Origin of the sequence: Temperatibacter marinus, assembly GCF_031598375.1 — a bacterium.
GTDB classification, from domain to species: Bacteria; Pseudomonadota; Alphaproteobacteria; order Sphingomonadales; family Kordiimonadaceae; genus Temperatibacter; species Temperatibacter marinus.
Window position 1 is genome coordinate 572,929 of the sequence record NZ_CP123872.1, and the last position, 115,343, is coordinate 688,271.

Annotated in this window: 100 protein-coding genes and 1 tRNA gene (2 of these 101 only partly in view); 46 read left to right on the forward strand and 55 right to left on the reverse strand. The window is 41.7% G+C overall.

The genetic code is table 11. The features are described from left to right. From QGN29_RS02590 to QGN29_RS02600, 3 genes are all read right to left on the reverse strand, one after another. Positions 1–758: the 5' end (the start) of an EAL domain-containing protein gene (locus QGN29_RS02590; protein ID WP_310799109.1), read on the reverse strand. The gene continues 1,633 nt to the left of window position 1, outside the view; only the first 758 of its 2,391 coding nucleotides appear in the window; it begins with the start codon at positions 756–758; its stop codon lies off the left edge, out of view. A 2-nt stretch (positions 759–760) separates the two neighbouring features. Beyond that, on the reverse strand, positions 761–1,396 hold the full coding sequence (locus tag QGN29_RS02595; RefSeq protein ID WP_310799110.1) for a cupredoxin domain-containing protein: 636 nt from the start codon (positions 1,394–1,396) through the stop codon (positions 761–763). 121 nt (positions 1,397–1,517) lie between these two features. Further along, positions 1,518–1,973 (reverse strand): YaiI/YqxD family protein, encoded by a 456-nt coding sequence (locus QGN29_RS02600; protein WP_310799111.1) that lies wholly within the window; start codon positions 1,971–1,973, stop codon positions 1,518–1,520. A gap of 155 nt (positions 1,974–2,128) precedes the next feature. Between QGN29_RS02600 and QGN29_RS02605 the strand changes: the two genes are divergently transcribed. Continuing rightward, complete coding sequence (locus QGN29_RS02605; RefSeq protein ID WP_310799112.1) at positions 2,129–4,531, forward strand: ABC transporter permease; 2,403 nt, start codon at positions 2,129–2,131, stop codon at positions 4,529–4,531. A 12-nt stretch (positions 4,532–4,543) separates the two neighbouring features. Here the strand turns inward: QGN29_RS02605 and nadC are convergent, their stop codons facing one another. The 4 genes from nadC to QGN29_RS02625 form a co-directional block, all read right to left on the reverse strand. Then, a complete protein-coding gene (gene nadC, locus QGN29_RS02610) occupies positions 4,544–5,389 on the reverse strand; it encodes a carboxylating nicotinate-nucleotide diphosphorylase (protein ID WP_310799113.1) in 846 nt (281 codons plus the stop codon). Between the two features lie 6 nt (positions 5,390–5,395). After that, a complete protein-coding gene (gene nadA / locus QGN29_RS02615; protein ID WP_310799114.1) occupies positions 5,396–6,394 on the reverse strand; it encodes a quinolinate synthase NadA in 999 nt (332 codons plus the stop codon). Positions 6,395–6,488: 94 nt separating this feature from the next. Then, complete coding sequence (locus QGN29_RS02620; protein WP_310799115.1) at positions 6,489–7,391, reverse strand: MBL fold metallo-hydrolase; 903 nt, start codon at positions 7,389–7,391, stop codon at positions 6,489–6,491. Further along, positions 7,392–8,414, reverse strand: coding sequence for a polyprenyl synthetase family protein (locus QGN29_RS02625; RefSeq protein ID WP_310799116.1), 1,023 nt, complete (start codon positions 8,412–8,414; stop codon positions 7,392–7,394). Between the two features lie 160 nt (positions 8,415–8,574). On the opposite strand from QGN29_RS02625, the gene QGN29_RS02630 reads away from it, so the two are divergent. The 4 genes from QGN29_RS02630 (at position 8,575) to QGN29_RS02645 (ending at position 10,763) form a co-directional block, all read left to right on the forward strand. Then, a complete protein-coding gene (locus tag QGN29_RS02630; protein ID WP_310799117.1) occupies positions 8,575–9,360 on the forward strand; it encodes a tRNA1(Val) (adenine(37)-N6)-methyltransferase in 786 nt (261 codons plus the stop codon). Between the two features lie 65 nt (positions 9,361–9,425). Then, entirely contained in the window at positions 9,426–10,274 is an 849-nt protein-coding gene (locus QGN29_RS02635; RefSeq protein ID WP_310799118.1) for a S49 family peptidase, read from the forward strand. Positions 10,275–10,282: 8 nt separating this feature from the next. Beyond that, on the forward strand, positions 10,283–10,594 hold the full coding sequence (locus QGN29_RS02640) for a chorismate mutase (RefSeq protein ID WP_310799119.1): 312 nt from the start codon (positions 10,283–10,285) through the stop codon (positions 10,592–10,594). Between the two features lie 79 nt (positions 10,595–10,673). Next, positions 10,674–10,763 (forward strand) — tRNA-Ser (locus QGN29_RS02645). Positions 10,764–10,876: 113 nt separating this feature from the next. Here the strand turns inward: QGN29_RS02645 and QGN29_RS02650 are convergent. The 12 genes from QGN29_RS02650 to QGN29_RS02705 all read right to left on the reverse strand — a co-directional run bounded on the left by QGN29_RS02650 (position 10,877) and on the right by QGN29_RS02705 (position 23,253). Beyond that, positions 10,877–11,512 (reverse strand): response regulator, encoded by a 636-nt coding sequence (locus QGN29_RS02650; RefSeq protein WP_310799120.1) that lies wholly within the window; start codon positions 11,510–11,512, stop codon positions 10,877–10,879. A gap of 4 nt (positions 11,513–11,516) precedes the next feature. Continuing rightward, the gene (locus QGN29_RS02655; protein ID WP_310799121.1) at positions 11,517–11,996 is read right to left on the reverse strand and encodes a response regulator; all 480 of its coding nucleotides are present in this window, start codon (positions 11,994–11,996) and stop codon (positions 11,517–11,519) included. Continuing rightward, positions 11,968–14,070, reverse strand: coding sequence for a GumC family protein (locus QGN29_RS02660; protein WP_310799122.1), 2,103 nt, complete (start codon positions 14,068–14,070; stop codon positions 11,968–11,970). The genes QGN29_RS02655 and QGN29_RS02660 overlap by 29 nt, the downstream gene beginning before the upstream one ends. Positions 14,071–14,079: 9 nt before the next feature. Continuing rightward, positions 14,080–14,943 carry a glycosyltransferase family 2 protein gene (locus tag QGN29_RS02665; protein WP_310799123.1) on the reverse strand — a complete coding sequence of 288 codons (864 nt, stop codon included), beginning with the start codon at positions 14,941–14,943 and terminating at the stop codon, positions 14,080–14,082. Between the two features lie 13 nt (positions 14,944–14,956). Next, positions 14,957–15,436, reverse strand: a complete 480-nt coding sequence (locus QGN29_RS02670) for a glycosyltransferase (protein ID WP_310799124.1) — start codon at positions 15,434–15,436, stop codon at positions 14,957–14,959. A gap of 118 nt (positions 15,437–15,554) precedes the next feature. Beyond that, positions 15,555–16,028 carry a hypothetical protein gene (locus QGN29_RS02675; protein WP_310799125.1) on the reverse strand — a complete coding sequence of 158 codons (474 nt, stop codon included), beginning with the start codon at positions 16,026–16,028 and terminating at the stop codon, positions 15,555–15,557. After that, the gene (locus QGN29_RS02680) at positions 16,009–17,253 is read right to left on the reverse strand and encodes a glycosyltransferase family 4 protein (protein ID WP_310799126.1); all 1,245 of its coding nucleotides are present in this window, start codon (positions 17,251–17,253) and stop codon (positions 16,009–16,011) included. Before QGN29_RS02680 ends, QGN29_RS02675 begins: the two co-directional genes overlap by 20 nt. Next, positions 17,246–18,196, reverse strand: coding sequence for a glycosyltransferase family 2 protein (locus QGN29_RS02685; protein WP_310799127.1), 951 nt, complete (start codon positions 18,194–18,196; stop codon positions 17,246–17,248). Before QGN29_RS02685 ends, QGN29_RS02680 begins: the two co-directional genes overlap by 8 nt. Then, entirely contained in the window at positions 18,197–19,498 is a 1,302-nt protein-coding gene (locus QGN29_RS02690) for an O-antigen ligase family protein (RefSeq protein WP_310799128.1), read from the reverse strand. Beyond that, a complete protein-coding gene (locus QGN29_RS02695) occupies positions 19,498–20,757 on the reverse strand; it encodes a Coenzyme F420 hydrogenase/dehydrogenase, beta subunit C-terminal domain (protein ID WP_310799129.1) in 1,260 nt (419 codons plus the stop codon). Before QGN29_RS02695 ends, QGN29_RS02690 begins: the two co-directional genes overlap by 1 nt. After that, a complete protein-coding gene (locus QGN29_RS02700) occupies positions 20,754–21,989 on the reverse strand; it encodes an oligosaccharide flippase family protein (RefSeq protein ID WP_310799130.1) in 1,236 nt (411 codons plus the stop codon). Before QGN29_RS02700 ends, QGN29_RS02695 begins: the two co-directional genes overlap by 4 nt. Further along, positions 21,982–23,253 (reverse strand): polysaccharide pyruvyl transferase family protein, encoded by a 1,272-nt coding sequence (locus QGN29_RS02705; RefSeq protein ID WP_310799131.1) that lies wholly within the window; start codon positions 23,251–23,253, stop codon positions 21,982–21,984. The genes QGN29_RS02700 and QGN29_RS02705 overlap by 8 nt, the downstream gene beginning before the upstream one ends. A 265-nt stretch (positions 23,254–23,518) precedes the next feature. On the opposite strand from QGN29_RS02705, the gene QGN29_RS02710 reads away from it, so the two are divergent. Genes QGN29_RS02710 through QGN29_RS02725 form a run of 4 tightly spaced genes read left to right on the forward strand, consistent with a single transcriptional unit; the run spans position 23,519 to position 29,398 of the window. Then, positions 23,519–25,273 (forward strand): sugar transferase, encoded by a 1,755-nt coding sequence (locus QGN29_RS02710; RefSeq protein ID WP_310799132.1) that lies wholly within the window; start codon positions 23,519–23,521, stop codon positions 25,271–25,273. Positions 25,274–25,276: 3 nt separating this feature from the next. Beyond that, positions 25,277–26,110 carry a DUF4114 domain-containing protein gene (locus QGN29_RS02715; protein WP_310799133.1) on the forward strand — a complete coding sequence of 278 codons (834 nt, stop codon included), beginning with the start codon at positions 25,277–25,279 and terminating at the stop codon, positions 26,108–26,110. Between the two features lie 3 nt (positions 26,111–26,113). After that, entirely contained in the window at positions 26,114–27,448 is a 1,335-nt protein-coding gene (locus QGN29_RS02720) for an exosortase-associated EpsI family protein (RefSeq protein WP_310799134.1), read from the forward strand. A gap of 15 nt (positions 27,449–27,463) precedes the next feature. Beyond that, positions 27,464–29,398 carry a hypothetical protein gene (locus QGN29_RS02725; RefSeq protein WP_310799135.1) on the forward strand — a complete coding sequence of 645 codons (1,935 nt, stop codon included), beginning with the start codon at positions 27,464–27,466 and terminating at the stop codon, positions 29,396–29,398. On the opposite strand, the gene QGN29_RS02730 is transcribed toward QGN29_RS02725, so the two are convergent. After that, positions 29,395–30,789 carry a sigma-54-dependent transcriptional regulator gene (locus QGN29_RS02730; RefSeq protein WP_310799136.1) on the reverse strand — a complete coding sequence of 465 codons (1,395 nt, stop codon included), beginning with the start codon at positions 30,787–30,789 and terminating at the stop codon, positions 29,395–29,397. The two genes, QGN29_RS02725 and QGN29_RS02730, sit on opposite strands and share 4 nt — an antisense overlap. Beyond that, the gene (locus tag QGN29_RS02735; protein WP_310799137.1) at positions 30,770–31,177 is read right to left on the reverse strand and encodes a hypothetical protein; all 408 of its coding nucleotides are present in this window, start codon (positions 31,175–31,177) and stop codon (positions 30,770–30,772) included. The genes QGN29_RS02730 and QGN29_RS02735 overlap by 20 nt, the downstream gene beginning before the upstream one ends. Positions 31,178–31,354: 177 nt before the next feature. Here QGN29_RS02735 and QGN29_RS02740 point away from each other — a divergent pair, with 177 nt between their 5' ends. Further along, on the forward strand, positions 31,355–31,906 hold the full coding sequence (locus QGN29_RS02740) for a heme NO-binding domain-containing protein (protein WP_310799138.1): 552 nt from the start codon (positions 31,355–31,357) through the stop codon (positions 31,904–31,906). A gap of 7 nt (positions 31,907–31,913) precedes the next feature. Further along, a complete protein-coding gene (locus QGN29_RS02745) occupies positions 31,914–33,293 on the forward strand; it encodes an ATP-binding protein (protein WP_310799139.1) in 1,380 nt (459 codons plus the stop codon). 190 nt (positions 33,294–33,483) lie between these two features. Here the strand turns inward: QGN29_RS02745 and QGN29_RS02750 are convergent, their stop codons facing one another. The 7 genes from QGN29_RS02750 to QGN29_RS02780 form a co-directional block, all read right to left on the reverse strand. Next, positions 33,484–33,903, reverse strand: a complete 420-nt coding sequence (locus tag QGN29_RS02750; RefSeq protein WP_310799140.1) for a hypothetical protein — start codon at positions 33,901–33,903, stop codon at positions 33,484–33,486. A 75-nt stretch (positions 33,904–33,978) separates the two neighbouring features. Beyond that, positions 33,979–35,277 carry a hypothetical protein gene (locus QGN29_RS02755; protein WP_310799141.1) on the reverse strand — a complete coding sequence of 433 codons (1,299 nt, stop codon included), beginning with the start codon at positions 35,275–35,277 and terminating at the stop codon, positions 33,979–33,981. Between the two features lie 151 nt (positions 35,278–35,428). Beyond that, entirely contained in the window at positions 35,429–38,371 is a 2,943-nt protein-coding gene (locus tag QGN29_RS02760) for a tetratricopeptide repeat protein (protein ID WP_310799142.1), read from the reverse strand. A gap of 74 nt (positions 38,372–38,445) precedes the next feature. Further along, a complete protein-coding gene (locus tag QGN29_RS02765) occupies positions 38,446–40,986 on the reverse strand; it encodes a hypothetical protein (RefSeq protein ID WP_310799143.1) in 2,541 nt (846 codons plus the stop codon). Continuing rightward, positions 40,986–43,199, reverse strand: coding sequence for an anthrax toxin-like adenylyl cyclase domain-containing protein (locus tag QGN29_RS02770; protein ID WP_310799144.1), 2,214 nt, complete (start codon positions 43,197–43,199; stop codon positions 40,986–40,988). The genes QGN29_RS02765 and QGN29_RS02770 overlap by 1 nt, the downstream gene beginning before the upstream one ends. 286 nt (positions 43,200–43,485) lie before the next feature. Beyond that, complete coding sequence (locus tag QGN29_RS02775; RefSeq protein ID WP_310799145.1) at positions 43,486–44,910, reverse strand: MFS transporter; 1,425 nt, start codon at positions 44,908–44,910, stop codon at positions 43,486–43,488. A gap of 132 nt (positions 44,911–45,042) precedes the next feature. Beyond that, a complete protein-coding gene (locus tag QGN29_RS02780; RefSeq protein WP_310799146.1) occupies positions 45,043–47,610 on the reverse strand; it encodes a TonB-dependent receptor in 2,568 nt (855 codons plus the stop codon). A gap of 475 nt (positions 47,611–48,085) precedes the next feature. Here QGN29_RS02780 and QGN29_RS02785 point away from each other — a divergent pair, with 475 nt between their 5' ends. From QGN29_RS02785 to htpG, 7 genes are all read left to right on the forward strand, one after another. Next, complete coding sequence (locus QGN29_RS02785; RefSeq protein ID WP_310799147.1) at positions 48,086–48,766, forward strand: head GIN domain-containing protein; 681 nt, start codon at positions 48,086–48,088, stop codon at positions 48,764–48,766. A 61-nt stretch (positions 48,767–48,827) separates the two neighbouring features. Beyond that, positions 48,828–49,571 carry a head GIN domain-containing protein gene (locus QGN29_RS02790; protein ID WP_310799148.1) on the forward strand — a complete coding sequence of 248 codons (744 nt, stop codon included), beginning with the start codon at positions 48,828–48,830 and terminating at the stop codon, positions 49,569–49,571. A 464-nt stretch (positions 49,572–50,035) separates the two neighbouring features. Continuing rightward, positions 50,036–51,058, forward strand: coding sequence for an ABC transporter ATP-binding protein (locus QGN29_RS02795; protein WP_310799149.1), 1,023 nt, complete (start codon positions 50,036–50,038; stop codon positions 51,056–51,058). After that, complete coding sequence (locus QGN29_RS02800; protein WP_310799150.1) at positions 51,045–51,800, forward strand: ABC transporter permease subunit; 756 nt, start codon at positions 51,045–51,047, stop codon at positions 51,798–51,800. Before QGN29_RS02795 ends, QGN29_RS02800 begins: the two co-directional genes overlap by 14 nt. Next, positions 51,800–53,611, forward strand: coding sequence for a Gldg family protein (locus QGN29_RS02805; protein ID WP_310799151.1), 1,812 nt, complete (start codon positions 51,800–51,802; stop codon positions 53,609–53,611). The genes QGN29_RS02800 and QGN29_RS02805 overlap by 1 nt, the downstream gene beginning before the upstream one ends. 28 nt (positions 53,612–53,639) lie before the next feature. Next, a complete protein-coding gene (locus tag QGN29_RS02810) occupies positions 53,640–54,590 on the forward strand; it encodes a DUF4340 domain-containing protein (RefSeq protein WP_310799152.1) in 951 nt (316 codons plus the stop codon). 138 nt (positions 54,591–54,728) lie between these two features. Continuing rightward, complete coding sequence (htpG, locus tag QGN29_RS02815; RefSeq protein ID WP_310799153.1) at positions 54,729–56,651, forward strand: molecular chaperone HtpG; 1,923 nt, start codon at positions 54,729–54,731, stop codon at positions 56,649–56,651. Positions 56,652–56,686: 35 nt separating this feature from the next. Here the strand turns inward: htpG and QGN29_RS02820 are convergent, their stop codons facing one another. Beyond that, a complete protein-coding gene (locus QGN29_RS02820) occupies positions 56,687–57,832 on the reverse strand; it encodes a c-type cytochrome (RefSeq protein WP_310799154.1) in 1,146 nt (381 codons plus the stop codon). Between the two features lie 146 nt (positions 57,833–57,978). Beyond that, positions 57,979–58,224, reverse strand: coding sequence for a hypothetical protein (locus QGN29_RS02825; RefSeq protein ID WP_310799155.1), 246 nt, complete (start codon positions 58,222–58,224; stop codon positions 57,979–57,981). 812 nt (positions 58,225–59,036) lie between these two features. Between QGN29_RS02825 and QGN29_RS02830 the strand changes: the two genes are divergently transcribed. The 6 genes from QGN29_RS02830 to QGN29_RS02855 all read left to right on the forward strand — a co-directional run bounded on the left by QGN29_RS02830 (position 59,037) and on the right by QGN29_RS02855 (position 64,425). Further along, entirely contained in the window at positions 59,037–60,887 is a 1,851-nt protein-coding gene (locus tag QGN29_RS02830; RefSeq protein WP_310799156.1) for a ribonucleoside-diphosphate reductase subunit alpha, read from the forward strand. A gap of 88 nt (positions 60,888–60,975) precedes the next feature. Next, complete coding sequence (locus tag QGN29_RS02835) at positions 60,976–61,932, forward strand: ribonucleotide-diphosphate reductase subunit beta (RefSeq protein WP_310799157.1); 957 nt, start codon at positions 60,976–60,978, stop codon at positions 61,930–61,932. A gap of 119 nt (positions 61,933–62,051) precedes the next feature. Next, positions 62,052–62,543 (forward strand): RNA polymerase sigma factor, encoded by a 492-nt coding sequence (locus QGN29_RS02840; RefSeq protein ID WP_310799158.1) that lies wholly within the window; start codon positions 62,052–62,054, stop codon positions 62,541–62,543. A gap of 4 nt (positions 62,544–62,547) precedes the next feature. Next, positions 62,548–63,195 carry a hypothetical protein gene (locus tag QGN29_RS02845; RefSeq protein ID WP_310799159.1) on the forward strand — a complete coding sequence of 216 codons (648 nt, stop codon included), beginning with the start codon at positions 62,548–62,550 and terminating at the stop codon, positions 63,193–63,195. Positions 63,196–63,370: 175 nt separating this feature from the next. Next, positions 63,371–64,132, forward strand: coding sequence for a nucleotide-binding protein (locus tag QGN29_RS02850; protein ID WP_310799160.1), 762 nt, complete (start codon positions 63,371–63,373; stop codon positions 64,130–64,132). Continuing rightward, complete coding sequence (locus QGN29_RS02855; RefSeq protein ID WP_310799161.1) at positions 64,132–64,425, forward strand: hypothetical protein; 294 nt, start codon at positions 64,132–64,134, stop codon at positions 64,423–64,425. Before QGN29_RS02850 ends, QGN29_RS02855 begins: the two co-directional genes overlap by 1 nt. Positions 64,426–64,459: 34 nt before the next feature. Here QGN29_RS02855 and secA read toward each other — a convergent pair whose 3' ends face one another. Continuing rightward, the gene (secA, locus tag QGN29_RS02860) at positions 64,460–67,270 is read right to left on the reverse strand and encodes a preprotein translocase subunit SecA (RefSeq protein WP_310799162.1); all 2,811 of its coding nucleotides are present in this window, start codon (positions 67,268–67,270) and stop codon (positions 64,460–64,462) included. 277 nt (positions 67,271–67,547) lie between these two features. Here secA and argJ point away from each other — a divergent pair, with 277 nt between their 5' ends. Beyond that, positions 67,548–68,807 carry a bifunctional glutamate N-acetyltransferase/amino-acid acetyltransferase ArgJ gene (gene argJ, locus QGN29_RS02865; RefSeq protein WP_310799163.1) on the forward strand — a complete coding sequence of 420 codons (1,260 nt, stop codon included), beginning with the start codon at positions 67,548–67,550 and terminating at the stop codon, positions 68,805–68,807. 139 nt (positions 68,808–68,946) lie between these two features. Continuing rightward, positions 68,947–69,192 (forward strand): hypothetical protein, encoded by a 246-nt coding sequence (locus QGN29_RS02870; protein WP_310799164.1) that lies wholly within the window; start codon positions 68,947–68,949, stop codon positions 69,190–69,192. Between the two features lie 68 nt (positions 69,193–69,260). On the opposite strand, the gene QGN29_RS02875 is transcribed toward QGN29_RS02870, so the two are convergent. Further along, positions 69,261–69,473: a Flp family type IVb pilin gene (locus tag QGN29_RS02875; protein WP_310799165.1), complete on the reverse strand. Its 213-nt coding sequence runs from the start codon at positions 69,471–69,473 to the stop codon at positions 69,261–69,263. 153 nt (positions 69,474–69,626) lie between these two features. Between QGN29_RS02875 and mutT the strand changes: the two genes are divergently transcribed. Further along, complete coding sequence (gene mutT, locus QGN29_RS02880; protein WP_375164665.1) at positions 69,627–70,025, forward strand: 8-oxo-dGTP diphosphatase MutT; 399 nt, start codon at positions 69,627–69,629, stop codon at positions 70,023–70,025. Between the two features lie 238 nt (positions 70,026–70,263). Here the strand turns inward: mutT and QGN29_RS02885 are convergent, their stop codons facing one another. Beyond that, complete coding sequence (locus QGN29_RS02885; protein ID WP_310799167.1) at positions 70,264–71,115, reverse strand: prephenate dehydratase; 852 nt, start codon at positions 71,113–71,115, stop codon at positions 70,264–70,266. Positions 71,116–71,413: 298 nt separating this feature from the next. Between QGN29_RS02885 and QGN29_RS02890 the strand changes: the two genes are divergently transcribed. After that, on the forward strand, positions 71,414–71,995 hold the full coding sequence (locus QGN29_RS02890) for a c-type cytochrome (RefSeq protein WP_310799168.1): 582 nt from the start codon (positions 71,414–71,416) through the stop codon (positions 71,993–71,995). A gap of 86 nt (positions 71,996–72,081) precedes the next feature. Here QGN29_RS02890 and QGN29_RS02895 read toward each other — a convergent pair whose 3' ends face one another. From QGN29_RS02895 to QGN29_RS02910, 4 genes are all read right to left on the reverse strand, one after another. Continuing rightward, positions 72,082–72,906 (reverse strand): C40 family peptidase, encoded by an 825-nt coding sequence (locus QGN29_RS02895; protein WP_310799169.1) that lies wholly within the window; start codon positions 72,904–72,906, stop codon positions 72,082–72,084. Further along, positions 72,887–73,240, reverse strand: coding sequence for a MarR family winged helix-turn-helix transcriptional regulator (locus QGN29_RS02900; RefSeq protein ID WP_310799170.1), 354 nt, complete (start codon positions 73,238–73,240; stop codon positions 72,887–72,889). The genes QGN29_RS02895 and QGN29_RS02900 overlap by 20 nt, the downstream gene beginning before the upstream one ends. A gap of 122 nt (positions 73,241–73,362) precedes the next feature. Next, on the reverse strand, positions 73,363–74,784 hold the full coding sequence (locus tag QGN29_RS02905) for a leucyl aminopeptidase family protein (RefSeq protein WP_310799171.1): 1,422 nt from the start codon (positions 74,782–74,784) through the stop codon (positions 73,363–73,365). Positions 74,785–74,791: 7 nt separating this feature from the next. Beyond that, complete coding sequence (locus tag QGN29_RS02910) at positions 74,792–75,112, reverse strand: 2Fe-2S iron-sulfur cluster-binding protein (protein ID WP_310799172.1); 321 nt, start codon at positions 75,110–75,112, stop codon at positions 74,792–74,794. A gap of 164 nt (positions 75,113–75,276) precedes the next feature. On the opposite strand from QGN29_RS02910, the gene QGN29_RS02915 reads away from it, so the two are divergent. Genes QGN29_RS02915 through purT form a run of 4 tightly spaced genes read left to right on the forward strand, consistent with a single transcriptional unit; the run spans position 75,277 to position 79,164 of the window. Continuing rightward, positions 75,277–76,671 (forward strand): L-serine ammonia-lyase, encoded by a 1,395-nt coding sequence (locus QGN29_RS02915; protein WP_310799173.1) that lies wholly within the window; start codon positions 75,277–75,279, stop codon positions 76,669–76,671. Beyond that, positions 76,671–77,045: an MGMT family protein gene (locus QGN29_RS02920; protein WP_310799174.1), complete on the forward strand. Its 375-nt coding sequence runs from the start codon at positions 76,671–76,673 to the stop codon at positions 77,043–77,045. The genes QGN29_RS02915 and QGN29_RS02920 overlap by 1 nt, the downstream gene beginning before the upstream one ends. A gap of 27 nt (positions 77,046–77,072) precedes the next feature. Then, on the forward strand, positions 77,073–77,963 hold the full coding sequence (locus QGN29_RS02925) for an ion transporter (RefSeq protein ID WP_310799175.1): 891 nt from the start codon (positions 77,073–77,075) through the stop codon (positions 77,961–77,963). Between the two features lie 4 nt (positions 77,964–77,967). After that, entirely contained in the window at positions 77,968–79,164 is a 1,197-nt protein-coding gene (purT, locus tag QGN29_RS02930; protein ID WP_310799176.1) for a formate-dependent phosphoribosylglycinamide formyltransferase, read from the forward strand. 72 nt (positions 79,165–79,236) lie between these two features. Here the strand turns inward: purT and QGN29_RS02935 are convergent, their stop codons facing one another. Continuing rightward, positions 79,237–79,629, reverse strand: coding sequence for an MAPEG family protein (locus tag QGN29_RS02935; RefSeq protein ID WP_310799177.1), 393 nt, complete (start codon positions 79,627–79,629; stop codon positions 79,237–79,239). 79 nt (positions 79,630–79,708) lie between these two features. Next, entirely contained in the window at positions 79,709–81,040 is a 1,332-nt protein-coding gene (locus QGN29_RS02940; protein ID WP_310799178.1) for a spinster family MFS transporter, read from the reverse strand. A gap of 117 nt (positions 81,041–81,157) precedes the next feature. Between QGN29_RS02940 and QGN29_RS02945 the strand changes: the two genes are divergently transcribed. Beyond that, positions 81,158–81,586, forward strand: a complete 429-nt coding sequence (locus tag QGN29_RS02945) for a SufE family protein (protein WP_310799179.1) — start codon at positions 81,158–81,160, stop codon at positions 81,584–81,586. A 71-nt stretch (positions 81,587–81,657) separates the two neighbouring features. Here QGN29_RS02945 and QGN29_RS02950 read toward each other — a convergent pair whose 3' ends face one another. From QGN29_RS02950 to cmk, 6 genes are all read right to left on the reverse strand, one after another. After that, on the reverse strand, positions 81,658–83,073 hold the full coding sequence (locus tag QGN29_RS02950) for a sigma-54-dependent transcriptional regulator (RefSeq protein ID WP_310799180.1): 1,416 nt from the start codon (positions 83,071–83,073) through the stop codon (positions 81,658–81,660). A 318-nt stretch (positions 83,074–83,391) separates the two neighbouring features. Further along, positions 83,392–84,126, reverse strand: coding sequence for an orotidine-5'-phosphate decarboxylase (pyrF, locus tag QGN29_RS02955; RefSeq protein ID WP_310799181.1), 735 nt, complete (start codon positions 84,124–84,126; stop codon positions 83,392–83,394). Between the two features lie 66 nt (positions 84,127–84,192). After that, the gene (locus QGN29_RS02960) at positions 84,193–84,531 is read right to left on the reverse strand and encodes a hypothetical protein (RefSeq protein WP_310799182.1); all 339 of its coding nucleotides are present in this window, start codon (positions 84,529–84,531) and stop codon (positions 84,193–84,195) included. A gap of 100 nt (positions 84,532–84,631) precedes the next feature. Then, positions 84,632–84,910, reverse strand: a complete 279-nt coding sequence (ihfB, locus tag QGN29_RS02965) for an integration host factor subunit beta (protein WP_310799183.1) — start codon at positions 84,908–84,910, stop codon at positions 84,632–84,634. A 304-nt stretch (positions 84,911–85,214) separates the two neighbouring features. Then, positions 85,215–86,915, reverse strand: a complete 1,701-nt coding sequence (gene rpsA / locus QGN29_RS02970; protein WP_310799184.1) for a 30S ribosomal protein S1 — start codon at positions 86,913–86,915, stop codon at positions 85,215–85,217. Positions 86,916–87,110: 195 nt separating this feature from the next. Further along, positions 87,111–87,743, reverse strand: a complete 633-nt coding sequence (gene cmk, locus QGN29_RS02975) for a (d)CMP kinase (protein ID WP_310799185.1) — start codon at positions 87,741–87,743, stop codon at positions 87,111–87,113. A 77-nt stretch (positions 87,744–87,820) separates the two neighbouring features. Between cmk and QGN29_RS02980 the strand changes: the two genes are divergently transcribed. Beyond that, positions 87,821–88,720: a TylF/MycF/NovP-related O-methyltransferase gene (locus tag QGN29_RS02980; protein WP_310799186.1), complete on the forward strand. Its 900-nt coding sequence runs from the start codon at positions 87,821–87,823 to the stop codon at positions 88,718–88,720. An 86-nt stretch (positions 88,721–88,806) separates the two neighbouring features. After that, positions 88,807–89,445: a hypothetical protein gene (locus QGN29_RS02985; RefSeq protein ID WP_310799187.1), complete on the forward strand. Its 639-nt coding sequence runs from the start codon at positions 88,807–88,809 to the stop codon at positions 89,443–89,445. 19 nt (positions 89,446–89,464) lie between these two features. On the opposite strand, the gene QGN29_RS02990 is transcribed toward QGN29_RS02985, so the two are convergent. Genes QGN29_RS02990 through QGN29_RS03000 form a run of 3 tightly spaced genes read right to left on the reverse strand, consistent with a single transcriptional unit; the run spans position 89,465 to position 93,179 of the window. Then, entirely contained in the window at positions 89,465–91,102 is a 1,638-nt protein-coding gene (locus QGN29_RS02990; RefSeq protein WP_310799188.1) for a hypothetical protein, read from the reverse strand. Further along, the gene (locus QGN29_RS02995) at positions 91,099–92,223 is read right to left on the reverse strand and encodes a DegT/DnrJ/EryC1/StrS family aminotransferase (protein ID WP_310799189.1); all 1,125 of its coding nucleotides are present in this window, start codon (positions 92,221–92,223) and stop codon (positions 91,099–91,101) included. The genes QGN29_RS02990 and QGN29_RS02995 overlap by 4 nt, the downstream gene beginning before the upstream one ends. Continuing rightward, on the reverse strand, positions 92,220–93,179 hold the full coding sequence (locus tag QGN29_RS03000) for an NAD-dependent epimerase/dehydratase family protein (RefSeq protein WP_310799190.1): 960 nt from the start codon (positions 93,177–93,179) through the stop codon (positions 92,220–92,222). Before QGN29_RS03000 ends, QGN29_RS02995 begins: the two co-directional genes overlap by 4 nt. Positions 93,180–93,424: 245 nt before the next feature. Between QGN29_RS03000 and QGN29_RS03005 the strand changes: the two genes are divergently transcribed. The 6 genes from QGN29_RS03005 to QGN29_RS03030 all read left to right on the forward strand — a co-directional run bounded on the left by QGN29_RS03005 (position 93,425) and on the right by QGN29_RS03030 (position 100,643). Beyond that, the gene (locus QGN29_RS03005; RefSeq protein WP_310799191.1) at positions 93,425–94,225 is read left to right on the forward strand and encodes an N-acetylneuraminate synthase family protein; all 801 of its coding nucleotides are present in this window, start codon (positions 93,425–93,427) and stop codon (positions 94,223–94,225) included. A gap of 12 nt (positions 94,226–94,237) precedes the next feature. Beyond that, positions 94,238–95,257, forward strand: a complete 1,020-nt coding sequence (locus QGN29_RS03010; RefSeq protein WP_310799192.1) for a glycosyltransferase — start codon at positions 94,238–94,240, stop codon at positions 95,255–95,257. A gap of 64 nt (positions 95,258–95,321) precedes the next feature. Further along, entirely contained in the window at positions 95,322–96,710 is a 1,389-nt protein-coding gene (locus tag QGN29_RS03015; protein WP_375164666.1) for a formyltransferase family protein, read from the forward strand. Between the two features lie 10 nt (positions 96,711–96,720). Beyond that, positions 96,721–97,437, forward strand: coding sequence for a class I SAM-dependent methyltransferase (locus QGN29_RS03020; RefSeq protein ID WP_310799194.1), 717 nt, complete (start codon positions 96,721–96,723; stop codon positions 97,435–97,437). Between the two features lie 142 nt (positions 97,438–97,579). Continuing rightward, positions 97,580–99,859 carry a sulfotransferase domain-containing protein gene (locus tag QGN29_RS03025; protein ID WP_310799195.1) on the forward strand — a complete coding sequence of 760 codons (2,280 nt, stop codon included), beginning with the start codon at positions 97,580–97,582 and terminating at the stop codon, positions 99,857–99,859. Positions 99,860–99,911: 52 nt separating this feature from the next. Continuing rightward, the gene (locus QGN29_RS03030; RefSeq protein WP_310799196.1) at positions 99,912–100,643 is read left to right on the forward strand and encodes a sulfotransferase family protein; all 732 of its coding nucleotides are present in this window, start codon (positions 99,912–99,914) and stop codon (positions 100,641–100,643) included. A 16-nt stretch (positions 100,644–100,659) separates the two neighbouring features. On the opposite strand, the gene QGN29_RS03035 is transcribed toward QGN29_RS03030, so the two are convergent. Then, on the reverse strand, positions 100,660–101,346 hold the full coding sequence (locus tag QGN29_RS03035; RefSeq protein WP_310799197.1) for a putative capsular polysaccharide synthesis family protein: 687 nt from the start codon (positions 101,344–101,346) through the stop codon (positions 100,660–100,662). Between the two features lie 194 nt (positions 101,347–101,540). On the opposite strand from QGN29_RS03035, the gene QGN29_RS03040 reads away from it, so the two are divergent. Then, positions 101,541–102,509 (forward strand): NAD-dependent epimerase/dehydratase family protein, encoded by a 969-nt coding sequence (locus QGN29_RS03040; RefSeq protein ID WP_310799198.1) that lies wholly within the window; start codon positions 101,541–101,543, stop codon positions 102,507–102,509. A gap of 10 nt (positions 102,510–102,519) precedes the next feature. On the opposite strand, the gene QGN29_RS03045 is transcribed toward QGN29_RS03040, so the two are convergent. Genes QGN29_RS03045 through QGN29_RS03055 form a run of 3 tightly spaced genes read right to left on the reverse strand, consistent with a single transcriptional unit; the run spans position 102,520 to position 106,554 of the window. After that, positions 102,520–104,166: a tetratricopeptide repeat protein gene (locus tag QGN29_RS03045; protein WP_310799199.1), complete on the reverse strand. Its 1,647-nt coding sequence runs from the start codon at positions 104,164–104,166 to the stop codon at positions 102,520–102,522. A 36-nt stretch (positions 104,167–104,202) separates the two neighbouring features. Further along, positions 104,203–105,507, reverse strand: a complete 1,305-nt coding sequence (locus QGN29_RS03050; protein WP_310799200.1) for a glycosyltransferase family 2 protein — start codon at positions 105,505–105,507, stop codon at positions 104,203–104,205. Between the two features lie 9 nt (positions 105,508–105,516). Next, the gene (locus QGN29_RS03055) at positions 105,517–106,554 is read right to left on the reverse strand and encodes a hypothetical protein (protein ID WP_310799201.1); all 1,038 of its coding nucleotides are present in this window, start codon (positions 106,552–106,554) and stop codon (positions 105,517–105,519) included. A 169-nt stretch (positions 106,555–106,723) separates the two neighbouring features. Between QGN29_RS03055 and QGN29_RS03060 the strand changes: the two genes are divergently transcribed. Then, on the forward strand, positions 106,724–107,506 hold the full coding sequence (locus QGN29_RS03060; RefSeq protein WP_310799202.1) for a HesA/MoeB/ThiF family protein: 783 nt from the start codon (positions 106,724–106,726) through the stop codon (positions 107,504–107,506). Next, positions 107,506–107,913 (forward strand): DsrE family protein, encoded by a 408-nt coding sequence (locus tag QGN29_RS03065; protein ID WP_310799203.1) that lies wholly within the window; start codon positions 107,506–107,508, stop codon positions 107,911–107,913. Before QGN29_RS03060 ends, QGN29_RS03065 begins: the two co-directional genes overlap by 1 nt. Before the next feature lie 3 nt (positions 107,914–107,916). Here the strand turns inward: QGN29_RS03065 and QGN29_RS03070 are convergent, their stop codons facing one another. Further along, positions 107,917–109,521 (reverse strand): EAL domain-containing protein, encoded by a 1,605-nt coding sequence (locus tag QGN29_RS03070; protein WP_310799204.1) that lies wholly within the window; start codon positions 109,519–109,521, stop codon positions 107,917–107,919. Positions 109,522–109,654: 133 nt separating this feature from the next. On the opposite strand from QGN29_RS03070, the gene QGN29_RS03075 reads away from it, so the two are divergent. Continuing rightward, the gene (locus tag QGN29_RS03075) at positions 109,655–111,706 is read left to right on the forward strand and encodes a S9 family peptidase (RefSeq protein ID WP_310799205.1); all 2,052 of its coding nucleotides are present in this window, start codon (positions 109,655–109,657) and stop codon (positions 111,704–111,706) included. 64 nt (positions 111,707–111,770) lie between these two features. On the opposite strand, the gene QGN29_RS03080 is transcribed toward QGN29_RS03075, so the two are convergent. After that, on the reverse strand, positions 111,771–113,510 hold the full coding sequence (locus QGN29_RS03080; RefSeq protein WP_310799206.1) for an amidohydrolase: 1,740 nt from the start codon (positions 113,508–113,510) through the stop codon (positions 111,771–111,773). A 159-nt stretch (positions 113,511–113,669) separates the two neighbouring features. On the opposite strand from QGN29_RS03080, the gene QGN29_RS03085 reads away from it, so the two are divergent. Then, positions 113,670–115,073, forward strand: coding sequence for a putative O-glycosylation ligase, exosortase A system-associated (locus QGN29_RS03085; protein WP_310799207.1), 1,404 nt, complete (start codon positions 113,670–113,672; stop codon positions 115,071–115,073). 5 nt (positions 115,074–115,078) lie between these two features. Here QGN29_RS03085 and QGN29_RS03090 read toward each other — a convergent pair whose 3' ends face one another. After that, a protein-coding gene (locus QGN29_RS03090; protein ID WP_310799208.1) for a hypothetical protein crosses the window boundary here: on the reverse strand, positions 115,079–115,343 show its 3' portion. It continues 44 nt past the right edge of the window; 265 of the gene's 309 nt are visible here — the last part of the coding sequence; its start codon lies off the right edge, out of view — the gene reads right to left on this strand; it ends in the stop codon at positions 115,079–115,081.

Below are 115,343 nucleotides of genomic sequence, written 5' to 3' on the forward strand. Positions count from 1 at the left end.
CCAAGATTTTCTTTGCTGACGGCATCGGACACAAAAAAATTGATGAACTCTGGGCCATTTGTATTCCCACTGACCTGCCATTTATCGTCTATAGAATGAACAAAAGCAACATCAAGGTCCTTAGAAGAGAAAGACTTAATTAACTCGGCTTGGTCATCATTCAAGGTAATGGCAAAGATCATAACCCCTGTTAAGATTGGGGCTTTGATAGGCGCCACCGCAAGCTCATATAATCTATCCCCGCTGACCATGAAATAGGGTAAGGCTTTCTCTGCTTCAGCCATCTCAATCAATTCATCCATGGTCAATTGCGCCATGATGTCCAGATCTTCCCCTTCACTGACCTGGGCAATGACCTTGCCATCAAGGTCTATGGCAAGCGCAATGTCTGTATCCCCGCGGGCCTTAATGTTTTTTAAGGCAGACTTGGTCGTTCTTGTATCGTTGGTTGCGAAAGCCTCAATGAAACCAAAATCTTTCGAGAGTAAATCTGCCTGCAAATAGAGGTGGTCTTTTTGATCACTAATAATGCGATCAAAGGAGGATACAGAATGATCAAGGTCATTACTAATACGGCTTATAACGGTTGTTCTGGATGTGAAATAATTTACTGTAATCAGAGCAATTTGAACAATTGCAAAAAGCACCAAAAACATCAGCGTAATTTGTCTACGCAAGCTAATCACATAGCCTGGCTGAGAAGACTCTCTAACCTTATCTATAAAACGAGTGATCATTGATTTTTGATCATCTACCATGTCTAATAAATTCCACCGCTGGCATTACGCTTCTTCTGAATCTGTCTTCTTTTTTTGATGGTAATCTCCACAGACAAAGCCTGCAACTGCTTATTCACTGTAATCATTTTTTTATAGGGCTTGCGGCTTTTTTGATCCACATGCCAAACCGTCATTTCATAGTCCCCTTCGGGTAAACCTTTGAAAGAGGTTGATCCTTCAGCATTTGTCTTTTGATAGACGGGGTCTTCTGTCACGTAAACAAAGGCAAGCATATTATCATGAATGTTACACCCTAGTGCCACAACACCTGCTTTTTCAAAGACGACATGCTTTTCTTCATCCTCACCATACAACCGTAACTCAAACGATTTTGCCTTTGAGAAAGAGTATACATGATGACGAAAAGGATCTTTATTTGGGAATTGGACTTTTTGACCTTTTTGAACCGCGAGAATGAAAGGGGTAAAAAGTGATTGTTGCTGGGTCATATCTTTCTTGAGATCTACACGAGAAAATTCTTGTCCCGACAAAGGCTTAAGAGAAACAACAGAGTGAGGCAACGCCTTTTGATCTGCCCCTGTGACACGGACAGTTAAGTCTTCTGCAGAACTGACTATGGAAAAAAGCAGTAAAAAGCTGATGAACACTTGTCTCATTTAATCCCCCGATCCTGTATAATGGTTTCATATACTATATAAGGGTTATTAACAGTCTATGAATCAACTCTCTGTGATATCCTGTAAAAAGGCGCGTGGTCTTCTTTTTGCAAAGATGGCTTTAGGATCGCATTAACTGTAGAACCATTTTATCCAATTCTTGCAAAAACCTTGATCGATCCGCTTTCGAGAAAGCCGCATTATAATTACCGCCCTCACCTGTTTCCCTTAAGTGCTGCTTTAGGTCACGCATTGCGAGGGCCATCCCAATGTTATCGGTGGTAAATGGTTTTCCTGTATTACCAATGGCCAACGCACCAGCTTTTATTGCTTTATCTGCGAGAGGGATATCTTGCGTAATCACAATATCGCCTTCACCAGCGCGCTCCGCAATCCAATCATCTGCCACATCTGGCCCCTCTGGCACCACAATTTTCTCAACAAGCGGCCCCACTTCTAACCGCAGCCATTGATTTGAGACAAGATAGACCTGCAGCTGATGGCGATAAGAAACTTTTAGCAGCTCTTCTTTAACTGGGCAGGCATCCGCATCAACATATAGGGTAGGTTTTTTCATCGATATTCCTCATTCTCTAAGATGTTTGAGCATAGACACAAAAAGATTGCCAGACATTTTTAGGTTGATTTAATTCAATCCTCTATCCATAGTATCTGAATATTTAGTGTTTATTTTTGTGCTTTTTTTTTGAGAAACGATTTTTAGAGAGACCGATGGATTTTCATTCTAGCCGCCAAGCAGTGCGTTCCTTACTTAAAAATAAAGCAACAAGCTTATTGAATATTATTGGCCTGAGCGTTGCCTTTGCACTCTGTTTATTGTCTGGTATTGTTTTATGGGACGCCTATTCTTCAGATTCTAATTGGTCTGGCTCTGATCGTATACACAAGCTTCAGCGCTTTGGATATTTTGGCAATAATTATCGCTTTACATATAGTTTTCCAATTAACTCAGAAGAAAAACTCAGCAGCTTTTCCCCGTCCACAGAAAGCGTCACATTACCAGGCTGGAGCAATAGAAAATTAATTATTGATCAAACTCTTGTAGAAAGAAACGGGGCGTTTATAGATAAAAATTTCTTTACTGTTTTTCCAATGGAAGCCATCGAAGGGTCTTTAGAACAAGCGCAATTAGAAGCACAGACAATTATCCTTACCAAATCTATGGCAGAAAGCCTTTATGGGTCTGAGAGCGCCATTGGTAATGTCATAGAATTCATCACAAAAGAAGAAAGAACCAATTTCAAAGTTGTGGCCGTTGTACCCACATTGCCTTCAAATTCAGATCTACATGCGTATAAATTTTTCATCCCAATTCAGCAATCTACAAACGCCCATAGCGGACAAGTATTTATTAAACTAAAGGCTGATTTTCAGGATGATTCATTTTGGAATAGTCTAGAAACATATATCGATACAGCCTTTCCACTTGAAGCGCGATACAAAAAGGGATCCTATGAGATCAAAACTCTTGAGGGTGATAAATTCAATCAACTCATCAATAAAAGGAATGATTCAACACTAATTGGGCTTTTCGGTTCAGCTCTTCTCATGCTCTTAATCGCGGTAAGCAGCTATATTTCTATGAGCACTTCCATGCTCTCAAGCCGGGCGAAAGATATTGCACTAAGAAAGATTTTTGGGGCCAGTAAAACCAGCCTGCTAGTATCTTATTTTATTGAGGCCATCCTCTTAACAACCCTTGCCTTTTGTAGTGGCCTTGGCCTTGCTGCGCTGCTAATGGATTATATTGGGTCCATGCTCGGCAATGATTTTCAACTCTTTGCGAAGCATCGAATCCCTCACCTATCTATTGCATGGGGTATATCTATCGCCATTGGCCTCTTATCGGCCCTATATCCCGCTTTCCTCATTTCAAAAAATAAAGCAGGCACTTTGCTACTATCCCAGCAAAGAACCGTCGCTGGCGGAGGCGGTACATTAAGATCTATCCTTATCTTCTTTCAGTTTGCTATCGGTTTGGGCCTCAGCTTTTCTGCCGCCCTTATTTATTATCAACTGACCTCCCTCCAGCAAAATGACATGGGCTTTAAAGCCGATGGTCTCCTTTACATTCAAGGGGAAACATGGGGCAAAAATGTTAATGCGAAGCATGATTATTTGGAGAAACAGTTAAACCAGTTGCCTGATATTCTTCAAACAGCACAATCAAGCCTTACCCCACTCATGAGAACAGGCCTAAATATAGCCAGGATTATTCATCCAAAATCAGGCGACCCTGTTACACAAATGAACAGTCTATACAAGAAAGGGTATTTTGAACTGCTGGGTATCCCCTTGTTAGCAGGTCGTATTCCAAGCGCTAATTCAAAAGCTGATACATCTGAGAAAAAGCATACCGTTTACGTTGTTGTGAACGAAAAAATGATGCGTAAAATGGGCTATGACACCCCTGAGTCAATGATTAGCACATGCCTTTATACTCTCCCTCAGCCCAATGCGAAACCAACGGACAATCAATGGTGTTATGAAGTCGCTGGTGTGGTGGCGGATTTTCAAACCTCTACATATACTAAACGGCCCATAGATGCATTAATGTTTGTCCCGAGTAAGTCTTATACTAATCATATCTTTGTTAGATTTAAGACAGAAAATCTTTCTGATTTAATCCAGTCTATCCAATCCCTATGGCAAGAAAACTACCCTCACTTACCTTTTAAATATCATTTTCCAGATGAACTGCTTGCTGAAGGATATAGGACCTATTCAACCATGGCCAGTTTATTGCTCTATACTGCCATCACCAGTCTGATCTTAACACTTGCAGGTCTGTATAGTATGGCCCGCTATGTTGTGGTGAAAAAATACCGTGAAATTGCCATCCGCAAAGTCCACGGCGCTTCTACTTTGGAAATCTTGAAATTACTCATTCTACAGCTTTTGAAACCTGCACTGCCGGGCACTATTGTTGGTCTTATTGCAGGCTGGTATTTCATCCAAGACTGGCTCACGAATTTCGCTATTCGGATCGAGCCTCAAATTTGGATGACTTTTGCTGCAGCCCTATTTGGCTTAGCCTTTTTCCTCATCGCGATTAGCAGTAATGCCATTAAAGCCATTAAGATCAGGCCTGCTGAAGCACTTCATTATGAATAGAGAGAAGCTGTCTTAAACTTCAGAATAATCAAGACCAATATCAACCGCCGGGGCGCTCTGCGTGAGGCGCCCAACGCTGATGAAATCGACACCTGTTGCTGCAATAGCGCCAATTGTGTCAAGGGTGACCCCGCCAGACGCTTCACAAGAAATACGGCCATCAACAATCTTTAAGGCTTCGGACAAAACCTTTGGCGGCATATTATCCAACAGCAAACTGTTGGCGCCCGCTTCTACCGCTTCGCGGACTTGATCCAATGTATCGCATTCCACTTGGATATCGGACCGGCCTGACTTTTTCGCCGCGGCAATGGCTTGCTCAACACTGCCCGCAACAGCCAGATGATTATCTTTAATCATAATCGCGTCATACAGACCCATGCGATGATTGGTACCGCCGCCCATTTTGACTGCATATTTTTCCAGCTTACGGAGACCGGGAGTTGTCTTCCGCGTATCCAATAACTTCGCCTTTGTCTCGCCCATTGCAGCGACATATTCTGATGTTAACGTTGCAATACCAGAGAGATGCTGGACACTATTCAATGCTGTCCTTTCAGCTGAAAGCAAAGCCCGAGCATTCCCGGAAATCGTCATAATTGGATCGCCGTCGTTAACAGTTAGGCCATCCTCAACATGACTGATACACTCTGCACGGGGATCAAGAGATAGAAAAATTGCTTCAGCGAGCGGTAGGCCTGCCACAGTCATGGAATGACGCGCATTCATCACAGCCTTCAATTTAGCTTCTTCGGGAATGACATAAAATGCTGTCAGATCACCGCTGGCAATATCTTCGTCAAAAGCACGTTCGATAAAACTGTTTATCTCTTTGATAGATAGCGGGAAATCTGACACAGCTACTTACTCTTTAACAGTCGCTTGTTGACTGGCGACCATCGCCTCAGACATCTCCAACATTTTCCGAAGCGGCTTTTCAGCCTCAAGACGTGTTGCTTCATCCAAACCAATTTCCGGGCCTTCATTCTTCAGACAAAGATAGAGCTTTTCCATTGTGTTGAGAGCCATGTAAGGGCATGTATTACAGCTACAATTGCCATCAGCACCTGGCGCACCGATAAAAGTTTTATGAGGAGCTGCCTTTTCCATTTGGTGGATAATACCCGGCTCTGTTGCAATGATAAGTGTTTCGCTTTCACTGTTCAGGGCAGCATTTAAAATCTTGCGGGTTGATCCAACAACATCAGCGTGCTGAACAATAGCATCTGGACATTCAGGATGGACAAGCACAGGCGCATTCGGGTGCTGCGCTTTCAACTTTATCAGTTCTTTCTCGCTGAAAAGCTCATGCACCATACACGTGCCCTGCCATAGAACCATGTCCCGATTTAATGTCTTAGACAAGTAGCCACCAAGATGACGATCTGGAGCGAAAATCAGCTTCTGCTCTGCAGGGATTTGGCTGACAATATATTCAGCATTAGAACTGGTGACGATAATATCAGACATGGTCTTAATTTCTGCAGAACAGTTAATATAGGACAATACCATGTGATCTGGGTGTTGTTTTTTAAATTCAGCAAATTCTGCAGGCGGGCAGCTATCTTCGAGAGAACACCCTGCTTCAAGATCCGGAAGGACAACTTTTTTCTCGGGCGATAAAATTTTAGCCACTTCAGCCATGAAGCGTACCCCGCAAAAAACAATCATATCCGCGTCAGTCTCTGCAGCTTTCTTTGAAAGGTCGAGGCTATCTCCGACAAAATCAGCAATGTCCTGAATGGCACCGTCTTGATAATAATGAGCAAGAATAACTGCATTTTTTTCATCGCGGAGACGTTTTATTTCAGCGACAACATCGATGCTGCTATCCAAAAGACCTGATCCTAACATTTCATTCATCTTCATACTCCTGGAGCCACTTGTCTCTGGCTCTTATTCCCTGATGCAAGTTGTCTTACCTGTGGCACTGCTTTAATGCAAGTTGCTTCTGCTTCTATGTGAGGGTAAAGGTCGCAGAAATCAAGTCTTCATGTTCAGATTGTGTGACTTTGCCTTCTTCGATCAGAGCGATTAAATGTGCCGATACAGAAAGTGCAGCAGCACCGTGCAATTTCTTGTCTACACTCTTATACATATGTGTCACCATTTCCATGATGGTCTGACGCCCTTCCTTGAGACAGGTGACGATCTGACCTTCTCGCATATGGCGGTGAACGATGGTTGCCCGCATAAACTTTGTGGGGTTATCAATGGGTTTCCCGTGGGTAGGATAGAGACGTGCCAGATCCATCTCCATCAACTCTTGTAAACTTTTCAGATAGGATCTGAGATGCCCTTCTGGCGGAATTATGACACTGGTTGACCAGCCCATGATGTGATCTCCGCAAAAAAGACTATTCTCCTCCTCTAAGAAGAAACTAATGTGATGGGAAATATGCCCCGGAGTATGAATTGTTTTTAGTGTCCATCCTTTGCCGCACACGAGATGTCCGTCCTCTATTTCTAGATCTGGACGATAGCGGCGATCAAGGCCGGCATCTAAAGGATTGCCTTCATCTGGTATCTTCAAACTTTCAGGAAGGGCAGACCCAAGGATCGGTGCTTTTACTGCCTCTGCAAGGCGGATAGCCAGCGGACTGTGGTCTGAATGATTATGAGTGATAAGGATTGCATTTACGGGGCGGCCATCCACTGCTTTCAGCAGAGCTGTCAGATGGTCATCGTTCAGGGGGCCTGGATCAATGATTGCTAAATCTTCTGTCCCTATGAGATAAGTGCCTGTCCCTGTATAGGTAAAGGGACTTGGGTTTTCGCAGAGCACCCGTGTCACCAGAGGGGTCACCGACTGCGCTACGCCATAGTCAGGATTTTCTTCGAACTTAAAGTCCAGCCCCATCTAATAGGCTCTTTCAATGCAGAAATCGACGATATCTTCTAATGCTTTCCGTGCCTCATTAGCAGGGAAGATTGCAAGCGCATCTTTGGCCTTATCACCGTAGTGGCGTGCTCGATTTACCGTCGCTTCAATGGTTTGGTGCTTTGTTATGAGCGCCAGTGCCTGTGTTAAATCTTCTTCTTTCTGGTCATGCTCTTCCATACATCGCTTCCAAAAAGTCATCTCTTCATCACTGCCACGACGCGAGGCCAAGAGAACCGGGAGGGTGATTTTCCCTTCCCTGAAATCGTCCCCCACAGCTTTACCCATCGTTGCCTGCTTGGCTGAATAATCAAGCGCATCATCTATCAACTGAAAGGCAATCCCTAGATTAGCACCATAAGCACGAAGAGCCGCCTCTTTCTCATGACCTGCTTCAGCGATCACGCCTGCAACCTCACAAGCCGCAGAAAAAAGCGCTGCTGTTTTGGCTTCAATCACTTGCAAATAGGTGTCTTCGTCCACAGATAAATCGCCAATGACTGCTAGCTGAAGAACCTCTCCTTCCGCAATAATCGAGGAGGCCGACGATAAGATTTTCAAAACTTTGAGTGATCCATCTTCAACCATTAACTCGAATGAGCGTGAAAAAAGGAAATCACCCACAAGGACACTTGGTTTATTGCCCCATACATTATTTGCCGTTTCCTTACCCCGGCGCATATCGCTTTCATCAACCACATCGTCATGAAGCAGGGTCGCCGTATGAATAAATTCAACGATGGCAGCAATATCTACATGGCGCTTGCCTTCATAGCCAAGCATTCGTGCTGATGCTAAGGTCAGCAATGGCCTTAGGCGTTTTCCGCCCGATGCAATCAAATGACCTGCCAGCTGGGGAATTAACGCGACCTGACTTTGCATGCGGTCTAAAATAGTTTGATTGACCGCGGCCATATCATCTGCCACGAGAGCCTGCAAAGTCTCAATAGCATTTTGAGCCTTTTTACTATTTTCCGTAATCGATACTACGTTCGAAGTCATCGCCTTGCCCCACACAGTCTATACTCATATAATTCTGGCAAAGATATAGTGCGTGTGCGGCGAGGGTGCAAGAAGATTCCCAGATTGACCCAATTGGCTGGTCAGTCCAAAAAAAATATAGTATAATTTTAGTTCAACTTTCATGGGTCTAGGAGCGTATATGTCCCAAACCAGTGTCGCTAAAGTTGACACCCATCACACTCCTCTTGAGGAGAAGCTCACCATAGATGATTTTCTAGGGGGTAAAATTCGGTTGAAGCAGCCCAAAAAAGGCTACCGTGTCTCGATGGATACGGTTCTTTTAGCTGCTTCTGTTCCCGCAAAAGCTGGAGAGCATGTTCTTGAGCCAGGACCAGGCTCAGGGGGGGCTTCACTTTGTCTGGCTCGCCGTGTCCCTGGGGTGAAAGTCACAGGGGTTGAACTGCAAGACACAATGATAGATTTGGCGAACCAGAATATTCAGCTCAATGAAATGGACACAAATGTCGTCATCATGAAAGCCGATATAACTGACCGCAATACGTGGATGGCCGAAGGACGTTTTGATCATGTCATGGTAAATCCGCCCTATCTGGCATCGGGAAAAGCCTTGCGTCCTCCGCAAGAAAATAAAGGCTTGGCCCATATGGACAGCACAGCAAGCCTCAAAGACTGGATTGACTATTGTCTTTACAATCTTAAACCCAAGGGCACTTTATCTATTGTCTACAGGGCTGACCGGGCTGATGAAATTATTGCACGCCTCTATCGCCGGTTTGGCGAGGTAAAGCTTATGCCTTTTTGGCCGCGAGAGGGTGTCCCAGCAAAACGTGTCATCATCCAAGCCCGTAAAGGGGTTCGAGGCGCTATGACTATTCTGCCTGGCATGGCCCTTCACGGCCAGGAAGAAAGATATACCCCTGCTGTAGAAGCCATCTTACGGCATGGAGATCCCTTGATATTATAATTATTCAACAGGACTAAACACATGAAAAATATGGCACAGGACCTACCTAGTACAGTGGGTGACCCATGAGAAAAATCCTTTTCGCCCTAAGATCCTCTATCTTTGGAAAGCCTGCACCTCGTGTCGCTGCCCTTCGGTTAACCGGCGTGATTGGCCCTGACGGTAAATTCAAGCAAGGCATTAACATGACAAGCGTTGAACCGCTTCTTAAAGAAGCTTTTAACATCTCTGGTCTTGCAGCGGTCGCTCTTGTCATTAACTCACCGGGGGGGTCGCCCGTACAAAGTGGGTTGATCGTCGACCGCATCAGAGCGATGGCCACTGAAAAAAACGTCCCTATCCTGGCCTTCGCTGAAGATGTCGCCGCATCTGGAGGCTATATGCTTGCCTTGGCGGCGGATGAGATATACTGCCATCCTGTCTCAATCATTGGCAGCATAGGTGTCATCTCAGCAGGATTTGGCTTTCCTCACCTTCTGGAAAAAATGGGCATAGAGCGCCGCGTTTATACAGCTGGAGATCGAAAAGCAATGCTCGACAGCTTCGCTGAAGAAAAGGAAAGCGATGTCTCTCGCTTAAAAGAAATCCACAAAGAAGTGCATAGTTTCTTTAAAGACATGGTATTAGAGCGGCGCGGAAAACGCCTGCAAAGCGAAAGTGAACATCTCTTTTCTGGCGATGTCTTCACAGGAGCAGAGGCGGTAAAGTTGGGTCTTGTGGACGACATAGGTGATCTGAGAGCTGTCATCAAGGAAAAGTTTGGCCCAAAAGCCACCATCAAATGGATCGGCGACAAAAAACCGCGACTTTCTAAATTGGTTGGCTTGTCAGCAGGAATAAAGGGCGCTACTCTGCCCTCAGAAATGATCAGTGCAGTTGAGGAAAAATCTTACTGGTCACGCTTTGGACTATAGGGGACCCCATGACTGAGTTGAGTAACGACATAAAAAATCAGCTTAATAGCTTTCGTCAAAGTATCGATAATATTGATGCATCACTGGTTTTTATGCTGGCCGAGCGGTTCAAAATAACCAAACAAGTTGGCTTTTATAAAAAAGAACACGCCCTGCCACCTGCGGATCCCGCACGAGAGCAAGAGCAAATTGATCGCCTTAAGGCATTGGCTAAAAGTGCCGATTTAGACCCTGACTTTAGTGAGAAGTTTTTACATTTCATCATTAAAGAAGTCATCCGTCATCACGAGCAGATCCGTGATGGTGAAATGGTCGACTAAAAAGACTTGCAAGCCCCATAGATAAAGCTATAGTGCAGCACGATTCAAACAGGCAGTTCTGCCTCGAGATGATGAAAGCGGAGCGTTGGCCGAGCGGTTTAAGGCGCGCGCCTGGAAAGCGTGTTGGGTGGCAACGCCCTCAAGGGTTCGAATCCCTTACGCTCCGCCATGATCTTATATAAATCAATGACTTATGACTAATATTTTCCTCGACCCACAACCTGACCCACAAATGAAATTATTCATATTATGCTCACTGGCGTTCGTATATTCAGACTTTTATTATGGATTGAAATGACCCAGTTCTTTAGAAATTAAAAATTTAACTGCTTTTATCACGTCTGATTTACTGTGACTCTCTCTATTCAACTTCACGGATTGTTCTTTTAAGGATTGGGATAGTCTTTCAAATCCATAAAGACTGCAGCTCCCGATCAGTTGATGGAGGTGCGTTCTTAGTTCAATAAATTGAATGGTGTTCGTCAGCGATGTAGAAAAGTTATCGAGGCTTTCAATAAAAGACTGATATAGATGATGTTCTGCATGAATGGTCTTACTCTCTCTCTTAATTAATGACAGAAAGAAATTTTCATCGCAGTTTTTTAAATGAAAGGCGATTGCTTTGTCTTGCAGATAGTTGTTTTGACTTTCAGTCAGTTCTTCAGCACTCATTACGCTAATGATTTGTTGGTTTATACCAAGCGCCAGAGCCCGCTCAATGAGCTCGAGGCCTGTCATATCAGGCAAAGAATAGTCTATGATGATATGGTCTATCCTCTGACTATTTTTTTTTAAAATCGATAGAGCACTTTTTCCATCCTCAGCAAGAAAAACAGTCCGATTGGTTTGCCTAAAATCTAAGTGAGCTTTCAAGGCAATAGCCTTGCAATCCTCAACCAATAGTATACAGTTTTTCATCCGCTCAACCCTCGTCCTTGAGACCTTCTAAATGCAATTTTTTATTCCATTCCTTCAGGACAGATTTAATATCTTTTAAAGTCGTCGCCAAACTCACCTCTAAAGGCTGATCATCAGTTTCGGTATAGTTTAGGTACTCTTTGATTAAGGCAAATAACGTCTCTATGTCTTTGGGATTACTCTTGTCGAATACCCCTGCAGCATGACAGTTAACCAACCTTTTTAGAAGCTTGAATTCAAGTGTGGCTGAAAGTATAATCACCAAACTATTCGGCGACTTTTTCCGGATTTCTTCTGCTAAATCTGCACCACATTTTTTTCCTCTAAAGTCGTTATCAAGGACATATATATCATAGCCATCAATCACTTTTTCTTTATCAAAACAACTGACAGTCAGGTGTTCAAATTTTCTCTTAAGCTTGAGTGCGAGTAACCCTGAGAAATGAGGGTCATCATCAATTATGAGCAATTTCTTTTTTGCCATGGAGGCCTCCTATTAATAGTTCTAATGGTGATTTTTTGTTGACTGCTAAGGCGGGATCTGAGGGCAGTGCATGAAACATGACGGGGAAAATAGGTTGAGTATGCGCTAACGTGACAGATTGCTTGCTTTGACCTTGTAGGATACAGGCAATATTCATGGAAGATAGATTGGAAACGATATCCCTTGATGTATCATCAGCTCTTGCGCTTGATGTCAGGAGGATCATATCATAATCCTCCGTATAAAGATCTATCCACTCCATTGCTTTATTAATGGAATATCCTTTGAATTTTTCTAAACGTCCGTATGGAATAAAATCTACGTCTTTGATTTTTATCGGGTTAACTTTCTGGTTCCTATCCAGCCCAAACATAAAGCCTTTTACATCTTCATACGCCTGGTTATCATTGAGTTGGATAATCAATGTCTTTATGCCACATTCATTCGCGTTAAGGGCAATATCCATTGAAATATCACCAATGTTGGGATCATATCTAGAAATTGAAACAATATTTGATCTATTAATATTCCAGCGATCTGAGAGCTCTAATCGAGAGAGTAAAGATTTTAGCTTTTGTTTTTTCTCATGCTCTTGCAGTCCAAAAGCTAACACTGGAATGTTTTGGTTTAATTCCTTCTCGATATCATCAGAAAACTCGTATCTTTTGGACAAGAAGTGTAAGGCGATAACGATGAGTGCGCCCAGACCTGACCCAAATAAAAACCCAACAATTGCAAAGGGAAATCTTTTATCTTTCGTTGGTTTTTCTGGGAAACTGCCTCTAGATAAAACTTCAACAGTCCCAGGCATATTATTACGGCTCTCTAACCGAACTTGGTCTAGCACACGTCTTGTTTCTGCAAGCATCCCTGTGATCACTGATTTTTCTTCGTTGATACGTTTGAGTTCAATCATTTTCCCATTGAGCTTTTTGGCATCTTTAGAAATTTCATCTTTTCGTAATTGAAGCTTTTTCTTCAATGCAAATAATTCCGCCATCGACTGTTCTTTATTCGCGCCGTCTCCCCCAGTGATCGCCCCCGTTTTACCTAGAGTCGCGATTAATTGTCGTCTTGTTTCAATCGCCTTATCAATCACTGTGATAGATGCTGTTAAATTGAGTATCTTTGGATGTGTCTCTTGATAGCGTAGGCGTCGCTTATTGAGTTCGGCAGCGAGCTTAGCACGCTCAAAAACCATATCTGCCATAGCTCGATCCAACAGGGTTGCGCGCTTGATCTCCATATCGCCAGTATCAGCATCCAAAGTACCTCCCTTAGCCTCCATTTCTGCAAGACTATTCGACAACTCATCTAACCTTGAGCTGATCTCTTCAAGTTGTGTCACTTTAGCGAGATGCGCTTTTGAGAGAGAAAGAAAGTCAAATTCTTCACCAACAGAGAGCAGTTCAATATTTAATTGCTTTAATTTATTCATCAAATCTGTTTGACGAATATCTAGCTCTCTAACGCGAAGATTTTGACGCGTATCACTCTGCTCCATATGAAGTTGAGCATAGGCATCTAATAATGCATTAGAAGAAAGATGAGATAGCTCTGCAGACGTTGAAGAAGCACTTAAGACGATTAACCCCTTCTTTTTAGAGATGGTAAATCGATCTGCAAAAGAACCTACCGAGCGAATATTCACGATATTCTCTCTTTCTTTCATTCGCTCTTGATACAGCTCATAAGCACGACGCATAACAACTTGACTTTGTATGTAAGTAAGCTCGCTTGTCACGAAGGCATCATATAGCCTTAGGCGACTGTCATCTCTATCCATGGTTAGGATTTTTGGCTCTCGCGCAACCACTCGCACAAGACCTCTGCTATCATACAAAGGATCAATTGCTAAAAACACAAGGATAAAAAACAGCAGGCCTAACGCAAGCATCATCATAATGCTTTTTTTCATTTTATCTCTAAAAATTCTTTCAATCAGAGCTAAAGGATTCAGAGTTGTATTATCTTCATGAACATGTTCATCTATAAAGCTCTGAACTTGCCATAATGCTGGATTATCCTGAGAAAGGATTTCTGGGTTTTGCTGATTAGTAGTGCTTGTACTCATCTTAATCACTTATTCGATAGAAATAGATTTACGGGTTGTATGATCTTTTTCCCATATCATGGATTGCCTCTGAATCTTTGTTCTAAGCCGAACAAGGATGACTGAGAGCGCAAAGATTAGAGCGCCAATCCATGTTTGAGGGTTTTTAATGATGCGTTTCATAAAGAGTAACGCGTTGTGCCGTTTTTTAGCGGACCCTAGTTTAGGCTGAAATCCTTGCGCATTCGCTGTTTCTAGCTCTTGATTACCCTTATAAACCCTCGACCTGACATTGAGTAAACTAGGGAATGTTCTCGGCGTATCAATATAATAAGCCGCCTGAGGCTCATAGGATCTCGACGTTAGTTTGCGTTTAACAAATTCATCATCATTGGTGATTTCAGGGAAAGTCCCAAGTCGGTCAATACCTGCTTTGGAGAGCGCAAAATATCCACCAATTTTACCCTCGTCGAAATAAGGATTCAGGTGCCACGCTTTGTAGAAGGAACGGACTAGATAAGAAGCTTGATCAACTATGAATACTGCACGGCCAAAAGCAAGATGCGTTTGAGATTGTTCTAAGTTTTTGATCAATGTCCGAACTGATTTTGCGGTAACTTTTATATCAGCATCAAGAAAAACAATATTCTCAGTTTTTGTATGAGATATTCCAATATTTAAAGCATTGGTTTTTGATGGTTTATTAATCTCTACTACGGAGATATCCTTATGTACTTCTCTGGCCAGGTCAGCCGTTCTATCAAAGCAACCATTGCATAGGACGATAATGTCAAACTCATTTGGTTTAGCGTCTAATAGAAGCGAATGAAGTGTTGATTGAATGACAGCTTCTTCGTTGCAAGCAGGGATTAGGATTGAACATATAGGCTGCATAATAAATCTCCTCCTATGCTGATTTGATAAAATCAGAGACTTGACTGATTAAAGAAGGCGCGGCACCATTATAAATTTCTACACCTGCGGTTAAGTCTTGATAATTATCTAGATATTCATGAAGTTCGGCTGAGGAATTTGCTATGTGTATCCCCTCTCTATTTGACAATCCTTCAGTAGTAGCCAGTTGATGATCATTGCGATGCTCACCATATGCAGCAAGACGGGGCATAATGATGATTGGCTTTTGGATTTGTAAAGCAGACAAGACAGTTCCCATTCCTGCGTGAGAAACGATGACTTTGCAATTTGCAAGTAAATTTGCAAATTCAGAAGGTGATAAGAATGGCGCAAATTTCATATGTTTAGGTTTATACTGGCTATCAGAAATTTGCGCGAAGCAGTCCTTAACCTCTTGATTTTGTAGCCATTTATCTAATGACTGGATCATTCTATCGAAGGGTAATTGTGTACCAACTGTTGCAAAAATCATGGGATAATCTCCTGATATATTATGGTTAATACAGTATTAAGAGCAATCCACATGCCATGTGATTAACCTTCGGCACAAAAGGGAGTATTCGAGAGACAATAGGAAAGAGAAAAGGCCCTCAAAGGACCTTTCCATGATACTCAATACCAAACTTCTTAGCGACTTCGGGCCATTGAGAAAAAACTTTATGTGCATGTGATCGTGCGAGTTTGGCTGATAATGAAATTTCACTGGCATTGGCCACACTATCTAAGAATAGACTTTTAGCGCCCACCAATTTTGCAAAACGACATGCGAAATAACCTTGTGCTGCGCCTGTAGAAATTACCACATCAGGACGGGACCGAACCAGAAGAAACAATATTTGTATTGCCATGAATATTAACGTGAATTTCGTGTCTCTATTACCATCACAGACTTTATAAAATTTAGCGTTTTTATCAGCAATATCCTGCTTTGATTCTTCATGCACAGTAACATAAGTAACATGACAGTTCTTAAAAGCACTCTGTAATCTTAAGAGTTGAACCCAATGTCCACCACTGGATGCGATTGCGAATACTTTTGGCTTTTTAATCACTGATTTTGACATAATGGTCTCCTTTAGGCAGTTGGATATTTTCATAGATGTTGAGAAGCGTATCGATTTTATTTTTCCATAAACCGATTTTATTGATCTTTGCATAGGCACCTTTAGACAATTGTTTATTCAGCATTGGCATCGATACTAATGTGCGAATAGCTGAGGCGATATCTGCCGCATATTGATCTGGATCTGTCACATGAATTTTAAAGCCACAGGTGTCATCAATTACATGACCTGGCCCCCCATAATTAGCTGCGATGATAGGCAGGCCATAACTGAGCGCTTCAAAAATGACGCTTCCACTAGGCTCTCTGAAACTTGGAAAACAGAAAGCATCTGCCTGACAGTATAATTGATCAACCTCTCTTCTTGATATTTGACCGTGAAATGTAATCCGGTCTTGAACCCCAAGGGTTATAGAAAGTTGGCGGCAAATTTCCGTTTCCTCACCATGGCCTGCTACATCCAGATGCAGACACTTCAGATCCTGTAATAGAGATAAAGCTCTAATAACATCCCGCAGTCCCTTGGTGCGAACACCACGCCCCACATGCAAAAGTCGAAAGCTTTTCTTTTGTGAATGAGAGGACGTAAATCGAGTGGAAGTTTTTGAGACCCCCAATTCACTCATCAGATGAAATTTTTTGAGCGCTGTGTCACCAAGCATTGTTTTGACATAAGGTGCAACCCCTAATATCGCGCTCGCACCTTTTAAGCTTGCCCTCATAAAGGGATCAAAATTGAGTCTGAATTGATCAAGGGCTCTGAAATGTGTAAACCACTTTGACGACATACACTCTTTTCGAAAATTTTTCGGTGTGTCTAAGCTGCCGCAAAAAGGGCCAAGAACATAAGGGATTGAAAAAGCCTTTAAAGGGGATGGATAACGAATAGCAAAAGGAGAAAATTGATGCCCAACATCAAAGGTCTCTGTTTTTAACAATTCTTTGATTTGCTTTTTTGCCCAAAAGTAAAAACCTGGATAAGCAAGTTTAGCCATAGCATTAAGGCGCTCATACCGCTGGACCCATTTAGGCTCTTTCTTAGAGAGAACGCGTACATTAGGTAGCTGAACTGATAATGCCTTCCGCCCCTCTCTTTCCATTGCGAGCAAAGTAACATTCCCCCGTGTAGAAAGTTCTTTTATCCACCTATAAGCACACCAAGCCTCACCGACATCAGTCCCATCAATATAAGGTGCTATGGCAAGAATATTCATCGATTTAGCCATGAGTTAATCCTCCTTTTTTCGAAGGCCAAGCTTTTAGATAGTTTAGACAGACATTCTGAAAATGCCTTTGCCTTGCTTGGTTGGCGGGCTTGGTGGTCAGCATTGCTGATAAAGTCCAAAACATCCATCGACTTAGGTTAAAAGAAAGCAGAAGAAAGTATACGAACAAGCTCGCCAAAAGACCTTTGTGCTTTCGATGAAGTCTAACTGTTGCTTGTGTAAGAAGAATGTCTCTTCTATACTGAAGCGGACGAGAGCTCCCGCCCCCAAAATGTATAATTTTGCCTACAGGCGCGTAATGGACTTCAAAACCTGTTTTTCGAACACGCTCACACCAATCTGTTTCTTCACCAAAGAAAAAGAAACTTTCGTCCAATAAGCCAATTGTATTAAAGGCATCCTTTTTAGCCATTAGATAGCACCCTGAAATGGTCTCAACTGCTGTGGCAGCTTGATGCTTACTGATTAGTTTACGGTAGCGTTGAAAAAAAGGAATATTGAGTTTATCGAATCCAAGTGTTTGTATAGCTAGATTCAAAAAACTTGGGAACCGACTAGCACTAGGCTGTATGGTACAATCATCATTCAATACCTGGCATCCCATAGCCCAACAATGTGGTGTTTGATCAAGATATTGAACACTTTTTTGTATAACAGAATCTAAGACTAACGTATCAGAATTTAGAAGTAAAATATGACGCCCTTTTGCAACAGATAGCGCAATATTATTGGCACAAGCAAAACCTAAATTCATTTCATTTTCTATTAGAAAAACTGACGGAAATAAGTCTTTCACCATTTGCTGACTGCCATCTGTTGATGCATTATCTACTACAATGACTTGATAGCGAATATCTTCAACTTTATTATAAACTGTTGAGAGACAATTCATTAATAGATCTTTCGTATTCCAATTAACGATAATGATTGATAAATCCATCATTTATCTCCTTATTGCTGACGTATTAAGAGGGGAATTATTGGGTGATTTCAGGGACATCGCACAGCCAAGAAAAAAGAAAAATTGAACCATTAATGCATTCCAAAAATGGACCGTTATACCAGCGATTGACATTCCAATGAGCGTAACAACAAAAGCTTTTCTCGCACTTTTTATGGGGCCAGCTGGCGCCTTCTTAGGATGAATCATCTTCAAAATGATAAGGATAGCAATGATCATCGCTATAAAAGCGGGAAGGCCATAACGAACAGTGGTCAATAACCAGTAATTATCCATACTGGAGCTCATCCAGGGGGCGCGCACCCATTCGTTCAATCCTATACCGAATAGTGGGTGGCGACCTACCTCTGCTGATCCATAATTCCAGATATGAATTCGGTTGTAAGCACTGTTGGCACTAAAGGTCAAATAGCTAATGAAGACATTCACAGGGGACCTATTTGATAGCAAGGTGATTAAGAACCAAAAGCTTAAAAAGAGAGACGCAAGGATAGTCCATCTCCCATGAATACCCTTTGTCAGCTTATCCCAGCCGATCAACCCTATTTGTAAGGCAAGGGCTGTGTATGGGCCGCCTGAGAGCGAGAAAAAAGTTGCGCCGACCACAATGCCAATTTTTTTCAAATTCTTGAATGAAAGTGTCTCATTTAAAAGAACATAATAGACCCCGGCAAATATTGAGGCAGAGAAGACACCAAAAAGAATGGGATGCTCAAATGAGGTGAAAGCGCGAGTCAGTCCCAGTCGGGGTTCTATATAATGAGGACCCGCCCCTCCCATAATCATTTGAAATGCATTTCTTATAAAATGAACACCCGAAAATGATTCTATAATGGCAAAGACCAATAGAATGGAAACTATGCGGAACATAAGTGCAATTATTTTTTGATAATCAGCCAATGATCTGATGTAAGCACGGGCTAAAATGTATGCGCCAAATGTTTCTACAAAATATATGCCGCCCGATTCTATGCCGGCTCCGATGCCCATGTTAACTGTCAATGCAATCATGGCCCAGAGACTATGAAAGAACATCATAAAGTCTACAATATTAAACCCATTATCGCGTCTACTTAGGACCTTAGTAATCGCTGGTATAATCATCAGAATTAAGCAAATTCTGTATGGGGACAATCTTAAAGATCCAAGCGATAAAGACATTTCTGGCGGAAGTGTTAAGGATACCAGTAAAATCAAAATAGGTATTGTAAGCAGAGAAAAATCAAATAAATTCTGCGGCATTAGCGCTTTATACCTATTTTCTATGGGAACAGTGAGACGCATCAATTAGCACCTTTCATTTCCCTTAGAACTTTGGGTAAATACAATTTCCTTGTGTAAATTCTTTTTACAGTCCCAAAGATTGACTGCCCTTTTTGTTTAAAAGGGAGATTGAGCCAACAAATGAAAGAAGCCGCAGATAGTTTAGGTGCTGCAAGGCCCATAAATTTCATGGCTAAAATTCGGCCAAAGACCGCCCCTTTAGTTGCAAATAAATTAGGCTGGGCTTTAAATAATATATCTGACTTTTTTTGCTCTGCTCTGATATAGCCTTTACGGATGGCCTCATGAAAAAGAACACGTGCTTTTTCAGTTCGGATCACAATCAGAGATTTGCCTTTTTCTGTCTCAGATGTTGGATTTTGCCAAGGATCCCCTACTGAAATATCTGCCCACTCTCCTGTATGATCTTCGCAAATATGACAGCGCCATTGACGATGTTTCTGAAGAATATCACCCCAGCCACTTTCGTAACTAACGGCGCGCTCATGTGACTTTCCTGTTATGGTATTCCATGCAGCAACCATATTACCTGGCCAACCTTCCCCACGGTATTTTAAGGAATTTAGATTGGTTGAGTTTATTCGAGGCTTTAAACTTTTTAGTAACGCTTCAGTTCCTTTATGGCTTGGAACACCGGCACAAAAAATCGAGATCGTCAGACCCAGTTTATCCTTCAATAAGGCAGAGTGAGATGAGGCTTGATTTAGCGCTTTAATTTCACAAGGCTTCCCAACGACGACCGAAGGATTCTTACGGTTTTCAACCAAATCTAAACGATCGCAAACACTTGCAGGCGCATAGCGAGATCCACAGCCCTCCCGTAATTCTTTAAGAGTTGAACTGTATGAAGATTCATTAAGATATGGAATATCCTTTCTCGCTTTAATATGAAGAGTGCCATCGCATTTTCCTGTATCCATCATAAAAAATGAAAGTGCGGTAATCGCCCCCCCACTTGATGCTTGAAAGCGGATGACCGGATCTGTTGCATATCCTTCCCAAACTTCAAGAACAGGTCCCCAAGCTTTTTCAAGAAAAGTGGTTGCTGGAAGTGATTTTGCTTCATAATTTAAAGCTGGACAGTAATGTTGAACTTTTTCCAATTCTTCTTGGTTAAGAGGTAAAACAGTTTTAGGGCGTCTGTTTTCGTCTTTACTCTCAACCATTTTAATTTTTCCAAGAGATGCAAAAGCACAGTTTCCGCATCCAGTACAAAGCCGTTTAGCGGCTACATCTTCAATTTTTTGAAAACTATTCATGCTAAAATCTCCTTATAAGTGTGATTATGTGAGTGTGTTGAATGGTGGTAGAAATATTTTTGAGCTGCGAAGGCTGCTAATTCAGCTAGGACAGCGCATACCAACAAAGTAAGAACGGATGAGTTATATAAGAAAAGACATGCACCTAAACATGTACCACTCAGACGCACACAATTTGCTTTAAAGGGTATCGTAGAAAGGCCGATTGATTGACTTAAAACAGAATAGGGTATTCTGAGGAGTTTAATCGCTTGCATCAATCCAATAAGAATGACAATCCAACTATTATTTTGAAAGCTTTCACCAAACAATAGAGCCAGTAAAGGATTAGCTAAGCCAGTGAACCCTGTGAAGAATAATACTGAAATCACTGAAGCACCGATCATCCATCTTCGGGATAGTTTATCAAATACCAATGGGTCCATTTTAACGTGATTTGCGTAGGGAAGACCGATAGATAATGCGACCTTGCCAATTAAAAGGCCGGGAACTAATGCCAACTGAAACAGCATAGAAAAATGCGCAAATTCTATTGCTGTCATTGAGAGGGAAATCAGCAACCTTTCCCCTTGCATTGTCCAAAACATGACAAGGCTAGCAAGCATTAGAGGTAAGCCAAAAGGCAATAAACGGCGAATTTCCGGAATACTTATTACTAGCTTGTACTTAAAATCAGAGAATATATGACTAAGAGCAACCTGCAATATAGTTTGGCATAAAACTGCCCACAAGATACCGTCTATAGTCGTCTGCATCAGCGAGAGAATGACAATAGTAATGAGACCCAAAAACGCAGGTAAAGCACTGTAAATGAAAGTCTTTTGGAATGATAAATTCCGCTGTTCTTCAAGGTAGCCTTTATTAACGGTTCCTTGCAGTAATAAAATAGTCGCTGCTAGAGCCGTTGTTTGAAACGCCAAACCGTAGATTTGGAATAGTCCCAGTACTAAAATAATGACGGCCATGAGGCACCCTCGTACAAGTAGGAGGAAATGGCTTGTATCAAGAACAGTTTTAAACTTTACCTTTGTTTGAGAAATGAGATAGCGATCAATTGCTAAATCACTAGACATTGATAGCAATCGCATGATCATTAAGATAAGCGCAAATTGTCCAAGGGTCTCAGCCCCTAAATATCGAGCGATGACTATATTTCTCGCAAAAATACACCCCTCCTCAATGACCAGCGCTAAAGAGGATGCACAAAAGTTATTGAATGAAAGTCTAGGCATAATGTTTTCCTCTAGACTTTAAGTGCGGGATTGTTTGTGCAATCATTTCTAATTGGAAAGCCCAACAATCCATTACGGCTGAATGTTTGGCTGACAACGTCGCTTTGATCTTTTGGCGATTTTCAAAAGATTTGAAAAGCTGATCTACTAAAGCATCCGTTGATAATTCGCGCATGTCATAGACTTCATTTTGATTATTATAATGCGCAAATACGCCTTTTGATTTCACGCTGTAAGCCATATTTGAAACGGCAGTTTCACTTGTAAGGGCGGCAATCGTGGCATGCATTCTTGATCCAGTGAACCAACAACATTCATTGATGACCCCTTTTAATGTTTGCGGTGCAATATATTCAGATATGATGAATACTCTTTTCGAAATTTCTTCCGGCAAAGAGGTTTTCAACGATTGACAGGCAACAAGATCATTCTCTGTCTTGTCTTCAGGCATAACATGAGGGATAAGGAGGATAGGACGATCTGTTTTTTCTGCAAAATTATGGATCAGCTTTATTAATGTCTTTTTATAATTTGCTTTAAGCGAAAATTGTTCCCTCGCATTTTGAGGGTCATTCCAAAGCAAACCACTGACATTAATACCAATAGGCTTCTGATCATATAAAGGTTTTAAAGATGTCTGATTGATAGAAGCTTTTGGCAATCCAAAGGCCATATCTAAACCCAAAATAAATTGGTTGGGATTAAATGCTGATCCCACAAGATCTTTTATCCTTTCTAAGCTATCTTGATCCCGAGCAATCACGAGAGATGATTTTTTCAGAATATCGCGTGCGATATCTCGAGACTTTTTATGTTTAAAAGGACCAATGGTTTGCGGCAAAAGAATGAGAGGAATGCCAGCCTTTAATACCATGCGTTTAGGAAGTGTGATTTGATTAAAGCGCTTTGTTCCGTATAAATCTGTGAAGCTGTCACCGCCACTGATGTCCAAATACGCTGCTGCTTTCGACAGCAAATCTGTAAAAGGCGACGTCAAACCTAATTGCTGCTTTAGAAGAGCATTGATTAAATTAGTAGATTTATACCACCTGCGACCAATGTTTAGAGTGTGATAGTTCACAGTAATTTGCTTACTATAAGACCTATTGAGACGATGGTTGCCATTACCATTATCAAGGATAGTAAAGTTCTGGATGCCTCTTGAGGATAGTCCAAAGATCGTGCTCTCTAAAAGAGCTGTGACGCCAGCGTTACCTGTATCAGGTGCTGCTCCTGCGATAATGATATCTGCGTTGTTTTTCATACCAACATATTGGCAATAGATATGCCAGTGTTGGCTCTAAGACCTAACTCATTGATATAGTTAATAATTGACTAATTTTTATCAAAATTAAACTTATTCGGTGTTTTTTGTTTTGCAAAAACCTTTGCATGATTTTGGCAATTTAGAAATTTCTTCACAGGAGAGGAATATAAAAAACAAGCAATTACAGTTAGTTAATAGTTTACACTAAAATGGCATACGCATTGCGATTAACAAGGCATGATAAACATCGAAAGATTTTATAATGCTTAACAAAAATACAATATCTATATCAGAGAAGTGCCGCAGACCGTCTAAAAATGACCCTTTACCCGGATGGCTCAAACACAATCACTTTGTTAAAAAAGAGCCCGATTATACATGGTTAAATATTCAGAAAATTATGGCTGCCTTGGGGCTAATCCTTCTATGCCCGCTATGGTTCATCTTATTCATTGGTGTGAAAGCCACTTCTAAAGGGCCTTTTATATATTCACAACTGCGACCAGGCTTAGAGGGGCGATCTTTTACAGCCTATAAAATAAGAACGATGAAAACTGGGGCTGATAAGGATAAATCGCGGGCACGAACAGTCGAAAAGGACGATCCAATGATCACTTCTATTGGAAAAGTTCTTCGTGACTTAAAATTAGACGAACTTCCTCAACTCTTCAACGTAATGCGCGGGGATATGGAATTCATCGGGCCGCGTCCTATTGCGCAAAGCTTGCATGATGAACTTTCGACAAAAATTCCGGATTTTGATAAGCGTCTCACAGTACGCCCAGGTTTAAGCAGTTTAGCTCAAATATCAATTTTACATAATGCTGACAGCCAGAATGTTGTCAATGATTGGAAAGACCGCTTTGACGCAGAAAGACATTATATAAAACTGAAGAGCTGGCAATATGACTGTGTCATCATGCTAATGACAGCTCTGTTTATCGTTAAAAAGATTATGAACAAGATATCCCGTAAAGTCTTGGTCGCTTTGCCTATACTGTTACTCTTGTTGCTCTCAGCTTGTGGTGGATATATCCATACAAAAGATTTTAAGAAGGCTGATACGACTTTTACCAAGGAGATTAGAGCCTATGGATCAAGGATTGATCCTACGGTCGCAGAGATTGAATCTGTGAAAGTATCAGTTTTAACAGATGATGATCGGAAACCCACCTATACCCTTGGAAAAGGGGATGTCTTATCTATAAATATCTTTGGGGAAGAAGGCCTCAGTGATATGCGTGCTCCGGTTGATGGATCTGGCTTTATCCAAGTTCCTTATCTTGAGTCTGTTCAAGTTGCTGATAAGACAATCGCCCAAGTGCAACAAATGCTAAAGGCTGGGTATAGTAAGCATTTCCGAAATCCTTGGGTTGTAGTGACGATAGAAGATTACAGAAGCCAGCCTGTTTACTTACTCGGACAATTTAAGAAGCCTGGGGTGATCTATATGACAGGCCCGACGAATTTGATGCAAATTCTCAGCCTCGGTCAAGGCCTAACGGATATGGCCCATCTTCAAGGCGCCCGCCTATGGAGAAAAGGGGATATAGCCTCTGTAGATTTATATGCCTTGCTCATCAATGGCAATATTGAGAATAATATTCAACTGAATCCAGATGATACGATTTTCATACCAAGTCAAAAAGACAATAAAACCTACGTTTTGGGAGCGGTCGTCCGTCCAGGCGCTGTTCCCTTCACCAATGAGCCTATGACATTGCTTAAAGCTCTCTCACAAGTAGGGGGGCAAATTGAAGAAAAAGCACTCATGTCGCAAGTTCGTATCATTCGTACCCATTCAGCTCTTGAGGGACAGCTTATCCTGATAAATGCTAATCAGGTTTTACGTGGTAAAATCCCAGACCTTCAGCTTATGCCTGATGATGTGATTTATGTCCCAGATCACCCCCTCGAGAGCTGGAACCAATTTATCAGGGCTATTACACCAACGCTCACTCTAGCTGGCGGTGTCCTCCAACCATTCGTGCAAATTAAATTTCTAAAAGGAGATTAAATCGTGAGATCTAAAACTATGATATTATTATCAATCCTCTTGGGCATAGCGATAAGTTCCAAGCCCAGTGAAGCTGGAGAAGTATCACCAAAACAATCAAATGCTAGCCCCTATGGTCTATCAGCCATTGCACCTGTTATGGAGAGAGCAAGCGATAAGGCGTCAAATAATTTCCAAGCGAATGACCTGGAAGGATTACAAAAAATTGTCAATGCAACCCTGACTGAAAATCAGAAAGTAGACAATGTAAACCTCATTGCTCTCAATCCTGATGATTTGATCTTATCAGAAACATCCGATGTCAGAATTTATTTTATCGGTGAAGGTGCAGGTTATGCGAATAGTCTTGGGATGTTTACTGGGGATAGCGCGGACAAACTCTCAGGGGATGCTGCCTTAATTTTTCCCAACGCAAGTGCACAGTCGTCTTACCTTTCGCAAGGGGGGGAAGGAAACAGAACAAATAGAGCGCCTCTTCTCTCAGGTGATTTTGTCGATGCAGGGACCTTTGATAGTGGTACACAGCTGAATCTGTTTTTAATTGCAAATGGGGCAAACGGAGGAGGCACAACTTTTTATTCAGACACAGAACAAAACTCAGATGGGATCGCTCATTTTGTTGTGTTAGCCGTGCCTGATAGCCCCTATATTTTGGTCGGTGTTGAAGACCTAACAGGCGGCGGCGATAAAGATTATAATGACGTCGTATTCGTTATGGACATTGGTAGAGCAAATACCCAGCAACTCATCTCTAATGCTGTCCCTCTTCCTGGATATATGGCCTATTTAATTGGTCCAGGTCTCCTTTTGATGCTGCGCAGAAGAAAGGGTGTTTAACATATGACTTATTTCCGTGAAAAGTTGATGCCCGTTGTTGTTTTAATGGTTGCCATTCTAATGATCTGGCCTTTAATCAAAGAAGCTAATCAAGACTGGGTTTCGCTTTTTTGGTTAAGCCTAGCAACAATTATCATCGTTATTAGTGATCAGAAATCAGCTGCATTGAAATCTATAAAATTAGATAAAAGGTTTTTTTTACTTCTCGCTATCGTCTTAATAATTGGATATCTTATCTTAGAACTTGATAAGCTCAGATTATTAGGAGGAGCGTTTTTACTCTCATACGGACTTGCCCATAAAAATTTAACGCCTGTTCAAATTCTTTCCTTATCAATTCTATTGGTATTACTGGTTCCAATGCCATACGGGATAGAAAAATCCATTGGTTTGTGGCTCGCGCAAAAAGAAGCTGTTTTTTTTACAGAACTCGCACAGCTTATGTCGCTCAATGTTTATCATATAGGCTCTCAAATTATCGCAGGAAACGAAGCGATAACAATCAACGAAAATTGCAGTGGCACTCTCCTACTTATTCCAGCCTTGATGAGTTTTATTTATGTTGCCAGTCAAAAAGCAACAAGTGCTAAAGGGTATTTTTTTCTTATCAGTTTAGCTTTACCCTATGCCGTATTGTTTAATGTGATGAGAATAGGATTGCTCCTGCTTTTGCACTGGCAAGCGGAAGCAGACCTGGTAAAAAGCTTCCACGATTTTCTGGGACTATTCGTTTCAGTCTTGGTTTGGATTCTGCCTATTTTATGGGTTGTGAAAGATCGACCTCTACCCTTTTCATTCGAAAGAAGTAAGTCGATGATCGCTACTGGCTGCGTGATAACACTATTAGCAGGATTTTTCATGATCCGCTCTGATACCTCTAGCAATCAATTAAATCCTAATATTCCTATTTATACATCTGGGTGGATTGGCGAAGAAGAGGATATTCAAGCTGAAGAATTAAGAATTTTAAATGCTGATTTTGTGACGAGACGTACATACACCAATCTTTCAACCGACCGTACAATTCAGGTAACATATATTTTTCATCGTAATGAAAAAGACGCCCTAAAACACTCCAGCTTAAACTGTTTTCAAGCGCTGGGCTGGGCTATGACCCGTAAAAAAACAGTGGGAATCTCTGATACTGCAATCAGTGCAATTTATCTTGGCGAAAGCTTTCAATCCAAACAGACAATTTCTGAAGTGATCTTTCGGCCTGATCTACAAACTTATTTTGGAGAGAAGGGAACCATGAGAATTCAAATTGTTGAAAGCGGTGAGGTTTCTTCACAAAAAGCTGCTCAAACAGCTACTGACTTTGTCAAAACTATATTCTAGATAGAAAGTTCTGCTATGAAGAAAAAATTACTTATTGGATTTTCAATATTAACTCTCTGTCTAATTAGTATATTCACCTATCGTGAGTATAAATCTTATCAATGTACAAATTTAATGACTTCAGCGAAATTACAGTCTGAACAAGGCTATTATTCTGATGTCGTTAAACTCTCAACACTATATTTTTCAAATTCTGCTTGTCGAGGCAAAGACGATCCAAAGATGATAGAGCTTTTGGCTGAGGCCAGAATGTCTGTTGTCTTACCAGCCAATACGCATCTACCAGCACAGTTGATGATGATGCGGATGGGGGTTAGTCTGAAAAATAATGACTATCAGACATTAGAGATCGCAAAAGCCAATTTTTTAGCTGAAAAATGGGCAACTGCACGTCGTATGAGTTTGCCTATTCACTCTCCTGAAGCTGCAAAAATAGTGATCGCATCTTCTTTGAAATTGAAGGATTATGAAACTGTTGACACATATATAAATCAATATCTCCAAGTTGAAAAAAGTCCTTATGCAAGAGCGCTCCTAGTGACATTGATTAATAGAGTTGAAGAACAATTCGACATAAATAAGCAATTTATCCCTAAGGAAGAATACCTTTCTTTAGCTGCTTTACTTTTTCAAGGCCAATTATCTCAGAAGAACTATCAGCAACTGAAGAGCCACGCCCAAAAGATGTCGGAAGATGATCTTTTGTCTTATTCTTCAATAGCTTTATTCAATCGCCTTCCAAAAGCTGCGATAACATTATTGCGTCAACCGGACAGATACTTAACTCAAGACTTAATTTTAAGGCTAGGTAAATTGCTTTGGCAAGAAGGGTATTACGAAGAATTGTCCACACAATTTCTTACGTATAAATATACAGGATTTCCTCGCTCGGACTATAGTCTGCTTATCTGTTTATCTCAGCTTCATTTTCATGGAAATTGTAAGATAAAATATGATGAGCAGGACTATGCCAGAAGAGAAGGTGTTTTTCTATCTAGTCGTTATGCAACCCTTTTTTCAGCTCTGCGGGTTAAAAATATGAAAGAGATATTAGATGGTTTCTCTAAGATGAATTCTCTTAGAGTAGGACTTTCTATCATTGATTACATCGAAGGGTGTCTATATCTCGATATCAATGAGAAAAAACAAGCTTCTTATTTTTTCAAAGCGAGTTTAAAATTGAAGAAAAAATTACCAGCTTGTCGTTCCTTTGGATATGATAATAAGCTGGGGAAAATCATCAGTCATATTTATGAAAGCAAGCATGTGAGTTATGATGATATTCAATATCTCAAAAAAAATTCACCTGACAATGCTTATGGTCGAAGACTACACGCAGCAAATCAAATAGTTGGCTACCAAGAAGAAAATAGCCAAGCTAAAGTAATGAAATTGCTGAGGCCGATTATCCAAAAAACACCACAGCACCCTGCAGCTCAACAAATGATGGCTTCTGCATATACCTACTTTCAAGACGAAAAAAATGCATTACTTAGCCTAATTCAAGCTGTAGAAGCAAAACCAGAATTAATCGCTCAAGTCTCTCGATTAGCCTTAGGTTTTTACGAACAAAATAAAATTAAGTCGAAGACACTTGTCAATTGGTGGCATGCTTTAGCTCATCAAGAATTCAAACAACGAAAAGGTCTATCTTTTGATCAAAAACAAGCGCTCATCAGAGATCGTTTATATATACTTGCTATGCATTCAAGAAAAAAGATAGATACTGCTCTCTATATTGCAACATATGAGAAACTTGTTGAGATAGAACCTAAAAATGACATTGCCCTGAATAATTTAGCCTATGCCCTCTTTAAAGCTGATCAGAACTTAGGCCATGCACTCTCTCTTGCAGATCGGGCAATTGAATCGAACCCACGTGTTAAGGAATATGTGAATACAAAGTTAGATATTTTAGATACAATATTGAAGCGCAATATAAACCCTTAACTTTTGCTAGCATTGGCCTTCCAGTCTTCTTTCTTTCTATAGAGAGTAGAAGGGCTGACACCTAATGTTTCGGCAGCGAGGGGAATGGAACCATCACAGAGTTTTATGCGTTCTTCAATTGCCTCTCTCTCAATATCGCTTAATCTTTTTAAGCGACCACTCTCGTCTTCCTGATTGGAATGAGGTACAGCCGCATTTGAAGTAGAGATAACACCAGTTGACATTTCTGGAAACATTTCTGGCGTGACGAGTTCATCATTATGTAAAACGGCAATATTCCTTATCGTATTTTGTAACTCTCGGACATTACCTGGCCATGAATAAGAGTTGAGGAATACACTTGCTTCCTTTGTAAACCCAAGGAATTTCTTCCCTTCTTCAAGACTATATTTTTTAAGGAAATATTCAGCAATTTCTATGATGTCTCGCCCCCTAAGTTGTAAATCTGGTAATTTAATAGGGACGACATTTAATCTGAAAAACAAATCTTCTCTAAAACGACCTTCCCGGACTTCTTTAATAGGGTCTTTATTCGTTGCGCAAATGACACGCACATCGACCTTCTCACTTTTACTGGTACCCACAGCAGTCACTTCGCTTGTCTGCAAAAACCTTAAAAGTTTAGACTGTAAATTAAGATCGAGTTCACATAATTCATCAAGAAAAAGCGTCCCCCCATTTGCTTCTTTTGCCGCCCCTAGTCTATTCGAGATTGCCCCTGTAAATGACCCTTTAAGATGACCGAATAATTCTGATTCTAACAGATCTTTTGGGATAGCCGCACAGTTTACAGCAATGAATGGTTTTCCAGACCTTGGACCTGTTTTATGGATCGCTTCAGCACAGACTTCTTTACCAGTGCCTGAATTACCAAGGACAAAGACTGTCGCTTTTGATTTCGCGACATTTTCTATTGTCCTATATACTTTCTGCATTTCCTTACTAGAGCCGATAAAATCCTGAAAGTGACGATTATCATGAGTGACTGCCCGAATTTCTTCAAGATCATCTCTTAATTGAATGCGCTCTAATGTATTGGCTACAGTGGTGATAAGGCGGCTTTCTGCAAATGGTTTAACCAAATAGTCCAAGGCCCCTAATTTCATTGCCTGTATCGCTTTATTGAGGCTTGCATCTGCAGTGATAACAATGGCTGATGTCTCTAAATCAGTACCAAAAATTCTTTCCAAATATTCTAAACCATCGCCGTCAGGCAAATTTAAGTCCAACAACAGTAAATCAAATTGTGTAGTAGATTGTTTCTCATTTGCTTCGGATAATGATGACGCCGTTTCCACTATATACCCTGCAGAGGCCAGCTGTTTTTCATAGAGAATAGCCATCGCTAAGGTATCTTCAACAATGAGTATTTTATACGAGGTTGTTGGCATTTTTATAGATATCCTCTTGCTTTAATTCATGAATGGCAGGCATTATATTTTCGGCTAGCCAATGGCTGATGACAGTGACAGTGTGGATCTGCCCCTCTCTTTCAGCGTCACAGACCGCCTCTGATGCCAGTGCTAATTTGTCGAATCCAAAGGTCCCGCATAAGGTTTTAAACCGATGACTTACAGAGTGCATCTGATAGGTATCATTGGTTTTTAAAGCAAGTGATATATCCTCAAAGCCAAGATTTAAATCCGAAATAATTTGAGTAAGAAGCAAGATCTGACTGTCACTATCTAGGTCTGAGAGAACAGAAAGTAGAATATCCGAATTCAATGTCTTCAATTCTTTTACTTTAGTATAAAAATCGGGCTTATCATCAAGAGACACTTATTGAAACCTCACTGTTTTAATCATCATACACCAATATGTTGTTATAATGAAATTTTCAATGTTCTCTGTGACTTAACCCGCTTATATTGCATTATGATAAGGAAACTACGTCCAAATTCCATGGTTCTTTTTTCTTCATCCATTTTAAAGTAGCTTAAGACTAAGGAGAATAGAATGTTAGGAATTGTATTTACTGAATTTCAAGAATTTATTGAAGAGTCTTTCTCGCCAGATATGTATGACGAACTTATTGAAGGCGCTAAGGCTTTAGAAAGTGAAGGGGCTTATACAGCTGTTGGAAATTATGATTATACAGAAATCCTGCAACTTGTATCTGTTTTAAGCACTAAAACTTCTGTTTCAATTCCTGATCTCGTCAAAACATTTGGTCAGCATTTATTTGGTAGATTTTACGAGCTATATCCTGCTTTTTTTATCGATATCCGTGGATCGTATGATTTTTTGCAGACAATAGAAGACCATATCCATGTTGAAGTAAAAAAACTTTACCCTGAAGCTGAATTGCCATCTTTTGATTGTAGAGAAGATGAAAATAGTAAAATGGAAATGATTTATACATCAGCTCGCCCTTTTGCTGACCTTGCCGAGGGTTTAATTGTAGGCTGCATTCTTCACTATAAAGAAGATATTCAAGTTGACCGTCTGGACCTACAACCAGAAAATGGGAAAAATAAGACCCAATTTAAACTGACTCTAAACACTTAGGATCAAAATGACCAATATCGAGCGCATAAATAAGCGTATTGAAAGAGAAAGAAAAGCGCGAAAGCAAGCGGAAGAATTGCTTACACATAAAAGTCGTGAGCTTTATGATAAAAATCAAGAGTTAGAGAGTATAAAAAACAATCTAGAAGAAACTGTTCATGAGAGAACTATAGACCTTGAAAATAAACTAGATACGCTGAAAAAACTCAAAAAAGAATTGGAACAAGCAAAAAATAAAGCTGAAGAAGCTAGTCACCTGAAATCTAGGTTTGTTGCAACCATTAGCCATGAAATAAGAACCCCTCTCAACGGAATCATCGGTAGTTTGGATATATTAGCAGACGAAAAAATGACCCCGAAAGCATCCGCCCTAGTCGAAATGGCCGTAACAAGTGGTGACTCCTTGAATTTAATTCTGAATGATATTCTCGATTTTTCAAAATTTGAGGACGCTAATTTTAAATTGGACGAAGAGTATTTTTCCATCACCGAGTTACTCTCTAACGTTCAATACTTCTGGCTTCCTCAGTGCGAGGAAAAGCAAATTAATTTAGATATAGAGCTTGGAAATAATCTAGATGGTTACTTCAGAGGCGACCCAGGAAGAGTGCGTCAAATTTTGAATAATTTTATCTCGAACGCTCTCAAATATTCTCGGTCAGATCGCATACTTCTCCATGCCCAAAAAATGCAAAAAAGTAAGCCAACTCTCTATTTTTCTGTTAAGGATTATGGTGTGGGCATTTCACAAAATGACCATGAATTTATCTTTGAGGCCTTTGCACAATCGGACCAAAAAGAGCCCTCCTCCATTAAAGGCTCAGGCCTTGGATTAGCAATATGTAAGCAATTATCAAAGTTAATGCTTGGGGATGTTGGTGTTCACAGTGAAGTAGATATAGGATCTGAATTTTGGTTAAAAATTCCTGCAAAATCTATCCAAAACGCTAAAATGAATGATCAAGATAAAATATCGGATGTCAGTGATCTCTCTAAAATTCTAGGCTTTAAACCCACCATCTTAGTAGTCGAAGATGTACTTTCTAATCAGATACTTATTAAGATGATGATGGAGAAAATGGGTATTCAGACCATTGTTGTCAGCTCGGGATCCGAGGCTTTAGACATAACAAATAGGCAGAGCTTTGATTTGATTTTCATGGATATAGGTTTACCGGATATTGATGGCACTCAGGTAACTAAAACTATCAAGTCCAGTAAGTCAAACATAAACAACTTAACGCCTGTTATCGCATTTACAGCCCATGGCATGCAAACTGAACTTGATAAATTTGAGGCAATCGGGATGAATGGCATCATTACAAAGCCTGTCAAAAAAGAAGATGTCTATCAGTGTGTTATATCGATGCTGAAACAATGTGACTGAGTTATTTTCATAAGATAAAGCATGACACTCTAAACCATAAAAACACATCCTTACGCTCCGCCATCATGTCATAGACAATCATGAATAAGAAATTACTCGTCTGCCCGTCTCATCCTTCTCATTTTGAATTAGATCACCTGAGTGTCTCTTTATTTTTTAGAATGGCTCTCTCCATTCTAAAAGAGCCCCCCTATTCTGATGCGATATGGCGCCATAAAACATCACTATGATGGGTAGCTGCAGAATTGCAATACCCAACAAGGTCTACCCATATGCTTTTAAACCATTCTTCGGCATCCATTAATGGAACAGTACCGTCTCGTTTCTGATGAGCTTGAAGTTTTTGCATCGGGAGGTACACAAGGTAATACCCAATACTTGATGCCACTTGCCAAGCAGCATAGCTGTCTTCCATCCCATCTTCATACCACAGCCGAAAATACCAATCATCCTCCGGCCAGCCGAAATTGGCGACATGCTGCCAATGGTGATCATCATCTTTAACATAAAACCTCAGATGCTCGCCTGCGCCCGCAGGGGGGCTGTAAACCCGCCATTCCGGAATATAAGCTGGATCAATCCCCGGGTAATCTTCGTAATTAAGGGTCATTTTTCCTCCATCCTAGACAGGTTAATGAGTGTGTAAGCAGCGGGAGCCAAACACCCTTGGCTTCAGAGTATAATATTATATATATTGTCGATAAAAGCGCTTAATTTTTCGAGTTTCCTCACAGTCAGCATTATTGTTCAAAAATGCATTTAAGATGGCTGTCCATTGTCCGTCTTTATATTTTTCAAATAGGCCTTCAAAGAAAGTCAAAGTCTCCTCATTGAGGCCATAGCTCTGAAGATATATCCGGATGAGATCTGGCAACCTTCCATAACGATCACCTAACTGCTTTTCTATCAAATGACGCTTACAAGGCAAATCCTGATCAGAATATGCCCCAAATATTTCTATAACTGTTATATCGGAGAGGGCATGCCCCTCTTGCTGTATTAAGCTATTTACAGCAGTTATTGTGTTTGCATTGGATGGAAAGTTTTTAAACAAGCCAGTTACAATGAGCGCTTTTGCATCACTGGATAAAGTATCATCTTTTATCAGTGTCATTAGAAAAGAATAAAGCCCTCCAGTCTCTTCCCACTTACAGGCTAAAGCTTTCAACAGAGGCAAATTTTTATGAACTTGACCTTGATTTAACTCACCTTCCCCCTGTCTTTGATAAGGAGCATTCTCCGAAGCTAATGGTTCAGCCCTCTCACAGTTGTTATACTGTGCAATAAGCCAATTTGCTGTTTTATATGAATAGGCTGTATAGTCCTTCAAATTTTCATACATGCCCATACGCTTAAAAAGCCTGATGATTTTTTCATCCCAGATAAATCGATCCTTCAAAATACGGACGATTGTGTTTATAAACCCTTCTTGCAAATAGAATTTTTCTTTTTTCTGATCAAGACTATCGCAAATGGCAATTAGCCGATCTAGCGCATCCCCTAGAACAGAAAAATTTTCCAGACTTTCAAGTGTTTCAGCCGCATGGTATCGAACGATCATGGGCAAATCGCTTTCCATAACTTCTACTAAATGATCTCGTGGCCCTTCCCAGTCATCGTCGTGAAAGAAAAAAGGATCAACCAAATAAGCGATAACTTCTTTGAAGAGGTATTCCTGAGCTTCATCGACATACTGGATGTCTTCCCAGTCCTCGATATCTATGCCGTGCTCTTCCATCTGTTCCTCTGAAATTTCTATCTCAAATTCAAGGAATTCCTCTAACTTACCCTTTAGAAGTGCCGATAGATGTTTCCAATCATACTCAGAATTTTGCTCTCGATATTCTTTGGCTTGTATAAATCCCGCTTCGAAAGATTCCATATCTGGCATAAGGCCATAAGAAGATAAGCCTAACTCTGAACCATCGAGAAGGTAGGCTTGACGGCTAGTTAAATCTAAAATTTTTTCAAGTGAAGCAACCATCGTATCATCCCTCTAATGTATTTTAAACGCATAGCCTACTTATAATATTTAAAACCCTGTGTCAGTTAAGAAAACCTGATTATGCAGCTCTGAAGGCTTTAGACGGCAAGACTGTATTCTCCCTTTGCGAGATGACCCTCACCTGTGGGGGTCAGTCAATGACGGCCCCTCCATCTTGTTTTTCTACTGCGTCTTCACCGAGTGATATTAACCGTCCATCGAGCGTCCAGAAGGCAGATGGCTTAACACGCTTTTTAGGTAATTTGGGTAAATCTTCAGCATTTTTGCCAAGGATGTAAGCGAGTTTTTTTGGTTCAGCGAAAATATCGGCAAACAAATCTGTTTCCCATTCAATGTGACGGATAGCCCACTGCTCTTCCGATTTAAACGCAGCCTCACTAAACAACAAGTTATAAGCCTCATTTGTTTTACCCTGTTTACTTAGGGCCAGAGACCGTAATAAGGCAATTTGCTGTAAGGCTCTATCCACGCCGCCTTTTGTGCTGGTCAATTTTTCTTTGCGTTCCTCAATCCAGTCGGCAGCAATATCAGCCAGTTGTGGATGTCCTGCACTATTAGCGAGCAACCCGTACCAATATAATTGATCCGCGGCTGTCCCTACGCCTTTATCATTTTCCATGCCAAGGGCAACCGTAATGGAATATTGCATGGCTTGACTTATGGCGGATGCATCAATTTCCATGCGTTTTTTTAACAGGTCTAATGCTGGCTTATAATCGCCCGGTGAGGCATCAATGATCGATTTGATACGCACAAGCGCCTGATCCACAAATCCAACTTCATACATTTCCGCAACATCTTGAAATTCTTTGTCCTTCTTCAGGCTTATTCTATAATCCGCAATGCTTTTCGTTACCTCTTCTTCAGTCGGCAAGTGAATAGATTGGATATATATTTCTGAAGTATCACCTCCCTCTCTTACGCCAAGAAAAGCTACCTGGCCAAAATCAGTAGAGATTTTTTCCGACTGTTTTGTATCTTTCCATTTTATATCAAGAGGAACATCTTTAACTTTAATCAAGGCATCATCAGTATTTGCATAAAATGAAAAGTAATTTTTAAACCGCACCATCACCAAATTTGTATTTGGAATATGATTTGGTTGTATAAATGTGTTAATTGCTGTGGCATGCCCCTTATGCATGACACCAGTTTTTAACTCATACGCATCGTTAAAGATAACAAAATACCGACTATCAGGGGTGAAAAAACCGTATCTCAACATATTATCTTTTGAAATAATTTCCCCGTCCGACCATTCCGGAAATTTTGAATGAACCACTTCGCCTTCTGAATTTTCATCTTTTACCCGAATGATGCGGATTATATGTTGGCCGTCTGGACTTATTTTCCGGCGAATAGCCCCTCTATCTGTGCTTAGGACCTCCCCTGTTTCCACACTAAATAACCGATTTTCACGCCTGAAAGCTTCAAGAAACTCATCATAAACTTGATAATCGATCTCTAGAAATTTATCGCTCCCTAAAAATCGTGCATTATCATAACTCGTATGTTTTTTTTGTGAAACAGACAGTTTATGGATAACTTTATGCGTGCGTGTATCCTTTAATAATACGTGTTTAACATCAATAAATTGATGCTCCCAAAAGTTATCATGTCTTTCTTCGGTCATATAATATTGCCCGTTTTTAGAAATAGTCATAACATCTATGGAAAGGTTCAACGCTTCGACATGTATCAACTCGCCTGTCTTAACATCCCATTTTGAAATATATTCTTGACGGATATGCGTATGTGAAAAATTATGAACCAGTGATAAAGTTTGACTGTCAGTATCAAGTGCTAAATATTGAAACCCTACATTTTTATGCGTACCCATTTTCGACAGGTTATCTTTTAGGGTTCTAAACTGATTATTTTCAAGTGACTTTATATATCCCGCTACAACGAAATCTTTAACGTATTCAGCCGCCCCTTTATGGCCGGAATTCGCCTTTTTTGCCAAATCAAGTATATAATCGCGGGTATAAATACCAGGCTCTAGACCAATAGATCGATCCCGACCATCATCAGTTTTTCCGCGACTGTTTTGCACCTCGTTGATATAACTTTTGTTCTCAAGGTTTCTACCCAGTGCATAATTATAATATAGTGATTTTTTCTTTTTATAGGCGTTTTTTGCCATGGAAGAATAAACCCATGCTTTCACATCACTCTTATCGGTAAACTGCAATGCTTTTTTATAAAAATCTGCTGCAATGATATAGTTTTGCTCGTCATCCGCCCGAGCATGTCGTTCTGCAAGAAGAACCATTGATTGAATACTCTGGCCTTGAGCTCCGAACTGATACCATTTATTGGCAAGGATACGGTTTTGTTTACGACCCCGACCATTAAGTAGACAATAAGCAATTGCATTTATGCTGGGGCCAAAATCAACAGCGGCACTACGCGCAAATTGGTCACAGGCCTTAGGGTGTTTTTTCCTGCCTTCTTTTAATAAGAATTCACCGTACTGATACTGTGCTTTAGGGTAATGTTCTTCCCTGCCATCATCAAAATATTTTCGCGCCTTTTTCAAATCTTTTTTCAGGCCGTATCTGCCTGACTTATGAGCCATACCCATCAGATAGAGGGCTTCGCCATCCTCTTTTTTGGCCAGTTTGGCGATCCCCTTCATTGCGTTCTTTTTAAGGGCTTTGCCTTTTTCTGGGTCTTTTTTAAAATCTAAAATACCATCATTATCGAAATCCAACCCGTAAAGGTAAAACTCCCCCATATAGTATTGTGCAACCGGGTCGCCGGCTTTGTAGGCTTTATTGTATAAGTCAAAAGCCTTTTGTTTATTGCGCTGAACACCGATACCTAGCCTATAATATTCAGCTAATTCAGACTTCGCCCGCGCTTTCGTTCTGGCCTTTGATTTGATTTTGTCTAATCTTTTGAATAATTTGGACCGAATTTTATTGATATCCGTTTTGTCACCACCCGACCCCATTGAAGAAGGGCGAACAATTTTTTCTGCTGTATCCCTTGCCCATACAGGACTGATGATTAACAAACATGCTGTAATTCCCAACACTATTTTCTGAATACCTATATAATTCGACATAAGCTTCTTTCTTTTTAAGTCACCATTTAACGCATAAACACGCCGCACATTAAATTTTGAAACACACTAATTCATTATTCATCATCTTGGTTGTTTTTATATAGTGAAACAGTATAGGTATATTTTGTATAAAATAACAAAGCCTGTTTACCATCTGCATCTTCTATGGTTAGCAGCAAAGGCACGGTCTTCCTGTAATAGCTTTTCTCTGCATCTTCACCAATCTTTGGCACATTTTCTTGTACGATCCATTCGTCCAGTTTTTCAGGGTCATAATGCCAATTCAATCCATCCATATAATATGCACTGATCCCCGTTATCTTGCTTTTATAAGGGGCGCGCATACCTGTTGGTGGTTGAATGCTTGCTACTAATGTTGTGCCTTCTGATTTTGATGCCTTTTTCACATTTGTTTTATTATTTAACACATAAATTTGACGGGACAAACTACGTGTCAGGGTTCTCTTTTTGCCGACCCCATCATCAATCGTAACCTTGAATTCTACAGTTTTTTCTACGTCATCGCCTTGAATGTTTGGATAGAGGCTTTCAAAATCAAATTTAAATATATTGGGGTTTAAATCCCACACCCATTCTTTTTTCTCGTTAGCTTTTAGACTCAATTTTTTGTTTGCCGTATAAACAGATTGACCACTGCCTTGTATTTTTCCGTCCACCGAAACGGTAACATTTGTTGGGAAAGAATTGTTGCTGATTTTTATACCAACATTACCCAAGCCCCATGGATAAAACGCTTCTGAAACTTTATCGTCTTTACAACCCGGTTTATATCCACACCTTGAAATCGCAGACGTAAACACCGATGCTGAAAATGCTTGTTCCCGTGCAAAAATAGCAGAATACAGCTTTATACTCTCACTGCCTGTGCGCTTATAAATCAGTTCAACCGGTCCCCCACACCGCGACGAACCTGGCGAAATATCCACACCCCAATCAGATACGCTACCATCAAGGGGAATAGATTTAGATTGCATGCAATTTCTCCAAGACCAATTCAAACTGCCGTTTAATCCTTTTGTAAGCACAGCCGGTACATTGAAAGAAATAGTTGACGTATCACGATAAAAATATTTCGCTGATGATAAATTTGAAATGGGAACATCAGGCAGTCCCGGCGTTGATATAACGCCCTTTATAGAAATAAGTGATCTTAAATCCACGGGGGCTGATGCCGCATACGTAAATGAATATGTTTTTGTTTGCGGCGCAACGTCATCAGCCGTAATAGTCGCTTGAAGAGTATATTTCTCGTTTTCTGTAAGCAGATCAGATTTCACAGGTACAGAAATCCGGATCCTGTCAGTTTTTGAATTGATTTCATGTGACAGCTTGCTGGCGAAGACCGTGTCACCATTAGATTTGGCCGTTAACCGGAAATCAACAGCGATCTTTTCTAACGCACTTGCTGCTTTAACTGCTGTTAACAAATATAGGGGTGTTTTTAAGAGGGGAATTTTTCCGTCCCCTTGCTCAGCATTCGCACGCGTAGCAACAAACAATTTTTCAATTTTAGCATAACGTGGTTCATTTCCGTAAAAGAAACGAATACTTTTGCTTGCTGATTTATATTTTTTACCCGCTCTAGCAGGACGCAAGTTATCTTCAAGGTTTATATCAAATCGATATTCGTGCCCGTCCACAAATTCTATGGTTTTTGGGTCAAGTAATACCCCTACCCGCTGGATATCCATATCCGGTTTAGTGTTTCTGCGGCCAACCCTATTATAAATATTTTTATTGCTTGTCAGGTCATGAACGCTGTAATGCGCCGTTAAGGCATCCACCCCTGAAGGGACCTCATAATAAGTAAATAAATAGGGCGACGCACCAGAGGGCAGTACGGGCATGTGCTTGTCGCCAGTGCGCTCGTCATCCACAACCATTTTGGCGACAATCAATTTATCAACAATATTAATTTCAAATTGGGTGTTTGCTTCAAATTTATGTCTAGTATTTCCTGGGATACTATGGGCTAACTTTACTTGATACTTTCCCAGTTCCATACCTTTCGTATCAATACCAAAACTATAAAGGGCACCCCTGCCTTCCCGGTAATTTTGATCGGTTTTTAGCAATGTATCCGAAACACGACCGTCCGGCAAAATCAACGACCACTGTAACAATGTTTCTTGTTCGTTTTTATCTGTTGGATGCGGTACTTCAGACGTAAAATATACGATATCACCAGCGCGTACGTCTGTCATGATTGCAGGGGCGGTTTTGCTGCTCTTACGTACTATAATTTCAAATGGCTTCACCGGATTGAAGGCAGCGAGTTTTACCAAGGCTGCCAGTTGCGTTTCTAAATCCTTGAGCTTTAAATCCAAAGTTTGAACGCGCTCAACAATATTCAGCATATCTTTTCGTAAGGACACCCCTGAATAGCCAACATTCAGTATTCGATCCAGCTCTGTTAGCTGTGCCTGAAGCTTCATTTCCAGGTCTTTATACTCTTGCTCAAGGTGCAATAATTCTGTTTCTAATTCATTGTTCGCAGTATTTTGTGCAATTGCCATTTGCCCCAAAATCAGCCAAAGAGCCAGCCCAAAAAAAACGGTTCGTTTTATCCAGTGGAATGATAAGACATCTATCATTATTGACCGCCGCCCATTACCGCTTTTTCTGCCTGTGTTTTATATCCAAAACGCGGATCATATTCAGGCCAGCCCCAACTTGGATGCGGGATAAACCCCTTGTTACCTAACTGTGTTTGACGGTGAAACTCTTCTTGAATCCACATCGCCCGATTACTGGCTGGCCCTTCTGGGATAGAAATAACTTTGTTACCCGGCATAATTACGGTGATAGGATAGTCAGGCGGTTCAATCCAAGCATTGGCCGCACCGTGGTGCACCAAGTCACCTTTCACCCCTGTTGTTCGAATAATTTCATTGTTGATATCAGTCATTGCATCAAGGTTTCTACGGTCGATGTTCCCCAGGCCTGTGACGCTTACTGTTGTTTCGTCGATTAATTCACCTGATGCCGTACGGACTCCGTCACCGGATATACTTTTTGATCCAACTGCAAAGGTATCATAATCGGGTAGTATTTTTGTGCCGTGTGGATCGGTTAATATTTCAACTGCGCGAGCTGTCGTGACATCAACATCATATTTCAGTCCTGTGGCAGGGTCTATCAAGTCACCAGCGTCATCAAGAATGCCCATAACTTTCTTACCGCTAGGCTCTGTCGCCCATAAAATTTGATGGTTTATTACCACATTCCCTCTTGTCTCTTTATGAGTAGCGACCATTCGACCAACTAGGGGATTACCTTTTGCATCTCGCATCGCAAAAAGTTCTGCCATGGTTGTTTCCATTTTGGTGATTTTTGCCTGAACACTCGCAATAGCTTCCGCACTGCCGCTCTCAATAGCTTTGCTCATTTCCACATCAAATTTTGACAAGCTTGGGTCAACCGGAATACCCGCCCCTAATATAGGATTGGCCGCAGACTTTGGTTTTACATCCATCCATTTTGTTGCGATCCAGTCGCCGCTGACTTTGGCTAAATCAACGGCTTCTTGCATGGCCTGTTTACCCATTTTATTAAAAGGCCGCAGCATGATCACGATCTGTTGTGACTCTGCTACATTCATCATGGCAGTCATATGTTCAGGGATAATATTCGACTCTTCAATCGCCCTTGCCCGGGTCCAACTATATGTCGACATATTTTGCATACGTCGATTGATCGCTTCAACACTTTCGCCCGCGACAGTGCGAACACGTGTACCAACACGGCTTCCTAGCCCGGTCCCAATAGGCTCAATATATGCCCAAATCTCTCTTGCTTTATCTTTAATAACAGCCAGCTCTTGACCGCTACGAATGATAAGGCTGTCAAAAAATCCACCCTGAGGATACATTGTTTCTCTTAAAAAATCATTCATCCCATGAAAGACTTGCGGATATCGTTTAAACAGTTGCTCGGCGATGGCTGGTGTAAACAAAAGCACGCCTGTAAGCGCCCTATCAAATTCGTTCATTTTCTCGCCAAGTATATCGTTGCCTGTCCCTAATCGGTATAAATCAATCAACTCGCCAATCACAGGGGTCATTTCAAATAGGATCATAACAGTGTCTTGATCTTCTGCCATCTGTTCTGCATTTTGAACTAACCTGTCAGCATCGCGGCCTGACTGATCTTGAATGTATCCAGCAAAACGGCGAAATCCTATGGCTGCATCTTTTGCGCTATCGGCTGTTAAAGCGTAAATATAAGCCCGATTCACTTCGCGGTATAAGTTTAATTTTTCTGTCTGCACACAAGCCAGTCGTTCTTCTTCATTTGCGGCTAAGCCAAAGGCTTCCATTGCGCCTTTAGCCGTCTTAGACACAGTGTCAACCGATTTACCAATGGCATCTAGTTGCGGCGAACCAACCCCGCATTTATTAACCATTTCAAGGCCAAGGATCATCTCTTTAGAAAGAGTATACAATTGCCGCAGTTTATTAACGTCAAAACCATATCCTTCTGCAACGGCCTCGGCATTAAACAGGGCTGCTTTTAATCCCTTGCCGTTTAAATAATTGGGATCGTTTTCCCACTCAGCCATCGCTTCACGAGTTTGCCGCTGCATGTCTGCCAATACTTTTGTGCGCTCGACAATAAGCCGCTTTAACACAGAATCCACATCTGATTTTAAGTTTTTATGTTTGGTTTTTAGACTTTCAACACGGCGATCAATGTCGGTATCCGCTGTGTTCGGCGGGGCGTCTTGTGCTGTTACAGTTACCGCAGCGAAAATAAACATCAGTGAAGCACAAATGTATAAAAAAGCCACTCTTCCTAACAGATGCATTCCCTAAGCCCCTCAGCAAATACTATTGCACTTAAATACTTATACTAAAATGACAATCAAGACCATAACTTATAATTATGTGTTAATCCTGATTTTTTTACATTTAAAAATATGGTCATTACAAAACTATATTTAGGCAATAATAATCTGCATTTCAAATAAAATATAAATACATGAAACGATTAGCAGGTAATCTAAATTCGACTTTGATTATTATAGGCGAGTTATAATGCCTATTCCAACTGACAGGGACAAGCTGGGCATAGGATATGGATCTCTCTTTTGATCAGAGGCGCGACTTAGCCGCAGCCATCTCCGTCATAATTTCTTTATGACGCTTTGCATCCAAATCATAGAGACGAATAAGAAAGTAAACTGAGAGAAATAGGCACGCCATGATGGGGCCTGTGAAAAACGCCAACTCCCATGCTGTCTCTGGAGCCACATCTTCGGGTTTCGCCCCTTGGGGTAAAGCCACAATATCAAGAGCGACCCCAGCGAAGAAACTACCGAGACCAAAACTCGCTTTAGTGGCAAAACTACGGGCAGCAAAAAAGACGCCTTCTTCGCGCATGCCTGTTTGATATTCATTCACATCAATACAATCAGACAGCATGCTCTCAAGAAGAATGATAAGCGCAATGAAAAAAGCCTGAGAAATACCATTTGCAAGGAAGACCAATAAAAATTTTACCGCCCAGGGAATGCCCTCAAAAAAACCAGCGAGATACAAAAAGGATGGAGAAAAGCCAACAACCGATCCCACAATCAAACATACAGCCAAGGCTTTCTTTTTGTCATATCGCTTTGATAGAGTTTGGGCGATCAGCGACGCCAGCAAAAGGCCTAAAATGATTGACGCGTTGATCAAGCCAATTTCTTCTGCTGAAAAGTCAAACACGTAGATCCCCAAATAGGTCATGAGCGTAGAGTTTACCCCAGCTAACGTAGTAATCATCACAAGGATGAAGAACAATACTCTGAAGGAGGGCAATTTTAACGTTTTCGCCAAGGTCATAAAAGCAAGCAAAGAACTTAGAATATTTATTGTTTCTGTGGGCTGACTTAGAGAAGGGATGAGAGATTTTGTAGAGAAGACACACCATAGCATGGCTGAGGCCGCCAATAGACCACAAAAAAGACCAAAGTTTGCATAGCCAGCAGGATTTAACAGTCCATTCGTATAGACTGCCGTCGCAGGAAAGAAGACCATAAATCCAATCACTGAAACGAAAAGAACCCCAAAATAAGCAAAGAAAATACGGTACCCGATGAGGGATGTTTTATGATGATAATCTTGTTCTATTTCTGCCCCAAGTGAGAGATGGGGTACATAAAATAATGTAAGAGCCAACCTTAAAAGTATAGCAAAAGTCAGAAGCCATGCAAAAAGCGCCCAGGTTGATAATCCTCCAGGCGGACTAAATAAAGCAATCATTGCCAGTAAAAAGGGGAGAACTCCCAGCAGCATCAGAGGGTGACGCCGTCCAAATTTACTTTTTAATCGATCCGAAAGGTGCCCGACCATAGGGTCCGTAACAGCATCAATGACGAGGGCCAGCAACGCCGCAAGGCCAGCCATTTTACCAGGTAATCCCAGAACTTGATGATAGTAGAAGACTAAAAAGCCGGTCCAAGCAGCATGCATCACCCCGTCAGATATTTGACCGATGCCGTAATTTATTTTCATCAAAGTTTTCAAATTTCTCATCCTTCATACCCTGGCGGAACAACTGGGGTGATTAAAGAGCCTATAGTCTATACGCCCTCGGATGCAATTTGGTTGCGCACAAAAAAAGCAGGCTCAAAAGCCTGCCTTTCATTCTCTGATCAATGGGTGATCTTAAAAGTTTTTCCGAACTGTCAAACCATAAGTGCGCGGTGCATTCATATAGGCACTAAAACTGCCTGTTTGAATGGTCGTTGGGAAAGCACTTACGAAGAAATCATCGCCTGTTAGATTGCGGACCCATGCGGAAATTTGGAACCCATTTTCTGTCTCAATACCAGCGCTCATATTCACAAGGCTCACTTCACGTGTTGCCAGTGTTGATGCGATATTGTCTACAACCTGAACATCACTCTCATAGTTATATTCTGCGCGAACAAAACCAGAGAGACCATTTCTCAATTCAAAGTTATAGGTAGCAGAACTAGTGATATTCCACTCAGCGATCCCTGCAGGACGCGTTCCTGACAAATCACAAACCCCTGTATCACATGGTGCACCAACAAATTCGTCATACACAGCATCGATATAGGTAAGGCCATAACCGAGTAAAAGGTTATCAGTGACGGAATAATTCCCCTCAATTTCAAAGCCTTTAGACGATTGAGCCCCCGCATTTGTAAGAGCAAAAGCGTTTCCGATAAAGAGATTTGACTGGAAATTTTCAATCTTCTGATCAAACAGAGCCATATAGATGTTACCACGGTCCAGAGAGGCTTTAACACCAATTTCAAAGACACTAACATCCTCTGGATCCGCATAACGCGTTCCAAGTTTTGCGCGCTCTAGGCTTGTTCCAGAAAGGCCGAGACGTGTTGTCGCTTCTTCTCGAGTAGGAGAACTGTCCGACGATAGATTAAAGCCGCCAGCTTTCCAACCAGTGGAATAGCTCACATAGGCATTCACATTGTCAGAAACATCATAGGCCATCTTCAGAGAGTAAACCCATTTGTCGCCCTTTAGGGTCCCATAATCGCTTGGCGAAATATTGTAGAATGGATTTGGCAAGAATTGCAATGCCTGCAATCCAAGAAGAGGGTTCACAGCAGGGTCAGCTTCATTTGCATCTGCAAAGGCCTGAGAACCAGCTGTTACTGCTGCAAGTGTTCCTGGCGCTACAGCTTCTAGACCTGCAATCTGTGCAGGATCAGTCGCATCAACGCCGAAACCGGCATAGGTTGTTGCGAAGGCTGTTTGGAAAAGAACCTGATTACCAATATCATATAGGTTCAAGTTGCCGAAAACTTCATTGGTGGTGACATTTGAAGTCGCTTCCTTCTTGTCATTCATGTATGCCACGCCCGCTGATAAAGTTAGGCGATCAGTTACATTAAAATCAAGCTGAGCATTCAGTGAATAAGTCGTGTTATCCATTACCCATGCATCGTTCAATCCTGATCCAGGCTGATGGAATGTACCTTGTGGAAGACCTAAAATTGTATATTGGAGTAAATCAAGACCACCGCCAGAAACACCATTCAGGTAATTGTATGTATCAGCGCCGAAGAGAACACCGCGCTCTGTATCAACACTCTCATCAGAGAAGTACGCATTCACCATCCAGTCAACCGTATTCCCAGCGCCTGTAGACGCAAGACGGAATTCCTGAGAAAATGTCTTATAGGTATTTTCGGTTGGAACAATCGCAATGTCAGCCGCTGAAAAGTCAACTTCACTATTATTGTCATCTGTTTGAGTGCGGTATGATGTGATCGATGTGAAAGACGCCCAGTCCATATTCACATCAGCCTGCAATGAAATGCCTTTACCAATTAATTCATTAGTCGGCTGCTGGCTCATCACAGTTTCCCGTGCGGCTGGATCGTCGTCACGCGCGATAGCAGAACCAAGACCAAACGGTGCCGGGGCCCCAATAAATTGTGTCGCAGGACCATTAAAGAGCTGAATAGTTCCGCAGCATTCTTCATCAATCTTGTTATAGTCAGCAATTAAACGGAATGTTGTGCTATCTGTCGGCTCAAATTTCAATTGGCCTCGAAGTGAAAAACGATCGCGCTCATTCACATCTGTATCAAGAAAAGTATTGGTATAGAAACCATCTCTTTTACCCATGCTGGCTGACACACGATACGCCATAGTATCTGAAAGCGGGCCGGTCACTGTCCCTTTAATATTCAGCGCATTGAAATTGCCGTAACTCGCTTCAACAGAACCACCAAACTCATCCTCTGGGCCTTTTGTAACGATACTAATCGCCCCAGCAGATACGTTCTTTCCAAAGAGTGTCGACTGCGGGCCGCGCAAAATCTCAACACGCTCTAGAACTGGTAAGTCCAAGATGGCCGCAGCAGACCGAGATCGGTATACTCCGTCGATGAAAACACCAACAGCGCTCTCAATTCCTGGGTTGTTTGCACCATTACCAAATCCGCGGACAATAAAGTTAACCTGCGATGATTTTTGTAATTGGCTCATGCGGAATGAAGGCACCATAGACTGTAAGTCTATAAGATCATTCACGCTCATTTTTTCGATTTCTTCAGCGCCAACCACAGAAACCGCAACAGGTACTTCTTGTAAGGTTTGTGGACGCTTAGTTGCTGTCACTGTAATCACATCAACAACTTCTTGTTCCTGATCCTGTGCAAAGACTGCTGGGTTTGAACCCGCAACAAGCATAATGGCAGCACTACTTAGTAGTGCCTTTTTCATTGATCTCATACCGCTCCCTCCTTGGTATTTAGTCGGTCAATCGTCTATCAGGGCTTTTGAATACCCCTTATTGTATTTTCAAGGTAACATGATTTCTTATGAAGAAAAGATCAAAAATATTGTATATCAGGTACTTATGTGAATATTGCGCTGCAATGTTCATCCATAAGACTATCCAATGAGAAGCTGTTAACACTATGAAATTTATGTTTTTTTTATATTTTGCGCCCGGTTTTCGCACTGCGAAATGGAAGCCAAAAAAGCTTTCTCAAAATGGATTTTTTTTGTAAAAATATAGTATTATGATCACACTTGTTGGAAAAATATCCTAACAAGCCGATCCCGAGGAGCTCAATTGATCGCAAAAAATAAACCCTTTATCGATTCAATATAGGAATATTATTTAGACATGCTACTAACTTGGATGCCTGAAAAAACAAAAATAATAAGTGCAATTCGGGATATACTTACAGAGGAACGCAACATGAAAACGATACCAACAATAATCAATAAAAAAACACTGTTAACAGCCGTAACCGGCCTTGCCCTCATGGGTGCTTCTTTCAGTGGCTCGGCCCTTGTCGATGATAGCGAAAATCGAGATTTAGATACATTTCACTCCCTTATGATAAAGGGTGGTATTGAGCTTGATGTCAAAATTGGCTCTTCCCAAAAAGTTAAAATTGCTGTTGATGATGATCTGGATCTATCAGAAGTCATTACTAAAGTTGAAAATGGCTTTCTCATCATCGATGTGAAAAGGAAGAAAAACTTTTGGGGCGGAAAAAAACAATCCGGCGAAGTCTCTGTGACTTTGACTATGACTGATTTTCAGAAAGTTCATGTTAAGGGCGCCGTTGATGGTGATATTGAGGGGATTGATAGCGAGAACGTTAGCCTTGAAGTCTACGGCGCAGCAGATTTAGACATCACAGGAAAATGCGGTAAGCTTAGCGTGAATGTACGTGGAGCAGGAGATTTGGACGCAGATAACCTTCGCTGTAAAGAAGCTGATATCAACATTTCTGGAGCCGGAAATGCAAAAGTTTATAGTTCAGAAAAAGTCAAAGCGATCGTGAGTGGTGTTGGCAGTGTTACCATTGAAGGCAACCCAAAAGACATCACAAAAAAAATCCGAGGTCTTGGAAACATAAGAATTAAGTAAAGAGTAAACAATAATAAATCCGTATGCACGGAAAAATGACAGCAACTCTATGGAGGATCCAATGAAAACAACATTTAAAAAAGCTCTTCTCTCATCTAGCGCGGCCTCAATGATGGCTTTTGCTCTATCCTGCGGGGCAACTAATGCACTTACAGTCGGTCCTGACATGGTCGAAGAGAAACGAAAGGCCTCTGATTTTTCAGAAGTGCAACTGAAAGGCCCTGTAGATGGGTATATAAAAATCGGTAAGAAATTTTCTGTTACTGTAAAAGCCCCTGAGGATATGCAGGATAAAATTATTACCGAAGTCAAGGGCGATAAACTCATCATCAAAATGAAAAAAGGCCGCTATAATTGGAAAGAATATAAAGACGTTGCAGTCTATGTCACAATGCCGAGCATTGATGAATATACAGCCAGTGGCAGTGGTGACAGTCACCTTTCAGGCAAAATCAAAGGCAAAGAGTTCGAAGTGAATTTGAATGGTTCTGGTGATATTACTGTAGAGACTTCAAGTGCCACAGAATTAGATGTTGATTTAACTGGATCAGGCGATCTTGAAATTAAAGGCGGTAAGTGCACAACTATCTCTGCATCTCTAAAAGGATCTGGTGACATTTCGACCAAAGGGGTGAAATGCACAAAAGGCAGTTTCAGCATTATGGGGTCAGGTGATATCGATGCTTATGCATCTAATTCCGCCAAATCTAATATTATGGGATCCGGCGATGTAACTATTTATGGCAGTCCAAAAGAGATTAGCAGCAGAACCTTTGGTTCGGGTGAAGTTAAAACACGCAAGTAAGCTCACAACTACTCTAGAATTCAAGCCGATCTTTTTAAGGTCGGCTTATTTTATTGCGTCCCCTCTATATCTTCCGTTTATCATTTTTACCCCCTTGCCCCCAAATTGTCTTAATTAAGCCCTGATCATGCCTCAGTGAAACGCCACATTATCTGTGTTGGCCTCTGCTGACCTTGCTTGATTATAAGAGTTAACCTAGCCCCCCTCAGGTTTTTAGTCGAGCAAGGTCAGTTTTTTCTTTTCCTTCCCGCTAATCCAGTCATCTTTAGCCATGAAAAATATAATACCATCAATGATTTTATCTATACAGCCTTGAATTTTATCCCTGCCAAAGATAAATGGTCTTAAAATTGCATATTTTTTCTATAATTCTTATCCTGAATGGAATAGAATATTGTATCATTAATGTAATACTGTAATATTATTGATGCATTGATTGAATAGAAAGGTTCGGAGTCTCATTAATGGAAAAAGCGCCAATCATGCTGCAGGCAGAAAATTTGGTTAAAAATTTTGGCCCCTTTAAAGCAGTAAAAGACATTTCTCTTCACGTTAGAAAAGGTGAAATCCTTGGCCTTCTGGGTCCAAACGGTGCAGGCAAGACGACCACGATGCAAATGCTCACAGGCTTTTTGCGCTCAGATGGTGGTCAAGTCTATCTCTGCGGTGAACGCATGACGGAAGGGCGCGCTGGACTGAGGACCCGCATCGGCTACTTACCTGAAGGCGCGCCTCTTTATCCCGATATGACTGTCAAAGAATATCTAGACTTTATAGCCGAAATTCACGGGCTTGAGGGAGAAAAGGCCCAACAAATGATCATGAGTGCAGCAACAGCTGTTCACTTGATCGGCGTGTTTGATCAAATCATTGATACACTTTCAAAGGGATATAAGAGAAGAGTTGGATTGGCTGGTGCTATTCTTCATGCTCCCGATGTTCTTATTTTAGATGAGCCAACAGATGGTTTAGACCCTAATCAAAAATATGAAGTAAGACGCCTCATTGATACTATGGCTGTAGACAGGGCCATTATAATCTCGACACATATCCTCGAAGAAGTTGAGGCTCTCTGTACACGGACTGTCATGATTAATAAAGGACAAGTCATCGCCGACAGCACCCCTTCAGAATTAAAATCCATGTCACAGTATAACAATGCCGTGACGATGCTTGTTGAGAAAGAGCAGGCCGAACATATTGCAGCCCGACTTAATCAAATGCGGGTTGTTTCCCACATCGAAGCCATTCGAGAAGGAAATGACATGCGGTTGACTGTCGTGCCAGTAGATCAGCAAGAAATAGGCAGTCGCATCGAAGATATGGCTAGCATAACCGGGTGGCCCGTCTCTGAACTTACCGTAGAAAATGGTCGCCTGGATGATGTCTTTCGTACCCTCACAACTCGGGATCCCGAAATAATTAAAAAATTAATGGCCGAATTCCAGAAAAAAAATAGACAGGACCGACCGTATGAATATCAGTAGAACATTCCGGGGCTGGCATCCAATATATAAGCGAGAATTGCGGTCTTATTTCACCACGCCTCTCGCTTATATCTTTCTTATCATTTTCCTACTACTTCAAGGGATTTTCACCTTTTATCTTGGCGGTTTCTTTGAGCGAGGTCAGGCAGACTTATCCTCTTTCTTTAGTTTTCAACCTTGGCTTTTCATCTTCCTTATTCCAGCCCTTTCCATGCGTCTTTGGGCAGAAGAAAGGCGGTTGGGCACGATTGAATTACTCTTGACCTTGCCGATTACAGCCCACGGGGTTATTGCTGGCAAATATCTGGCGACCCTTACTTTTATTATTTTTGGCTTAGTCCTCACCCTGCCTATGTGGCTGACCGTTAATTATCTAGGCTCACCAGATAATGGGCTTATTTTCATGGGCTATATTGGTTCGATCTTGCTCGCGGCCAGCTATCTCTCAATAGGCATGACCATCTCTTGCATGACGCGCAATCAGGTTGTCGCATTTGTCCTCTCCATTGGCGTGTGCTTCTTTTTTGCCGTTTTAGGTTTGCCCGTTGCCCTTGATTTGGTAGATTTTTTCTTGGGTGAAAAAGGCAGTCTCGTCGTCGCAAATCTATCTCTCCTTACGCACTTCAATGAAGTCCAACGCGGCGTTCTTACCGGCCCAAGTATCATATATTTTCTAACATTGAATATCTTTTGGTATTGGCTTTGCCGATTAATGCTTCAGCGCAGTAGGGAGGCCGGATAATGTTTTCTAAACTTAAAAGCTATCGCCTACTTTTTGTCATGGGTATTATCATGCTTGTGTCATGGAATATTATCGCTGATCGACTGCTTGGTCCTTATCAAATTGACCTTACTGAAGACAGGCTTTACACCCTCGCTAAGGGCTCAGATAGGCTCTTGCGTGACTTAGAAGGGGAAGTCACTATTGAATTCTTCTTTTCTAAAAAACTGGCGGCTCCCTATGCTGACCTTCTTTCTTATGGTAAGCGCATAGAAAATATGCTGCGGACGTTTAAGGCTTGCAATCCAGACAAAGTCACCGTCATTTTCCGAGACCCAGACCCTTTTTCAGAAGCCGAGGATAAGGCTGTTGCTCATGGCATTCAGGGCATCCCAATGCAGAGCAGTGAAAATCTATACATGGGCATTCGAATAACCAACGATGTAGACGGGGAAAAAATCCTGCCTTTCCTTTCTTCTGACCGAGAGAAATTCCTTGAATATGACTTGATCAAAGCAGTGACAAGCCTCGATGCTGTCGATGACAAGCCTCAGGTTGCCCTCCTCACGACATTGCCAATGCAATTTGGGGCTGGCGGGCCGCAGATGGCCATGCAAGGTCGGTCACAACCCTATGTCATTTATACCCAGATGCGAGAGGCGTTTAGACTTGTTGACCTCAATAAAGATTTTAAAACTCTTCCCGAAGACTTAGATATCTTGATGTTGGTTCAACCGCCTCAACTTACGTCCGAGCAAGAGGCTCTTATTCATGACTATATTCAAAAAGGGGGCAAAACCTTAATATTTGCCGACCCGCATGCTGAAGCTGTCAATCCAAGAGCCACAACACCGACTGCGGCCTCTCTCAAAACACTACTACTGCCCTACGGCCTTCAAATCCAAGACAAAAAAATCATTGGAGACCTTGGCCTTGCTCAAAAGGTGTCAATGGGTGGTTATGGCCCTGATAACATCAAAGATTACCTTTTTTGGCTCAATGTGACCGATGCTCATTTGGATAAGCAAGATATTGTTACCAGCAGTATTGACAACATAGCGCTTGCTTCATCTGGGGCCCTAGAACTTCTCCCTGAAAGAACTACGGACATTACTCCCCTTATCTGGTCAAGTGAAAATGCCATGCTTTATGACAGTTCTAAAGCAGTCGGCATGCCAGATCCAGACAGCCTATTAAGGGAATTATCACCAAGCGATGAATCTTATGTCATAGCCGCTCGGATCAGCAATAAATCTGAAGACTCTGAATCAGCGCTGCAACTCTTCGTCATGGCCGATAGTGATCTCTTTGATGACCGTTTTTGGGTGCAAGTACAAAACCTTATGGGACAACAAATCATTGTTCCTTCTGCCGGTAATGGTAGTTTCATTATAGGCCTGCTTGACCATATGACAGGCAATGACGCCCTCTTAAGCTTAAGAGCACGAGGCATCTCTCAAAGGCCTTTCTCTAAAGTTGATGAAATTCGCCGAAAAGCAGAGGCGCGCTATCAACAACAAGAACAACTTCTTGAAGCGAAAATGCAAGAAACCGAAGCTCGTATACAACAGCTGGAAGCCATAAAACCTAAAGCTGGATCCTTGGTGATGAACGATGCGCAGCAACAAGAGCTTGCTCAATTTAAAACAGAGCTTTTGGAAATTCGTAAAGAGCTTAGAACTGTGAAGCGCAATCTAAGGCGGGAAATAGAAACCTTGAAATTTTGGCTTATGGGTATAAATATTTTCCTCATCCCTTTCCTTTTAGCTGGGATTGGACTAATAGTCCTCATGCGCCGCAGAGGACAATCTAATCGACGCGGCCGCGCATAGAACGAGTAATGGAAATAAGGAAACTGACATGTCAATGCGTATGACAGACTTTTTAGGCTACCTGACTCTTTTTGTCTTATTGTGGGCCATTTGGATTTTGTTTGGCGAAGACCCTAACAAACACCAAGGTGGGCGCGGTGAGATTTTCTTGGAAGGTCTTTCTGAAAAAGCCAATGACATTTCGTCCTTCTCCCTGACAAAAGACGGTGAGAGCCTTCACATTACCAAACAGATCACAGGATGGTCCGTCTCTAAGCCTGGAGCGTTTACAAATTTCCCCGTTAAAGAGGGAGCGGTGTCATCTTTCGTATCTTCTCTTATGGTTTCTGAACGTGCAGAACCTAAGACCACTGATGAAAACCGATTTCCCAAATTAGACTTAGGGCACAAAGCCACAGAAATTAAAATTTTGGGTACAGCTGGTCAGGAGATCAAAACATTCCAACTTGGTCGACACCGTGAAATACAAGGCAAGAGCATCTCATATGTATATCAACCGTCTGACACAAGAGCCTGGATGGTCCGCGGCATGCCCACTGCATCGGTGAAGGTTTCAGCATGGGTCTCTAATCCTGTGATCTCCATTCAACGCAATCAAATTCAGTCGATGACATTAAAAGATGGAACCGAAATCACGCATCATGAGGGGACATTGTCGCTTCGCTCTTTAACAGAGAAAGAAACTTTAGTAGAAGCTTTTGAAATTGGCCTTATACTAAACTCTCTAGCGCAGATGACTGTCACTGATATTTTGGATGCATCAGATAAAGAATATCAGCGCTTAGAAACTGTTCACCTTACCCTTACTGACGGGCAAGTGATTACTGCTGAGACGGTGGCCATTAAAAATGAAATATGGATCAAGATTTCTGGAGAGGCTGACCTTGCTCCTTGGTTATTCAAATTGTCTAATGATAATCTTGCGCGATTGATGTCTCAGAGATCAGACCTAGTGATAATAGCCGCCCCTGCTTCGTAATAACTCAGAAAACCACATAAATATCCAAAAAATCGATAGAAGACTGTCTTGCCCTCTTGAACTGAGGGCGGCAGACCTTATCTGTGGTGTAAATATCATTCATAGTAATAAATTTTAGTAACGTTAAGGACCCCTTTCATGGCTGATCAAGATCTGAATAATGGTGAGAAATTAGGATTTGAGGCAGAGGTTTCTCGCCTCTTGCATATGATGGTGCATAGTGTCTACTCAGATAGAGAGATTTTTCTGCGAGAATTAATTTCCAATGCCTCAGACGCCTGTGATAAATTGCGGTATGAAGCCCAGTCTGATGCGGCTCTGATGAGCGGTGGGGATTTTTCCATTGATCTCACAGCTGACAAAAATGAAAAGCGTTTAATCATTGCTGATAATGGCATTGGCATGAACCGTGATGACTTGATCGCTAATTTAGGCACCATTGCTCGATCTGGTACAGCCGGTTTTATGGATAAATTGACCGGAGACAGCAAGCAAGACGTACAGCTCATCGGTCAATTCGGCGTTGGTTTTTATTCCGTCTTCATGGTGGCCGATCATGTGACGGTTACCTCAAGAAAAGCCGGAGATACGGCAGCATGGACATGGGAGAGCACTGGCGAAGGCAGCTACACTGTTAAGGAAGCAGAAAAGACAGAAGCGGGCACTGAAATCACCCTCACCCTTAAAGAGGATGCTGTTGAATTTCTTGACAAATATCGCCTCAATCAAGTGATCAAAACATACAGCGATCACATTGCTATCCCCATTAATTTGACCACCGAAGAAACGACCCCAGGGGCAGAGGGAGAAGACGATAAGGTTGAGCTGGTCACAGAAACCGTCAATGAAGGCCAAGCCATCTGGACACGCAGTAAAGGCGATGTCACGGACGAGCAACATGAAGAATTTTATCGTCATGTGAGCCATGCTTTTGATAGTCCAGCCCATACGATGCATTACAGAGTTGAAGGCATGCAGGCATACAGCGTTTTAATGTACATCCCGACAAATCAGCCCCAAGACCTGTTCGATCCTGCGCGAAAAAATCGTGTTAAACTTTATGTTAAACGCGTTTATATTACGGATGATAGCCAAGATATACTGCCAAGTTATCTCCGTTTCATGCGCGGTGTTGTAGATAGTGAAGACTTACCTCTCAATGTTTCTCGTGAAATGCTACAAAATAATCCGACGCTGAAGCGTATGTCTGGTGCGATCACCAAAAAGGTTCTTGGTGAACTTGATAAAATGTCAGAAAAGGATGCTGAGAAATTTGAAACCATCTGGTCAGCATTTGGCGCTGTTATTAAAGAAGGGATCTATGAAGACTTTGAACGTCGAGATCAAATCATCAAGATGGCTCGGTTTAAGTCCACTCATTCAGAAAGCCTAACATCCCTCGATGCTTACATAGACCGCATGAAAGAAGGGCAGGAATCTCTTTATTATATTTCCGGTGCAGACGTGAATGCTTTAAAGAAAAGTCCTCAACTCGAAGGCTTTAAAAAGAAAGGTGTCGAAGTTCTTCTTCTTGAAGATGCAGTAGATGATTTCTGGCTTCAAATGATGCCTCAATATGAAGGCAAAACCTTTAAATCCATTACCAAAGGTGGGTCCGATCTTGCTGATATTAAGTCAGATTCAACTGATGACGAGACATCAGAGGACAAAGTGCCGGAAGGCGATCTTACAACCTTGATCACCTGTATAAAAGAAGTGCTTGGCGATAAGGTCGGGGATGTCAAAACTACCGACCGCCTTGTTGGAACAGCAGCCTGTTTAGTTGCAGATGAAAATGCGATGGATATGCATATGGAACGACTCTTGAAGGCCCATAATCAGCTCGAAGACTCTCAAAAGAAAAACCTAGAGATTAACCCCTCCCATGATCTCATCAAAAAACTTGCTGATAAAGCCAAAGAGTCTGGTGCTCTGGAAACGCTGGCCGATCCCATTTTACTTCTCCTGGATCAAGCAACAATTCTTGAAGGGGATCCCCTTGATGACCCTTCTGCCTTTGCAAAACGATTATCAACGTCAATGGCTAACGGATTGGTTTAAGTCAGGTAGAAAAAAGGAGCCTCTGGCTCCTTTTTTTATCGAACAACCGCACCGCGCATTACAGGCAGTCCTTTTTGCATCCAACCGAATATTCCTTCGTATAAGACCGCAGTTCTTGAGTATCCCATGTCATTCAATTGCTTGACCAGATAATCTGCCGCTGCTCTCGGACACGAGCAATAGGCGACAATTTGAACGCCCTTAGGAATATCTTCCATCAATTTATCAACATCCGTATAATAAGGGACCGGCACAGAGCCTTCAATATGTGACCGCTGCCAAACACTTGGCACCCGTGTATCCAACAGGACCATTCGGCGTCCTTCTTTTAGAGCGGCATATAATGTTTCTGACGAAATATATTTGCCGTCCCTCAGCTCGAAATCTGGGTCCGATTGATTAGGATTAATGATATAATCTTTTGGTTCAGGCTCGGCTCTTAAGATTGGCTTTCCGAGCGGCTGAACGCCGGTCTCAAAACTCCGGACATATGCCGTTAGATTATCAAGATCTTCTTCTGATACCAAAGGCCTGAAAGATTGCATTGCCGTCCCTTCGCGGCCCCATTCAATCGCATAGCGAATAAATTCATCTTTGTTATAAGCTAGAAAAGAAGGATTAGAAAGAACTGGTGCTATCATATGGCCGTCTTGTTCAACGCCTTTCCCATCTTCTCCGTGACATGTGGCGCAATGTTGCTGAAAGAGGCCTTTGCCCTTCTCCCTATCCCCTTGAACTGGATTCTCGGTTAACCTTATACGATCATGGCCAGACTGCCAAAAAAGCCAGTAGGTTAAATCCCAGGTTTCATCTAAGCTTAGTGGTCCGCCCACTTCGTCAAGATAGCCGCCCATAGCAGTCCCATCGCGTCCATAGGATAAAGTGCGCAAAATTCCATGAGGTACCCCACTTTCAATCAAGCTCCTCGATGTTAGACTTGGTGCATTATCATTGGCATAGCCTTCACGGTTCTCGCCGTGGCATAAAGAACAATATTTTTGATAATTTTGCGCTGCTCTTTTTTCCTGAGCCTGCGTCAGTGTTCTTGGCGGTGACTGCTTTGAATAGCCATCTCTGTCATCAGCACTAACACTCTTCAACATGCCTGCAGACACGATGAGTAAAAAACTGACGATGGCGACCCCCGCCCCACTCTTTTGAAAATTTCTTTTATATGGCATTTTGCCCTCCTAGAGCACCCCTCGCTTGCAAGACTATCATGTCAAAAAAATAATGCGAACTGAAAATATACTCATAAACTATTATACTAAAAAGCCCGACAGAGATATCTATCGGGCTTTCATAGATCTAATTGAGAGGCTCAGGACTACTTAGTGTCGCCCTCAGCCCTATCTGCTTTACATCCATATTCTAACAACTCACCGTTCTCGTCACGCTTTACATAACTTGATGTGCCTTTGGGACATGAAAGATGGGCCCGCTTGCCATCTTTCAATTCAATAGATACATGATCATAACCCCGCTTATATTCACCGCGTGCGTCAACATCAATTGAACAAGCGCTGATTCCAATGGCAAGGGTAGATACGGCGAAAATTTTAATCGCTTTCATAGAAAGTCTCCTCATATGTCGTTTTGTTTTTTGTTATAAGGCCGTCTTTAGTGCGGCTAATGAAGATGCTTTTACTGAGAATTCTTACCCTTGTCGAGAAAATTGTCAGGGATTTGCTCTTTTTTTCCTCTACCTTCCTAAGGAAATGGATTTGATGATGAGCTGGGAATTTTTACCCATAAACCAGATCTAGTGTTGGATGATTGTCCAAAGCTGGACATAGGAGAGTCACAAAAACGAAACCATGTCACGAATCACTTATTTTCTGCCCTATTCAGGCCTGTTCATGACCCACGACCTCTGATACTCACCTATTAATTTACACAACATCTTGTATGATTTTCAACATCTTCACACTTCATGTTGACGCGCAGGTCATTTTAGACTTATATTCTTTTTGGGCATTGGGTTGGTCGACTCGCAGACGGGGATACTTGCGAAGAAGCACCTCAAATCCATATAATGAAACAGAAAATCACTTCTGTTCGACTTTTGTTCTTTAGTAGCATATACTGTTTTGGTTTTGACGCCGAACTCTAGAAGTAGCCATTAAGGCCTAGATTTTCGACTCGAGACACAAAAAATGAGTCTTTGATTCGGTTGTTATAAAAAAAATAACGACACCCGGACCAATGCAAACCAAAACACATAAAATGCTGCACTGTCTTATGATCTTATTAAAGATTATAGGGCCATAGTTAGATCGGGCTGGTCTTGACGAGAGCAATTGAGAATAGAAACTGGGCAACACAAGTGATTTCACCGCGCTGATAGAGGCAAAGGCGCATAGGGTGAAAAGGGAGAAGAGATAAATGTTTGAGGTGACGCATTTTGAGCACGGCGGCGCTGTTGAAGTAGATCGCACACGTGATGAACTTCTAACAGAATTTGGTAAAGCAACATTAAAAGATCGATATTTGATGCCTGGGGAGAGCTATCAAGATCTATTCGCACGTGTTGCAAGTTTTTATGGAGACAACCAAGCACACTCACAGCGTCTATACGACTATATCTCAAAACTATGGTTTATGCCTGCAACCCCTGTTCTATCGAACGGTGGGACTAATCGCGGGCTTCCTATTTCATGCTTTTTGAATGAGGCTCAAGATAGTCTTGAATCGATCGTTGGTCTCTGGACTGAGAATGTCTGGTTAGCTGCGCGCGGTGGAGGCATTGGCTCTTACTGGGGGAACCTAAGATCAATCGGTGAAAAAATTGGCCGCGTTGGTGAAACCAGCGGTATCATTCCTTTTGTACGCGTGATGGACAGTTTAACCCTCGCGATCTCTCAAGGATCTCTTCGCCGTGGTTCTGCCGCTGTTTACCTACCGATCAACCATCCTGAGATCGAGGAATTTGCAGAAATTCGTCGCCCGACTGGTGGTGACCCAAACCGTAAAGCGCCAAATTTGCACCACGGTGTTCTTGTGACAGATGCCTTTATGCGTGCTGTTGAAAATGACGAAGAGTGGGCACTTCATTCGCCGAAAGACAATCACGTTGTTCGCACAGTGAATGCGCGAAATCTTTGGATAAGACTTCTTACCGCGCGTGTAGAAACAGGTGAACCCTATATTATTTATTCTGACACAGTGAATAACAGCATGCCAGAGCATCATAAACTTGCTGGCCTGACTGTAAAAACATCAAACCTCTGTGCAGAAATTACCCTACCGACTGGCCTAGACCACCTCGGCAATGAAAGAACTGCCGTTTGCTGTCTGTCTTCTCTCAATCTCGAGCATTTTAATGCATGGAAAGATAACAAGGATTTCATCCCTGACGTGATGCGTTTCCTAGACAATGTTCTACAGGACTTTATTGACCGTGCGCCTGATGAAATGGCGAAAGCCCGATATGCGGCTATGCGAGAACGCTCTGTTGGTCTTGGGGTCATGGGCTTCCATAGCTTCCTTCAGCAAAATATGATTCCTTTTGAAAGCAGCATGGCAAAAGCTTGGAACAATAATATTTTCAAGCATATTCACACAGAAACCGATCGCGCTTCCTATGAACTTGCCCTTGAGCGTGGCCCTTGTCCAGATGCCGCAGATTATGGCATGATGGAACGTTTCTCTAACAAGACAGCTATTGCGCCAACGGCCTCTATCTCTACAATTTGTGGCGGAGCTTCACCTGGAATTGAGCCAATTAATGGGAACTCATATAACCAAAAAACACTCTCTGGTAACTTCATCGTTCACAACCAAGCCCTTACAAAGCTTTTAGAGGACAAAGGCCGGAATACAGAAGATGTATGGACATCTATCACAGTGAATGAGGGTTCTGTTCAGCATTTGGATTTCCTTGATCAAGATGAAAAAGATGTTTTCAAAACTGCGTTTGAATTGGATCAGCGTTGGGTTGTTGAATTGGCTGCAGACCGTGCGAAATATATTTCACAGGCACAATCGGTTAATATTTTCTTACCGGCGGATGTTCACAAACGGGATCTTCATCAAATTCACTTCCAAGCTTGGAAGAAGGGCCTGAAAAGTCTTTACTATTGTCGCTCTAAATCTATTCAACGGGCTGAAGTTGTTTCCAATACGGCAACAAGCGGTAAAGTGAAAAAAGAGAAAGAGCTTTCAATCGAAGAACAGCAAATGCAAGCGCAATTTGCCGATCAGACTGATTACGAAGAATGTCTCGCTTGTCAGTAATCTGAATTAGGTACCCTGGGCCTTGGTCCAGGGTCTGTTAACCTCTGCCTATATTGGCATAACTATTTATAAGTATTGAGAGAAAACCATGTCACTCCTAGAAGATCGTGCCGTATATAAACCTTTCCGTTACCCATGGGCTTATGAAGCTTGGCTTTTGCAACAACAGGTGCATTGGCTGCCAGAAGAGGTGCCGCTCGCTGAAGATGTAAAAGATTGGCAGTATAAACTATCTCCAGGTGAAACCCACTTGCTTACTCAGATTTTCCGCTTCTTTACACAATCTGATATTGAAGTGAATAACTGCTATATGAAGCATTACACCAAAATCTTTAAGCCTACTGAAGTTCAAATGATGTTGGGTGCATTTTCTAATATGGAAACCATTCATATTGCGGCTTACTCCCACCTTCTTGATACCATCGGCATGCCAGAGACTGAGTATAGCGCCTTCCTCGAATATAAAGAGATGAAGGATAAATACGACTATATGCAGCAATTTGGCTCTGACGATATTCGCGATGTAGCTATCACGCTTGCAACATTTGGGGCCTTTACAGAAGGTCTTCAACTTTTCGCGTCATTTGCCATGCTGATGAACTTCCCTCGTTTCAATAAAATGAAGGGGATGGGACAGATTGTAACATGGTCAGTCCGCGACGAAACGCTGCACTGTGAAAATATTATCAAATTATTCCATACGCTTTGCGAAGAAGAAAACTTATGGGATGACGAAATGGAAAAATCACTGGCTAAAATCTGTCAGGATATCGTTCACCACGAGGATGCTTTCATTGATCTTGCTTTCTCACAAGGGGAAGTTGAGGGGTTGACTGCCGAAGATATTAAACAATATATCAGGTATATCGCTGACCGTCGCCTTATCCAACTGGGTATGGACGCCATCTACCAAATTGAAAAGAACCCACTGCCTTGGTTAGACTCGATGTTAAATGCTGTCGAGCATACAAACTTCTTTGAAAATCGCGCGACAGAATATTCAAAAGCAGCGACACAAGGAAGCTGGGAAGAAGCCTTCGCTTAATAATATATAATAATTTCAATTATTTATGCCACTCATTACCTTGGGTGGCATTTTTTTTGTAATAAATCTTGATCCTGTACACTAACCTATATGAACACGGATTAGTGAGGATACATTCGGTGACTGGTAAAGAATTTTATAACAGCTCTATTCTACCCTATGCAGGCATTATCATTAAGATCTGTCGTGCCTATACAAATAATAAGGAAGAATTTGAGGATTATTATCAAGAGGTTTGCCTGCAAATCTGGAGAAGCCGCGAAAAATTTCTAGGTTTATCAGAATGGTCAACCTGGGTTTATCGGATCAGCTTGAATGTCTGTCTAACCAATATAAAAAAGAAACCTACGAAGGAAACTATTGAAGATGAAAATCTAATATGCGACCGGATCAATGCTGATGAAACTATGGAAAACGAGCAAGACCTATCTAGGCTCTATGCCGCTATCAGACAGCTTAAGGAAATGGATCGCGCTATCATTCTTCTGTATCTCGAGGAAAAAAGCTACCAACAAATAGCGGAAATTCTTGGCCTGAGTGCGACAAATATCGGTGTTCGTATCAATAGAATAAAAGAAAAGCTAACAAAAATAATAAGCGATCAAGGATAGAAAGATGACAAAATCAATCGAAGAAATATGGCAAAAAGGGTTTGATGGCAATGTGGGCAATCTTGCGCCAAAAGTGAATACACTTTACCGGAAGAAAACTCATAACATCATCGAACGTCTCACAAGAATGTATGACTATAATGTCAAAGGCCTAGTCATTGCGGCTATCTTAATAGCCATTGTCTTTCCTTTTGTGAAAATGCCAATTCTCGGTTTTGGGATAGCGATATTAATGTTGTGGCTTGTTTACGAGGCCCGGGAACCACTGGCTGAAATCAAAGCTCTTGAGGTCGATGATAACTGCTATCGCTATATCCTGAGCTTTCGCAACTGGCATGATAAAGTTGAGGCACGGTTTGCAAAAATATATACGCTTTTCTACCCCATTCTCTATCTCCTAATCCTCACCCAATTCAATTATTCTGAAGTCGGTGAGAAGGTATTGAATGGCCTCTCAAGAGACGCAACCATGATAGGATCTTACCCTCTCTCAGCTTATGTTGTTCTTGTCGTTGGAACAGGCCTTGCTTGGATTTTTGGGGCGCCCTTATATAAGCTTGATATTAAAATCATGTATGGACGCACTCTCTCAAAGATTGATGACCTCATCGAAGATATGGAAAGTCTTCAAGAAGAAGCTAAGACAGAATAATTAGCTAAGGCAGAGCAATAAGCTGCGCTTTGATGCGGGGCTTATTGTCTCATTTAAAGGATATTTTTAACTCATTTTTACACAGATTCACTCTAAGATTTAATCGATTTATCTCTATCTCTTTTCTCATCGGATCCGACTCATTATCCTGCTTCTTCCAAATGAGGAGAAGATCATGCAAATTGTAACCATAGCCTCTCAGAAAGGGGGGTCCGGAAAAACAACCCTTGTTGGACATCTCGCTGTTGCAGCCGTCAAAGCAGGGGAAGAGTCTGTCGCTATTATTGATACAGACCCCCAAGGCAGTCTCACAGACTGGTGGAACGAGCGAGAAGACAGCACCCCCCTTCTCGTCAATAGCAGTGTATCTTATCTGGCCGATGACATTGAAAAACTAAGAGTAAAAGGCGTTAAACTCCTCATCATTGATACGCCTCCTGCCATAACGACCAGTATTCAATCAGTGATACAGCAATCAGACCTAGTCCTAATCCCAACACGTCCGAGCCCTCATGATCTGAGAGCTGTTGGTGCGACGGTAGACATGACAGAAAGAGCTGAAAAGCCCCTCATTTTCATCATTAATGCTGCTGTCGCCCGCGCAAAATTAACTGTTGAAGCTGCAATCGCACTGTCTCATCACGGTGCTGTTGCGCCGACTATTGTTCATAATAGACAAGATTTTGCTGCGAGTATGATCAATGGGAAAACGGCTCTCGAAATCAATAAATCCTCTCGATCAAAAACCGAGATTGAAGCCCTATGGCATTTCATTGATGAACGGCTGAAAACAATGACTGTTAAGCCTCTTTTCAGAATTCAAACAAATCGCGCCCTCTTTGGCAAACGGCCTTCTAAATTTAGAGCCGGTCTTTCTCGGCAATCACCAACGCAAGCAAATGGCGTAAAACCATTGCTGGTCGAAGGGATGAGCTGATGGGTTTTGCGTCCTTGAATAGCACTCTTATTTCTAGATGCTCACGCACCGCTCACCATCCCTCTGATCCAAGAGAGACGGTCAAAGCTCCCCAGTCTGTAGCTGAGGCTGTAACAGATCTTTTTGCACTGCCCTACACACAGAAAGACATGAAAAAGGTCACAGTCCGCATAGATGAACGGTTATTAGCGGCCTTCAAGATACAAGCGATCCTGAGAGGGCAGTCCCAACAAAGCCTTTTCAGAGAGGCAATAGAGCGACAACTTCTTTCTACGGATTGGCTTAAAAAATAAGACCCTATCGTTGATATAGGGTCTCATTCTCTCTTTATGATACTTGTCCGTGGCAATGTTTAAACTTCTTGCCTGATCCACAGGGGCAGGGAGAATTCCGAGGGACCCGTCCCCATGTTTCTGGATCAAGAGGATCCAGCGCTGTTGCAGAGCGAGAGGCAACGGGGCCTGTCTGAGCAATACTACCGTGACAATGTTTAAACTTCTCACCAGAACCACAGGGGCACGGAGCATTGCGCGGCACATTTTGGAAAGCTGAACTATCTAAAGCTTCAGGAGCATCGCTGCCGCCTGAAAATAAACTTTCTGCCTCTTCATGAATTTCGTGCGTTTCTCTCTCTTGAGGTTGGAACATATTCTCTTGAGGCATCCCTTCAAACTGGATGTTTGATAAGACAGAGGTCAATGTTTCCCGTGTATGATTGAGCATGCCCTCAAAAAGTTGAAAAGCTTCAGATTTATACTCATTCAAAGGATCTTTTTGGGCATAGCCACGCAAGCTTACATTTTGACGGGAGTGATCAAGATTTAGCAAATGCTCCTGCCACTCTTGATCCACGATTTGCAGAAGAATGCTCTTTTCAATATTCTGCCACATCTCTTCACCCAAAGCATCTTTCTTCGCTGCCACATGGATATCTGAGGCCTCAAGCAAGCGTTCTATGAGAACTTCTTCGTCAGCCCCTTCTTCCCTCGCCCAATCGATCACAGGAACAGAAAGTCCTAGTTTCGTTTCAACGTCTACCGCGAGGCCATCAATATCCCATTGTTCGAAATAGGCTTTTGGTGGAATATGGCGAATAACGACATCTTCGATCACTTCGTGACGCATGTCAGTGACCTCTTCTGAAACTTGTTCTGATTCCATGATCTCAGCACGCTGTTCATAAATGGCCTTTCGCTGGTCATTCATCACATTGTCGTATTTCACAATATTCTTACGAATATCATAATTTCGGGCTTCAACTTTTTGCTGGCTATTTTCAATAGCCTTGTCGATCCAGCGGTGACGGATGGCTTCACCTTCTTCAATACCCAGCGAAACAAGCATTTTATCAAGTCGCTCTGGGCCAAAGATCCGCATCAGATCATCTTCAAGAGAAAGATAGAATTTAGAGAAGCCAGGATCACCTTGACGCCCACCCCGACCGCGTAACTGATTATCGATACGGCGGCTTTCATGACGTTCAGTCCCCATAATGCAGAGGCCACCAGCATCTAATACTTTTTGCTTGTTGGCAGCAATTTCCTCACGCACTTCTTGGGTAATTTTTGCGATTTTCGCTTCATCTGTCACATCTTTTGTGCGTTCAGCAATTTCCATATCCGCATTACCACCAAGCTGAATATCTGTACCTCGGCCAGCCATATTTGTAGCAATCGTAATGGCGCCAGGTCGGCCTGCTTGTGCAACAATATAGGCCTCTTGCTCGTGATAGCGTGCGTTTAACACTTGGTGCTTAATTTTGCGCGCCTTCAATAAACCTGAAAGCATTTCGGACTTTTCAATAGAGGCCGTCCCCACAAGAATTGGCTGGCCTTTTTCTTGTACTTCAATGATGTCATTAATGATGGCGTTATGCTTTTCATTCGCTGTTCTATAGAACTCATCATTTTCATCAAGACGCTTCACAGGTAAATTAGTCGGGATTTCAATGACACCAAGACCATAAATATCGCCGAACTCTTCTGCCTCCGTTGCCGCTGTACCGGTCATACCGGATAATTTTGGATACATCCGAAAATAATTCTGGAATGTTATACTCGCAAGCGTTTGGTTTTCAGGTTGAATTTCAACGCCTTCTTTTGCTTCTAATGCCTGGTGTAAACCACCCGAATAGCGACGGCCAGGCATCATACGTCCTGTATGATCGTCAATGATAACAACCTGACCATTTTGAACAATGTAATCCACATTGTTTTCAAACATCATACGGGATTTTAGAGCTTGATCCACATGATGGACGATCGCTGTATTTTCGTAATCGTAGAGATTGTCACCTTGAAGCATGCCTGCATCGCGGAGCAATTCCTCTACACGCTCTGTGCCTTCTTCAGTCAGGCTGATAGACTTGGACTTCTCGTCTTTTTCGTAATGTGCTTCTTCCAGTTTAAGAACGATTGCATCTACGGACTGGTATAGATCGGTTTTATCTTCCGTTGGTCCAGAAATAATCAGAGGGGTCCGCGCTTCATCCACAAGAATACTATCTACCTCATCAACGATGGAGAAGTTAAAGGCTCTTTGAACCTGCTCTTCACGGCTAGAGGCCATATTATCCCGCAAATAATCAAAACCAAATTCGTTATTGGTACCATAAGTGATATCTGCAGCGTAAGCATCACGGCGTTCCTGATGGGTAATTTCGTTTGTAACAACACCTGTCGTTAAGCCAAGCTGACCGTATACTTTGCCCATCCACTCTGCATCACGCTTTGCGAGATAGTCATTCACTGTCACAACGTGAACACCGTCACCAGATAATGCATTCAAGTAGGCAGCGAGTGTCGCCACAAGGGTTTTCCCCTCGCCTGTACGCATTTCAGCGATATTGCCTTCATGGAGTGTTATACCGCCAATTAACTGAACATCGTAGTGGCGTTGACCAAGGGCACGCTTTCCAGCCTCTCGAACCGCTGCAAAAGCCTCTACCAAAAGGTCATCTAATGATTCGCCTTGCTCAATACGGCCACGGAATTCCTGCGACTTGCCTTTCAGCGCTTCATCATCCAGTGCCTCATAATCAGGCTCTAACGAATTGATGGCATCAATTTTAGGCTGTAATGTACGCAGGTATCGGTCATTGGCTGATCCAAAAAGTCTTTTGACAAGTTTACCCAACATAATGGCATTCCTAGTATTTTTTGTCAGTCTACATTCATGATTTGAATGGGCGCACCGAGAGCGGCTACTCACAACAGACATGTCTTTATTAATAATATTTGTTACAGGGACAGATAAGTGTCTAACCCGCCCATGTCAACGCTTTGGCACCAGTTTATTTATCTTTTATTTGAAACATCGCCCTAAAAGTGGTTATTTAGCCTTAAAATAACCGTTTGACGCACTTTATAAGCGAGTATATCGCAAAATTGTGACCATAAAATTATAGAGAAAAATCATGAGTACAGACTCGCAAACAGCCTCCCCAATTTCACCGCTCGCTCCAAAAGAGATGCCAATCCTCCATTCTGTTTCTGGCCTCAAAGTCGGCACAACAGAAACGGGAATGAAATATAAAAACCGAGATGATTTATTGTTTGTTGAGTTTGATGAAGGAACACAAGTCGCGGGTGTATTTACCCAATCAAAAACACCTGGTGCGCCTGTAGATTGGACCATTAATGCCTTAAAGGCGTCTAAGGGACAAGCACGAGCTCTTATTGTAAACGCTGGCAATGCCAATGCTTTCACAGGCAAAGCAGGCCTTCAGACCACTCAAGATATTGCAACATCACTCAGCAGAAAAATAAACTGTTCTCGGACGGAAATCTTACAAGCATCCACCGGCGTTATTGGCGAGCCATTAGACCCGCAACCTCTTGTAACCGGCGTTGAAGACCTCATGGCTAAAGAAGAACAAGGGTTTGAAGCGGCCGCAAAAGCAATTCTGACAACAGACACCTTTCCAAAGGCAGCCTCAGCACACCTCTCTATCCATGGATGCCAAACAACAATAACAGGAATTGCAAAAGGATCTGGCATGATCGCGCCAGACATGGCGACAATGCTGGGTTTTATTTTTACAGATGCTCGTATTGCGCCTCATGTCCTGCACCAACTATTGCAAGATTATACGGACAAGAGCTTTAACGCCATCACCGTGGACAGTGATACATCTACAAGTGACATGGTTCTTCTCTTTGCAACAGGTGCATCGGCTGACTACCCAATGATAGCAGACTGCGATGATCCAGCTCTGGATGAGTTTAAGGGGGGTCTACAGTCTATCATGATTGATCTGGCTCATCAAATTGTGAGAGACGGCGAAGGGGCAACAAAATTTGTCGAAATCGAAGTGACGGGCGCTGAGGACAACCGTGCAGCAAAAACACTTGCGCTTGCTATGGCGAATAGTCCTCTTGTAAAAACAGCCATTGCTGGAGAAGATCCCAATTGGGGCCGTCTTATTATGGCTGCGGGGAAATCCGGTGAACGAGTTGATCGGGATAAAATGAAATTATGGATTGGCGATCAAATGGTTGCCAATGAAGGCGCACGGGTGGCTGGCTATAGTGAAGAGCAGGCTACCACGCATATGAAAGGCGAGGTAATCCGACTTAAATTAGATGGAGGCACTACCGGCACAGGCACAGCAACAGTCTGGACGTGTGACCTCACCCATGGCTATATAACAATTAATGCCGACTACCGCTCATAAGGACAGGGTCCTCATGAGCTTTTCTTGCCTAGCTCGGCATAACCTATTGTAATGTTTAAATTATTTATTTGGCATGACTTTTGAATATATAGAGTCGTCCTGTTCTTTCAGGAGAGTTAAATTATGCCGGAGAAACATTATGTCTGCAGTCGATTTAAACTTGCAGTTAAAATTTCTAAATGAACTTGAGGATGCTCTTGCCGATGCTTTAAAGCGTTATAGTGAAGAGACTCCTGAAAAAGTTGCTGAACTGAAATATATGAAAGGCGAAGTCGATCGGGCGCGCCGCATTGTCTCAGAAAGAATGGTTGAAGAGAGCGTTGATCGCTCACCGTCACGTCGTTCTGCAACTGAACAAGTTCTGCAAGAAGCTGCTTACAGTTAACAACGATCTTTTGACTAAAATGCTCGACTGAAATGAATATTTTGGTCTGTGTCTTTTGGGATATAGGATTATGAACCAGACTGATCTGTCGGCCCATTGAGGGTTGTCTCTGTTTGAGTCGCGAGAGAATCAAACATCGCGTTAATCACTTCGGATAGTTTTCCGGATCCTGCCGCTATGCCCACGGCCATCAAGCCAATTAATATAGCATATTCTATGGACGTCACGCCTTGCATAGACGCCTTCCACTTCATCCATAATCTGAAACTGATTTCCTGCATGATTTCTTCTTTCATCTTGTTCGCAGCATAATGTTGGAATGAAAGCTTGTCATGGGATGCGTAAAATCTTATTTATTTTGTATTCTAACAGACAGTGAGGTCCCCATGACAGATTTGGATTGCCCAGAAGGCTATGTCACCCTTGGTAAACAGTTGCCGACTATTCTAGTCGCAGCGATTGCTTTAATAGATGTGGACGGGCGTGTGCTCATTGCTCAGCGTCCAGAGGGAAAATCCATGGCAGGTTTATGGGAATTCCCAGGGGGTAAAATAGAAGAAGGTGAATTGCCTGAGGAAGCCCTAATTCGTGAAGCTAAAGAAGAATTAAATATCGACATAACTGCGTCATGCCTTTCGCCCTTTGCTTTTGCCTCCCATTCCTACGAGAAATTTCACCTCTTGATGCCTCTTTATCTCTGCCGTAAATGGGATGGCCTTGTTCAGGGTATGGAAGGGCAAGCGACAAAATGGGTGAAAATTTCAGAATTGAACACATATCCTATGCCCCCCGCAGATGATCCTTTGGTTGCTATGCTCAGAGACTTTTTCTAACGAGAAAAAGGGGACGTCCATGTGGCCCCTGTGGTCACGACAATTAAGTTGCTCACCAGAACCAGAAAAACGATCAAACACGTGATTTGCACATAGGTTGGATTTATGAGAGGCAATTTCCCCGGTTCATAATTTTTTTGCTGATAAAGACTGCGCACAAAAAGTAGAATGCAGAGCACCATAATGGGCACCGTTATATATAAGATGCTATAGTCCTGCATATACTCTACTCTCTCACTCAAGCTCTGGCTTGAGCCTGGGGATAGGTTCCTAAAATAGTCAGCCGACGAGAGAAGATTTGAAGCTCTTCGAATGCACGTGCAACATTATCGTCCGTTGGTGTTCCAACGATCTCAGCATAAAATTCTGTAGCCGTGAAACTATCGCTTTCATAATAGCTTTCCAGTTTCGTCATATTCACACCATTGGTTGCAAAGCCACCCAAGGCCTTATAAAGCGCAGCCGGTAAGTTTTTCACTTCAAAAGTAAAGCTGGTCATCGCTGCGCCGTCAAGCGCACTGACTTCAGAGGGGGTCAGCGCATTTTTGGATAAAACAACAAACCGCGTTGTATTATTCTCCATATCCTGAATATCAGCCTCTAAGATCTGAAGGTCATAGACATCAGCCGCTAATCGACTAGCGACGGCACCAAGCGTTGGATCCCCTCTACGGCTCACTTCATGGGCTGAACCTGCCGTATCAGCAAAAGGAACGGGAGTGATGTCGTGGGCACGTAAATACTTGCGTGTTTGACCTAAGGCCTGAACATGGCTGATGACAGATTTTAAATTTTCTGCCGCTGTATTTTTCCCAGCTAGAAGACAATGACGGATCGATTCGAAATGTTCATCGATAATTTTCAATTCAGATCCTGGTAAAAGGATATGGATATCTGCGACTCTGCCAGCCGTTGAATTTTCAATGGGGATCATGGCAAGTCTAGCTTCGCCTTCTCGCACGGCAGCCAATGCGTCTTCAAAACTGGGGCAGGGCATCACATCCATTGTTGGAAGCTTTGCTCTACACGCCATATGTGAATAGGCTCCTAGCTCTCCTTGAAAGGATACGACATTATTTGGATCCGACATTTTGACACCGACTCTTTCTACATCTTTGTATTTCTTCTTTTAACTGTGTGATTTGTGACAGTCTTTGATACTAAGTCAACGCATTTAAGTGAATTAAAGATCGATTTCTGATGATTTTTTACCCTGATTAAGAAAAATTCCATAAAAAAATGCACTTTAAGGGCATTCATCGTTAAAATCGCCTTGAAAAGACTACCCGACCTCGGCTACATTCCGCCCGTGTTGAAGGCGTGCTTCAAAAGCAGGCTTGTTGAGTTGGGACAAACAAATAGACCCAACAGTGTAAGGAGACTAACTCGTGGATTCTTTTGAGTTTAATAAAATTTCTGCAGCCGTCCTTTCTGGGATTCTGCTGATCATGGTTCTTTCAATGGCGTCTGATGTGATTTATTCAAAGCCGACTTCAGATAAACTTGCCTATTCAGTTGAAGTGCCAGAAACAACAGCGGCAGCTGGCGCAGAAGCAGTGAAAGCCCCTTCACTTGCAGAACTGCTGCAAAATGCGGACATTGGTCGCGGTGAAAAAGAATTTAAAAAATGTGTTGCTTGTCACACATCTGCCAAAGGCGAAGCCCACCGCATGGGTCCAAACCTATTTGACATCCTTGGCCGCAAAATGGCCTCAGCTGATGGCTTTGGCGGCTATTCTACCGCACTTAAGGGCGAAGACCGTGAATGGTCTTACGACTTAATGGATCAGTGGCTGAAAGCACCTAAGTCTGTTGTGAGTGGTACTTCAATGGCTTTTGCAGGTATTCGCAAGCCTCAGAGTCGTGCAAACCTTATTGCATACTTAAGAACACAAGCAGACACGCCTAAAGATTTACCGGCTGTTGAGGCAGCTGCTGAAGAAGTGGAAGAAGCCCCTGCTACAGAGTAACGCAGCAGAATTTTCTGAGACTAATACTAAAAAGACAGTCAACGATGACTGTCTTTTTTTACATGACGACGGTATTTAGAATTATGCTAGATTCGTTTAAAGCCGTGGAAAGGGGTGCCATGCCCTTCACGCCGAACCCAGTCAATGACACTTTCTAAGGGATCAACTGTCACTTTCATATGGGTTGCGTTCGCATGTAGCATCAGTTTTTCATCCAACATCATCCCTACATGGCCTGGAAAAAAGGCTAAATCACCTCTTGCTGCATGCTCAACAGAATGACCCGACCACTCACCCTGCAAATCACTATCTCTATGCAGCTTCACACCACATGCTGCAAAAGACAATTGAATCAGTGCAGAGCAATCTAAACCACTGCTTGTCTTGCCGCCCCACAAATATGGAGCATGCAGAAATTCTAGTGCAACCGAGACTGGATCTGCCCGCCAGTGCCCTATAGGTCTAACATGTTTGGCATAAATATAGGCACCCTCTTCTGTCTGCAAAAACCCATTGACCATTGCATGATCGTTCAGGGTGACGAGACTACCCATGCTAAGATGTTGTGGGTCTGCTGTCTTTAAATCAGGGGCGCCGTAGAGATGCGCTAAAGGTACAGAGACAAAAAAATTAGGGACCTGCTGATCACAAAGAAAAGCCGTTTCGGTCCACCCTTTATACCCATCTGTAAGAGATATGACTTTTGTATACTGACCGTGCACTTCTACTGGAGCAACCGTTTCACCGTAGAGAAGTTGCGTCTCTATTCGCTCTCTAGCTTGCGGACTTTCATATAGATTAGCAGCAAAAACATTTACAGTCGCTCGCCGTTCATCAGAGGGACATGCCAAACGAGAATCTATGAAGGTGCCAGAATTTTCAAAGTAGAGATCAGATGTCATCGACATCATCAGCAGCGTCAAAAATCCGGTCCGATAATTCTGAAAGATACACAGAGCCCTTCACGGTCCGCTGAACCAAGACATTTCGTTTATCCCGCTCATCTCTTTTACGCTTCAACAAACCCATTTGCCCTAAACTGTCCAGTGCCCGCGTAATCACAGGCTTTGCAACGCCAAGTTCTTTAGCCAAACCTCGGACAGTATGATCTTCTTCTGGTTTTAAATATACGGAGAGGATGACACAAATTTGACGCATGGTCAGATCAGGTTCATCTGCACGCACCCCTGCGATCATAGCACGATGCCACATATGAAGTAATTGCTGACTAGTTTTATGTGTCATTTCTAAACTCCTGCCTACCAGATTTCCGTTAAAATCAAGACGGTAGCGAAACAAGATTAACAAAGGATATCAAAATTGCCAAGATATAGCCTCTGAATTGATAGCGAATTGCCTAGATTTTCTTAATCTGCGGCAATCAGGTCAATTATTAGTTGGAAAGAGGCCCTCAGTCCTAAAGCTTCTCCCCCTTTTGGGCGCCCCGCTTTGGCGACAGGATTCCAAGCAAATGTATCGAAATGAACCCATTTAATGCCTTCACCGACAAAGCGTTGAAGATAGAGGCCTGCTGTGATTGAACCAGCAAAAGGGCCACCGCTGATATTATTCATATCTGCATTTGGGCTATTCAACAGCTCATCATATGGCGCCCATAATGGTAAGCGCCATAAAGGGTCTCCCACAGCATGACTTGCCGTATTTAGGCGATCAAAAAGGGCATCATCATTACAAAATGTTGCTGGCAGATCAGGGCCAAGTGCAACTCTTGCTGCTCCTGTTAAAGTGGCGAAATCCAGCATCACATCCGGCGATGTCTCACTGGCATAAGTGAGAGCATCACATAAAATCAAACGACCCTCAGCATCCGTATTGCCAATTTCAACGGTTTTGCCGAGCCGCGTATCGATAATATCACCGGGGCGAAAAGCATTCCCTGCAACAGCATTCTCCACAGCTGGGACAAGAAGTTGCATTTTCAATGGAAGCTCTTCCGCCATAATCAGACTAGCGAGTGCAATCGCATGTGCTGCCCCGCCCATGTCCTTCTTCATCAATTCCATGGATCCGCCTGGCTTTAGATTTAAACCCCCTGTATCGAAACACACTCCTTTACCAACAATTGCAAGCGTCAAACTGTCACTAGATGCTTTATCACTTTGCCAATTTAGCTCTAACAATCGTGGCTCGCGTCCTTCAGCAGCTGCACGCCCAACGGCATGGATTGCTGGAAATTCATCCTTTAAAACTTGACCAGAAACTGAGGATGCTATCGCCCCATGTTCTTCTGCTAAAGCTTCAATAATCGCTTGAATATGCGCTGGACCCATATCTTCTGTGGGGGTATTCACCATATCACGAACAAGCGCTACAGCGTTTGTTATATGTGTGATCAGGCGAAGATTGCCAACGCCACCAAGACAAAGTACACGATCTTTTCTATCACTCTGCTCTTTATAAATTGCAAAATCATACTGTGCCAAAACCCAGCCTAGTGCTGCAGCTTTAATGGCCGCCTCGTCTACCGTCTCTTCAGCAATCGCGAAGCGTCCGGCGGGCAAACTCGCAGCAATTGACGCTAACCACCATAAATCTGAAGCTTTAGGATTTTCATCTCCTACCCCGACAAAAGCACAAGCAAGGTCACCCTTTTTTCCCGCGATAAAGCAAAAACTACCTTGTTTAGCCGTAAACCCATGAACATCCATCCATTGTCTTTCACTGGGGGTGATCTTTGCAGGATCATCAAGGTCTGTCACTGTTACAGGAATAAGGGTAATTTCACTGCCATCAAGTTGGTCAGATAAATAGGGGCTGAAGTCAGTCATAATAATCTTAATCTTCCGGAGCTATGGTCACTTTAAGACCATCCATTGTGTCATTTATTTCAATTTGACATGACAATCGAGACTCACCGCCTTTGAAATGCGGGCTATCTTCTAAGAGATAACTTTCATCATCTTCCATTGTCGGCATTTTCTCTGCCCAACTTGTTTCAACATAAACATGGCATGTACAACAAGAACAACACCCGCCACATAATGCTGGCAGATCATCAAAATCATTCTCACGAATGCTTTCCATTAAAGAAATGCCTTCTTCCGCTTCGATTGTTCTTTCTTCACCAGCTGTATCTGTTACGACAACTTTTACCATTATAAGCTCCCCAATTAAGAATCATTTCGTCTGAATGTGTGCCGACTGTTGTTTGAAATCAAGGGTAGATGTTGCATTATTAGAGAAAATGTCTATAGAAAAGGAAAATACACGACATAAACAGAGGTCCCATCTGCTTTTGTGTCCTGATAAGAGGTAGTCCTATGATTTCTGTATTTGATCTCTTTAATATCGGCATTGGCCCGAGTAGCTCCCATACTGTTGGCCCGATGAGAGCCGCGCGCTCCTTTGTCCAGAGTTTGGACGAAGAAAGATTATTGCCCCAGGTGAAGCGTCTTGTGGTCAGTTTATATGGATCACTGGCTGCTACAGGGCATGGTCATGGATCCAATAAAGCTATCATGTTAGGCCTGAGCGGAGAGCGCCCGAGCCAGGTGGATATCAATGCGATCCCAGACATGCTCGAGCACATCAAGTCCAGTCAAACATTGATGCTGAACACGACCCATAAAATTATGTTCAAACAAGACACTGACCTTCTTCTCCTTTCAAGAGAAGTTCTTCCTTTCCATCCGAATGGCATGCGGTTTCAAGCTTTTGATCAGGACGGCACGCTTCTTTTAGAACAAATTCGTTATAGTATTGGTGGCGGATTTGTGGTGAGCGAAGAAGAAGCTGATGAAGACAAATTAGACTTGCCCGCAAAAGTTAATTTTCCCTATCCTTTTAAAAAGGCGGAAACACTCTTAAAACTCTGTGAAGAACATCACAAAACAATTCCAGAAATTATGATGGCCAACGAGATGATTCATCGCTCTGAATCAGAAATTAAAACAAAACTGATGCAAATTTGGCATGTCATGCAAGCCTGCGTTCAACGAGGCTGCAGTGAAAAAGGCGAAATGCCTGGTTTAAAAATTAAAAGACGCGCCGCCTGCATGAAGGAGGATTTACTCAGGCATCCCGAAGCAGGTCTGACAGACCCTTTGACAGTGATTGATTGGGTCAACCTCTATGCCCTTGCTGTCAATGAAGAGAATGCTGCAGGAGGCCGTGTCGTGACCGCCCCAACTAATGGGGCTGCGGGCATTATTCCTGCTGTTCTTCATTATGCTGTGAACTTTAGCGGCCGCGCTTCAGAACAAGATATTGTCGATTTTCTACTTACAGCAGCTGCGATCGGCATTTTATTCAAATTGAATGCCTCTATCTCAGGAGCAGAAGTTGGATGTCAGGGCGAAGTGGGCTCGGCCTGCGCCATGGCAGCAGGAGGACTGGCTCAAATTTTAGGCGGGTCGCCAGAACAGGTTGAAAATGCGGCAGAGATCGGGATGGAACATAATTTAGGTCTTACCTGTGATCCTGTTGGAGGCCTCGTGCAGGTTCCCTGTATCGAAAGAAATGCCATGGCTTCTGTAAAAGCAATCAACGCAGCGCGGCTTTCTTTACGCGGTGATGGCAACCATTTTGTCTCTCTAGATAAAGTCATTCGGACCATGCGGATCACTGGCCGTGATATGCAATCCAAATATAAAGAAACAGCTGAGGGCGGCCTTGCCCACGTCATCCCTATCGCAACCAATGTAGTGGACTGTTAATGACGACCAGCACCTACCAAGAACAAGTTTATACCCTTGTAAAGATGATCCCACGGGGCGAAGTTGCCAGTTACGGCATGATTGCCAGTCTTTTACCTGGTGTGACAGCACGCATGGTGGGATATGCTATGGCAGCATCTGTAAATGAGCCAGATCTTCCATGGCACCGTGTCATCAACTCTCAAGGTAAGATGTCAATTCCTGGTGGAACAGAAAGACAAGTTGCGAAGCTTCTTGACGACGGCGTTTCACTCACTAAATCTAACAGAGTGAGTTTCAAAATTTATCGATGGAACGGCCCTTCTCAAGATTGGCTAGAACAAAACTCTGTGGAAATCGCTGACTTTATGACTATTAAAGCAGGATGGCCGTAAATAAGAAGACTATAGGGAACCCAATTTATGCTCATAATGCGAGGCGGCGGACAGTCTTCAGGCGACCAAAAGCCTGAAGAGGACAGCACGTTAAAAACCGTCAAAACAATCGTTGATGGAAAATATTTTCAAGGGACCATTATTGGTGTCATCTTGATCAATGCAATCATTCTTGGGCTGCAAACAGTCCGTGGTTTTAGCGCAGAAACACAAGAAACTCTTCATATTCTAGATCAAATATGCCTATGGATTTTTGTTCTTGAGCTGATCATAAAATTATGGGTCTTTCGCTTAAGCTTCTTTAAGACTGGCGGCAATATTTTTGATGCTCTCATCGTTGGAATCTCCTTCCTGCCCGCGCAGGGAGGGCTAACCATTTTGCGGACTTTCCGAATTTTCCGAGTATTACGCCTGGTCACTGCCATTCGATCAATGAGAATTGTGGTGACTGGTTTATTGGCTGCCATTCCAGGGGCTGCCAGTGTTGGCGGCTTGTTATTGATCCTTTTCTATATTGCTTCCGTCATGGCAACAACTTTATTTGGCGATAGATTTGTCGATTGGTTCGGCTCCATTGGCGCCAGTATGTATACACTTTTTCAAATTATGACCCTTGAAAGCTGGTCTATGGGGATAGCGCGTCCTGTCATTTCTGAGTATCCCTATGCTTGGGCTTTCTTTATTCCTTTCATTATTCTTTCAACTTTTACTGTTCTAAACCTTTTCATTGGTATCATGGTCGATGCCATTGGTGTTGCGAAAGAAGAAGATAGTCATCACCAAGAAAAAGAGGATATCATCAGGCATGAAACCCATGATATTATCTTAGAAATGAGTGAGCGCCTGAAATCAATGGAAGGCGAGTTAAAAGCCTTGAAAGAAGTGAATCAGCCTTTGCTTGATGAGCAGAAAGACTAAAATTATGAAACTTGGAACTCCCCTGACAGCCTCCGCTACAAAAGTTATGCTCCTTGGTGCTGGCGAGCTCGGCAAAGAAGTGATCATCGCCTTACAACGATACGGCGTCGAAGTAACTGCTGTTGATCGCTATGAGAATGCGCCTGGTCATCAGGTCGCCCATAAAGCCATTACAATAGACATGTCTAATCCTGTGGAATTATTACGCGTTATCAAGGAAGAACAACCCCACTATATCGTTCCCGAGATTGAAGCCATTGCAACAGAAGTTTTAGCTGAAATTGAAGACCAAGCACTCGCTACTGTCATCCCAACTGCAAAAGCTGTGCGCTTGACCATGAACAGAGAGGGCATCCGCACATTAGCTGCTGAAGACTTAAGCTTACCTACAAGCGCTTATGCCTTTGCGAGCTCTGCTGCAGAAATCCGCGCCGCGATAGAGGATGGCATTGGTTTTCCTTGTTTCGTAAAGCCCGTTATGAGCTCTTCAGGCAAAGGCCAGTCTCTTCTAAAGACGGAAGAAGACATTGATTTAGCCTGGCGCTATAGCCAAGAGGGGGGACGTGTTGCAGATGGCCGTGTCATTGTGGAAGGCATGGTCAACTTTGACTATGAAATAACCTTGCTGACAGTCCGATCAAAGTCACTGGATGGTTCTATTCAAACTAGTTATTGCGCCCCGATTGGGCACAAACAGAAAGATGGGGACTATATTGAAAGCTGGCAACCTCAACCCATGTCTGAACTTGCCTTGAAAAATGCGCAGAAGATTGCATGCGACATCACAGAAGCACTTGGTGGACAAGGATTATTCGGCGTCGAACTTTTTGTCAAGGGGGATGATGTCTGGTTCTCTGAAGTCTCACCGCGCCCTCACGATACTGGCTTGGTAACCCTTGTAAGTCAGTCTCAAAATGAATTTGAACTCCATGCTCGAGCTCTATTGGGACTTCCAACGGACACAAAGATGCTCAGTCCTGCAGCCAGTGCTGTTATTTACGGGGGCATGGATGCCAAAGGCATATCCTTTGAAGGATTAGACCGAGCCCTAAATATCCCTCAGACAGAGGTCCGGTTATTTGGGAAGCCTGAAAGCTTCGAAAAGAGAAGAATGGGTGTAGCAGTCTCAACGGCAGAACAAGTAGATATGGCACGCGCTCGTGCCTTAGATGCCGCTGAAAAAGTTAAACCCTGCACATAGGCCTATAAAACAATCAAAAAAAACCCCGCTCTTTGAGGGGGCTTTTTCTTTTAATTCAGATGAGTGGCCGCCCTAAATCAAGAGGCCAACCATATTCACCAGTGACCAAATAATCATCACCATTAATGCTAAAAAGCTGATAAGAAAGCCACGGGCCCTTTTCGATGCTTCTTTACAATAGGCAAAGAAATAAAGCACCCGACCAAGGATCCAAATGATCCCTAATATACCTGCATAAAGGTCATTCACTAGGCTTGAAAAAACCCAAAGAGTTGGCAAGAAAACCACCATCATTTCAACGGTATTTTGATGGGCACGATAAACACGATTAAATTCATCTGGGCCAGACACGCTCGGGGCTTTAATTTCATGTTTTCCCCGTGCACCGCCAACTTTTAAGGCAAACCAAATCAGCATTAAGGCTGATAATATTGTAACTAATTTTGTATATAATAACGCGTCCATGTGACTCTCCCTAAGTGTTTGAACTCAAAGACGCTAACAGAATTAAACACAGCTGACAATTGACTTATCGCTACCTAGGTTATGCTTGATCGTTTTGAGATTGAATAAATTGGGATCTTCCTTTGAGCAATACCCAGATAGCAAAGGCTGTTGTTACAAGGGAAACCCACATAAAAGAGGAGCCAAGATTTACAGCAATACCACCGTAATATTCATCATTGATATAGCCAACTACCACGGGCCCCATAGCTGCGCCCGCTAAGCCAACAACCATCACAAAAAGGGCCGTAAATTGGCCTCTCATCTCATTGGGCGTGAGCATGTTAATTGCAGCATATCCCACCCCAGTCGAACAATTGATAAAAAGAGTGTGAACTGCAATCATCACCCACATAAACTGAGTATTATCTGTATAGGCAAACATCTGAGACGGAAGCAGATATCCAAGTGGAGCCAAAAGCATTCCAAGGATTGGAGCATCCTTACGGCCTAGAGACTGAAGCTTATCACAGATAAAGCCCCCAATTAATAAGCCCGCAGTCCCAAAAATCATGACGATAAGTCCATATGTTTGGCCCATCTGAGCAGGAGCAATACCATGCTTAGCTTGTAGGAATTTTGTCAGGAAAGCAATAATTCCAAAACTTAGAAGAGCTGCCATAGTGAGGCCGAGTATCACCCCTATATAAGCCCATTTATATTTGTAGAATTGGACTTTGAGTTCAGCAAAAGATACTGATATCCCCGCCTTGTGCGCCAGACCTTTGCGGATAGGCTCATCGATCAGCATGATGAGGAAAGCAAGTAGAAATCCTGGCAAGCCAACCAGTAAGAACACCTTCTGCCAATTCGCCATCATTTCCCCACCAAAAGATGGAATATCGGGTAGGAGCTGTGACCAACCAATGACATAGCCGCCAAACAGATAGGCAAAACCCATACCCAGGGTTACACCCGTTGTATAGATCGAAAGCGCCAGCCCTAGCTTTGCCTTTGGAAAGCTATCTGCAATCATACTACTGGCTGCTGGTGCAAGAGCAGCTTCGCCTACTCCAACGCCCATTCGCATAAGAAAGAGTTGGGAAAAATTCCGAGCAAAGGCGCTAAAGGCAGTTGCTAATGACCATAGAACTAAGCCGATCGCAATAATTCCCTTTCGACTTTTTGTATCTGCAAACCGAGAAAAAACAAGGCCGAAAATGGCATAACATAAACCAAAGGCTATCCCCGTCAGCATTCCAAACTCTTTATCATTCAGCTGGAAGTCAGCTTGAATATCATTGATGAGTAAATTTAAAATGGTGCGGTCCACAAAAGAGCACGTATAAATGATCAAGAGTAGAAAAACCAATAACCAAGCCTTTACAGGTGAGGGATAGTTTTGGCTCTTATCCTGAATATCAGTTGACATTTTATGACCTTCCCCTTGAATATCTCATCAAATTACAGTAGATGCTGCCCATAGTGTGCGTCCCACAAGGGCACGTCAAGAAAAATTTGAACGCTTGTTGAAAAATGGATTATACCTATGACCAATCTTGGAACATCAATCGAAGATATTTTAGAGACTTTTGAGTTTATAGAAGATTGGGAAGAACGTTATGGCGTCATCATTGACCTTGGCAAGAAATTACCAGCGCTTGACGATATTTATAAAATCGAAGACTACCGCGTGAGAGGCTGTCAAAGCCAAGTCTGGCTTGTGCCGCAAGTCACAAAGACAGACACTGGGAAAGTCATCTCATTCAAGGGCGATAGTGACGCAGTCATCGTGAGAGGTCTCGTAGGCCTTATGCTCGTCATCTTTAACGATAAAAGCCCTGATGAAATCATTTCAACTGACGCCAAAGCCATCTTAAAAAAAATGGATTTGAAAGAGCATTTATCACCGCTGAGGGCCAATGGTCTTTTCTCGATGATGGAACGTATCAAACAAATCGCCCAAAGCGAACGCTAGTCCCAAAATAAAAAGCCTGCCCCCATAAGAGGAGCAGACTTTTACCTCGATCAGGAAATATCAAGGGTGTGTTAGCTAACGGCCATGCCGATGTCTTTGCACCAGCTTTCCCGTTTCCGGTAAATCGTCGATGGGCTAATGCCTAGAGATTCAGCAGCCTTAGGAATCGAGCCGCCTTTCGCTCTAATCCGACTTTCAATAATCCAGCGCTCAAACTCTTCAAGTTTACACGTATGTGCAGAAAATTCCTCTGCATTTGCTGCTTGCTGCAAATGTATTGAGACAACATTTGTCCCTAAGAAATCATCATCTTTCATAGTTGTAAAAGGCGGTATGAAATTTTTGCCATATTCTTTACGCTGGCTTACTAATGTCGAAAGCCATCGCTTCAATTCATGAACATTTCCGGGCCAGTTATGATCTTTCAATTTCTTAATTAAAGCCGGCGCTAAATTAACGGGGGCAGTATTTTCTTCTTCTGCAATCTCTCGTAAAAAATGATTAGCCAGAGCTAATACGTCACTGCCTCTATCTCTAAGAGGAGGCATCACAACAGGTAGCAAAGACAAGTAACTATAGAGGCTTTCCATGAAATTGCCTCTCCAAACCTGAGATTTCAAATTCATCACAGATCCCGTAATGATCCGCACATCCATATTCTCTTCACTTGAAGATAAACCATGGCCTTCTAATTTTCCTGTCTGAATGAAATCCATAAGCTGTTCCTGAACGTCCATCGGTAACTTATCAACTTCATTCAAGAATAATGTACCGCCGTTGGCTTTTCGGAGCACTGACTTTTCACCATCAAGATGGTTTCCATCGACAGTGTTATCACCAAAGAGGGTAACTTCTAAAAGACCCTTCTGAGCCAGAGAGGCACAGTCAACGGCAATGAAAGGCTTACTGGCGCGCGGACTAGCAGCATGCACTGCAGTAGCACACCTCAACTTCCCTGTTCCTCTTTCACCTGTAATATAGATAGGGCTTTCACCGCTCGCGACGTGGCGGATGGTCTTGTAAACTGTTTGCATCGCAACCGAACTGCCAATCAAACCATGAAACCCTGTCAAATCACTCTCTTCGCTGTATCTTTTGATCACAGCCTTCATCGAAACCCTTTCCAGAACATTGTGGACGGTGGTGAGCAGACGGAGATCACTGACAGGTTTTATCAAGTAATCCGAGGCCCCTTTTTTCATAATTTGAGTGATCAATTTTTGCTCTTGCTGACTTGCCAGCATGAGTAAACTAATATGGAATTGTGAATCGTTGCAGGCTGCTAATAAAGAGGTCAATCCTGCTTGCCCAATATGGCTATCAGCAACGACAAGGCTAAAATCATGATTAGAGAGAAGATCAAGAGCATCTGGAGCACTGCGACTGAGTGTGACTTTATAGCCGTCAGATTCAAGGTGTCCCTTATACAATTGTGCCAGAGCTGCGATCGGTTCAATTATCAAAATTTTACGCGCTTGTTCTAACATATGACATCTCCCTCAATGGTCTACAATGATACAGATTGCTCAAAGCAATCCCCCATATTGATTTCCCCATGTGAATACAGATATTCTAGAAGCAACTGTATACGATTTTCATCGATAGTTTAATAATATTACATTTTTATTAACTATAGCAATCATAAATTACTCATTTTTACTTAATTTTGAATAATTATACCCCAAACAAAGGAATACAGCCATTTAGAGTAAAGTGATCTTTTCTCGGGAGTCTCCAAAATTGGCCTGATCCTAACACTGACAAGGTCCATACTAGGCCGAATCGGGTACGTAATAAGTTTTTTGCTAGTCGCTGACTAAGGACGCTGCAATGGCTTTCGCTGCTGCCACAGGATCTTTAGCTTGAGTGATTGGACGTCCAATTACAAGGATATTTGCACCTGCCTCTACAGCCTCGGCAGGAGTCATAACACGTTTTTGATCCCCCTTAGCGCTGCCCATAGGTCGGATGCCTGGCACAACAAGCTGGAACTCATTGTCCGTGGCTTGTCTAGCGATAGTAATTTCCATAGGACTGCAAACCATGCCGTCCAGTCCATTTCCATGCGCAAGGGTAGCGAGACGTTTCACTTGATCTGAAACACGATCTTGAACACCAATCGACAGCATATCAGCATGATCTAAACTGGTTAAAATGGTCACACCAGCGATAAGAGGTTTTGTTAGCCCGTATTTTTCAGCTTGCTCTGCAGCGGTTTCACTGGCCCGGCGCATCATTTCGGGACCACCTTGAGTATGAATGGTCAATATTTTTGGGCCCAGCGGCGCAACAGCACGTATGGCGCCTGCGACAGTATTGGGAATATCATGGAATTTGAGATCAAGGAAAATAGGCATACCTGTCGCAGCGACATGCTTATAACCTTCTGCGCCGTTTGCGCAATAAAACTCCAACCCGAGTTTTATCCCCCCCACATGACCTTTCAATCGGGTGGCTAGAGAAACAACGTCATCCACATTAACACTATCCAGGGCACAATAAATACGGTCTTTAGGGGCCATGATTAGATCTGATGTCATTGCGATCTCTCCTTGTTTACTCTGTTGGCTCGGTGATACCCATCCTCATACAAGAAGACAAGGGATTTATTCTTTCGCAGCCTCAGAGACTGCTTTGTAACTCTTTTCTGCTGACTGGACAGTCTCTTCTTCCTCTTGAACTTTCAAGCGTGTTTTTAAAAGGTCTGCTTCGCGTTCTGCTTTGCGTCGAGTGGTAAAGCTTTTTAAGCGAGTCCAAGAAAGGGCCATACCTGTCAGCAACACCCCTGTAAAAATACCTGAGAAGAAAACAATGTAAACGGCGCTTTCAATAGAAAGATCCGTAAAAGGCACAGCGATAAAGACACTATCACGATTAAACAGGGAAACTGTGACGAGAAGAGCCGCAAAAAGAACCCAGAAGAGACGGTAGAGAAATTTTATCATGATGATCTATACAGGCTACGGTTGGTTTGCATCCTTCTTTAGAAGGACTTAGATAACAAAAAGGCACCAATCCGGTGCCCTTCCTCAGACGCGATGTCTATTATTTATTCAAACGTTCGCGTAAATCTTTTCCAGTTTTGAAATAAGGAACATGCTTCGCTTCGACTTGAACTTGCTCCCCTGTGCGAGGGTTTCTGCCAACACGGGCTTCCCGTTTTTTAACTGAAAAGGCACCAAAACCGCGCAATTCAACTCTATCCCCATTTGATAGAGCTTCTGTGATTTCATCAAAAATTGATGAGACCAACTGCTCGACATCTCTATGATAAAGATGAGGATTTTCATCTGCGATTTTATTTATTAGCTCGGACTTAATCATTCCGTATCCCTCCACTGACTCAGTTATAATATGTCTGAAATCTTGCGGTGATCGTGCCAGATTTATTTATTGTCGTCAAGAAAGTCGCTTAAAATCAATGACTTTTGCGCTTTTATGGAGGCTGAAGCATAAAAATCTCATAGAAATGGACTGAAAAAGCTACTTCTATGGGTTCCCAAATAAGGCGAATCGCCTATTTCTCTATACCTGCTAACCCATTAATTTCAGGGAAAATCACTAGAAAGACAAAAAGGGCCGCCCCAAAAGGCGACCCAATTATTTTTTCAAAATTAAGCTTTAAAGCTTATTCGTCGCCTTTAAGCGCTGCGCCGAGGATGTCACCAAGTGACGCACCACTATCGGCAGAACCGAACTGAGCAACAGCTTCTTTTTCGTCAGCAATTTCAAGAGCTTTGATAGATAGATTTACACGACGACCATTACGATCAACATTTGTAACCATCGCATCTACTTTATCACCCACAGAGAAACGCTCTGGACGCTGGTCATCACGGTCTTTCGCAAGATCACCACGACGGATGAAGGCTTGTGAACCACTATCGCCAATAACAACTTCAAGGCCGTTCTCTGTCACTTCAGTAACAGATGCTGTTACTGAAGCACCTTTCTTAAGATTTGCAATCTCAGCAAACGGATCGCCTGCAAGTTGCTTAATACCAAGAGAGATACGCTCTTTTTCCATATCAACGTCAAGAATAACAGCTTTAACTGTTTCGCCTTTTGTGAATTCTTTAATAGCTTCTTCGCCGCTCTGATCCCATGAAAGGTCAGATAGGTGAACCATGCCATCAAGATCGCCGTCAAGACCAATGAAGAGGCCGAATTCAGTGATATTCTTAATTTCACCTTCGATCTCTGTTCCAACAGGGCATTTCTCAGCGAATGATTCCCAAGGATTAGACTGACACTGCTTAAGACCAAGGCTGATGCGACGCTTAGAAGCATCAACGTCAAGAACCATAACTTCAACTTCCTGAGAAGTAGAAACGATCTTACCTGGGTGTACATTCTTCTTAACCCATGACATTTCAGAAACGTGTACAAGACCTTCTACGCCAGCTTCCATTTCAACGAAAGCACCATAGTCAGTGATGTTTGTAACAACGCCTGTGAATTTAGAACCGATTGGGTAACGGCTGTCGATGCCTTCCCAAGGATCAGACTCAAGCTGTTTCATGCCAAGGCTAATACGCTGTGTTTCAGGGTTGATACGAACAACCTGAACTTTAACAGTCTCACCAAGTGTAAGAACTTCACCAGGGTGGTTAACACGACGCCAAGAGATGTCCGTAACGTGAAGAAGACCATCAATACCACCAAGATCAACGAATGCACCGTAATCAGTGATATTCTTAACAACACCTTCAACTGTATCGCCTTCAACAACTTTACCCATAAGGTCAGCACGCTGTTCAGCACGTGCCTCTTCCATAACAGCACGGCGCGAAACAACGATGTTACCACGACGACGATCCATTTTAAGGATTTGGAAAGGTTGTTTAAGATTCATAAGAGGGGCAACGTCACGGATTGGACGAATATCAACCTGAGAACCAGGTAGGAACGCAACCGCACCGTTAAGGTCAACTGTAAAGCCGCCTTTAACGCGACCAAAGATCACACCATCAACACGCTGGTCAGCTTCGAAGGCTTTTTCAAGCTCAGTCCAAGCTTCTTCGCGACGCGCTTTATCCCGTGACAGGATAGCTTCGCCCATAGCGTTTTCAACGCGATCTACAAAAACTTCAATATTATCGCCAATATTTACATTTGGCTCCTGACCTGCCATGGCGAACTCTTTAAGAGCCACACGACCTTCGGCTTTTAGCCCAACGTCAACAATAGCGAAATCAGATTCTACAGAGATTACTGTGCCAGTAACAACCTGGCCTTCAAAAGAGGCTTCTGGTGCAAATGATTCATTCAGAAGCGCTTCAAACTCATCACGAGTAGGGTTTGTCATACTAATCGTACTTTCAATCATGACCAAATAACCGACGGATCAAGTTATTCAGAAATGTTCATGCCGACTAGGGTTTTGAAAGAGCACTATGCCCTTTCTATCTAGCGGACTTCCCCTTTCCATTATTGGAACTTTGGGGCGTTAAAAAATAATAAAAACCCAGCCGAAAAAGAGACCCTTTTCAGCTAAGCCCATATGTCTTGTTTTCTGCGGTATTTACTGTGCTGATTGCACAAGCTTCACAGCCACATCAAACACGGCGTCTATATCTAATTTTGTGGTATCTAGCAAGTGCGCATTTTCTGCAGGTTTCAGCGGTGCATCACTTCGGTTCATATCACGGTCATCTCGGGACACGACATCTGCTAAAATTTCATCATAGTCTGCATGCCCAACTCTTTCTTTTTGCTCATGAAATCGCCTTTTAGCACGTTCTTCTGCTGACGCTGTAACAAATATTTTTACAGCCGCCGTCGGACAGACAACTGTACCGATATCGCGCCCATCAAGAACAGCCCCAGCCTTATCTTCTGGGGGCCGACTCGCAAACTGGCGTTGGAAATTGAGCAAATTCGCACGCACTTCAGGAATGGCCGCCACTTGGGAAGCCGCTTGACCCGTTTCTTCACGGCGCAGGTCTGGATCACTTAAAATGTCCAGATCTAGATGCGCAGAAACCTGCGCAGCAAGGGCGATGTCAGAAGGATTGTGCTTCGCGCGCAGCATCGTCAATGCGACAGCCCTATATAAAGCGCCCGTATCTAAATAAGAGAAATTAAAATGTTTTGCCAGACGCTTTGCAAGCGTCCCTTTTCCTGCAGCCGCGGGGCCATCGATTGCTATAATCATAAATTTACCTTATGAATTTGACCTCTTTGATCTCACCAGTATAGTAGACTGACTAACAGGGAAGATGCGAGCGTAAAATGAAAAAATTAATCATCTGGGGTACAGGCTTACTTTCGCGCTCTATCACCCAGTCTTTTGATCTAAACGCAGATTGTTATGTTGATAATAATGCCTCAAATTGGAATCAGACACGACACTCTGTGCCTATTCAAGACCCTGCGTCTTGTGCCTGCGCAGAGAACCAGCTCATCATTGCAAGCATCCATTTCTATGAAATCTATCAACAAGCATTAGAGTTAGGATACCAGAAAGAGAACATTTCCATTGCAACAGAGACCAAGCTCTTATCGCATCAAGAGAGCATCACTCTGATCAGCCACCATGAAAAACATCAGGAGTGGATAGCCACGGAAATAGCAAAATTTCCCAACGAGGTCGTCGACCATACTTCGGATAGAATGAACCATCTTAAATTGGCATGCCAGGCGGCAAAAGTGGATGGCCTTGTCTTAGAATTTGGTGTCTACAAAGGGGCCTCTATCACCCACCTTGCCAAGGAAACTGCCCAGCATGTCTATGGGTTTGATAGCTTTAGTGGTCTACCCGAAGATTGGACTCTCTTTCACAAAAAAGATTTTTTTGATTTACACGGTATAGAACCTGAGGTGTCTGACACTGTCGATCTTGTGAAAGGATATTTTCAAGATACACTACCTGACTTTTTGACAAGACATACCGAGGCCATTCGACTGATCCATTTAGACGCTGATTTATATTCATCGACTAGCTATGTTTTGGAGGCTGTTAAGGATCGTCTTCAAGAAGGAAGTATTCTTATCTTTGATGATTATTTTTATGAGTTAGATTATGATCAGTGCGATTATAGAGCCTTTAATAATTTCCAAACTAAATATAAAATCAAAGTGATCCCTATCTCTATCAGCAAAGGAGGGTCGATCGCTTTTCAGGTTCTCTAGTTCTCCTGGAAATACTTGCATGTTAAGACTATCTGCAATAGCTTGGCTTAATCTTCATTTAACTTTGCTCATAATTAGGATATTAAATGCAAGAATTTATCGTCGCATCATTTGGTGGTTCCGGTTCAAAATTTTTAGTGAAGCAAATTCTCCCATTTTATAATCATTTGGGTTCCAAAGATCCTGATCATTTTCATAAGCATATACGAAATCCAACTATGCATTTCTCAAAACATGCTGTTAAAAAAATTTTATTCATCCACTCAAAACCGAGTGATGCGCTTCAATCTTTCTTCTCCAGACGGGAAAATATCACGCGACAACATGGATTTACACCTCAAAACATCAAAGGCAATCCCAAATGGGTAAAAATTCATTGCCATAATTTATATGGCAGATCTGACAAGATCGATGAGACATGGGACCTAGAGAAATTCATTGCCAATGGGGAAGATTATTTAGATCTAGAGGACTATGTTCAAAACTGGTTAGATTTTAAGAAACAGTCCGTTCTGTTTATTCGTTATGAAAAAATGTGGGATAACATAGATACAATTCAGAAATATTTAGGATTAGATGATAGCTTCAAAGAGCAATTTGCTCCGCAGCTGCCAAGAACATCAATGTCAAATACTCTGAGCTTAAGTCTGATAAATTCTATAGAAAAAATATATAGCCCTGTTACAAAACTCCTTGAGACTTTAGACGATGTAATCATTCGCTAAAATTGAATTTTGATCACTTTCATTGCATTTTTTCCTCAGGGCATGACCACCCTAAGATATCCGCAACCATTGCTCTATCTTCATGGTTTTCACAATTCTTATAAAGATAATGTCTCAAATCCTGAACTGCTTGACCCTCAATATCTTCAGGGCTTAGATTGAGATACTCCGTGCCTTCAGGACTATAAAAAAATGCTGGAGACCTTAATCTTCCATCTTCATGATAAAAAAGTGCCGCTGCCAAAGAATAGATATGTTGCTTATCGTAGTTGATCAATGATCGATCATTCATAAAGCTCTTTTGGGCTGAGATAACCTTCTTTAAATCATCACGACATTCTATTACGTAATGACTATCTAAATAGTCAGCATACAGAGCTAAAGCAGAACAAATAATTGGAATATTCAAATGGATGCATTCTAATCCTATGGTCCCCCAGCGCGTGACGACAGAAATAGAATACTCTTTAGCTAATTCTTGCATACGGCTCTCACAAGAGGAGATAATGATATTCTTATAGTTTTGATAAAGATATTGAAAGAGTTGCCGTTGAAGAAGGCAGTCTTTGTCATGTACTGCATGCTTTATACCTTTAGCATTGGGATGAAATCGGACTGCAATAATAGCATCTGGATGTTCTACTGAAATTGCTTGTACAATTGATTGATAATAATCAAACATATGGATAAAATCATCAATACCATACACAGTGGCTTCATCCGCAAATGAATGCAGAGCTAACACATAAATTTGATCCTCCTTACTCAGTTGCCTTTGCCCCAAAGTTCCCAAAAAGCGCCCCTCTTTATCAAGACTTTTCAACTGGATCAATCCCGTTAACTCTTCATATTTTGCTTCTTTATGCGCCGTATGTTTCGGATCAATACGCATATAATTTAATTGATTATAGTCTTTAGTAACCAGCTCAAGCTTTTGATATGCAGCCTTTGCATGAGTATCCCATATAGAACTGTGATGATTTTTTTTCATGGCTGTAAAGCGACGCGAATGGTGAATTCTGGTAGATTTATTATAATTGAGTTCAGCCCCCCTATAGATTGGGTTGTACATATATTTGTATAATGTCAAAGAGGGGACTTTAGCCTGAATAAAAATATTCTTCAGAGTTGCATGTTCATAACAGTCATGACCATTAAAATAAAAGTGAGGAAAAATATATTTTATAACATCCGTGACAAAATCTACCAACGCCTTATGATAGCAAATAACGCTTGCTAAGGTTTTTATTACCTCATGGGAAACAGGCATTTCGAATGCATTCTCATAGCGCCTTAGGACTTGTTCCCACGCATGAAGGCCGACAGGCAGATTGTTATAGGAATAATTGATTAGGTTTTTGATATTATTTGAGTCTATTGCTTTTTTTTGCATCGTTCTAAATGAGTTCGAACTGCAATATGAATACCCTATGCGAAAGGTACGACTAGATTTTTGATGTCCTTCATACTTAGAAATTGTGAAGAAACTATCGACTTTATTTCCTTCATTTTTAAAATGACATCGAACGAAGAAAAAGTCATTCAAGGTCGTCTTAGTGTTCAAGAAAAGCCTGTCAAATCGTTCTTCATTGTAAAGAACAACTTTTTTATCTTTTAAAAAGACCGCCAATTCTTCAAGTGTTGAATAGTCAATCACTGATCTAACCATTTTTTAATTGTATCAACAATATATTCTATGTGCTCTTTATCTAAGCTTGGATGCAAAGGTAAAGTTAACGCTGTCTTATTGTATTCTAAAGCATTGCTAAAATCATTGCCAAACCGACATTTTTTTTGATCCTTATAAACTGTAAGCTCGCTCAACAAAGGATAATGGTAATAAGCCCCAACTCCTTCATTATTAAGCCATACGAGCAAGTCATCTCTATTTTTTTTGACTGTAATAATACAAAGATTAAAGGCCGAGCTTTGCGGATGAGGAATTAAATTTATGTTTGGAATTCCATCTAATAAACCTGCATATGTCTCCCATAGCATCTGACGCTTTGAAACAAACTCATCAAGACGTTTAAGTTGACAAATACCAAGAGATGCAGCAAGACCATTTAAATGATAATTACTGGCAATTTCGGTACAATCATACATTGCCTTTCCAATTCCATTATTTGCATTCCGAATAACACCATTACTTCTGATTTTGGCCAGTTTTTGAGCAAGGTTTTTATCCCTAGTCGTTATCATACCTCCCTCACCCGTCGTCATATTTTTCGCAGGATGGAAACTAAAACTTGCAGCGATAGAAAGCGGGCTAGATCCAATTTTTGTACCATCCTCATAATGACCTCCAACAGCATGTGCTGCGTCTTCAATGAGATGAAGCCCATATCTCTGACATAGTTGATGATAAGCCTCCATATCAATGGAAATCCCTGCAAAATGAACAGGAATAATAGCTTTTGTTCGAGGGGTGATACAGGTTTCAACCTCATGAATACATAAGTTGGGCAGATGGGAGCTTATGTCACAAAGTACAGGCACTGCACCCGTTAGATTGACTGCGGAGGCCGTAGAAACCCACGTGACATTCGGTACGATAACTTCATCTCCATCGCCAATCCCTAAAGCTCTTAAAATGATTTCTAAGCTTGCACTTCCGTTGACACAGGAGATTGAATGCGAGCATCCAATATATTTTGTGAATGCATCTTCAAACTGATCTAGTATGGGACCTCTTGCTAGCCATCCATCTTTTAGTAACTCAAAAACTGCTTCAATTTCCTCATCATCTATGAAATGTTGAGCATAATTTATATTCATGAATTATTTCCAAAAGTGTTATTGTATTCGATCATTTTTGATATACCCTCTTGCAGTGAAACTGTAGGAGACCAATTAATTGCTTTGGAAATCTTATCAATACTCGGGACCCGACGATCAAGGTCTTGATAGCTTGGACCATAAGCAGCACGGTCTACATGAGTAATTGGGTAATTCTCTTGATTTAGCTGTTCGCTCACCACCTGTGCTAGCTGCTTGACAGAATATTCTTCTTTGGGGTTGCCTATATTATAAAATGAGCCGTGAGAGGACTTAGTTTCAATAAGGGAAATAATCCCATTCACAAGATCAGAAACATAGGTAAAGCATCTCTGCTGAGCCCCCTCACCGTGTATAACAATAGGCTTGCCGGATTGGACTTGGTCTATAAATTTTGAAACGACCCGGCCCTTTAAGCGCGGCCCGTAGCAATTAAAAATCCTTATACCGACAAATTCAAGAAGTTGCTCTTGGTGAAGCGCATTGATATAGTGCTCTACCATTGCCTTAGCGCTTGAATAGCACCATCTATTAATGTCCGTTGACCCTAGAATTCGATCACTATCTTCTCTAAAGGGTTGGACTGTGTTTTTACCGTAAATTTCTGATGTTGAAGAGAAAAAGAATAGTTTATTTGTCGCAGTTACTTCTTCTAAAATAGCTAAAGAAGCTTTTAAATTCACCTCAATTGTTTTTCTTGGCAATTGAACATATTGCTGCGGCTCTGCTATGGCGGCTAAATGGATGACAGCATCAGCACTCCTTACAAGCTGCGTAACGAGAGGCTTATTCAGAATAGTATCAATCACTAGTCTGTAGGTCTCCCAATCTCTAAAATGCGTACACCTTTTTTCTTCAAAAAGATCTAGACATGTAACCTCATTGCCTCTTTTGAGAAGTTCTTCAGCCAGATGAGAACCAAGAAAGCCCATACCACCTGTAATCAAATATTTCATCTCTAAACCTCTTGTTGAATACTGATGAACCATCAGCTTAATAATTACGTTCAAAATATATATATATTTTCATGATTGGCTAGAAAATAGATGAATTCTATTGTTAATAGTAAGTTTTTTATAGCTTTTTTCAGTGCTATCATACTTTGATATAGTCTGGACAGGATATGGTTTCGTTGTTAAGTTTTTATCCAAATCAATAATAGTCAGTCCTTTCTGACACGAACAGAAAGATATTTTTACAAATGAAAACGTTACTCATTGCTGAAATAGGAATAAATCATAATGGATCATTTGATATGGGCCGGCGTATCATTGATTCTGCCTATGACTGCGGCGTACAAGCGGTTAAATTCCAAACCTATCGTCCTGAACTCAGATTTAACTCCGACAATCCATTCATTGAGACCTTTGAAAAATATCACCTTCCCTTCGACCAGGAATTGAACTTGTGGCGTCATGCTCAAGATAAAGGTTTAAAAGTGATGACGACACCTTTTGACCTGCCTTCTGTTGAAGATTGTCGATCAGAACATTTAAACGGTGTAAAAATTGCCTCCTTCGAAACCACAAATCTTGAGTTGGTTCGCGGGGTTGCTAGTTTACAACTGCCAACCTACTTTTCTACAGGTCAAAATACACTCAATGAAGTGAAAACTGTGATCGCAACAATACAGTCCTATCATAACGATATTATACCAATGCACTGTATTTCGTCCTACCCTATGGCAAATAAAGATGCGAATTTAGCCGTCATCAAAAAACTACAAACAGAACTCAAAAGAGACATTGGCTATTCAGATCATTCAGTAGGCTATAAAGTGAGCGGTCTAGCTGTCGCGATGGGAGCAACCTGTATTGAAAAGCACTTCACTATTGATAATAGCTTAGAGGGACCTGATCACTCTTTCTCCATGAACCCAGACAGCATGAGGGAATTAGTAGATCATATTACTCTAACAGAAGAAATTATTGGGGACCATTGGATGGGCGTACGCCACTGTGAACAACAAATTCATGATATTGCTCGACGCGTTTCTATTTAGAATAGTTGATTTATGACTTCTCCTTATCTAACAGCCAACATTATTGTCCGCGGATCTATTGCCGAAGGGTGGGGGCATGTGATGCGGGGTGTTACTATTCGTGATTTTCTGAACCATAGGAATATAAAAAATCGCCTCATATTAAGGTTAGATACTCCCCTAGCTCAAGCCTTTAGGGCAATTGATCAAGGTCCTTTTATAATAGAGGATAGTGACAAGAATAATGATGACATTCCATCATGCGATCTCTGTTTCTTAGATCAATATACATATACATCAGTTGAAATTGAGAAACTTCAAAAAAAATCCATGCAACTTATAGTTTTTGATGAGCTTGCAAAAATAAACTTTACAGAACTATTTAGAACCCAGGATCGAATTGTGAGAGCTCAGCTCCTCAAACAACCCAGACACTCAGATAAAGGAAAGTGCAAAATCTACAGTGGCCTTCCATATTTTGTTATCAAAAGAGACTACCCTGATGATATCGTTCATCCTCCCGAGAAGCTATGGGATGTATTGATCGTCCTTGGAGGCGGAGCTGGACATGAAACCATCTATGAAAATTTAGCTAAACAATTCAAAAAGACAGACCCTAAAGGCAACCTAAGAATTAGTATAGTTTTAGGCGCCAATTCTACGCCCACTTTCAGTAACATGATTTCAAAGATTATCCCTAATGCAACTATTCATGGCTATGTGGGCGATTTAATTTCATTAATGAGACAATCAACTGTAGCAATTATGAGTGGGGGCTATTCTAAATATGAAGCCGCCTATGTAGGTTTACCCAGTATTGTATTTGCTGTTCAAGATCATCAAGTAGAAATTGCGAAAGAATTTTGTAGTGCTGGAGGGGGTATTTATGCTGGAGAATGGCATAACCCAGACTCTATAGAAAAGGCTGTAACCCTAGTTGAGCAACTCTTAAGGTCACGGCAAGAGTTGGAGAGAATTTCTACTGCCGCGAAAAAACTTATAGATGGAAATGGATTAGATAGAATTTTAGATAAAAGTTTAAATCATGACTAACGGAAAGACGATACTAATCATTCAGTGTAGGGTGCGATCTACTCGTTTACCTGGAAAAGCGCTTATGCCTTTTCTAGGGAATATGACCATGCTCGATTTCTTACTTACGCGCCTATCAAAACTTGCAAATGTCCAAGAAGTTGTTCTAACGACGGGGAAAGACCCAGCAAATGACCCTATAGAAAAAATTTCTAATAATCATACCATCCAATGCTTCCGCGGCGATGAAGAGGATGTTTTGTCTAGATTTCTAAAGGCCGCAATTGCCACAGACGCTGAGACTATTGTAAGAGTTTGTGCTGATAATCCTCTTACAGACCCGAGGCTCATTGATGAGCTCATTACTTTTTATCATTCTAGGAATGATATTGACCATCTGGCCACCTTTGATCAACCATCCCTGCCTTACGGCGTTGGATGCGCTATCTTCTCACTAGAAGCTCTTAAATTAACGGATAAATCTTGCGGTTTGAACGACCCCTCCCGAGAGCATATTGAGCCATTTATGTTACAGTCGATGGCCATAAAAACATTTCATTACATAGCAAAAACTCAATGCCACTTTCCCGCCCTAAGAGTAACTGTAGACGAAAAAAGAGATTTCGACTTTGTACAGCCCCTCGCAGACGCTTTAGTCCGGCGATTTGGCTTAGATTTTATCACAGAAGAGTTAGTCAATTTAGTTTCAGCCCCTAAAATTGCTTTATTTGCTAATGGTACTTTAGGTCTAAAAGGGGCCCAGTTTTTAAAATCAATCCAGGCAAATATTGCTGTTCTGGTTTTACATCCAAAATCAACTGCTACTGATAGAGAAGAAATAATTGAAACACTAAATTTATCGCCTAGCTCAGTTATAGATTATTCGGAAATTAAAGAGAAAGGCATAGAGTTTTTTGAAGATAACGGTTGCGATATCGCTCTCTCTCTTTGGTCATCCTATATTTTTAAATCAGATCTGATTAAAAAATTTCCCTTGGGGGTCTATAATTTGCATAATTCTCTTCTACCCGCTCTTGGAGGCTCAGGCGCAAATATTTGGACGTTCCTGTTAAATTTGAAAGAAAGTGGTGCATCTTTGCACAGAGTAACAGCTCAAATTGATCAAGGTCCCATCATTGATCAACGTGCTTTTCCAGTCTTAAAGGATGATACGGGAGGGTCATTGTATGACAAACAACAGGCCATGATGCTTGCCCTCCTGAAAGAGAACTGGAAAGATTTATGTATAGGTAATTACAGCTATAAAATTTCTACTGAAGAAGTATCCTACTTTAAAAAGTCAGAGAGAGATGAACAGAAATGCATAGACTTAGCTCAAAATCTTTCAGTAAATGAAATTTTGAATATCATTAGAGGGTATCAGTTCAATGATACAGATTCTGCTTATTTTGTAGATGAGAATGGTCAAAAGTGGAATGTACGTCTTGCCATAACACCACGTGAAGAAAAGTAAGAGAAAAATTATGTTTCCTTCAAATTTCATAAAAATTCTCTCTGATTACAAAAAAGCATTCATTCGTGATTCAAAAGAAAAAAATCATCTTTACAACAATAACTATTCACAAAGAATGGGAGATTTTTCTCAAAAATCTCTATGGAAAGAAGAAGCAAGCAAAGCTTTTGAGGACATCCAAATTTCTTCAAATTTCAGGGCGCTGGACATTGGCTGTAATGATGGTAGTGGTACCGAAATACTGTCGTCTCTGCTAGATGTTTCTTTTGAGGGCATAGATATTTCCACGGCTGCTATCGATTCTGCTCATAAAAACTTTCCAAACAAAAAGGATAAATTTCAGACCTATGACGGCGAAAACATACCTTTTTTAGAGAATAGTTTTGATGTCATATGCTGCATGCATGTCATTGGCCATGTCAAAAACGTCAAAACATTCCTTTCCGAAATCAGGAGAGTCATGAAGCCAAATGGAACAGTTGTGATCATTACACCCAACGCTCAATATAAAATATTTTCGATCGTCGATAGCTTGATGAATAATTACAATCCCGATCCAACTGTCAGAAATTATTTTTTCCCTAAAGACTTTAAAGACATCGCTCAGTCCGCCGGGTTCAATAGTGTCTCGACTCAACGATTTGGAGAGAAACCCCTCCTTCTTTCTTGGCTACCATCAGAGTCTGACTATGGACGGATCAGAGTTATCCTCACAGCTACGAAATAATTCTCTGGAAACTCATCCAATCCGTTGAAGCTCTGTCAAAGTCATATCTAGAGGAAGATGCATTTGGCATTATTTTTGAATAAAAACTTCTCTAGACCATTGAAATAAAATAGAGTTATTAAAAGACACTTTGGGGATTCTCATGACATCGATTGATTATTATGTATTTTATCATAATGAAGAAAAAAAGGAGGAGGCTCTTTATGGTCAATCATGTCCTGAAATAGATTTCATTAATCTAAACGAACTCCCCTTACCTAAAGAGTTTAAAATCCGTGGTCTCGACACCATTGTAAATAAAGCAATATTTTCAGAATATCTAGGCCTGCTCTCTATAGAGCCTCAAGCTGACTTTATATTCTGCGCAACCTATTCTATTCCCATAAAATTCTCTGCCAAATGGCGTCAAGAAAGCGACACGAAGATTTTTCTGCCTGCTGTCCGTTTTGAAGATATTACCTCTTTAGACATTGATCCTGCTTGCATCTATAGTGTTGAAGTTGGTAATATAACGCTTATAGAGTCAGAGGAAATGCTTGATATCATCAATCAATTTAGCATGTCTGAAAAGATACCTCGTGGCCCATTCAAAGGCACTTTTATCGTGCCAAAAGCTATTTTCTTCGAGTTACAAAACTGGTTGAAGGAAGTCACTCTCTATTTGCTCAAGACTTACCCTCTTGAAAGTCTTAAATCACAATCTAGTAAGTTCGATGAAAGCTCTATCGCAAACCGATCTAACCAGCAAAAAGAAATTGATGCACTCAGACATAAATATGGATTCCTCTTAGAGCGGGCCGTTGCATATTTTTTAGGCGCCTATTCAGAAAATAATTCTATCCCTATCAAGTTGCTAGGAGAGGAAATCATAAAACAGAAAGGGAAAATGGATCTGCTTACTAAAATTGACCGCTTTGCTATCAATAACACGATAGCTCTTTCCTTTGGTGATAGTAATTATGCTGATGTATCAGAAAAATGGATACAAACTGTAATCAATTCCGGTGTGAAAAATTACATTTTTATCGCTTTAGATGCTGAGCTATACGAATCCTTCATTCACAAAGGTTATAATGTTGCTCTTCATCCCTTTTCAGGGGGCCTGGGTGACCTCTGGGTATTCCGTCTGGAAACAATACAAATAATATTAGAAGCAGGCTTTAACACACTTCATTCAGATGCTGATGCATTCTGGGTTAAAAACCCTATGTCGCTCATAGATGATTTGGAATTTGACATCATCGCTTCGCAAGGAACGATTTTCCCAAGGGATGTACTAGCAGATTGGGGCCATGTAATCTGTTGTGGGTTTTTATATTTTAAAGCTTCCCTTAAAACACTCTGTTTTTTCCAAGACCTTTTACCACTTTCTAGAAAAGTTAAAGACGATCAAATTGCTGTTAATAGACTGCTACGAGAGATGTCAACCTCTTGGGACAGACAGAATAACAGCAACTACTCATTATCCATTAAAGACACAATTTTTGATTGTTATCACAACCCTTTAAAGGGCGAGACTAAATGCGGCCTTAAAGTTAAGCTTATACCTCACAAACAGGTACAAAGGTTATATGAAGAAAGACGAGAAGAAGCCTATGTTTATCATTTGCTCTCAGAAAAAAATGAGCAGTCAAAAATAGAAGTGTTTGAGCAAATAGAAAACCAGCTCCAATCTAGTCCCAATAAACAAATCAATTATGACTCTAATGTTATCTGGCTTGCTTCTTTCCCAAGGTCTGGAAACACTTTGATGCGCACAATCTTTAAGCATAATTTTGGCTTAGATAATTACTCATTGTACAATGATCGCCTTGATATTGGTAAGTATGAGAGTCTTAGAGAGTTTGTAGGACATAAAGACGGGGAATGGGAGTGCATTAACGAGGAATATTATCAATATCCAAAATATCCAGAGGCCATGGAAAATTTACCCTCTTCTCATCCTACAATTATCAAAACACACTCTCAATTTGGGCCCTTCTATACACATGCTAAAGTTATTTATGTTGTGAGAGATCCTAGAGCAGCTATTAGCTCAGCTGTTTCTTATAGAAAACAATTTACGCACCCCCATAAATCTAGAGATGAGCTACTAGAAGAATTCTTAAAGAGGGGAGACCTTCAATCTGGTCATTGGGATGATCATTATACGAGCTGGATAGAAAATTCAAAAAATATTCTAATCATAAAATTTGAAGACATTTTGGAAGAGTTTGATCAAGTCCTTGCAAGAATTAGTGAATTCATAGAGATTTCCCCTAAAAGGATGACTCTCACAGACTTCAACCAGTATAAAAAAGTCAATCCACATTTCTTTAGAAAAGGAAAAAAGAACAGTTGGCAGGAAACATTCACAAAAGACCAAATTTCTAAAATAAATAAAAAAAGCGAAAAAGTAATGAAAAAACTCGGCTATTCATAAACTATAGGTGTCTACAGCAAACATCGTCATTATTCAATTTAGGTAAGTTTCAATGAAAATAAGTATAGAAACAATTTTCCCACATGGATCACCGAAAGATCATTACGATTTTGTTTTTCATTGGTCTAAAAAGCTAAAAATCATCTATCTAGCGTTACCTAAAGTCGCAAGCTCCTCAATCATTCGTTTTCTTCAATTAAATGAAACCAATGGGGATGGAAGTGTTTTTAATTTTAAACCCCATGATAAAATTAATTCCCCCTTACTTTCCCCGAGCGATAACTTTGACGGTTTTAAAAGTTTAGTTGCTGATCCAGATTGCTTTCTTTTTACCTTTGTAAGAAACCCTTACGATAGAGTTCTATCTGGGTACCTAGAAAAAATTGCTAAAGCTTCTAATCGCCATGACCCTCGAGTTCTAAAGCTTGGTCTTGATGGTGTTGATATACCATCCTTTCACGATTTTCTGCTGGCTTTAGAAAAACAAGGATTTCCTACCATGGATAGACATTGGAAACCACAACACTTAATCGCGCGACCTCAAGCTATTCGATATGATCTTATAGGAAAGTTAGAAAGTTATGAAAATGATATGGCCACACTTTTAAAAAGAACAGGGTTAACACAATTCATAAGTGCTGAAAAGGAAGGGGTAGAGCATGCAACTTCAGCTCGAACATTGAAAGAAAAATATTATGGTGCAAAAGAGATCGCTTTAGTGAATAAGCTATATGAGCAAGATTTTAAACTCTTTGATTATTCCATGCTCACTGAATCATTTTGAAGGCGTCTTCAAATTTTCAACTCCACTTTTCAATAAATGCCTGCCTCTCTATATCATTATAAAAATACTGCATAGAGGTACAGTGATAGACTAAATCCAATATCTCTTCTGTTGGTTTAAACTTTTCTAAAAATTCCTTGTAATGAGAAGCATACCATTTTTGTGACGACATGTTAATGTGCGGTAATTCAAAATCAGGGATTTTTAGAAATCTCCTTATAGCCATATCAATATTAGAGATATCTTCAAACCGATAACAGAATAGATTTATATTTCCTTTGTGAAGGGTTAGATGTCCTTTTTGATGAGGAAAGACATGGTCAAAAAGGTCTAGATCAACTATATTATTAAATCGAGTGAACCAAGGTAGGACAGTATTTTTCAAATTAAAGACATATTTACTTTCAAAAAAACTAACGAATTCATCTACAGATTTATTCTTTAAGTGCTCTTGTTCTCCCATGTAATAATATTTACCGGCTTTATCACAATTTTGAAAAAAGGCACTGATTGTCTTTCTCAATAAATCACGGATTCCAGTAATAATATAGACTTCTTCATCAGTTTCAGCGTAGTCTTTTAAAATAGATTCAGCAATCCCATGTGAATGAACATGCGATTTATAGACAGGGGTATGTGTTGTTAATTGTCGACTGATTGAAAGAGATCCAACTTTTCCCATCTGATAGACTAAAATTTTCATCGCATACTTCCTGATTTTTTGCCTCATAGTCTCTTAAAGCAAATATTAAGCCATGTCACTGAAATCATATTTCATTATCGGCCTAAGGCCTATAAAAGACCCTCAATGCCCTCTTAATAAATTGGGTAAGAATTGAAGTTAGGCATGATACTTGCTAAGTCTATTCAATATAAATTCCATGGGAAAGGTATAGTATGAGAAAAGCATTAGTTCTGGGTGCAGGTGGATTTATCGGATCACATCTTGTTAATCGATTAAAGTCTGAAGGCTTTTGGGTAAGAGGTGTTGATTTAAAATTCCCTGAGTATGCTGATACACAAGCTGATGATTTTGTTATTGCTGATCTAAGAGATCAACAGATATGCCGAGCAGTGATCGATCAAAAGTTTGATGAAATTTATCAACTAGCTGCTGATATGGGAGGAGCCGGATATATTTTCACTGGTGAAAATGATGCTGATATTATGCATAACTCAGCAACAATAAATTTAAACATTCTTGAAACAGCTAGAAAAAGAAACTGTCAAAGGATATTTTATTCTTCATCTGCATGTATTTATCCTTCGCATAATCAAGAAGACCCAGATAATCCAAATTGCGCAGAAGATAGCGCTTATCCAGCAAACCCAGATAGTGAATATGGGTGGGAAAAATTATTTTCTGAACGCTTATACCTTTCTTACGCTCGCAATTATAATATGGAATGCCGTGTCGCAAGATACCATAATATTTTTGGTCCAGAGGGAACGTGGACAGGCGGAAAAGAAAAAGCTCCGGCCGCGTTATGTCGTAAAATTGCGGAAGTTCCTGATGGTGGTGAAATTGAAGTCTGGGGACCTGGTACCCAGACTCGTTCATTCTTATATATAGATGAATGCTTAGACGGCACCATTAAACTGTTACGTTCAGATAAACTAGGGCCGTATAATATTGGTTCAGAAGAAATGATATCGATTAATAACCTGGCTAAATTGATTGCAGAACTCTCTGGTAAATCTATCACTATAAATAATATTCCAGGACCAGTTGGTGTGAATGGTAGAAATTCAGATAATAAATTAATTCAGGCTGAATTAGAATGGGCACCAAGTAAAACTCTTAAAGAAGGGCTCTCAAAAACCTACCAATGGATTAACAACCAAGTTCACAAGAGCAATCAATAAGAGTACCCTTTTAACCGATCATATGAGGCTTTAAAATATCCTCCAAGGCCTCATAGGAATTTTCCGAGAGACTCATATTCAAAAAATCTACAGGTGTTCCAAAAATGGCATAATTATCAGTCTCTTTATGATATTGCATAATCCACGACTTTGCATTGGTAACAACGACCATAGGGCACCCAACGGCATAAGCTAACATTTGTGATGTTGTTACTGGGCCAATACTCGCATCCATCAAAGAAAGTAATGCAAGGTTTGCATCAATATTATTTTTGAAATCAATATCGTTCATAAAATGTACATTTGAGAGGGAATTAAGATTATTTTTTTCTTCTTCTGAATAGACATATTGAATGACATAAAAATCAGCCTCTATTTTACTGAGCGCCTTTTTCAATAACTCTGTATCAAGATATAACCCTTTTCGGGCACCTTTAATGTTTTGACTTTTCCAAGATAAAGCAAAACGTGGGCGGCTTTTAGATCCTAGACGACTTCTGAACTCCGCCTGTAGTTTGGAATCAATTTTTAAGTACGCGCCTTTAAACTCCATAAAGTCGTCGAATTTCTTGACAAAATACCTCATAAGTGACCCAAGATAGATAGAGTTGTCTATTTCAGCTTTAACAGAATCAAGTGACGGAATCTTTCGTTTTTTATAGCCAGATCGATCATCATCAACATAGGATAAAATTTCCACCTCCGGAAATGATCGTGCATAGGCATCTTCAAGTCTTGGGTCACATAATAAAAATACTTTTTTAGCTTCTTTAAGGAGCTTAGGTAAAAAAGAAGCAAATAAAAGTTCGTCGCCAATACCTTGCTCACTTAAAATCAAAATTGTTTTGTCCGTGATAGGATTGTCTTCTATGGCAGGGATAGAATGCTCATAAGTAAGAAATTTGACTGAACCCAATTGAGCTGCATGACGGGATTCATAATAATCCATCATATTAATAAATAATTTGGGACCAATAAATTTACATTTCGGCAATAGGTATAAAGCAAATGATACTGCCACCTGTGGGTTTTCAGGAGTCAATTTTATTGCCTTCTGATAATAAGCTTTAGCCTCAGCCAACCCATGATATGAAAGAGCCAAATTATGGCAAATATCAGCATTTTCAGAATCAAGTTCATGCGCCTGTTTTAAAAACACTCTACCATTCTCAGTATCGCCTCGATATTCTAGTAAATAAGTCCCTAATAAATCCCACATCTTTGCATATTCCGGAAAATGCTGAAGAGTGGAAGTGAGTAATTCAATAGCCTGATCAACATCACCTTTTTCAGCTTGAGCGATTGCTAAATGAAGGTAATTTGTTTGCTCTGAAGGATTTATCATGCATGCTTTCGAAAATGCTTTCTCCGCCATTTCCGGCATATTAAGTTGAAGAGCGGCTTTTCCAGACAATTGATAAATTAATTCAGTTTCACCCATGACCTGAGCAGCATCTTGAATAATATCGATAACTTGCTGACTCTCATTCATATCTAATAAAGCGAACCCTACAACAACAAGGATGTCTTCTGTTTTAGAACTGGTAAGCCAGAGCTGTTTAATTTGATCGACGATCACGCATTGATTTACCTTGCCCGATCGATGCCTATCAATAAGATCTGTAAGTTTCTTTAATGTCTTTCTCTTATTCATCATACGGCACTCTATTAGTCTCTCTTGCCAAAACAGCAACTATAATAGCTTTAAATTAGATATAGCTTTCAGGGCGCTTTTAAGGACATAAGAATATTTATGCTTGGGATTATGTCTTTTATGAAAGTGCCATGCAGGTGCAATAGCTCCTAAGCTTTTGATATTTGTTAAATAATCCCAAACACTGGATAAAGATTGTTTATGATCGAAAAACACATGATGGCTACCCGTAGTTTCTTCAGTATGTTCCACAGAAAAATATATCTTTGCAGTGACTTTAAGAGCATAGCCTTGGTTTTTTATTCTAAGTGAAAAGTCTGAATCCCCCCAATATTGGGGAAATAAATCTGTATCGATGCGGGGGACACTAGATAAGATTTCTGAACTGAACAAGGTACACCTTCCAAACAATGTTTCTACAGTGATTGTCCTTCCTTCTTTTCTAAATAAACTTTCTGCTTGTTCAAACCGATATAAAGTATGGCCTAATTCTCCAGAAGCAATTGCTTCTGTTCCAGAAATTGACATAGGCGCCCAGCATGTACCTCTATCTTTTAAAGCTTGTAGTAATATTTGCTCTAAGGTGTTGGGCTCCAAGAATACATCATTATTCATAAACAGAAAAAAATCTTCAGAATTTATCGTTTCTCGAATAAAATCGAGGCCTTTATTAATAGCACCTCCCCACCAAAGGCTGCCATCGCCTGTCAACAAAGTGCACTCCGGATAATGGTCAGCTATTGCTTTGTCTAAGTGGTCCGTGCTGCCATCATCAACCACAATAATATTTAAAGAATGGAAGATCGTTTGTTTATACAAGAGGTCTAAACATTTACACGTTAATTGACAGCGATTATGAACAGGGATGATAACATGAATAAGCCCTTGAAAATCAGAACTAGAAATTTTCTTTCTATAAAATCCATATCCAAAATATTCAAAATCTTGTTCAAGGTCAGGATGAGTCACTTTAACATCCAAAGGGACGCGAACTATCCCCCCTGGATTTAAACAATCTATAAGATCTTGATCAATTACTTCAGCAATTATGATATCATAATTAGAAGTCTGTTTTTGAACTAAAGATTTAGATCTTTTTTTTAGGAAATTTTCAAGATTTGAATATAGGCCACTCTCCGCGCCTCCCCAGCTGATCGATGGATAGGGTTGAACACTACCCCCAATTGAAAGAAGCATCCTTATTTGCAAAAGATCAGACTCTGATAGAGTTTGCTTACTTTCGTGTTGATGAATATAGGTTAAGTAATCTTCCAGGAATGAAGAGTGAACAGAAGTATCGTTGATTTTTTTAGCCGAATTAATATGTGCAATCATGACGGTCATTTTAACCCGTTATTTATTTGGAAATACTATTTTTTTGAGAATTCTCATAAAATCTTCCCAAGATTCATCACTATATTTATACACAATTTCACAACCTTGCCCATACCATAATCTATCACACTGCCTGCTTCTACTATTCCCTGCCTTGTATTGAGTATCTAAGGTGTGAATTCTATAGGTATAAATTCCTAAAGCATTTGATAGGTCTGCTACTAACGTTGATGTAGATATAACTTTATCTAACTGTGATATTACAAAGGCTAAAGTATTAATATCATTAAAAAAATCGTAACTGGGAAAATGAATTAGAGAGTCCGAAAATGTAGATTCTGCCTCTCTTATCTCGTCCAAATCATGACTATATTGTAAAGACACGCAAGTAAATTCTATCTCTTGGAAGAGGTACCCATAATCGACAAGGGTCGTGTAATTGAGAGCCCTTACAGGATCAACCTTAGTAGATGTCGTGCAAACACCAATCGCTTTATGCAATTTATTGGGATAAAGCGATATTTCTTCAGCCTTTAGATACCCAGAACCCTGAGCTCCATCCTGTTTATCCCAAAATAATCCTTCTAAAGAACCTGAGGCTAAGATTATATCATAAACTACATCTGGTATCTCGCTTACAACATTGCATTGATGAAAATTATACTGAACCAAGGGCTTGATTTTTGGAGGCACCAGCAATGAAACTTTGCATCCTAACTCTATAATTTTATTAACATAAAACAAATGACGAATAAAATCGCCTAACCCTTCTTCAGCACATATTAAGATATGTTGATTTTCATTTATATTACTTAAGTCTAATGATAGTTTAGGGTTACTATATGTCTGACGAAGTCCCAAGCTCAAGCCAGTATCATAATCTTTCTGCCAGAGAGACCTATCTTTACACTCATGACGGTTTACTAAAGCAGTAAGATATCTTAAATAGTCACTATTCATAAAACCTGAAGGTGCCGACGTCAGGAGTTTTTTAAACGATCGTAAGTCACCGGAAAAATATATTTTTTTCAATTGATTGAATAATTCTTTATACATAATCCAAATAACTTTAACTTTCAGAAAACATTCATCACATTCAGCTAATCATTTTATTTGCATTTAAAGTGAAAAAATGAGTGAGTAAGTGAATAATAATTGTAATAATGACTTTGTCAAAATCTAAAGAATAAACTAGTTCCTGCGAAACAGAAAAAAGATTCAGACAATGACACAAGATACCGACCTTTTAGACCTTACAGACGATCAACTGGATCGATATAGCCGGCATTTGGTTTTACGTGAACTGGGTGGAGCAGGACAGCTTAAGCTTCTTAAGGCTAAAGTCCTTGTCATCGGAGCGGGCGGTCTTGGCTCCCCCCTTCTTCATTACCTTGCGGCCGCTGGTATAGGAACTCTTGGCATCATAGATCACGACAGTGTAGATCTTTCAAACCTTCAAAGACAAACCATTCACAAGACAGAAAACATTGGCACCTCAAAGACAGAGAGCGCCAGACAGGCCATACACTCGCTTAACCCGGATGTTTGCGTCCAGACTTACCCATATAAAATCACTGCAAACAATGCAAAAGCACTTATCGGGGAATATGATATCGTTGCAGATGGATGTGATAATTTTGAAACACGGCTCCTCGTCTCAGATATGTGCGTTGCACTCAAAAAGCCTCTCGTTTCAGCTGCCTTGGGACCATTTGATGGACAGTTGGCCGTTTTCAAACCACACGCGGGAGAAGCTCTCCCTTGCTATCGTTGCTTCGTTCCCTCTGCGCCGCCAAGATCTGAAGCACGAAGCTGTTCTGATGTGGGTATTATCGGTGCTCTTGCAGGCGTCATGGGGAGCATGCAAGCCCTAGAAGTTATTCGGGAAATCAGTGACTTCGGCCCCTCAACAGCCGGTCAAATTACTTTCTTTGACGCGATGACGTTAAAAAGCCGCATGGTCAAATTACCAAAAGATCCTGCCTGCTCTGCATGTGGAGACAGCTAATGGCGACAAGGCCAATGACAATCATGGTGATTACCCCCAGCGCTGAAACAATTCATCAGGCGTTGCTCACTGCAACCAGTGCCTGTTCAATGGGTCAAAAAACCTATCTTTACTTTGGGAAAGAAGCAGCCAAAGCACTTGTTCAAGATCAATGGGTCATGTTTAAAACCCATAACGGTGAAAGCGCTATGACAATGGATAAACGCCTCGAAGAACAAGGTTTAGCGGATTTTCAACTACTTCTAAGTGGCTTAGCTGGTATGAATGCCTCTCTCTATATCTGTGAGCAGGCCATGAAAGAATATGCCATTGATCCTCTATCGCTTCTCCTTTCGCCGCAGCCAAAACCTATTGCCCTTTCTGACTTAATTGTCAAAGGCAGTGGAGGGGACTGGTTAACTTTTTAAAAGTTAAGGAACCAGAGGAGAGGGCAAGGGTTTAGAATAGTAATAGCCCTGGGCATAATCTACCCCAAGGGCTTCCAGAATGTCTGCTTGAAACCGTTCTTCAACATGTTCGGCAATCGTTTTAACTTCCAGATCTTTACACAACCTTATGATGGTCAACAACATCCCAGGACGCAATTCTTCACGGGTAAGGTCACGAATAAAAGCCCCGTCAATTTTCACATAATCAACATCAAAGGCTCTTAAATAATTGAGGCCTGCTGCACCCTTTCCAAAATCATCGATGCTCAAGGCAAAACCAATTTTCTTGATTCTGTTAAAAATGCGCCCGGCACGCTCGACATCTGATACCGCACTGGATTCAGTCAACTCAATCATAATTTGGCCGCAAAGATGCTTGTTTTCTTCAAGAAGTTTGAGCAATTTTTCCATATGATTTTCACTGGATAATGTTCGGCCAGATAAATTTACTGCAAGGCGCAGTTTTGTGTCTAACCGTCGATAGCTCTCAATGCTTTCAATGGCTTTCGTAAAGACAGCCAAATCGAAATTTTCAATCAGACCAATATCTTCTGCAAATTGTATCAGTTCAAAAGGCGTGTCACCTTGAATAACATCATCAAAGCGAGACAGAATTTCATGGTGACTTATCTCACCAGTTTTCAAATCATAGATGGGCTGATAGTTTAGCTTGAAAGACCTGTTTTCAATCACATGATCAATGGCTGTCATTCTGGTTTTTGCTTTCACAGCCACATCTTCATAAATTTCCGTTATGCTCTCAAAATTAAGCTTTGATGGATCTTTAGAAAATTGAGTAAAAACATATGACAAGGTTCTGATAACCTGCTGTTCAGTCATTTCAGCATCATCGCTGGTTTTCACAGTACTCACTGAAGTTTTAAGCAAACCCGCTTTGTCGACTTTAGCCACAGCTGTTTGAATTTCCTGCTCAGAGGTTTGGCCGTGATGCAAAATAGCAAAATCAGTTTCATTAATTTGACCTGCCATGGTGCCGTCAACAGAAAGTGATCGGAAGTGAGCTGCAATATTATTGATTAGGCTGCGAACCTCTTTCGTGCCCAATTTTTTTCGTGTTTCTTCTAACCCTTCAATATGCGCCATCGTTAATTTCACATCACCACCGCTCAGGGTGGTGCCACGCATTGTCCGGCCTGCAAGCTCAAGAAAACCAGTCCGATTAATCAGACCCGTATTTGGGTCAAAATGATCTTGCATCATACCATAATCATTCGCGAGAGGAGCTGAGCGCAGTGCAATATAGATCGCTTCATCCGTCATGTGCAGGGCAAAAACTCGAAGATTGATTTGACCCCCCACTGTATTTTTGAAACGAACAGGCAGAGGTCCAAGACGTTTTTTCTCTGCAATTCGGGGGAAGAAGGCATCAATGAAAGGCATATCTTCATCCACAACTAAATCATGGATTCTCTTGCCAATTAATGTCGTTTCCTCAGAGGGTGTAATGCGAGAACAGGCACCGCCTTCATAATGAATTTTCCCACTCACATTAACTTCTAGAAATATCTCCGCAGAAGCGAAAGCAAAAGCAACAAATCGTTCTCTGTCCTTTTTGATATCCTGCATTCTTTAACCTTCACCCAATACAATCGCATTCCCTAACGAATATTCATACCCTGACAGTCAAGACCGCTCTAGTCAACATTGAATTATTCTGTTAGCGTGCTGATCTCGTTGAAATCCAATAGGGGGATATCAAATGACTCTTGATAATCTTAAAAAAACCTTCTCTGTAATAGCACTTGCCTTACTCTGCTATCTACCTGCTTATGCTGCAGAGGATAAGCTTTCTTATAAAGATGTTTTTGCCATAGAATATGCTGCTAATCCTGTAATGATGCCTGATGGTAAGACTGTTCTCTATGAACGGCGCTCCATGGATATGATGACTGATAGCATGAGAATAAATCTATGGACCGTGAACCTAGATGGCACAGATCATTTGCCTTTACTCTCCGGAAAGGCAAGTCACCGAGCTGCCAGCTTCAGTCAGAACGGCAAAAAAATGGCTTATCTTTCCAGCAAGGAAGGGAAAACCCAAATCTACGTCCGGCATATGGAAAGCGGTAAAACGGCACGAGTGACCGATGTACAAATGGGACCATCAGGCTTGTCTTTTTCTCCTGATGGTAAATGGATCGCTTTTTCCATGTTCACCCCGACAGCGTCTAAAAAATTATTCTCAATTCCTTTCCGCCCAAAGGGTGCTGAATGGGCGAAAGAGGCTACTTATATCGACAGCACTCTTTTCCAACGTGACGGGTCAGGCATGCGCCGCCCTGGAAATATGCAAATATATATCGTTCCTGCAGACGGCGGTACGCCTCGTCAGATTACCAAAGGGGCTTTTGATCATGGCGGTCGCATGGCATGGAGCCCAGAAGGCGATAGTCTCTTCATCTCGGCCAATCGTCGCCCTGACAATGATATGGATATATTCAACAGCGACATTTATCGTCTATCCATCATCGATGGATCGCTCACGCAACTCACAAGCACATCAGGCCCTGAAGGCAGTCCTACACTGAGCCCTGACGGTACAATGATTGCTTTCACTGGATTTATCGATAACGGAAAATCAAACCAAAATTCCACCCTCTATGTGATGAGTGTTGACGGCAGCGATGTTCGTGAACTCACCCCTGAAGTTGACCGTGCTATTGGCGATATCCAATGGGCAGCCAATGGCGCTGGACTGTATTTCTCCTATGATACATATGGGAAAAAGAATGTTGGCTATGTGACCCTTCAAGGTGTGAGCTCAGTAAAAACAGATGCACTCGGGGGCCAAAGTATTGGGCGTCCCTATACGTCAGGCCAATATGATGCCACTGATGACGGCCGAATTATTTTCACTCAGTCAACAGGAGATCGCCCTGCAGATCTCGCCATCGTTGATCGGTTAGGCCGCGTAACACAGCTCACAGATTTAAACAGCGATGTTTTCGCGCATAAAAAGATCAATAAGCCAGAAATTATGCCAATCACAAGCAGCCATGATGGGCGCGATCTTCTAGCTTGGATTGTCAAACCTGCGAACTTTGATCCCAGCAAGAAATATCCTCTGATCTTAGAAATTCACGGGGGTCCTCATACAGCTTACGGCCCTGAATTTTCTACTGAAGTACAGCTCTTTGCAGCTGCGGGTTATGTTGTGGTATACGGCAATCCACGGGGCAGTACATCCATGGGCTCTGAATTTGCAAACCTTATCGATAAGAACTACCCCTCAGAAGATTATAACGATCTGATGGATATGGTCGATAACGTGGTTGCAAAAGGCTATGTGGACGAAGCCAATATGTTTGTTACTGGTGGGTCAGGGGGCGGTGTCCTCACAGCTTGGATTATTGGCAAGACTGACCGCTTTAAAGCTGCCGTTGTCGCTAAACCAGTTATCAACTGGATCAGCATGGTCGGCACTTCAGACATCTATACCTTCATGACTCGTTACTGGTTTACTAAAACCCCATGGGAAGATGTAGATCAATATTGGCGTCGCTCTCCCTTGTCTCTCGTTGGCAATGTGAAAACACCCACAATGGTATTGACTGGGGAATTGGATGTCAGAACGCCCATGTCTGAAAGTGAGCAATATTACGGCGCCCTTAGAATACAAGGGGTCGAAAGTGCTCTTGTTCGCATTCAAGGTGCTTACCACGGGATTGCACGTCGCCCGTCAAACTTGGTCCGCAAAGTCGGGAATATTATCGCTTGGTTTGACAAGTATAAAGACAAAGAGGCTGAATAACCTCTCACACAGAAAAAAGGCTGGGATGACCCAGCCTTTTTTATTGGTACCTTCCACAATCATTCTATTGATCAAGGGCCTCAAAAACAATCTTCCCTTGGACCATGGTCAAAATTGGCCTAACTTTCAAAATATCCGCTTCTGGAATCACCATGATATCCTGGTGAAATCCTGTAAGATCGGCCCATTTTCCAACTGCAACAGAACCAAGATTTTCTTCTTGAAAACTGGCATAAGCTGGCCAGAGGGTAAACATTTTTAGAGCTTCTTGACGGCTGACCATTTCTTCAGGATGCCAATTGCTGTCCGAATAGCCTTTCATATCTTTTCGTGCTACTGCTGCATAAAATTCGATACGCGGATCCCCGCGCTCAACAGGGGCATCAGAACCACCTGCAATAATGACCCCGCTGTTGATCAATGATTTCCAAGCATAAGCCCCTTGTAACCGCTCATCCCCTAACCGTGATGGAGCAAAGTGTAAATCACCGATAGCATGAGAAGGCTGCATACTTGGGATCACATCCAATTGCTTGAACCGTGGAATATCATCTGGGTTTACAATTTGCGAATGCTCAATCCGCCATCTGGGGTCAGCATAGCGCCTTTCGTCTGATGGCACCAAGGCCAGAGCTTTCTCAAACCAATCCAAAACCAATCGATTGCCCTTGTCTCCTATTGCATGGGTATTGATTTGAATCCCCTCTCTAAGAGCAATCTCCAGCATCGGCATCCGCTCTTCTTCCTTCATTAACAGAAGCCCTGTCGTGTTAGCATCAGAATAGGGAGCAAGCAAAGCCGCTCCACGAGACCCAAGCGCACCGTCCATATACATTTTTACCGCTCGAGTCTGAATCTTATTGTTATCACTCTGTCGTGGTCCAGTTTCTAAAAGAAAGCGCATATCTGTATCATTTATGGAATTATAGACCCGGATACCAAGCTGTTCTCCATCAGATAACTGCTCCATAATAGAAAGCTCTTCCCAGGCCACTGACATATTATGGAGACCTGTCCAGCCATAATTGGCATAAACTTCTGCCCCCTTGAGTAGAGCTGCAGCCATTTTTTCTTGAGTCACTTTTGGCGTAAGAAGATCAAACGCATACATGGCCTTATCAACAAAAATTCCAACAGGTTCTCCGATAGCATTTTTTAAAATAGCCCCCCCGTCAGGTGCCGCACTTTCTTTATTGATACCCACGGCCTTCAGGGCTGCAGAATTCGCAACCAACGCATGGCCATCAGCCCTAAACAGGATGACAGGGACATCGCTTACTACCTTGTCTAAATCCCAGCGACTTGGAAATCTTTTCTCAGGCCAGTGCGTTTCGATCCATCCGCGTCCCATAATCACTGTCGTATCTGTCGCAACTTGTGCACGCCAATCTTTTAACTTTTCTTGCAATTGTGAGATTGACATTACGCCTTCAAGATTAAGTTCCATCTCACGTTGACCAATGCCTCTGAGATGGGCGTGGGCGTCAACAAAGCCGGGATAAACAGCCATCCCTTTTAGGTCTATGACATGCGTCTCTGCAGAAACATAGGCTTCAGCCCCTGCCCTTGTGCCCACATAGAGAAATCGACCCTCTTTAATCACAACGGCCTCAACCACTTCAGCAGAAGCTTCGTTAGTATAAATTTTCCCGCCCCAAATGACCGTATCAGCCTGCTCAACCGAGACCATCTCCTGCTGCGAGCCTGGTTGATAAACCAAATTTTCTTGGTCTTCTTGAGCAGATAGAGATAAAGGCGTCAAACTCATCCATAGAATAGTAAGAATTGATAATAATTTTGACATAGGCTGAAATTCCTCTCCAAAATGAACCTGAATTATATATAGTTTATTTGTGAAGGGGTGACAAATGCTTATGAAGCCGTCATAATAGAGGAAAGAGCTTTGGCAGCTCTCAAACTTTGATGATGCAGTCAGCACTTTAACAAGGATTGGCAAACAAGAATGCGCGGTTATTTTATTCTGTTGGGTATCTTTATGTGGATCCCTATTCTGATATTTAAGCCGCATGTAGGGATCTTGGTGTGGAACTGGATTTCACACATGGTACCGCAGGGGAATGCCCCGAATATTCAACATCTTCCCCTCTTAGATTCTGTCGCGGTGTTAACGCTTGCAGGTCTCTTTATTTCTAAAGAACCTCGTAAAATGCCCATGCATCCTATTTTCATGGCCATGCTTATTTTTTATGTGTGGACCATTTTCACGACAATTTTTGCAGGAAACCCTGGAGCCAGTGGGAAGTTTGTTCACTTAACAAAAATCTTATTTTTTGTCACTATGACCGTCATCGTTATGCAAAGCCCTCTTAGACTCAGGGCCTATTATTGGATTATGGGCTTGAGTATGGCCTTCTATGCGATCAAAGGCGGGTTATTCTTGGTGATTACCGGCGGTGCAGGAATTGTAAAAGGCGGCGGCGGCATGCTGGCTGACCGCAATCAGCTAGCCATGGCACTTTCCATGACCATCCCAATTGCCTATTATCTCTATCTGCATCCCCCTCATCGATTGCTAAAGTTGCCAATGCTGGGCTCAGTTGTCTTGACATTTTTATCAGTTATCGGAACCCAGTCTCGCGGCGGACTCATCGCCGGCCTCTCTGTGATGGGTATGCTTTTTCTGAATGTAAAAAAGAAAATGCTCGTAATCGGGCTGACTGTACCTCTCTTATTTCTTGGCTATCAATTTTTACCGGATCATATCAAAAATCGATACCAAACAATTGACACAGCCGCTGAAGAGGACAGTAGTTTTCAAGGCCGCGTCGTCATGTGGAAATATGCAGTAAACCTCACCGAAGATTATCCTATTATGGGTGGCGGCTTCCTCAGCAACTATTATAAACCTTACCAGGCCCGTTTTATGCCATTCGGACATGAACCCCTTGCGTATCATTCGGTGTATTTTGAAGTGTTAGGAGAGCATGGCTATGTTGGACTTTTCCTCTTTTTAACAATTATCTTTACCTCTTGGTTTTCAGCTGGGACTACCTATTCCATTTTAAAACAACATAAGGACTTGATGTGGTTGGCTGATATGGCAAAAACCCTCAGGCTCTCCGTCTTGGCATACAGTGTTGGCGGTTTAACGGTTAACATTTCTACGCTCGATTATTTTTATGATATGAGCTGCCTGATCATTTTAGTCCACATTATTGGCATGAAAATTTTAAGTGCGCGTGAAACGACAGAATCAACATTCAATCCTTTTGACGTAAAAGAAAAACACCTCTTTCATAAAGAGCAAGAGAGAGAAATTGTTGAAGAAGACGACAAGGATAATCCTTATAACCTCAGGCCCAAGAAAAAGAAGAAGAAATGGTCCCCTCACGGGGGTGATGGATAGGGATTCTATTCTTCACGATCAGATGAGCTTGACGCCCAGTCCATGCCTTTTGATTTTTTATATCTTAAAACCTTATAAAGAATAGCCGTCAAAGCTGCAGCTCCTATGATTGCAACAAGAACGATTGCGATGGCTGCGAAAATTTCTTCCCATTCATAAAGGCTTTTGCAGGCTAAGCTGCCCCCATCGCAAATGAATATCCGGAAGGCATAATAAACAGTAATCGAAACAAATATTAAACTTGTCACCAAGCGAACAGACTGCCATGCA

Bases quoted from the DNA above. Each gene is read 5' to 3' on its own strand.
- QGN29_RS03030 (WP_310799196.1), top strand. From the start codon at position 99,912: ATGAAAATAAGTATAGAAACAATTTTCCCACATGGATCACCGAAAGAT.
- QGN29_RS03005 (WP_310799191.1), top strand. From the start codon at position 93,425: ATGAAAACGTTACTCATTGCTGAAATAGGAATAAATCATAATGGATCA.
- QGN29_RS03035 (WP_310799197.1), bottom strand. From the start codon at position 101,346: ATGAAAATTTTAGTCTATCAGATGGGAAAAGTTGGATCTCTTTCAATC.
- QGN29_RS02795 (WP_310799149.1), top strand. From the start codon at position 50,036: ATGGAAAAAGCGCCAATCATGCTGCAGGCAGAAAATTTGGTTAAAAAT.
- QGN29_RS02640 (WP_310799119.1), top strand. From the start codon at position 10,283: ATGACTGAGTTGAGTAACGACATAAAAAATCAGCTTAATAGCTTTCGT.
- QGN29_RS03085 (WP_310799207.1), top strand. From the start codon at position 113,670: ATGCGCGGTTATTTTATTCTGTTGGGTATCTTTATGTGGATCCCTATT.
- QGN29_RS03080 (WP_310799206.1), bottom strand. From the start codon at position 113,510: ATGTCAAAATTATTATCAATTCTTACTATTCTATGGATGAGTTTGACG.
- QGN29_RS03070 (WP_310799204.1), bottom strand. From the start codon at position 109,521: ATGCAGGATATCAAAAAGGACAGAGAACGATTTGTTGCTTTTGCTTTC.
- QGN29_RS02960 (WP_310799182.1), bottom strand. From the start codon at position 84,531: ATGATAAAATTTCTCTACCGTCTCTTCTGGGTTCTTTTTGCGGCTCTT.
- QGN29_RS03055 (WP_310799201.1), bottom strand. From the start codon at position 106,554: ATGTATAAAGAATTATTCAATCAATTGAAAAAAATATATTTTTCCGGT.
- QGN29_RS02700 (WP_310799130.1), bottom strand. From the start codon at position 21,989: ATGCCTAGACTTTCATTCAATAACTTTTGTGCATCCTCTTTAGCGCTG.
- QGN29_RS02785 (WP_310799147.1), top strand. From the start codon at position 48,086: ATGAAAACGATACCAACAATAATCAATAAAAAAACACTGTTAACAGCC.
- secA (WP_310799162.1), bottom strand. From the start codon at position 67,270: ATGTTGGGTAAACTTGTCAAAAGACTTTTTGGATCAGCCAATGACCGA.
- QGN29_RS02995 (WP_310799189.1), bottom strand. From the start codon at position 92,223: ATGAATATAAATTATGCTCAACATTTCATAGATGATGAGGAAATTGAA.
- QGN29_RS02830 (WP_310799156.1), top strand. From the start codon at position 59,037: ATGTTTGAGGTGACGCATTTTGAGCACGGCGGCGCTGTTGAAGTAGAT.
- QGN29_RS03010 (WP_310799192.1), top strand. From the start codon at position 94,238: ATGACTTCTCCTTATCTAACAGCCAACATTATTGTCCGCGGATCTATT.
- QGN29_RS03050 (WP_310799200.1), bottom strand. From the start codon at position 105,507: ATGACCGTCATGATTGCACATATTAATTCGGCTAAAAAAATCAACGAT.
- QGN29_RS03000 (WP_310799190.1), bottom strand. From the start codon at position 93,179: ATGAAATATTTGATTACAGGTGGTATGGGCTTTCTTGGTTCTCATCTG.
- QGN29_RS02925 (WP_310799175.1), top strand. From the start codon at position 77,073: ATGCTCATAATGCGAGGCGGCGGACAGTCTTCAGGCGACCAAAAGCCT.
- QGN29_RS02725 (WP_310799135.1), top strand. From the start codon at position 27,464: ATGAAGAAAAAATTACTTATTGGATTTTCAATATTAACTCTCTGTCTA.
- QGN29_RS02685 (WP_310799127.1), bottom strand. From the start codon at position 18,196: ATGATGGATTTATCAATCATTATCGTTAATTGGAATACGAAAGATCTA.
- QGN29_RS02810 (WP_310799152.1), top strand. From the start codon at position 53,640: ATGTCAATGCGTATGACAGACTTTTTAGGCTACCTGACTCTTTTTGTC.
- QGN29_RS02820 (WP_310799154.1), bottom strand. From the start codon at position 57,832: ATGCCATATAAAAGAAATTTTCAAAAGAGTGGGGCGGGGGTCGCCATC.
- QGN29_RS02625 (WP_310799116.1), bottom strand. From the start codon at position 8,414: ATGACTTCGAACGTAGTATCGATTACGGAAAATAGTAAAAAGGCTCAA.
- QGN29_RS02655 (WP_310799121.1), bottom strand. From the start codon at position 11,996: ATGGCAAAAAAGAAATTGCTCATAATTGATGATGACCCTCATTTCTCA.
- QGN29_RS02790 (WP_310799148.1), top strand. From the start codon at position 48,828: ATGAAAACAACATTTAAAAAAGCTCTTCTCTCATCTAGCGCGGCCTCA.
- QGN29_RS03060 (WP_310799202.1), top strand. From the start codon at position 106,724: ATGACACAAGATACCGACCTTTTAGACCTTACAGACGATCAACTGGAT.
- QGN29_RS02805 (WP_310799151.1), top strand. From the start codon at position 51,800: ATGTTTTCTAAACTTAAAAGCTATCGCCTACTTTTTGTCATGGGTATT.
- QGN29_RS02710 (WP_310799132.1), top strand. From the start codon at position 23,519: ATGCTTAACAAAAATACAATATCTATATCAGAGAAGTGCCGCAGACCG.
- QGN29_RS02950 (WP_310799180.1), bottom strand. From the start codon at position 83,073: ATGTTAGAACAAGCGCGTAAAATTTTGATAATTGAACCGATCGCAGCT.
- QGN29_RS02905 (WP_310799171.1), bottom strand. From the start codon at position 74,784: ATGACTGACTTCAGCCCCTATTTATCTGACCAACTTGATGGCAGTGAA.
- QGN29_RS02985 (WP_310799187.1), top strand. From the start codon at position 88,807: ATGCAAGAATTTATCGTCGCATCATTTGGTGGTTCCGGTTCAAAATTT.
- QGN29_RS02720 (WP_310799134.1), top strand. From the start codon at position 26,114: ATGACTTATTTCCGTGAAAAGTTGATGCCCGTTGTTGTTTTAATGGTT.
- QGN29_RS02765 (WP_310799143.1), bottom strand. From the start codon at position 40,986: ATGATAGATGTCTTATCATTCCACTGGATAAAACGAACCGTTTTTTTT.
- QGN29_RS02980 (WP_310799186.1), top strand. From the start codon at position 87,821: ATGAAAAAATTAATCATCTGGGGTACAGGCTTACTTTCGCGCTCTATC.
- QGN29_RS02750 (WP_310799140.1), bottom strand. From the start codon at position 33,903: ATGACCCTTAATTACGAAGATTACCCGGGGATTGATCCAGCTTATATT.
- QGN29_RS02855 (WP_310799161.1), top strand. From the start codon at position 64,132: ATGGGTTTTGCGTCCTTGAATAGCACTCTTATTTCTAGATGCTCACGC.
- QGN29_RS02850 (WP_310799160.1), top strand. From the start codon at position 63,371: ATGCAAATTGTAACCATAGCCTCTCAGAAAGGGGGGTCCGGAAAAACA.
- QGN29_RS02690 (WP_310799128.1), bottom strand. From the start codon at position 19,498: ATGCGTCTCACTGTTCCCATAGAAAATAGGTATAAAGCGCTAATGCCG.
- QGN29_RS02650 (WP_310799120.1), bottom strand. From the start codon at position 11,512: ATGAAAAACTGTATACTATTGGTTGAGGATTGCAAGGCTATTGCCTTG.
- QGN29_RS02780 (WP_310799146.1), bottom strand. From the start codon at position 47,610: ATGAGATCAATGAAAAAGGCACTACTAAGTAGTGCTGCCATTATGCTT.
- QGN29_RS03075 (WP_310799205.1), top strand. From the start codon at position 109,655: ATGACTCTTGATAATCTTAAAAAAACCTTCTCTGTAATAGCACTTGCC.
- QGN29_RS02825 (WP_310799155.1), bottom strand. From the start codon at position 58,224: ATGAAAGCGATTAAAATTTTCGCCGTATCTACCCTTGCCATTGGAATC.
- QGN29_RS02675 (WP_310799125.1), bottom strand. From the start codon at position 16,028: ATGTCAAAATCAGTGATTAAAAAGCCAAAAGTATTCGCAATCGCATCC.
- QGN29_RS02705 (WP_310799131.1), bottom strand. From the start codon at position 23,253: ATGAAAAACAACGCAGATATCATTATCGCAGGAGCAGCACCTGATACA.
- QGN29_RS02730 (WP_310799136.1), bottom strand. From the start codon at position 30,789: ATGCCAACAACCTCGTATAAAATACTCATTGTTGAAGATACCTTAGCG.
- QGN29_RS02595 (WP_310799110.1), bottom strand. From the start codon at position 1,396: ATGAGACAAGTGTTCATCAGCTTTTTACTGCTTTTTTCCATAGTCAGT.
- QGN29_RS02775 (WP_310799145.1), bottom strand. From the start codon at position 44,910: ATGAGAAATTTGAAAACTTTGATGAAAATAAATTACGGCATCGGTCAA.
- QGN29_RS02665 (WP_310799123.1), bottom strand. From the start codon at position 14,943: ATGCAGCCTATATGTTCAATCCTAATCCCTGCTTGCAACGAAGAAGCT.
- QGN29_RS02875 (WP_310799165.1), bottom strand. From the start codon at position 69,473: ATGCAGGAAATCAGTTTCAGATTATGGATGAAGTGGAAGGCGTCTATG.
- QGN29_RS02745 (WP_310799139.1), top strand. From the start codon at position 31,914: ATGACCAATATCGAGCGCATAAATAAGCGTATTGAAAGAGAAAGAAAA.
- QGN29_RS02910 (WP_310799172.1), bottom strand. From the start codon at position 75,112: ATGGTAAAAGTTGTCGTAACAGATACAGCTGGTGAAGAAAGAACAATC.
- QGN29_RS03065 (WP_310799203.1), top strand. From the start codon at position 107,506: ATGGCGACAAGGCCAATGACAATCATGGTGATTACCCCCAGCGCTGAA.
- QGN29_RS02740 (WP_310799138.1), top strand. From the start codon at position 31,355: ATGTTAGGAATTGTATTTACTGAATTTCAAGAATTTATTGAAGAGTCT.
- QGN29_RS02870 (WP_310799164.1), top strand. From the start codon at position 68,947: ATGTCTGCAGTCGATTTAAACTTGCAGTTAAAATTTCTAAATGAACTT.
- nadA (WP_310799114.1), bottom strand. From the start codon at position 6,394: ATGAATGAAATGTTAGGATCAGGTCTTTTGGATAGCAGCATCGATGTT.
- QGN29_RS03015 (WP_375164666.1), top strand. From the start codon at position 95,322: ATGCCTTTTCTAGGGAATATGACCATGCTCGATTTCTTACTTACGCGC.
- htpG (WP_310799153.1), top strand. From the start codon at position 54,729: ATGGCTGATCAAGATCTGAATAATGGTGAGAAATTAGGATTTGAGGCA.
- QGN29_RS02800 (WP_310799150.1), top strand. From the start codon at position 51,045: ATGAATATCAGTAGAACATTCCGGGGCTGGCATCCAATATATAAGCGA.
- QGN29_RS02605 (WP_310799112.1), top strand. From the start codon at position 2,129: ATGGATTTTCATTCTAGCCGCCAAGCAGTGCGTTCCTTACTTAAAAAT.
- purT (WP_310799176.1), top strand. From the start codon at position 77,968: ATGAAACTTGGAACTCCCCTGACAGCCTCCGCTACAAAAGTTATGCTC.
- QGN29_RS02680 (WP_310799126.1), bottom strand. From the start codon at position 17,253: ATGGCTAAATCGATGAATATTCTTGCCATAGCACCTTATATTGATGGG.
- QGN29_RS03045 (WP_310799199.1), bottom strand. From the start codon at position 104,166: ATGATGAATAAGAGAAAGACATTAAAGAAACTTACAGATCTTATTGAT.
- QGN29_RS02695 (WP_310799129.1), bottom strand. From the start codon at position 20,757: ATGAATAGTTTTCAAAAAATTGAAGATGTAGCCGCTAAACGGCTTTGT.
- QGN29_RS02670 (WP_310799124.1), bottom strand. From the start codon at position 15,436: ATGATTTTTGCAACAGTTGGTACACAATTACCCTTCGATAGAATGATC.
- QGN29_RS03020 (WP_310799194.1), top strand. From the start codon at position 96,721: ATGTTTCCTTCAAATTTCATAAAAATTCTCTCTGATTACAAAAAAGCA.
- QGN29_RS02630 (WP_310799117.1), top strand. From the start codon at position 8,575: ATGTCCCAAACCAGTGTCGCTAAAGTTGACACCCATCACACTCCTCTT.
- rpsA (WP_310799184.1), bottom strand. From the start codon at position 86,915: ATGATTGAAAGTACGATTAGTATGACAAACCCTACTCGTGATGAGTTT.
- QGN29_RS02885 (WP_310799167.1), bottom strand. From the start codon at position 71,115: ATGTCGGATCCAAATAATGTCGTATCCTTTCAAGGAGAGCTAGGAGCC.
- pyrF (WP_310799181.1), bottom strand. From the start codon at position 84,126: ATGACATCAGATCTAATCATGGCCCCTAAAGACCGTATTTATTGTGCC.
- QGN29_RS02635 (WP_310799118.1), top strand. From the start codon at position 9,426: ATGAGAAAAATCCTTTTCGCCCTAAGATCCTCTATCTTTGGAAAGCCT.
- QGN29_RS02770 (WP_310799144.1), bottom strand. From the start codon at position 43,199: ATGCATCTGTTAGGAAGAGTGGCTTTTTTATACATTTGTGCTTCACTG.
- QGN29_RS02600 (WP_310799111.1), bottom strand. From the start codon at position 1,973: ATGAAAAAACCTACCCTATATGTTGATGCGGATGCCTGCCCAGTTAAA.
- QGN29_RS02935 (WP_310799177.1), bottom strand. From the start codon at position 79,629: ATGGACGCGTTATTATATACAAAATTAGTTACAATATTATCAGCCTTA.
- QGN29_RS02755 (WP_310799141.1), bottom strand. From the start codon at position 35,277: ATGGTTGCTTCACTTGAAAAAATTTTAGATTTAACTAGCCGTCAAGCC.
- QGN29_RS02845 (WP_310799159.1), top strand. From the start codon at position 62,548: ATGACAAAATCAATCGAAGAAATATGGCAAAAAGGGTTTGATGGCAAT.
- cmk (WP_310799185.1), bottom strand. From the start codon at position 87,743: ATGATTATAGCAATCGATGGCCCCGCGGCTGCAGGAAAAGGGACGCTT.
- ihfB (WP_310799183.1), bottom strand. From the start codon at position 84,910: ATGATTAAGTCCGAGCTAATAAATAAAATCGCAGATGAAAATCCTCAT.
- argJ (WP_310799163.1), top strand. From the start codon at position 67,548: ATGAGTACAGACTCGCAAACAGCCTCCCCAATTTCACCGCTCGCTCCA.
- QGN29_RS02915 (WP_310799173.1), top strand. From the start codon at position 75,277: ATGATTTCTGTATTTGATCTCTTTAATATCGGCATTGGCCCGAGTAGC.
- QGN29_RS03025 (WP_310799195.1), top strand. From the start codon at position 97,580: ATGACATCGATTGATTATTATGTATTTTATCATAATGAAGAAAAAAAG.
- QGN29_RS02945 (WP_310799179.1), top strand. From the start codon at position 81,158: ATGACCAATCTTGGAACATCAATCGAAGATATTTTAGAGACTTTTGAG.
- QGN29_RS02620 (WP_310799115.1), bottom strand. From the start codon at position 7,391: ATGGGGCTGGACTTTAAGTTCGAAGAAAATCCTGACTATGGCGTAGCG.
- QGN29_RS02835 (WP_310799157.1), top strand. From the start codon at position 60,976: ATGTCACTCCTAGAAGATCGTGCCGTATATAAACCTTTCCGTTACCCA.
- QGN29_RS02660 (WP_310799122.1), bottom strand. From the start codon at position 14,070: ATGAGTACAAGCACTACTAATCAGCAAAACCCAGAAATCCTTTCTCAG.
- QGN29_RS02895 (WP_310799169.1), bottom strand. From the start codon at position 72,906: ATGATGTCGATGACATCTGATCTCTACTTTGAAAATTCTGGCACCTTC.
- QGN29_RS02940 (WP_310799178.1), bottom strand. From the start codon at position 81,040: ATGTCAACTGATATTCAGGATAAGAGCCAAAACTATCCCTCACCTGTA.
- QGN29_RS02920 (WP_310799174.1), top strand. From the start codon at position 76,671: ATGACGACCAGCACCTACCAAGAACAAGTTTATACCCTTGTAAAGATG.
- QGN29_RS03040 (WP_310799198.1), top strand. From the start codon at position 101,541: ATGAGAAAAGCATTAGTTCTGGGTGCAGGTGGATTTATCGGATCACAT.
- QGN29_RS02760 (WP_310799142.1), bottom strand. From the start codon at position 38,371: ATGTCGAATTATATAGGTATTCAGAAAATAGTGTTGGGAATTACAGCA.
- QGN29_RS02900 (WP_310799170.1), bottom strand. From the start codon at position 73,240: ATGACACATAAAACTAGTCAGCAATTACTTCATATGTGGCATCGTGCT.